The following is a 115,343-nucleotide window of genomic DNA, read 5'->3' as shown; positions in this document are numbered from 1 at the left end:
GTTTTGCGCAGCATTGTTGAAGCTCAAAAACTGCGCACCACTGGAGTCGCTCTTGTGCAACGACGGGATGTCCAGCAGCCTTGAAGCGGTGCCCAACGTCACACCAAAATTCATTCGTCCGTATCCGGGTGCACTGTCCTCGACCCCGAATCGAAAGGGAATTGGCACGCCAATCGGAAAGGCGTAGGGCCCGATATTGGTTGCATCGCGACGATAAGTGATCCAGGGCGTGCTGTAGTGTCCGTCCAGTTCACCCGTGGAAACCCAGTCAACGGGATCGTCCACCGTTCGCGCATCGAATGCCAGTTTCAAGGGGACACCGGCATACAGAATCTTCGGCACCAGCACGTTGGCCGGATTATGCAATGTCGGCCCCAGACCATTGATTGAGAACCCCGCTCCGGCTTGCACCGTCTCCGGAGAGCTGCTCAGCAGCGTTTTGAGGGAGTCGCCGGACAGAGTGACATTCTGGTTATAGACCCACACACCTGAACCGGCCGGTGTTTCAACGAAATCGGCGGCAGGGATTATTTGTAATTCGGTGTTGCCGTGTTTCAGCGAAAGTTCAACAGCAGGTTTTATCCGCGTATTGAGGGTCACCGCCAATACGTCTGTCCCTGCCTCTATCAGGCTGACCTCTACCTCCTGATTTGCCAGATGCCCTCTCCAGCCGATGAACAACCGCCCCAGCAAACGACCGCTTTCGATGGCGGCCGAACACTCTCCGCGCACCCGCAGCACATCCCAGATCCGACCATTCTCGCTACGTTCGCGGGTATGGATCGCCTCGAGCGACAAATACCCGGTAATGCTGCCCGGTACATCCGGGCTGGCCTCAATCGTGACGCTCGAAAGATCGGCCGGAAGAATTTTGTGCTGCAAGGTATCTGGCTGCATGAATCGGGCAAACGTCAGCTCCAGCATCGTCAGTCGATGGTCCGCAACCTTGCGAAATATTGCATCGCGGGTTTCGTGGATCTCGATTTCATGAGACCCGGAGATATTGTCCAGTGACGATCGATTGGTGTAGCACACCGCCAATTGATCTTCACGGGGATCCCCGCCGCCAACGTTCACCGCAATCAGCCGACCATTGGACACATCGTGTTCAAACTCGCTTTGAAAGATTGTGAAGGGCGGCGACCATTGACCATTGAGCCCGGCGAAGGCGGTTTTGATATCCAGTGCCCAAGGCACCTGCACCCGTCCGTCCTGATCCATTTGCCGGTCTTGCCATTCCACCCACACCAGCAGCAAGCGCCCGGCAAAATACACCGGCCGCATATCCAGTACCCGTCCAGTGGCAGCCGTATCGATCGGCTGCCACTCGCTCCAGGCAGTAGGGTTGAGCGTTATGCTCCCATTGTTCAGTTCGACCCCGGCCTTGCGCCAGTAATAGCCGAAAGGGGGTGTACGCTCCTTGCCGACAAAGTAATAGGTCGCTTCCTGAAAATTCCCGCCATCGATATACCCGCTTTGAATTTCCAGATCACAGGTGCGCTGAAATGTCTGCAGGTAATCGAACAACGCCGACTGTACGGCGCCGTCACTGAGGCGCGTCTGGTTAAGGCTGTTCTCCAGTGTTCTGAACAGCGCGGTTTTTTTCAGCCGCAACTCGGGAATGATGAACTCTTCAGGATAGTCGGCCAGTTTTTGATAACCGGCCCAAGTGCCGTAATGGCTCAACCGCTGATGCCACTCCTGCAAGTCCTCCTCATCGAAGTAGGCATCCTCGTAGCCGGGTTCCATATCGTTAAAGACCGAATGGATCTGTTGCTGGAGACTTCTGACGGCTTCCGATAGCCAAGTGGCCTGTGGCTGGGTGCCAATTTTCGGATCGAGCTTCAAGTACTCGTACAGATCCTCCATCGTATCCAACGCCACGACACCATCCCAGAGTTTCTGCCCGAGAATGAGTTCGGCCATTGCAGCGCAACGCCGCTGTGCCAATTCGGGAATAAACAGAGTGTCCATGTTCGGCTGTCCTTGTAGAAGCGCCGCCGGAGCAAGCCCAGCCGCGAAAATTCGACGCACCTTTACCGTTCTGACAAGCGATGACACGACTTACGAAGGAGCCCTGCTTAAACTGCCGTCCAGCGCCAGGACTTCGTCCAGCTCATTCACATACAAGCCCAACGTAAAGGGGCCACGCCTGATACCGCTGATGGTGATTATCCAGGCCTTGGGCTGATCAGAAATGTCATATTCCTGCGCTAACGGTGGATCGAAGGTCAGCCCGAGCAGGCTCGAACTGGGGTAATCCGGCTTCGAACTCCAGCCTAGGGCGGCCTTTTTTCCGTGGATTATCGAGCTGCTTGTGGAAATGCTCAGTGTGTATTCACGCCCGGAGTACAGCTTGAGTTCGCCGGAACCTGGAACGATCACCTCTTGCGCGGCGATATCGTTGACTGTGGACTCGAGCGTCACCCGCCAATTGATGGCCTCGACCACGGTCACATCGAATGGCCGATTTTCGTCCGCTGAGAACGCTACACTCGCAGTGATCCGGTACTGTCCGGCGGTGTCGGCAAGGAAGGGAAGAACCGACCGACCGTCAACGTCGGTGGCAATCGTGGTGGTGATCGGAAAACCCGCCCCGCCAGCTGGAACGGTGTCGACTTGCCACTCGATCGGCACATTGGGCACCGCAAGCCCGGCAGGTGAACGCTCTTCCCTGACATCGATCCAGAACAGGCTCGGTTTCGTGGCACCCGCCACTGGGAATCGCACGTCAGCAGAGTAATCGGCAATCAGCGCAGCGGCCGCCACCAGTAAATCGAGGCTCAAGGGCCTGTCCGCCCCGTGCTGCACAAAGACCGTCAGCGGGCCTTGCGTGAGCGAGTTCAGGTCAAGGGTGCAAAGCCCGTCTTTATTGCTGATCGTCGACAGCCTGGCGGGGTCCTTGCTGGTCCACCATAGAACCGTTTCATCGACCTGGGGTGCCCCGTCAAGTCCGACCACCCGGCACTGGACGCTCAAAGGCTGCCCCAGTACAGCGGCTGAAATGGCATACGGCGCGGCCTCCAGGTAGGGCATGTCTTCAAACGTTACCTTGCCGTTGAACTGGGCCGTGACTTCGGTATCAGGATAAGTCACCGACACGTGGGCTTCTCCCTCCTCCTGACTGATTAGCCGAACGCGTGTAGTGCCGCTGCTGTCGGTAAAGGTTTCGCCCGGTTGAATAGTCCCCAGCGTCGTGCGCCAGACCACCAGTCGGCCCGGGGCGCGATTGCCGAACTCGTCCAGCAGCACCGCGTAAACCTCCACTTCCCCCAGCCCTCCCGCCAGAACCGGCTCTCTGGGCAACGTCGACATCAATTCGGAAGGGAAAGCGAGAGACTCTTCATGACAACCGATCACGACGGCGGGCGCATAGACCGCCTCGCGCAAATCCAGCCGATAGGCAACATGGGCGACGCCCATGGTTGAACCGGCCTGCAGTTGAACCCCGGTTTTGCCCTGGGCGTCAGTGCGGGTCAGCGTCTCGCGCAGTACACCACGGGTGGTCGTCCAGTGAACCGGCACTCCCTTGAGCGGTTCGCCATAGAAATCGAGTACGGTGCATTCGAACTCGGCGTAATCGTGCGCCAGATTGGCGATCAAATGCTTCGTGTCGACCACACACCGAGTACTCACGGTCTGTCCGACCTCGCCCGATTGTTGTGCCACTTTCAACGCCTGCGGCTTGGCCAGCGTCTCCAGTACTCTTTGTGCCGCCTGGGCAAATTCGGACTCCGGAGCCCTGGGCGTCAATGCACCCAACAGGAACCCGGTGGCCGCATCCAGGCCATTGCCCGACATTTCCTGCGTACGACTCAACAGGTCCAGTTGAGCCAGATTACGTAAAACCGGATTGATCTGGGGGTTACCGTTGGCATCCACCGGCACGACGGCAGCCACACAGTCGAGCACATGACGAATCCCGAAACGGAACAACTGCGCCAGTTTTTCAGCCGCAGCGTCGCGTACCAATCGCCGAGGGTCGGGGTCAAGGTACTCCGGCAACTGATTGACCTGCCGCAAGTAGTCCAAGACCTTGGCTTCAGGCTGTTGAGCCAACAGCAGCAGCTTTGTATAAAAAACCAGGTAATACAGGGTCTTGATAGAGATTTCGTAGCGGCTCTCCAGACTGAACCACTCGTACTGCTCCTCAGTCAACAGCGTGTCCAGCATCTCGGCGCTCAACGCCAAGCGGCTCACGATCCGGCTGCGCCGCTCCAGCTCCATCAATAATTTCAAGAAGGGTTCGACGGGTTCAGGCTCAGGCCCGGTCCACTTGACCTTGGCATTTTCAGGCCCGGCCAGGGCACGTTCGAGCAGGATGAAAGCACTGCCCTCGGCCCAAAACAGCACCCCTGCCACCCGGTCGGATGAAAGACCCAAATGCACCGCAAGCACTTCGTAGACGGCCGACCGTTGCTCGGCCCGAACCCGCAGCAGCACTGAGAGAATGGTTGTTCGGGCGTAATCACGCTCCTCGGTCTCAGTGTCCGGGATCACATCCTCCACGGCGAGATCGATCTCTTTGCGGGCCCATTGCAGGTACTCGGCCTCCGTCTCTTCGTAGCGACTTTTCACCAATCCGGTGACGTCGATCAACGCTGCAAGTGCCGTCAGCCAACGGCCGGGCTCTTGCGGGTCATATACACCCTCCTCAAGCAACATCACCTCAAGGAACAACACCGGTTGTGCCTGCTCACGCAAACGTTGAAGCATGTGTTTCTGAACTTCGGTGGCGACGGTCGGCACGCTCACCGGTCCGATGTTCTGCACCAGCCATAACACGCTGAAATCATTGGCCTTGCACCATTGCACAGCAGACATCAGTGCCCGTATCACACTCAGGACGTCTGTTTCTTCACCTGTGACATGGCTACTCACCTGTGGTGCGCCCGCCAGTTCCACGATCCAGACCTCTCCTCCCAGCGCCTGCAGCAAGGCCGTGGCTTCGACCGGCGTGACCCCGAACAGCCGCGCCAGCCTCACCAGACGATAAAAACTGGAAAACACCGCCAGACTGCGGGGCATGCGAATGGAATAGCCGAAAGCATCGGCGATGACTGCCGACAGATAGCGATAGGTCTCAAAGTTGATCTGCAACCCGGCGCAGATCTGGTGCACAGTGGACTGGTCAGCCTCGGAACGAGGAATCACGGCAAACTCGACGTTGTCGATCCGCAATGGCTCGATATAAACCGACTGACTGTTGTACACCTGGTCAAAGTGAGAAAGTTCCTCGTTTTGCCCATACACCGACAGCACATCGATGAACACCGAAAAATCCCTGACCGAACACTGGTACTGCGCCCGTAGCTCCTGAAACAGTCCTATTGCACGCAACATGTTATCCGTCACCCATACAGCGGTATTCGGGTGACCACGCCGTTCGGCATGATTGGCCGCCATCATCAGTTGGTCGGTTTCACTGCTGGCAAGCCTCAGCCAACGATCGAGCCGGCACTTGCGGTTGATCCGATCCATTCGGTGCTGATTTTCGTCATCGACATTCTGCAATTCAAAGGTATCCGCAGGGCCGGTACGAGCCAGGCCAATCGGCGGATTACGCTCTGCATGAATAAGCGGATCAAGCGCTCCATGAATAAATGCGGCGCCATAAACCGCTCCGCTCACCTCGACCTCTGGATTCACCAGCGCGGGAGCGTTTTCGGATAACAAGGGCATAAAATCGCCGAGCGCGAAGAGCGCCTCAACGCCCTGCTGATCCAACTGTGTGGCCAGATAAAAGACCCACAATTGCTTCAAATCCAACGGCCCTATGTAACCGAAATTATCCCTGTAAAAATCGCTCGGCATTCCAGGCTCGGGCTCGCCGGTGGTTGCCGAAAAATATCCGGGCTCCAGCAACAAAGCCTGCCGGACCGGTCCGAGTTCCAGGCTCAGGCGCATGGCAATGTCGGATTTGCTGCCCCGGGCGCTCGGATGGATGAAATACGGGGCATCGGGGTCGACCAGGCGAAGGATGTCACCCAACGACTCATAGCCTGCAAGCTTGAGGACCGCTTCAATGCTTTGATAGGACTGGTCATGAGGAAGCCCGTTGGGATACCGGACGCGCCGTAATACCGCGTCAACGTCCTCTTCCCCCAAACGACTCTTTATCTGACTGGCCAATACCTGCGAAACAATCTCCATCGACGGCACAACGCGATCCACTGTCAGGTGGTCGATATAGGTTTGCCCCAGATCAGGCCGGCGCGTGTCCAGGAGCAATTTATCGCCCTGGCTGCCTGTGCTTTCCAGCTTACTCACCCATTCGCGAAGTTCGACCAGATAAGCCGTGGTGGAATAACTGGATTGAATCGAACCTTTGGGGCTGCACAACGCATAGTTTGGGGAGAACAATCTGGAATAAGTCGGCCCTTGCCTCAGCGCACGTAACGGAAACAGCGTTTGCCCTTCAGGCCGCAGAGCCTGCTCCCGAAAGGCACGGGCAATAAACGTCGCCACGGCCCTGGCCCGGCTGTCCAGTCTGTGAGCCTCCTCTTGTTGCAACCCCAATATCCGCAAGCCTTCGACGCCCTGCTCGATCAAATCGAAGACGCTGGGATTTTTCTCTATGAAAGCCTTGAGATCAGCCAGCTCGAGGAACCGTCCTTCACCCAGAACAGTGTTCAGCAAGCGTTGAATGGGAGATTTCGATTCGATCACTTGGAATCGCTCCTGCGGGGTTCGTCAGATGAACGTCGTGGATGTCCATCACGCCAAAGTCATGATCCATTTGACATGGTTTTTTGATGTCGGATAACTGTCAAAAATGACAGGCATTATCACCATTCGTCGGACACTCCCATCAGCCATGCAGGCCAGAGACAGCCCCTCAGCACGAGGGGCACGGTGTCACTCCACGATAAACGGCTCACTTATCAACTCTACGGAATCCGCTTCACCCTCGGTTTGCCACACCACTACACGGTGAAGACCGGGAGGCAGGCTTTTGCTGGACTGAACGCTCCAGCTTCCGTTGGCAACCAAACCAGTGGCCAGCACATCTCCTGGGTCGAAGTATGAAGCCACTCTGATTTGAGCGCCGCTGCGGCCGTGGCCGGCGAATGTCGGGGCAGCATCGACCCAGTCCTGACTGGCGGGCTGAGCCAGGCTGGGGGCGGCTGAGCGTGTCTTGATCGCGTGCATGGGAGAATTGTCAGAACCGAATTCGCCCTTTTTCGCCTGCACCGACAGGCTGTAGCCCGTCCATTCGGCATTCCAGGTGAATTCGACAGACCAGGTACCCTCCGGCCTCACCTGCGTTGTTGCCAATAGATGAGGACCACTCCCCCCGCGTCGGTGAACCGACACCGTATCTCCCGGATACCCGAACCCGGACGCCATCACCTGACTGGAGATCCGCTGCCCGTTAACCGGTGATTCCAGATAGGGAGCTGCTGGCACAAGGGTAAAGGGATGCTGAAAGATCTCCGAAGATTGCCCCTTGTACGTCTGGCTAACCAGTAGGGTTTTCTGGCCAACCTCCGTCAGCCTGGAAGGAACTTCCCAACTGCCATCGTCGCGCACCGGAATGTTGTCCGCCACCGGATCAGTGACCCCGGCAAGTTTCACCGTAATCAATGCGCCCGGAATCCCGCCTGTACCGCTGATCAGCCCCAAGCGGGGCAACCTGCCGTCCAATGCAGGTACCCCAACGCGTGGCGCCAGAATGACCACCTGAAAGTTACGATTATCACTGCGTGCAGAGAACTGATTATTGAAGGACTGCCTCACATAGACAGTACGCAGCCCGGTGGACAACTCGGCCTCCGGCGTCAGACTCCAGGATCCCGATGAAGAAAGCGTCTTGCTACCCAGCGCCTGATCCGATATGGCATCGTAAATTGTCAGCACTGCGTCTTTGTAACCATCGGTGCCTTCGAAAGTGGGCTTAAGGCCGACCTCCTGATTGACCTCCGGTTGGGTGATCCCAAGTTTTGGCGTAGGGACATTGAAAGCACCGTGGGCCTCCCCGGAAGTTTGCCCGCCGTAGGACTGTGTCACCGTGAACGTATGATTGCCGGGGACGAACGGAATATCGCGCCTGAATGTCCAGGTGCCATTGGTACCGCTGACGGGATGATCGACCGTTGGCCGGTCGCTGTACTTCAGCTTGAGCGAAGCGCCTGGCCAACAGGTGCCGGTGATGCGGGGGCTGAAGCCCTCAGGGTCGGTCTTGGTAATCACCGGCAAGGGCGCCGCAATAACCAGGCTGACCGCCGTCGCCGACCAACCGGAATTCAATGTTTTGTACAACTGCCGGATCACGATCGCGTAAGTGCCCGGTGCCCATCGCTCAGTCGCAGTGCTGGTCCAGCGGTTATTGCTCACGTTGACGATCGGAACGATGGGGGTCTGGGTGTTGTTGAGTCGCACCTCGACCTGCGCGGCCTGCGTTTGTTTTGCCCAGGTATTCGCCATGCCCGAAAAACTTGGCCTCTGGTCGGTTACGGTGATCGGTACAGTGAGCGTCGGCTTGGGTACGATGACGGAAAATGTACGAACATTTGACCAGAGCGAGAGCATATTACTGATGCTCTGACGAACCTTAAAAGCATACCCCCCTGGTGTCAGCGCGCTTCGGGGACTGACTGACCATGAATTACCGGTCACGATCACGCTACCGAGATCCTCTCCCGTCTCATCCGAGAGCACTAGAGTGGCACCGGGATGACCGCCCGTGCCGGTCAGAACAGGGTTCACGCCTGAAGCGGGATCTGGGGTGGTCAGCTGTGGCCGAGGTGGCCGTACTTTCAGTCTGACGGGCGATGCACCTAACGATGTAACCCCCGAAAAGACATGCACCGCCGTCAATGAATAATCACCCGGTGTCAAATCCGTGGTGAGTTGTGCTTGCCAGGCACCGGTGCTGGTGTTCACCGTGGCCGTACCCAACAGCGTGCCCACGACATCTCTTTTGACCTGGATCGTGCCCTCCTTGAATAGCGCATTAACCGTACCGCTGACGGTGATTCGCATCTCCACTTCTTGATTCTGTGTGGGGCTGGAGATCGTGGGGGGAGATAACATACGAAGCTTGCGATCATCTGCCCATAGAGATTCTCCTTCAGAGAAACGTTGTAAGGCAGTGACGGTATATGTTCGTCCCAGACTAAGCGTTGTCGTAAGCCGCCCGGACCACTCTCTGTTCGTTCCCACGTTGAAGCCGCCGCCCAGAAAGGTCCCGAAGCCCGATTCGTGAACATCCACCCTGGCCCCGGGAGTGCCTGTACCGCGGAGCATAGGATATTGGTCAACCAGCACAGCGTTTTGAGCCGGCGAAACAATGACCGGTTTGAGCAATACTAAATTCAACGTGATGGACGCTATCCGCTTTTGCTTAACGTCCAGCCGGTAGGCGCCCGGCGCATAGATTTTAGTAAGCTCGGCGGTCCATTCGCCCCCCGAGATCCGTGCAGGGACAGAATCAACCAATGTTTGATTTTTAAACAAAAGCACGCTCATGGCAGCTGGAGAATTGGTTGTTCCTCTGACGGAAATTGCGAAGTTGCTGACCTGCGTATTGTTAGCAGGCAAAGTAATTCTCGGAAGGGGAATTGTATGAGTTAGCGCATCGGCCCAAAACCACCCTCCCCCGTCCGGGCCATCAAAGTCAACGTAGATATTGATTCGTAATTGAGACGCCGTTGGCGCATCAAAATCCGCGGTCACTGAGTAGTTATACCATTGACTGTCTTGCCGCAGCTCATCATCCGACTTCCTTAATATCTCGACGCCATTAACAATTGCCTGAAACCATATATTAGCCCTTTTCATTGGTTCATAACCAGATGGAGCAGACATTCGATACCGTAATGTTCGGACCTTTATATAGCGACCATCTACATACCACTGATAAACCATTTCGGCTTTAAATCGCCTGTAACCGTTACCTATCCCGCCTATCGCAGTAATGGTTTCGGTATCCGCATCATCCCAGAAGCTTTCATTCTCATTATTAACAACAAAATAAGGCTCCTTGACATTAACGTCTTCTTGTAGCGACTCCAGTTCTCCAGTGCTTGTATCGGAATATTCTTCTATCATTTCATCACCTGCAGACATGAACCTCTATGGGTTGCCTTGCACAACAGAGATTCCAGGCAACTATTGATCAGCAATGTAAACTGCCCCTCTTCTAGCACTAGCGACATACTGATAGTTTTTACAACATCAAAAACCTATTTATTTTTTAAACTCCACTTAATCAAAATAACTTTACTCACCATAGGAAACCACTATCAGAACTGACAGTTATCAAGTTTTAAAAGAAATAAATAATTGAATTTTAATTCCAAAACCCGAACGAAGCCTGTTGACAACGGCACCTGGCGATGGCGATTTACCAGATGAGCGAGATGGGGTTGATGCTGGCGGAGCGGTCGCTGGATATCGAGGGGGCGATTAGCCCGGCGTAAAGCAAAGATCAAAAGATCGCAGCCTTCGGCAGCGCCTAAAGGGGATCGATGGTCATCCGCAATACTGCGGTGAATATCAATCCCTACATTGATCCGTGTTAATGGCGGCGAGCGGTCAATGCAGGAGCTGCCGCAGGCTGCGATCTTTTGCTTTCAGGCCGAAGCGGGCAACGGCTGAAAGCTGAAGTACTGCTTCAGTGCCTCCAACAATTGTCCATATTCCGGCGGTGCCCGTTGCAGGCTGAAGCCGGCATCGTAATGGTGAGGGGTGGCGTCCTCGTGGCACCACAGGCAGCAGGCATCGAGGTCGATCACCTGCTGACAATGGCCATCCATGGGGATTTTCAGACGCAGGTTAAAATCGGCGCCCACCATCATCGGCAACTGGCTGATCAACATCAGCCCGTCCTCAGACAGATTGCCCAAAAAGCCAATGGGCTTGTCGGTAACGCTGTTGAATACTTTGAGAAAATACGGCAGTTGATGCCGCTCGATCCGGCGGTCAGTGGACATGCTGATTTCGCTACGCAAGGCCCTTAAGCAGGGCCGCACTAATGCTTCGGAACGGGCCTGCTCTATTGATTTATAGGCATATGCCGCGCTCTCCCCGATCCTGGTGCGACAGTCCTTCCAACCGCTGTCGCTTACTGCTGCCGATCACAGGTGTTACCTCGATCAGAGGCAAGGCTCTAAACCGATCCATTGGACTATAGCTCACCGCTGTCGCCTGACAATCAGAACCGGGTTGGACGCACCGCCGCCGCGCTGCGGGTTGGGTAATGGCCCAGGCTCTGCAGAGTTTCCAGGCGGGCACGGGCGCGGTAGGCGTATTCGCTTTGCGGGTAAGAGGCCATGATGAACTGGTAAGTCTGCGCCGCATCGATAAACAGCTTCTGCCGTTCCAGGCACAGGCCACGCATCATCGACACTTCCGGCCACACATAAGGCCGCGCGTGGCTGGCACGCTCGACCTTGGACAGTTCGAGCATCACTTGCTCGCAGTTGCCGCGCTCGTAGGCGCTGTAGGCATTATTCAAATGATGGTTCATCGACCAACGGGTGCAGCCCGTGACACTGAGGGCACTGATGGCAAGGGCGGCAATGAGCACGAATCGCATGGGGGATCTCCTGTCTTGAGCTCTGTATCGACCCTTGGGCGGAAATCTTCAGGACGGTTTGCGCCGATTGTCGCGTTCAATAAAGAAACTAATAACCAAGTTCTTCAAAAAAAGTAGTGCAAACGAACAATGACTACACCTACGGACCATAGTAGCCTCTGCTAGCGCTTGAACTCAGGAGTCTATGCATGTCCGTCCGTCGCACCAAAATCGTCGCTACCCTTGGCCCGGCCAGTAACTCGCCGGAAGTTCTCGAACAGTTGATTCTGGCTGGCCTGGACGTCGCCCGTCTGAACTTCTCCCACGGCACCCCCGACGAGCACAAGGCTCGCGCGAAGCTGGTGCGTGACCTGGCTGCCAAGCACGGCCGCTTCGTCGCCCTGCTGGGTGACCTGCAAGGCCCGAAAATTCGTATCGCCAAATTCGCCAACAAGAAGATCGAGCTGAAGATCGGTGATCAATTCACCTTCTCTACCAGCCATCCGTTGACCGAAGGCAACCAGGAAGTCGTCGGCATCGACTACCCGGATCTGGTAAAAGACTGCGGCGTGGGCGACGAGCTGCTGCTCGACGACGGCCGCGTGGTCATGCGCGTTGATACCGCCACCGCCACCGAGCTGCATTGCACCGTGACCATCGGCGGCCCGCTGTCGGACCACAAAGGCATCAACCGTCGCGGTGGTGGCCTGACCGCTCCGGCCCTGACCGAGAAAGACAAGGCCGACATCAAGCTCGCAGCCGAAATGGAAGTCGACTACCTCGCGGTATCCTTCCCGCGTGACGCCGCCGACATGAAATACGCTCGTCAACTGCGCGACGAAGCCGGCGGTACGGCCTGGCTGGTGGCGAAGATCGAACGCGCCGAAGCCGTGGCCGATGACGAAACCCTCGACGGCCTGATCAAGGCCTCCGACGCGGTCATGGTGGCCCGTGGCGACCTGGGTGTGGAAATCGGCGACGCCGAACTGGTGGGCATCCAGAAGAAAATCATTCTGCATGCACGCCGCCATAACAAAGCGGTGATCGTTGCGACCCAGATGATGGAGTCGATGATTCAGAACCCGATGCCGACCCGCGCCGAAGTCTCCGACGTAGCCAACGCCGTGCTCGACTACACCGACGCCGTGATGCTCTCGGCCGAAAGTGCTGCCGGTTTGTACCCGCTGGAAGCCGTGCAGGCCATGGCGCGCATCTGCGTCGGTGCTGAAAAGCACCCGACCAGCAAGACCTCCAGCCACCGTATCGGCCAGGTGTTCGAAAGCTGCGACCAGAGCATCGCGCTGGCGGCCATGTACACCGCCAACCACTTCCCGGGCGTGAAGGCGATCATCGCGTTGACCGAAAGTGGCTACACGCCGTTGATCATGTCGCGCATCCGTTCCTCGGTGCCGATCTACGCGTTCTCCCCGCACCGCGAAACCCAGGCCCGGGCGGCCATGTTCCGTGGCGTCTACACCGTACCGTTCGACCCGGCATCCTTGCCGCCTGAGCAAGTCAGCCAGGCCGCGATCGACGAGTTGCTCAAGTTGGGTGTGGTCGAGAAAGGCGACTGGGTCATTCTGACCAAGGGCGACAGCTACCACACCACCGGCGGCACCAACGGGATGAAAATCCTGCACGTTGGCGACCCGATGGTCTGAGTGATCACTCGCTGAAAAACAAAAGCCCCGCCATGTGAATGGCGGGGCTTTTTTGTGATCGGACTCAATGCCGTTTGATAAATGCCGACAACGCTGCCATCGCTTCCGGCGAACGCAGCCGCTGAGTGAACAATGCACCCTCTTCTTCGATCACCCTGCGCAACTGTTCCCGATCCGGGGCTTTCATCAATTGCTTGCTGATGCGTACCGCTTCCGGCGGCAACGATTCGAAACGCAACGCCATCTCCCGCGCCTTGGCCAACACCGCTTCGCCACTGCCTAAAGCTTCAGTCGCGATCCCCCACGCGGCTGCCTGTTCACCACTGAAACCCTCGCCCAGCAACAACAGCTCCGCCGCTTTGGCATGCCCGAGCATTCGCGGCAGGATCAGGCTGGAGCCGAACTCAGGGCATAACCCGAGGTTGACGAACGGCATGCGCAACCGGGCGTCAGTGCTGACGTAAACCAGATCGCAATGCAGCAGCATCGTCGTACCGATCCCCACCGCCGCGCCAGCCACGGCGGCGATGACCGGTTTGCGGCACTCGAGCAAATTGAGCATGAAGTGGTACACCGGGCTGTCGAGGATGCTCGGGGGTTGCTGGAGGAAATCAAAGATGTCGTTGCCGGCGGTGAAACACTCAGCGCCACCGGTGATCAGCACCGCATTGATTTCGGGGTCACTGTCGGCAAGCCGCAAACCCTCCGCCAGTTGGCTGTACATGGCGCGTGTCAGGGCGTTTTTCTTTTCGAGGCGATTGATGCGCAGGGTCAGCAGGCCGCGCTCGCGTTCAAACTGGATGGTATCGGGCATGGTGAGTCCTGATCTAAGAGGATCAACTGTGGCGAGGGGGCTTGCCCCCGTTCGGCTGCGAAGCAGTCGTAAAACCGGCACGCTCGGTTTGTCTGATACACCGAGGTGGCGTCTGTTTTTAGGGGCCGCTTCGCAGCCCAACGGGGGCAAGCCCCCTCGCCACAGAGAAATCAGCGCTCAACCACGGGGTAGAAAGACATCCGCCAGCAGTTGATTGCGCGGCAAACCCGCCAGGTACAGGCGCCGGGCAAAGGCGTCGACGCTGTCGGGGGCTCCGCAGACTAAGGCCAGGGTTTGCCGCGAGACAAGGCGCAGTTGTGCCAAAGCCGCGGGCAACCCGGCCGCGGTCCACAGTTCGACGTGAAGGTTTTCACGGCCGTCGGCCATGGCTTTGAGGGGCTTGGCCAGATAATGCTCACTCGCATCATGGGCTAGGTGAATGACACGGATGGCGCCCTGGTGATCCTGACGCAATGCTTCGCGCAAAATACCGAACAACGGCCCCAGACCGGTGCCGGCCGCCAATAGCCACAGCGGTCGGGTGTGCCAGTCCGGGTCGTAATGCAACGCCCCGCCGCGCAATTCGCCGAGGCGGATTGGATCGCCGATTGTCAACTGACGCGCAGCATCGCTGAATTGCCCCGGCTGACGGCAATCGAGGTGAAACTCCAGAAAGCGGTCTTCTTCCGGCAGGCTGGCCAGGGAATACGGCCGCGCAATCTGGCCGGCCCATAACACCAGATGCTGCCCCGCCTGATAACGCAACGGTCGTTCACTTGTCAGGCGTAAACGCAAAACGCTGGGGCTCAGCCAATCGCTGGCGGCCACCTGAGCGGCAAGCCCATCACGCAGCGGATCAAAGGTTTCGACTTGCAGATCATCGACCACCTGGCACTGACAGGCCAACCGCCAGCCCTGCTGACGCTGCTCATGACTCAAGGCATCGGGACGGCTGTCGCTGGGCAAGCCTTCGACACATTTAACCAGGCACGCATGGCAGCTGCCGGCGCGGCAGCTATAGGGCACCGACACGCCATTCTGATTCAAGGCATCGAGCAGGTTGCTCCCCGCTGCCACCGCCCATTGGCGTTCGCCGACCCGTAACTCAGGCATCGACATTCTCCCAGGCCGCCGCGCAACGGTTACGGCCGTCACGCTTGGCGCGATACAGCGCCTGATCGGCGCGCTGCAGGGCGTCATCCAGATCGTCGCCGAGCGCCAATAAAGTCATGCCCGCCGACAGGCTGAGGTTGCGCACATCCACGCCGACCAATTCGGCATCCATGAAGGCAATGCGCAACCGCTCGCAACACGCCGTCAGGCGCTCGGCATCGCAATCGGGCAACAACACCACGAACTCTTCGCCGCCGTAGCGGGCCAGAACATCGCCATCGCGCAGGCAGGCAGTGGCTACTCCGGCAAACGCTTGCAGCACCTGATCGCCGGCGGCATGGCCGTGAACATCGTTGATGCGTTTGAAGTGGTCGAGGTCGATCAACGCCAGGCCGTGCACCACGTCGGCTTCCATCGCATTCAACTCGCGGGAGGCCAGGCGCAGGAAATGCCGGCGGTTGAACAGCCCGGTGAGTTCATCGGTCGCCACCAGACCTTCGAGCTGGCGCATCATTCCGCGCAGGGTGTCCTGATGCGCCTGCAAGGCAAACCGCCGCTGACGCATACGCTGGCGCGACATCTGGACGTAATGGGCGTAAAGCACCAGCCACGCGAGCACCACCAACAGCACGCACACCTGCAACAGGGCCAGCGTCGGGTCGGGCAGTTGAAAATGGTAGCCTTGCCACAAGGTGATGGCGCTGAAACTGAAAAACACCAGCGACGCGCACCGCACGAATGCCCTGCGCGAAAGATGAAATAACCCGAATAGCAGAATCAGCAGGTAAAACACCAGAAACACGCCTCGCGCTTCATCCAGATGCGCAATCAGCCAGGTTTGCCAACCCAGCCCCAGCAGAATTTGCACTTCGGTCAGGCTCGGGTCGGAAAAACGCAGGTTGCAGCCGCTGGAGAACACCGCGAACAACACCGCCTGGCTGAGCACCACCAACGCGCTGCCGATCGCCATGCCGGTGATGGAGTCTTGGTAATGACCGGTGAAAAACGCCAGCCACAGGAGCAGCAAAGCCAAGGCGTAAGTGCCGGCTGCAAGGGCAAAGCGTTTAAGCAAAAGCCGCTGGATGGTGTTATGGGTCAATCGTTGATTCACCGTGGGAAAGGAGGCTGATCGAGTGTCCTACTCTACAGGCCGGATGCCACTTTAGTGGCGAGTCTGATAAATGACCATTCAATTTTCGGGGCAGAAAACTGGCGTCAAAGCCATGACCCGCCTCCACCTTTTACTGTGGCAAGCCCCCTCCCCACAGAATCCGGCGCGTGTACAGGGCATCGAGGCGCGGTATACTGCCGCGCCTTTTTAGCGTCGCGCCAGCATGCCCGGCGTGCCTTGTGACCTTGAGGATCAGCTTCAAGCCTTAAGCTTCAAACGCCAAGTTCAGAGCAGTTCGCGTACTGCTTCAGCTTGCCGCTTGAAGCTTAAGGCTTGAAGCTGCCCTTATTCTTTTAGAGGAGCGCGACTCATGACCGTGATCAAGCAAGACGACCTGATTCAGAGCGTTGCCGACGCCCTGCAATTCATTTCCTACTACCACCCCGTGGATTTCATCCAGGCGATGCACGAAGCCTACCTGCGCGAAGAATCGCCGGCAGCCCGTGACTCGATGGCGCAGATTCTGATCAACTCGCGCATGTGCGCCACCGGCCACCGCCCGATCTGCCAGGACACCGGTATCGTGACCGTGTTCGTGCGCGTGGGCATGGACGTGCGTTGGGATGGCGCCACCATGGGCCTGGACGACATGATCAACGAAGGCGTGCGCCGGGCTTACAACCTGCCGGAAAACGTCCTGCGTGCCTCGATCCTCGCCGACCCGGCGGGCGCTCGCAAAAACACCAAGGACAACACCCCGGCCGTTATCCATTACTCCATTGTTCCGGGTAACACCGTGGAAGTGGACGTGGCGGCCAAGGGCGGCGGTTCCGAGAACAAGTCGAAAATGGCCATGCTCAACCCGTCCGACTCGATCGTTGACTGGGTACTCAAGACCGTTCCGGAAATGGGCGCCGGCTGGTGCCCACCGGGCATGCTCGGCATCGGCATCGGCGGCACCGCCGAGAAAGCTGCGGTAATGGCCAAGGAAGTGTTGATGGAATCCATCGACATTCACGAGCTTAAAGCACGCGGCCCGCAGAACCGTATCGAAGAGATGCGTCTGGAGCTGTTCGAGAAGGTCAACCAACTGGGCATCGGCGCCCAGGGCCTGGGCGGCCTGACCACCGTGCTCGACGTGAAGATCATGGATTACCCGACACACGCCGCTTCATTGCCGGTGTGCATGATCCCCAACTGCGCCGCCACCCGTCACGCGCACTTCGTGCTCGACGGTTCCGGCCCGGCCTCGCTGGAAGCGCCACCGCTGGACGCCTACCCGGAAATCGTCTGGGAAGCCGGCCCGTCGGCCCGTCGCGTCAACCTCGATACCCTGACGCCGGAAGAAGTGCAGAGCTGGAAGCCGGGCGAAACCGTCCTGCTCAACGGCAAAATGCTCACCGGTCGCGACGCGGCGCACAAACGCATGGTCGAGATGCTGAACAAGGGTGAAACCCTGCCAGTGGATCTGAAAGGTCGCTTCATCTACTACGTCGGCCCGGTCGATCCGGTGCGCGAAGAAGTGGTTGGCCCTGCTGGTCCTACCACCGCGACGCGGATGGACAAGTTCACCCGTCAGATCCTCGAACAAACCGGCCTGTTGGGCATGATCGGCAAATCCGAGCGCGGCCCGACCGCGATCGAAGCGATCAAGGACCATAAAGCCGTTTACCTGATGGCAGTCGGCGGCGCGGCATACCTGGTGGCCCAAGCCATCAAGAAATCCCGCGTGGTGGCTTTCGCCGAACTGGGCATGGAAGCGATCTACGAGTTCGACGTCAAAGACATGCCGGTTACCGTTGCGGTTGATAGCAAGGGTGAGTCGGTACACATCACCGGTCCTGCCATCTGGCAGAAAAAGATCAGTGAAAACCTGGCGGTGGAAGTGCAGTAACGTTTTAATCCGCTAAACAAAAAGGCCGGGGTGTTTGTGTAAATACCCCGGCCTTTTTTTGCCTTGAAAAAGGGAAAATGCATAAAAAACATCGAACACGGTTTTTATATTCTAAGCAGCCCCCTTTCACCTGTCAGATCTGACAGGTCACAGCCCTCGTCTCGCCTGATAAGTTGAAACTCCATCGGACGCCTCGTCCGCTGCATTCCCTTGTCACGGCGGAAATCAAGATGGCCATGGAAAATCAAGGCACCCTCGATATCAATCCTCCTTCTCTGCCCAAGGGCGGCGGCGCAATTCAGAGCATTGGCAAGGGATGGGGCCCGATAGGTACCCGCGGTGCCGCTTCCCTGGAACTGCCGCTGCCGATCAGCGCTGCCCCTAACCGCCGGATGGTGCCGGCCCTGAAGCTTGGTTACAGCAGTGACGTGGGCAACAGCCCGTTCGGAATTGGCTGGACGATGACAGTCAACGCCATCTCCTTGCGCACCACCCTCGGAGTGCCACGCTACGACGGCAGCGATCAAGTGGTCGGGCCTGACGGCGAGGTATGGATGCCCGAGAGGGATGTGAATCGCGACATTGTTATCTCCAGAACAGAGGAAACCTACGGCGGCCGGCCAGTGGGCGAACACCAGGTTGTGCGTTACTGGCCACGGGTCGAGGGCGCCTTCAACCTGATCGAGCATTGGTCCACTGCTGACGACGCTCCCGGCTTCTGGCTGATTCATGGGGCCGATGGCAGCCTGCATGTCTATGGCAAGACCCTGGCCTCACGCCGGGCCGATCCGCAAAACGAAAAAAACGTCGGCGTGTGGCTGCTGGATGAAAGCCTCAATAGCCTGGGCGAACACGTGGTTTATGAATACCAGGCAGAGGTCGAAGAACCCGCCGCGCCACAGTTTCGCGACTACCGGGCCCAGCGATACCTGCGACGGGTCTACTATGGCAATTGCGAGGCTGACACGCAGTTGTACGCCTGGAATGCCGATGGCTGGAAGGATGTGCAGTGGCACTTTCACCTGCTGTTCGACTATGGCGAGCGCAGCGCCGAACTGACAAAGAAGCCGGTCTACGGCCCCCCCTATCTGGAGCAGGATGACGAGTACGGCGATTGGCAGGTGCGCAGCGATCCCTTCTGTAATTATGCCTTCGGGTTCGAACTTGGTACTCGGCGGCTGTGCCGGCAGGTGCTGATGTTCCATCATTTTCACGTCGAACTGGGCGAGCAGCCCGTGCTGGTCCAGCGTCTGTTACTCGAACATCGGCCCAGCATATTGGGCTATAACCATCTGACAGCGGCCCATATCCAGGCCTACGACAGCATGGCCAAGGTCGAGAGCCGGCCGCCCATGGAGTTCACCTATACCCCCTTCGAACTCAGGCCCGATCTACAGGGTTGCAGCACATTCCCGAATATGCCCGCGCTCAACGACGGCCAGCATTATCAGTGGGTGGACCTCTACGGCGAAGGCCTGCCGGGGGTGCTGTTTCGCAGCGACCAAGCCTGGTATTACCGGGAACCGCTACGTGCCGATACCGGCAGTAATGACGTGTGCTATAGCGACTGGCGCGTATTGCCGCATCTTCCGACCGCTGATAGCAGCAAGCCGGTCTATCAGGCCTTGAGTGACCTGAACGGCGACGGCAAGCTGGACTGGATGCTCGCCCAGCCGGGGTTGTCGGGTTTTTTCACCCTCAACCCGGATCGCAGCTGGTCGAAGTTCGTTACCTTCGATGCCTTCCCCAGGGAGTTTTTCCACCCTGAAGCACAGTTGGCCGACCTGGTTGGCAACGGCCTGATGGACATGGCCCTGATCGGTCACCGCAGCGTACGGCTGTACACCAGCAAGCGGGATAAAGGGTTCGCCGCAGGCATCAATGTGCCGCACCCGAACCCGGAAGATGAGAATGACGATACCCTGCCACTACCCAATGCTGCAGAGACTGAGCTGGTGGCTTTCAGCGACGTACTGGGCAGCGGTCAGCAACACCTGATTCGCATCCGCCACAACGAAGTCAAATGCTGGCCTAACCTGGGCCACGGGCGTTTCGGCAAGGGGTTCGTACTCTGCGCCCTACCCTTTACCTATGCCGAATTCAATGCCTCACAGGTCGTATTGGCGGACCTGGACGGCTCGGGCGCCAGTGACTTGATCTACCTGCAATCCGATCGCCTGCGGGTGTTCATGAACCACAGTGGCAAGGGCTATGAGTTGACGTCGGTCGACCTGCCATGGCCCAAAGACATCCGTTATGACAACCTCTGCCAGATCAGCATTGCCGACCTGCAAGGACTGGGCTGTTCCAGCCTGATCCTGAGCGTGCCGCATATGAAGCCCAGTCACTGGCGCTACGACTTCGTGACGGCCAAGCCGTACCTGGTCAGCGCCACCCACAACAATATGGGCACCAGCACTGGCGTGACCTATCGCAGTTCGGCCCAGGAATGGCTGGACGAAAAACAGGCGTTGCTCGCCTCCGGCAAAGACCCGGTGTCTGATTTGCCCATTGCCGTGCATCTGGTCAGCCAGCAGACCCAACTCGATGAGATCACCGGCAATCGCCTGACCCAATGCATGCGCTACCGACAAGGTTATTACGACGGTATCGAGCGGGAGTTCCGCGGCTTTGGCTTGTTGCTGCAAACCGACAGCGAAATCTCAAGCGCCGAACAGGCACAAGCCGGTTTTACCACGCCGACCCTGAGCAAAACCTGGTTCCATACCGGCAAGGCTGTCGATCTGGCACTGGAGGGCGACTACCGCGGTGATAGTCAGGCTCACCCTTTAGAGCCGACCTTGTTACAAGGTTATGACCTGCGGGACCGCGCAGTCGTCCCTCTCGCCCCGCCCGACAACGTCACGGTTCGTGAGATGGCCCGCGCCCTCAGCGGGTCGGTGCTACGCACCGAAGTATTCGCCGCCGGCACCGCCGAGCCCTATGCGATACAACAGCACCGCTACTTGATTCGCTTGCTTCGCCCCAAAGGCCCGCACCAGCCCTACGCGGTGATGCAGCCCTTGCTTCTGGAATCGATCAGCTATCAATACGAGCCCCCCGTTTCGGACGACCCGCTGTGCCAACACACGATCAATCTGACATGGGATGAATATGGCGGCCTGACCCACGGCTTCACGATCAATTACGCGCGGCGTAAAACCCCTGCCGATACGCCGCCCTTCGACGACACGCATGAAAACACCTGGTGGAGCGACGCCCATGATCAGGCCCAGCAGTGTTGGTACCTGACACAGACCAAGGCCGAGTATATCCACTTGCCGGATACCCAGGCCTGGCGTCTGGCCTTGCCGTACCGCCAGCGCAGCAACGCCCTGATGCTGGACAAGGCAGCCTTGAGTCCTGAAAACATCAGCCATGAAACTTTTCTGCAATGGAGTAAGGACGATGGGGAATGGGCCAGGCAGTCAGTGCTGACCAGCCTGTCGTTGCAGCGCTACAAACACCCCGTCAGCGGTGACACCCTGCCTGTGGAGCAGGCGACGTTCGAGGCGTTACCCGACTACCTGGAAGTCGCGGAACTGGACGCCACCGCCCTGAGTGCCTACGACAGGCTTAAAGACGAGCATGGCGTGAGGCCTTTTCATCTGAAAGCCCGGCTCAAGGATGTGGGGTATCAGATCATGGACGTATTTTTACCCGAGCTGGAAACGCCTCCTGACGACGATCCCACCAAGGATGATCCCGAGAACTTTCTGTGGTCGGTCAAACGCGGCTTCCCGACCTACCATGGGCTGGACGGTTTCTATAGCGTCGAATTTTTTCGCCAGACCCAAAACCATGACCTGACCAAAGTCAGCTATGACCAACCTTATTGGTGCCTGAGTACCGCTGTCGAATTACCGGACGGCTGCATCACCCGCACCTTGGGCACGGACTATCGGTCGTTCCTGCCTGTCGCCATCGAAGATCCCAACGGCAATATCCAGGAAGGTCGTTACAACGCCTTCGGTGAAGTGCTGGTCAGCAGTTTTCATGGCTCGGAGCATGGAGTAAACGTGGGCTTTCATTCTCTGCGCAATTACGTGCCGCCAGATGATCGCGCCCCTGCAAGAGCCATTGCCGCGCCGAGAGATGCCGTTGGCAACTTCGCCAGCGCAATCTTTTCCGATCCGTTCAGCTGGATGGGCCGAATCTCCCGCAGCGCACCACCGTTACCGCAATGGCTGGCCTGGGCGATAGCGGAAGGTTTTGTGCTGCCCGACGGGCATATCCGCGCCCGCGCCCGGCAACACCTGCAAGAGCTGGAGAACCTGACCCCGAACGAGTTGATCCTGCAGGCACAGATCGATGCTGCACAACCAGAACCGGTTCATGTTGTCACCCTGCAGGCCGATCGTTATCCCGCCGACCCCGAGCGGCAAATCCGGGTTGCCGTGGTCTACTGGGACGGTTTCGGTCGAGTGCTGCAAACCAAGCAGGAGGTCGAACCAGGCAAAGCCTGGGTGGTCGACGAAAACGGTGACTTGACCCTCAAGGACGATGGCACGCCGCTGGAGGCCGATGCGCTGCGGCGCTGGCGCGTAAGTGAGCGGGTCGAGTACAACAACAAAGGGTTGGCGATCCGCATTTACCGTCCCTATTTCGCCGACCAGTTTCGCTATATCCATGATGAGTCGTTGCGCCAGCACGGCTTCTGCGACAAGCAGTACTACGATTGCCTGGGCCGACCGGTGCGCACCCTCGCGGCCAAGGACGATCTTGAGGACCGACAGACCTACTGCGGCTGGTACACCATTACCGAAGACAAGAACGACACCTATGAAGAAGTCATGGCCAGAAAACGCCAGGTATCGGAAGGTGAAGAATGAACATGCAGATACACCGAAACACCCCAAATCTGGCGGTGTTCGACGCAAGGGGTTTACCGGCCAGACGAGTGGACTACCTGCGAGCCCAAGCAAGCGACGTCCCCCTGGCACAGATCACTCGCCAGGCACATGACGCTGCCGCGCGCATTGTCGCGCAGTGGGACCCTAGACTGATCGACAATAGTGTGGCCAATCTGCGCAGCGTCTACAGCCTGTCGGGAATACCGCTGGGCACCGACAATGTCGACGCCGGCTGGCGTGTGGAGCTCTATGGTGAGGCCGGGCAACCGCTGTATCGCTGGGATCAGCGCGGCAGCCAGCAGCAAACCGATTACGACCGGCAACTGCGCCCCATTGCAATCCATGAGCAAGGTAACGGGCAAATTGCCTTGACCGTCGAGCGCCTCACCTATGGCGGCAGCTTGCCGGGTTTTGCCAGCCATAACCAATGTGGCCAATTGGTGGAGCACCATGACCCAGCCGGGCGTTTGTCGATCGACGATTACAGTTTGGCCGGTGCTCCGCTCCACCAGACCCGCCGCTTTCTCAAGAGCCTTGAACGGCCGGATTGGCCAGAGAGCGGAACCGGGCAAGAGAATCTCCTCGAACCCGCCCACTATGAAACCCTGTGGCGCTACAACGCCGTCGGCGACACGCTCGACGAGACGAACGCCAAAGGGCACACGCAACACATCGCTCAGGACATCGCCGGTCAACTCAAGACGGTGCATCTGCAATGGGCAGGCTCCGCCGACAAACAACCTATCGTGCATAGTCTGCAGTACAACGCCAGCGGGCAAGTCGAAAGCCAAACCACCGGCAACGGCGTCATTAGCGCCGCAGTTTTCGACCCCGCGAATGGAAACCTGAGTGAACTCAAAGCCAGTAAAGGCAGTACAACCTGCCAGCACCTGAGCTATCGGTACGAGGCGATGAACAACGTGATCGCCATCACCGACCACCTCCACGTCACTCGTTTTTTTGCCAACCAGCGTATTGATGGTTTGCGCGAGTTCACCTATGACACCCTCTCCCGGTTACGTAGCGCCACGGGCCTGGAGTCTATGGGCGCCAGTACTCAACCGCAGCTGCCCGGGCTGATTCCTCCAGGCGATCCCACCCTGCTGGGCAACTATAGCCAAAGTTACGAGTACGACCCCGGCGGCAACCTGACGAAGTTGACCCACACCAGCCCCACTCCCGGTCAGGGGCATACGTTGATCATGGGCATTGCACCATTGAGCAATCGGTGCCTGAGCTGGCGCAAGGGCCAATCCGCCCCGGAGTTGGGCATGAACTTTGACGACGATGGCAATCTGCTGACCTTGCAACCTGGAGATCAGCCACTGACATGGACGCTACGCAATCAGTTGCAAGGCGTGATTCAGGTCTGCCGCACAAACGCCGAAGATGATGTCGAGCGCTACGTCTATGATGCCCAAGGCAATCGGGTGCGCAAATGGCAGAGTACCCAAGCCGCTTCAGTCACTCATGTGCGTGAAGTACGCTACCTGCCAGGACTGGAAATTCGTACTCTGGACGCCACCGAAGAACTGCACGTCTGCACCCTGCAGGCCGGGCGCAGCAACGTGCGTGGCCTGCATTGGATCATGGGTAAACCCGCAGAAATCGAGCAGCGGCAATTGCGCTACAGCCTCGACGATCATCTGGGTTCCTGCACCCTGGAGCTGGACAACAACGCCCGCCTCATCAGCCATGAAGGCTACTACCCCTTTGGCGGTACTGCTTGGTGGGCTGCCAATTCGCAAGTCCAGGCGGATTACAAAACCATTCGCTATTCAGGCAAGGAACGTGATGCCAGCGGGCTTTACCACTATGGCTTCCGGTATTACGCACCGTGGATAATGCGCTGGCTCAACCCGGACCCGGCGGGACCGGTGGACGGATTGAACCTGTATGCAATGGTGGGGAACAATCCGCTGGGGGTTGTGGATCGGCTGGGGCTTGTCATAACTGATGCTCAACAATATGTCCGCGACAGAACAACCTCCATCATAACGAGCAATGAACAATATAAATTTATACCTCAGGCAAAAACACCCAAGAAAAAGTTAGATGCATTGAGGAAGCTCCATGAGCAAGAGTATCCAGACTTCATCTATACCAAGTCGCAAAAGCAGAAGCTCGTGGCACATGCTGGCGGTGAATACTCGAATACCGACCCTGAACATACAGTCATTGCAAGTGATCACTTCAACATTCCTCACCCCTCTGGAATTTCTTCTGTCCCAGGCGTCGAACTTTTTAGCGACCATCAAGGGCACGACTTCAGAACATTCAAAATTAACGATCCTGGGAAGCTGAAAAATTATCTGACAGACAAATATTCGGCCTACTACGACCAAAATAACACCGCAGTAAAAGTTTACAAAGGTGTCTCTCAAGAGCCCGTGAACACTTCAGACGTACTCAAGGAACGTAGTGCTTCGGCACTTGCACCAGAAGCCTGGAATGCTATTCTCGATCATATTCAGCAGAACAATTACCTGATCCCGGAATATGATGGTCTTCCTGGCGCTCACGCCGAGACCGTCCTCAGAAATACAGTTTCGCTACTAAGACCCACTACACCTGTGGAACAGGAAGTGCTAAATATCTGGACATTTAAAATACAAGGCACCATAGCCACACAAGCATTTCCGGCCTGTACCAACTGCACAGGGATATTAAGAAGCGCTGCGGGCGACAGCCTGAACATTGATGTTCAAACAGGATACACCGACGAAAAACTACAAACATGGAGACAATTAACCAGCGACCTTGCCGGATAAACAAATCCATACCCAGGCAAGCCTTTATATAAAGACAGCGAACGGTCATGACTGTACACGTCATGACCGTTCGCTTTTTTCAGACTGATCCGTTACACGCACCGATTAAGCAAGCGTTGATCTCAGCCTTACTTGCCGCCCTTGGGACTTACAGCCACTTGATCATGGTTTCGCGTGTCAGCCTTCGGAGCAACGCTTTGCGCGCATCCGCCAGCTCAGTCATTTCCTGCTCATACTCCTGCTGCGAGATCGAACCGGCCAATTGCTGTTCAAGCAACGCTTCGGACTTTTCGTTATACAGCGCCGAATTCTGCTTGAAATCACGTGGATAACGGCCTTTAAGGTACTTGCGCCAGAAGCTCTGATCGATGATCCGGTTGACCAGCCCGTCCCCGGCTTCCAGCGCCAGAACCGACTGGTACGCCTGATCTATCGCCGCGTCATCGACTTCGGCCATTTCCCGAAACAGCATGCCCTGTGATTGCCAGGGTAACTCGAGCCTTTGCGCCAAGCCGGTCTGAAATGCCAGGTAAACCTCCACTTCATCTATGGTCCCAGTGACCTCGCCATCCTCATCGAGTGCCTGAAAACTTTCCCCGGCCTGCAACCTGCGCTGGATTGTGGCGCGGGCAATTTCGTTGACCTGATCCAGCCTGGACTTGCCCTTGGCCAAAGTGAGCAGTCCGGCCTCGATCTCGTCGGGAGTGGATGCCCGATAAGCCTCATGAACCAGCACTTTGCTGCCCATTTCATTGAAAATCTGCGCGCCCGCGTCCGCACAGGAATCGGGATTGATCGCCATGCGAAACAATGCTTCACGCAGTGGCGTATTTTCGGACGCAGCGTCAAGTGTTCGCCATACTCGATCAGCGAGCCCCGGGCGACGAGCTTCATCGACGTAGTCAGCTGATTCAGTGAGCTGCTCCAGTACCTCGAAGAAGCCTTGGGCCTCGGGTTCTTTTTCAAGTTCGTCCCACGTCTTTTGCCTGACCGTACGCTGTTGCCCGACAACACCTTCAAGCCAATATTCGCTGGTTTCCTCACCCTTAGGAGGATAGCTGCGAGCCGGGTCGTAGCCCACCGAGCGCATATAGTCCTGAAATTGCCTACGATTTTCGTCGGCGAGTTCGTTGCGGCTCAAGCGGGTCCGGGCAATCAGCCGTGCCTGCTCCGAACCGGGTGTGACTTGAGGTATCCGGTTGATCGGGTTGTCTTCCAGGTTCAGCTCGAAAGATCGCGGCCGCGTCAGCGCGAACAAACCTGGCGGCCAGTCGCTGACACCGGTCTGTTGCAAGTCCAGCATGCCAAGTTCGGGCATCCGACTGACGTCCGGGAGCAACGTCAAAGCCGGGTTATTGCTCAGTCGCAAGGTTTCCAGGCGGGTCAAGCCTCCCACATCAGCCGTGCTTTCCGGCGTCAGCCTCAGCTGGTTGTTCGACAGGTCCAGCACCTGAAGCCTCGACAAGTGCTCGCGCAGTCGGGGAGGTCTGATCAACAGGTTATGACTTAGATCCAGCACCTTCAGGTTAGGAAAGTGCTGCAAAAAACCGCTGATATCGGTGTGCAGCGCGACATGCCGAAATTGCAACGAAGTGACGTGACCGAAGTCGGCGTTCAGCGCCGGCAGATCCTCCAAAAAATCGCCTGTCCAATGGAAATTCAAATCCAGTGCGTAACCTTCGGGCAAGGCTTGCCCCCCGGCCTGCCAGCACTGCTTGATGGCCTTGGCAAATCGGCCCTTGTGATAACGCTGATCCATCGGCATGACGTCGCCTCTCTCGATCGCCGCCCAGTCATCCAGACGCTTGCTTAAGCCTTCGAATTCCAGTTCACGCCCCCTGATAGAAGCCAGTGCCTGGGCCTCGGATGCGAATGACTGCATGAACTCGGCAAACCCGTGCGTCGTGGTGCCCGGGTAGAGTACCTTGAAGCGCTCCGATGGACCGGGCGTCCCACTCTGCTCGATCGCCATCGCTTCATAGCCTTGCATCCCGCCCCGCAAACGCATGACCGCCGGATCATAGGCAGGCTTGCGGATCGGATGTTCCAGCACAACATTGCGAAAGGCGTCGCGGCTCAACGGCGCCAATTGGATAGCCTTTTTCAACTGCCTCCCTTGACCGATTTCATGACCCAGCGCCCTGCGCTCGGAGTCAGGCAGAGCCTGCAGTATCGAGGTGTAAATATCATCGACGCCATGCAGGGAATTGCCTTCGTCGTCATAGGACTGACCCCCCCCTTCATCGGTTAACACCAGCACTTTGCGAACAAGCGCCTCAACAGGGCCAATGCTGTCGAGCAATGGCCCGCCGAACGAAATGCCGCGCATTTCGATACGAACATCGCCCGTCCAGCCCGTCAGTGTCTCCAGGCTATGTAACGTCAGGCGCGCGGTGTCGAGGTTTTCGCTCGACTCAAGGTATAGCCCTTCATAAGCCCGGGCCATACGCATCTCGAGCCTGGCGGCGCGGGCTGCCTGCTGCAGCCGCAACGGCACATGCCCATCGTCGCTCAACTGCTGGAGTTCCGCCGGGCTGGCGTTGACTAGCAACTCTTCCATCACAGTACGTGGCAATTGCGCAAAATCATCGCCCAACAACTGAACGTAGGAGCTGAGGTTCACCTCGCCAAGATCTTCACCGAACGCGTAACGAGCCTCGACCCGTTCGGCTTTTTTTGTCTCTGCCAGCCGGGTCACCAGGGCGCGCAATCGGCTAGCACGTACTTCAAGGGCGATAGGCCCGGCGCCAAACTCTTCGTGAAGCAGGGCTGTGATCTCCTGTTCTTCGAGGATTGTCAGCAGCGTTTTTGCCAGATCGTCGTGGCCGGGTCGACCTTCATGAATCTGCAGCAACGAGCCGCTCGGTTCAGGCTCATATTGCCAATGCACCTTGCCCTGGCTGTCCAGCAATTGCACCGCTCTGGCCCTCGGCCAATCACCATGGCGCGTCAACAGTTCCAGCTGGGTTCGCAAGTCAGCCTTGCCATAAACCCTGGGATCATGGCTGCTCATCCGCTTGATAAAAATCTGCACATCCTGCTCGGCCCTGAAGCGCTTGATAGTCTCGACCAGAATTGCCGGAGGGCGCTCATGCTCGACATGCAGCTTGCGCAATACGTCTTCTTCTATACCGCTGACAACACGGATCTGCTCCAGGGTTTGGTCGGTAAATGTTTCGACGCTGTGCCCCAGGCGCCGCATCAACGTTGCGCCCTGCCATGCCAGAGGACGTTCGGCTTCGTGGCTCCAGGCGCCGAGACCGTTATGGGCAAGCCTCGGCGCATACGCATCAGCTCGGGTGGGATGTTGGATACGATACCGGTCCAGGCCTGGCTCCTGCCTGACCACAAAGTGTTTGCCATCCAGCGCCAGCACATCCTGCCCTTGATGCTTATAAAGACCGTTGGCCTCAGGGCGGGCGTTTTCCCCGAGGATCCGTGGCTGTTCGTATCGCGCAAGATCAGGGTGCCACAAACGCGACTGACCATTGCCCGTTTCGACGACTTTCAGTCCCTCGACAAACAGTGATGGTTTGTGGGGCAATAGCGCACCCGCCACTGCCCCCCCTTCCGCGAATATCCCCAACTGGACAATGCTTTCTGCCACCCCGATCAAATGCCCTGCGGCCTCGATCCGTTGCCCCTCTGACCATTCAACGATTCCTTCGAACGTTTCATCGAGCAACTGGAATGCGGTATAGGCCAGCATCGCTTCACCGAGCAACGGAACGAAGGGTGTCGCCACAAAAGCCGCCACCTCAAGCACAGCAGCGGCGACTTTCTGCAAGCTGTCCCAGCGCGCCCAACGCGATTTCAGATCTTCATCATCGGTGGACACTGCAATTGCCCGAGCATCATTAAGGATTTTGTTCAGTTTCTGCTGGAAGTCATGGCTCCAGAAATCAACGCTGATTCGCGTACACACCATCCTCAGGTTGGGGTTTTCGAGCGGCTCTTCCCGCCACGGCGGGATTTGATCAAGTGCGGTTTGCGTATGCCACCGGACACTCGACAGCATCTGGTTCAAGTGCGCGAAAAAAGTGCCCCGCTGCTGCTGAGGCACGAACCGGGTGAAAAAGCGCTGATACTCGGGAACACGCAGCTGACAGGTAAGTTCGGCAACGAATTGCGCCGTGGAAGGGTACTGTTTGACTGGATGTTCGGGGTCGTGGGGGACGTAGACAATGACCTGTTCGGTATGGCGACTGAGTTCGAGATCTGCTGCAATCAGAACAATGCCGGTCAGTTCGGCATCCATCATCGCCAACTCGTAGCAGTGCATCCGCTTGCCATGCAGCGTAGGGACGGGCTTGCCCTCGATCAGGCTCAGAAGCAACTGATGAGTGGGATGATCGATATCCTTCTTCATCAGTGCCAGAACACTGGCAGCGTGTAATGCCGCCTTATCGCTGGCCTGGATTCGAGCCTGCAATACCGCCCTCGCCACTGGATTGGCAAACCCCATGAATTCCTTTAGATAAGCCTGGTATTGCGCGCCTATATCCAGTTCACGGCATAACGCGGCAAAGGCCTCGATAGAAAGTTGATGTTTGATCGGCAAAATATCGAATTGCCCAGAGGGAGAAGGCCGGGTAATGAAGGCGCTGGCCGCATCAAAATAACCCGCCCGGGTTTCGATGATTTCAAAGTTATGCAACGCCGCCTCAAGTAATGACAAGGTTCGAACATCGAATCCGCCCACCTGCCCCTTGGGACAGTAGAGCCGCAAGTACGTCGTATGAACATCGAGGACGATGTTGTACTGGTTTTTCAGCGCCTCAGATAATAAAGACCGTGCAAACACGTCGACTTCCTGAAGCCTGCCCAGGGTTTTATCCCTGTCGTTCTGTACTTCCCAACTCCTGTCGTGGGCCAACTTCATCTCTCGACGCAGTGCCGCCGGTGCCGATATATACCAGGATGGAGAAGGCCCGGCAGCCCTCTTCAAAGCGGTGCGATTTTCAGAGGAAGTGGTCAACAACCAATGGGGAACGGTCTTGGCGATGAAATGGCTTGGCATACTATGGCCGACAGTTTCAGCCAATGAAGCGTCTGTAAAATTATCGAGCGTCCGAACATTTAACACGTGTACTTTTCATCCATGAATTATTGAATGTCCGAGCCTACCCAACATTCTGCCTTTCACTCCTCCTGATTTATTTCAAGACATTAATCCCGCAACGGTCACACCATCGACCCAACCATAGTCTTTTTTACACCTGTCATATCTGACAGGTTACGTCCCCGAGTCGATTTGCTACTGTCGATAACAGGTCGCACAGCAATAATGCGTGCTGCGTTGCAGGTACCGTCGTCTCAGTACCGGATGGGTATCCAATGAGCTTCGACATTCACAGCCATACACCCGTATTGAGCGTCATTGACAGCCGTGGCCTGCCCATTCGCCAAGTCGCTTACCTGCGTAAAGCGACCAGTGACACACTGCAAACCCTCATCGACCGACAACACCATGACCTCGCCGGCCGGCTAATCGAACAATGGGACCCACGCTTGTTCGGCACTGCGCCCAAGGCCAACCTCACCACGATCTACAAACTGTCGGGCCAACCCCTGCTGGTGGACAGTGTGGACGCCGGTTGGCGCCTGAGCCTGCCCGGCCTTGCCGGTCAGCCATTGCAGCGCTGGGATCAACGCGGCAGCCACTGGCAAACTGATTATGATCGTCGACTGCGTGTCGTCGCGTTGCATGAACACCCCTCGGGGCAACCCCAGACTACAGTCGAGCGATTCACCTACGCCGACGGCGCAGCCGACGCCAGCCACAACCTGCGGGGGCAGATGATTCACCGGCAAGATCCGTCGGGCACGGTGACTGTCGACAGCTTCAGCCTGCAAGGCCAGCATCTCAGGGAGACCCGCACTTTCCCCGACGCCAAGGCTTACACCACCGCCTGGTACTACAGCGCCAGTGGACAGCAATTGACTCAGGTCGATGCCGCCGGCCATCGGCAGTACTCGCGTTTCGATGTCGCCGGGCAACTCAAGGACATCCGACTTCAGCTCTACAATGCCCTTGTCGCTCGGCCCATCCTCACCGACATGCGCTACAACGCCGCCGGCCAGATCGAGTCGCAAACCGCCGGTAATGGCGTCGTCAGCACCTGGACCTACGACCGGGCCGATGGGCGCTTGTGTACGTTCAAGGCACACAAACCGGGGGATCCGATACGGCAAGACATGAGCTATTTCCACGACTGCGTCGGCAATATACGGCGCATCGAAGACCACACGCTGACGACTGTATTCTTCGCCAATCAGCGGGTAGACGGCCATCGCGAGTTCACTTACGACTCCCTCTATCGATTGACCAGCGCCAGCGGTTTTGAAGGCGACAGCCCGAACCTGCAGCCGGGCTTGCCGCCGCTGATGGACCCCATCGACCCCCTTCGCCGCTTCAACTACAGCCAAGCGTATGACTACGACGAAGGTGGCAACCTGACCCAATTGCGCCATATCCGCGCTGGCAACAATCACACGCTGCAGATGCGCATCGAGCCTCATGGCAACCGAGGCCTACGCTGGGCGGTAAACGATCCCGAGCCGATATTCGATTCAGCGTTCGATGCCCATGGCAACCTGCAGTCACTGCGACCCGGCCAACCATTGGTCTGGAATCACCGCGATCAACTCGCCATTGCCTGCCTGGTGGAACGGGACAACGCGCCCAACGATGAAGAGATCTACACCTACAGCCAAGGTGTACGGGTGTCCAAACACTTGGTCACCCAGGCCAAATCCGTAACCCACAAGCGAGAAGTGCGTTACCTGCACGGCCTGGAAATCCGTACCCTCGATGACGACGAAGAACTGCAGGTCATTACCCTGCCCGGCAATGTGCGTTGCCTGCACTGGGTCAAGGGTATTCCATCAGGCATCAACAATGATCAACTGCGCTATAGCCTCGACGATCATCTGAGTTCCAGTACCCTGGAGCTGGATGATCTGGGCGCCCTGATCAGCCTGGAATTTTACTACCCGTTTGGCGGTACCGCCTGGTGGGCGGCACGTTCGGCGGTGGAGGCGGATTACAAGACAGTGCGTTATTCGGGCAAGCAAATGGATGTCAGCGGGCTTTACTGTTATGGACTGCGCTATTACGCACCGTGGTTGCAGCGGTGGATCAGCGCCGATCCGCAGGGGGATGTGGATGGGCTGAACCTATACGCCATGGTGGGGAATAATCCGCTGCTTTATGTGGACGGTAACGGTGGATCAAAGGAAAAGCATGACATCTATAACTACGCACTTTTCATTTCAAGCCTCGCCTCAAACGCCAATACAACCAAAAAACAAATCGAGGACATTCTGGCCCGAAGCAACATTTCCAAGAGTCTGCTGAAAAACATGTTTGGCGAAAGTCTGAACGCTACAGCTGCCTTTTTTGGTGGCTTCTATGGTAGCGAGCTACTCGGTGGCTTGCTGCCCGGTGCCGATATCAAACTTGATTCCTTTACCGTCGGTTTTTTCGGTGGAAATGCCGGTGGCGATTTGGCTGCGGATTCAGAGATAAGATTTCATTCGCCCAAACTGGTACGTCCACTCATACCGCAAACATCAACCATGTCCATTGCCGAGATTGACCGCCAGGCGGGCATCGATAACAGCAGCGACGCTAATAGCGCCCTGGAACAAGGGATGCGCGTATTCATTGGCAGATTTGTTGGCTCGGTGGTTCCAGGCGTCAGTGTTGTACTTGCTCTGGGTTCGCGGGTCCAGGAAGCAGAGGACATCAAGAGCGGCCTCTCGCCTATGAAAATCGATAAAATCCAGACGATGCTCAGTCAATGGCAAACCACCATTGAACAACGCTGGGCGGCAGCACAAGCCAACTTCAAAAAGTTGGGGGCCGACGTCATCTACCCCGCTGACCTATTACCCAACGTGAATAACTTGATGCCTAAAAGTATGCTCGCTCCCATTCATCGGGTCCGTCTGGAGCAGCAAACCAAAGTCACCTTGGCCATCATAAACCGCACTCAATACTTTGTGGATGCCTACAAAAAATCCCGAACCACAGATAATCAATTTATGGAAAGGCAACGAAAACCCCCAAAATAACAGCGAAACACAGGGCAACCACCATCCGACCAGGATGCAAGGGAGTGTTGCAACGGTGACAAGCCATGAGGGCATGCTATCGTTCGCGCCCGTTTTCCAGTGTTTTCGATAGCATGATTCCGACTGCTCGTACCCTGCGTTTGTCGTTATATTGCCTGCTGATTCTCATCGGCGCGGCGCTCGCTGCCACCCTGGCCATCCGCCACGCCGAGCGTCAGGCGCTGGAAGAAGACGCCGCCCGCGCCAGTCAGCAATTGGCGTTATACGCCAACGCCCTGCATACGCTGATTGAACGCTATCGCGCCCTGCCTGCCGTCTTGGCGCTGGACCCGCAATTGCGCGCCGCGCTAAACGGTGAAGTGAGCCCCGAAGAGCAGCTTGCATTGAATCGCAAACTGGAAAAAATCAACGGCGCCGCGCAGTCCTCGACCCTCGAGTTGCTGGATCGCACCGGCCTCGCGGTCGCCGCCAGCAACTGGCGCCTGCCCAGCAGTTACGTCGGCCACAATTACGGTTTTCGCCCCTACTTCAGCCAGACCCGCACCCAGGGCACCGGGCGTTTTTATGCGGTAGGCGTCACCAGCGGCATTCCCGGTTACTTCCTGTCCAGCGCAGTGACCAGCGACAGCGGTGAGTTTCTCGGTGCCATGGTGGTCAAACTCGAATTCCCGGAACTGGAGCGCGAATGGCGCCAGGGCAGCGACACGTTGCTGGTCAGCGATGCACGCGGGATCATCTTCATCGCTAACCAGCCGGGCTGGCGTTATCGCCTGCTGCGGCCACTCAGCATCAGCGATCACACCGAGCTCAAGACCACTCGCCAATACGACAAGCAGCCACTGACCCCGCTTGAATATCGTTCGATACGACGCTTCGACGACAACAGTGATTTGACCCGGGTCAATGGCCCCGAGGGCACGGCAGATTACCTCTGGGAATCCCTGCCGCTGGCCGCCGAAGGCTGGACGCTGCATTTGCTGCGCCGCCCGCAAGTAGCTTTCGAAGACCTGCGAAACGCCGGGCTCGCGGCCGCCGGGGTGTGGCTGGCCATAGTGTTTCTGCTGCTGTTCCTCAATCAGCGTTGGCGCCTGGCAAAATTGCGCCAGCGCAGCCGCGAAGAACTCGAACGACTGGTGGAAGAACGCACCCGGGATTTGCGCACCGCCCAGGACGGTCTGGTGCAATCGGCCAAACTCGCGGCGCTGGGGCAAATGTCGGCGGCGCTGGCCCATGAAATCAACCAGCCACTGACCGCCCAGCGCATGCAACTGGCGACCTTGCGCCTGCTGCTCGATCACGGTCGTGTCGAGGACGCTTACAAGGCGCTGAAACCGGTGGACGATATGCTCACCCGCATGGCCGCCCTCACCGGCCACCTGAAAACCTTCGCCCGCAAAAGCCCCAGCGGCCTGCGTGAACGGCTGGACCTGGCAGCGGTGGTCGATCAATCCTTGCAGTTGCTGGATGCGCGCTTGCGGGATGAAAAGGTCAGTCTCGTGCTGCACCTGACGCGCCCGGCCTGGGTGCGTGGCGATGCGATTCGTCTGGAACAGGTGCTGATCAACTTGCTGCGCAACGCTTTGGATGCGATGCACGACAAAACCTGCAAACGTCTGCAAATCCGTCTTGAAGCCGACGAACAGCTCTGGCGCCTGACCGTCGCCGATAACGGTGGCGGCATTGCCGAAGAACATCTGGCGCAAGTCTTCGATCCGTTCTTTACCACTAAACCGGTGGGCGATGGCCTGGGTCTGGGACTGGCCGTATCCTTCGCTATCGTCCACGAAGCGGGCGGTCGCTTGAGCGCTGACAATGGCGAAAACGGCGCGGTATTCACCTTGACGTTGCCTATAGATCTGGAGGTCCCCGCCTGATGCTCAACTCGGTGATGGTGGTCGATGACGAAAGCAGCATCCGCAGTGCTGTCGAACAATGGCTGAGCCTGTCGGGGTTCGAGGTGCAGCTGTTCAGCCGCGCCGACGAATGCCTGGCGCAACTGCCCAGGCATTTTCCCGGGGTGATTCTCAGCGATGTGCGCATGCCCGGCATGACAGGTATGGAGCTGCTGGCTGAAGTCCAGCGCCGCGATGCCGATTTGCCGGTGATCCTGCTGACCGGTCATGGCGATGTGCCGATGGCGGTCGAAGCGATGCGCGATGGTGCCTACGATTTCCTCGAAAAGCCCTTCAGCCCGGAAGCCCTGATGAGCAGCCTGCGCCGGGCGCTGGACAAGCGTCGACTGGTGCTGGAGAACCGCGCATTGCATGAGCAGGCGGACAATCGCGCCAAACTCGATGCCACGCTGCTGGGAGTGTCCCGTGGTTTGCAGAGCCTGCGCCGCCAAGTGCTGGATTTGGCGATGCTGCCGGTCAATGTGCTGATCCGTGGCGAAACCGGCAGCGGCAAGGAATTGGTTGCCCGTTGCCTGCACGACTTCGGTCCGCGCGCCGACAAAGCCTTCGTGGCGCTCAACTGCGCAGCGATTCCCGAGCAGTTGTTCGAAGCCGAACTGTTCGGCCATGAGAGCGGCGCATTCACCGGTGCCCAAGGCAAACGCATCGGCAAGCTAGAATACGCCGATGGCGGCACGCTGTTTCTCGATGAAATCGAAAGCATGCCGCTGGCCCAGCAAGTGAAACTGCTGCGGGTGTTGCAGGAGCAGAAGCTTGAGCGCCTGGGTTCCAACCAGAGCATCCACGTGGACTTGCGGATCATCGCCGCGACCAAACCCGACTTGCTGGATGAAGCCCGGGCCGGACGCTTTCGCGAGGATCTGGCCTATCGATTGAACGTCGCCGAGTTGCGTCTGCCGCCATTGCGTGATCGGCGCGAAGACATTCCCTTGTTGTTCGAGTTCTTCGCGCGAAGTGCCGCCGAACGTTTGGGACGCACTTTTGCGCCCTTGAGCGGGCCGCAACTGAGCCATCTGCTGAGCCACGACTGGCCGGGCAATGTGCGCGAACTGGCGAACGTCGCCGAGCGCCAAGTGCTGGGCCTCGGCGAACCGGAACCGGCGGGAATCGACGCAGGCCAGTCACTGGCTGCGCAGCAAGAAGCCTTCGAAGCCCATTGTCTGCGCGCGGCACTGACCCGGCATAAGGGTGATGTGAAAGCGGTGCTGGAAGAGCTGCAACTGCCGCGCCGTACCTTTAATGAAAAGATGCAGCGCCATGGCCTGACCCGCGAGATGTTCATCTGACACAAAACGCCCCCCCAGATCTGTAGGAGCGAGGCTTGCCCGCGAAGCTTTTGGTGGTCTTGATGGCCTCTTCGCGGGCAAGCCTCGCTCCTACAGGGGGCCAGTTCGTGCGCGGAAATCCGCTCGTTACCTTGCGCGCAATAAGCGGATTTCCGCTCAATAAAATCCGCTACCCCCTCTAAACCGGCCTTCCTCTGCTTGGCACAGCTCCTGCTATAGCTCCAGCAGGCTGCGTTTTAACGCGCTCCACAAAAACAATTAAACGAAGGATCCTTCAATGGATAACTCCAACGCCCTGCCCCTTGGGTCGGCTGCCGCGCCAGCCAAAGAAAGAACCACCGCCAGCCGGATCAAATCGATCTTCAGCGGCTCTGTCGGCAACATGGTCGAGTGGTACGACTGGTACGTCTATGCCGCCTTCTCCCTGTACTTCGCCAAAGCCTTCTTCCCTAAAGGCGACACCACCGCACAACTGCTCAACACCGCCGCGATCTTCGCCGTGGGCTTCCTGATGCGCCCGATCGGTGGCTGGCTGATGGGGCTGTACGCCGACAAGGCCGGTCGCAAACGCGCATTGATGGCCTCGGTGTACCTGATGTGCTTCGGCTCGCTGCTGATCGCCCTGAGCCCGGGTTATGAAACCATCGGCATCGGCGCGCCGATCCTGCTGGTGTTCGCCCGCCTGCTGCAAGGTCTGTCGGTGGGTGGCGAGTACGGCACCTCGGCCACTTACCTCAGCGAGATGGCGACCAAGGAACGTCGCGGCTTCTACTCCAGCTTCCAGTACGTAACCCTGATTTCCGGCCAGCTCATCGCCCTGGGTGTGCTGATCGTGCTGCAAAATATCCTGACCACCGAAGAGCTGTACGCCTGGGGCTGGCGCATTCCGTTCGCCATCGGCGCGCTGTGTGCCGTGGTCGCGCTGTACCTGCGTCGTGGCATGGAAGAAACCGAGTCGTTCACCAAGAAAGAGAAAGCCAAGGAAAGCGCAATGCGCACCTTGCTGCGCCATCCCAAGGAACTGATGACCGTGGTCGGCCTGACCATGGGCGGCACGCTGGCGTTCTACACCTACACCACGTACATGCAGAAATACCTGGTGAACACCGTCGGCATGAGCATTTCCGACTCCACCACGATTTCCGCGGCCACACTGTTCCTGTTCATGTGCCTGCAACCGATCATCGGCGGGCTGTCGGATAAAGTCGGTCGTCGTCCGATCCTGATCGCCTTCGGTATTCTCGGGACCCTGTTCACCGTGCCGATCCTGACCACCCTGCACACTATCCAGAGCTGGTGGGGCGCGTTCTTCCTGATCATGGCAGCGCTGATCATCGTCAGCGGCTACACCTCGATCAACGCGGTGGTCAAAGCCGAGCTGTTTCCCACCGAGATCCGTGCACTGGGCGTCGGCCTGCCCTACGCACTGACGGTGTCGATCTTCGGCGGTACCGCTGAATACATCGCGCTGTGGTTCAAAAGCATTGGCATGGAAACCGGTTACTACTGGTATGTCACGGCGTGCATCGCGGTGTCGCTGCTGGTGTACATCACCATGAAAGACACCCGCAAACATTCGCGGATCGAGACGAACTGAGTCCGACACGCAATAAAAACAGGGGCAGACCTTAACGGATCTGCCCCTTTTTATTTGCCCGCTCCCACAGTGATCGAGGATGGGCTGGAAATATGCTGCCGGTCCTTGCACCATGATCACCTCCCGAACGCCCCAGGAATTCACGGTATGCCCGACGACATCCACTTCTACGAACCCGCCAACGGCCACGGTCTGCCGCATGATCCGTTCAATGCCATCGTCGGCCCGCGCCCTATCGGCTGGATTTCTTCCCAGGACGCCAACGGTTGCTTGAACCTGGCGCCCTACAGCTTTTTCAATGCCTTCAACTACATTCCGCCGATCATCGGGTTTTCCAGCGTCGGGCGCAAAGACAGCCTGAACAACATCGAGCAGACCGGCGAATTTGCCTGGAACCTGGCGACCCGGCCACTGGCCGAACAAATGAACCAGAGCTGCGCCATGGTCGGGCCGCAGGTCAATGAATTCGAACTGTCCGGGCTGACCACCGTGGCGTCGAAAATCATTCAGGTGCCACGGGTCGCCGAAAGTCCGGTGTCCTTCGAGTGCAAGGTCACACAGATCATTCAGTTGCAGCGCGCCAACAAGGAAGTGGTGCCAAGCTGGCTGATTCTCGGCGAAGTGGTTGCCGTGCACATCGCCAAATGGCTGTTGAAGGATGGGGTATACGACACCGCCGCGGCAGAACCGATTCTGCGCGGCGGCGGGCCGGCGGATTACTTTCAGCTGGGGCCAGAAGCATTGTTCAAGATGTTCCGCCCCGGGGCGGTCAAGTGATTACCAGAGCAAGTCGGCGTCTTCTTTAACGTCTTTGAGGCGGGTCAGTTCTTTGGCCGCGGCCTCGTCGGCTTCATGAGCGGTTTTGAAAATCCGGTCTTCCAGCACTTTGTGAAAAGTCGGGGCACCGGAACCGCCCAGGGCTTTGACGGCAATCGCGGCGTGGTAACCGCCCTCGCCCGGTACTACTGCTGAAACGGCTTCGAAGTGTTCAAAGGCTTTACGTGCCATGTCGTGGATCCTGGCTAATGGAGAGTTGCGCCATTAAACCCTCAACCGACGAGTTTGTGTACCGCTGCCTGGGACTGGCCAAGGGCCTGGGCCGCCGAGACATCCTTGAAGGTATGGAAATCCAGGCTATTGACCACCAGCTCCTGCACCAGCTCGGCAAAAATCTGCATCGCCGGGCTGCCGAAGTAAGCGGTCATGGCCTGTTGGTTGTCCCAGAAACCGGACACCAGCCACAGCTCGGGATCGCACTGCGAGTGCTGCAGGGAAAAACTCAGGCAACCCGGCGCGTTGCGCGACGGCTCGATCAGGGCGCTCAGGCGCGCACCGAGTTCTGCCGAACGCCCGGCGCGGGCGCGAATGAAGGCCATATGACTGACGGGGATCTGCGTAGACATGTTCAACCCTCCCAGGTCATCCAGTGGCAGCCGGGGACGGGCTGCGACAGGATCCAAGATTAGGCGGCGTGTCGCAGCCGTCGTTAGTCGATTCCTGCCGACGCATTGCACAATCCTGCGAGACTTGGCTCAACACCTGTAACAACCTGTAAAACCCGTCACACCACTGTCACACGAGCTTTGTGTAGGAGCTGCCGAAGGCTGCGATCTTTTGACTTCTGTTTTTAAGGTCTAGAGATCGCAGCTTTCGGCAGCGCCTACAGGGGGAGGTTTGCGTCAGCTGACGGGGCGATACATGAAGCTCCGTGCAGAATCAGGCAAGCTTTTGGCAGGATGTGTCTACCGCTGCCCCTTGCACAAATTTAAGCTCAGCCCATTATCAACGCGTCACCGAGGATGCCCAGCATGTCGTCGCTCGATCACTTTCAAGCCCCGCTGGATGCCGACATGGAAAAACAGCGAGCGGAACTGGCCGCCCTCATCCGTCGTAACACGATGGAGGATGGCACGTACGCCACCGCCGTCGATTCGCTGTTCATGTCGCGCCACAGCAAGAACCATGATTTCGCCCCGGTGCTGGCGCAACCGGCCCTGTGCATCATGGCCCAGGGACGCAAGGAAGTGCGGCTGGCGGATGAATACTTCAATTACGACCCGCTGAATTACCTGGTGGTCTCGGTCTCGATGCCGTTGAGCGGGCGGGTGGTGAATGTCTCGCCGGAAGAACCGATCCTCGCCGTGCGACTGGACATCGACCCCGCGGAAATCAGCGCGCTGATTGCCGACGCCGGCCCCATCGGCGTCCCTACACGGCCCACCGGCCGCGGTCTGTATGTCGAGCAGATCGACACGGCAATGCTTGACGCCGTGTTGCGGCTGGCACGTTTGCTGGACACACCCAAAGACATCGCCATGCTGGCGCCGCTGATTCGTCGGGAGATTCTGTATCGGTTGTTGCGCAGCCAGCAGGGGCATCGGCTGTATGAGATCGCGATCGCCAACAGCCAGAGCCATCGCATCAGCCAGGCGATCAAATGGCTCAACGGCAATTATGAGCAACCGCTGCGCATCGATGATCTGGCGCGGGAAGTGAACCTGAGCGTGTCGACATTGCATCACCGGTTCAAGGCGATGACGGCGATGAGTCCGCTGCAATATCAGAAGCAGTTGCGCCTGCAAGAGGCGCGACGGCTGATGCTGGCCGAGGGGCTGGAAGCTTCGGCGGCGGGTTATCGGGTGGGGTATGAAAGCCCTTCGCAGTTCAGCCGGGAATACAGCCGATTGTTCGGCGCGCCGCCGCTGCGGGATCTGGCGCGGTTGCGGTTGTCGGTTTGATCCGGCATTTGCTGTGTGGCTGATGGCCTCATCGCGGGCAAGCCCGCTCCCACAAGGACCGGTGTACACAGCCCCTGTGGGAGCGGGCTTGCCCGCGATGAGGCCAGGAAGACCAACATCAAATCTGGATCAGGCGCTTAGTACTCGGCACGCCTCAGCCGGCAAGGTCACCGACACCGGATTGCCAATGCTCAACCCGACTCCCTGACACGGCGTGCTCAACGCGGTAAACGACACCCCGGAACACTCGACGGTGGTTTCTATCGTCGCCCCGATATCCCGCACGAACGTCACCTTCCCGAGCAAGCGATTGCCCGCTGTGGCCTGGGGTTGCGACAGTTGCAGATCTTCCGGGCGAATCAGCATTTTCACCTTTTCCCCCACCACAATGCTGCTGCAGATCGGCACTTGCAGCGCATCGCCACCGGGCAAGCTGACCTTGCCGTTGCCCAGCGCCGTGGCCGGGAAAATATTCCCCGAACCGATAAAGTCCGCGACGAATTCATTGGCCGGATGCCGGTAGATTTCAATCGGCGAGCCCACCTGCTGCACGCGATGTTCCCCCAGCACCACCACGATGTCGGCCATGGTCATGGCTTCGCGCTGGTCGTGGGTGACCATGATGGTGGTGATGTTCAAACGTTGTTGCAGCTGACGGATTTCCACCTGCATCGACTCGCGCAGCTTGGCGTCCAGCGCCGACAGCGGTTCATCGAGCAGGAGGATTTTCGGCCGCGAGGCAATCGCCCGGGCAATCGCCACGCGCTGACGCTGACCGCCGGAGAGTTTCGCCACCGGCCGATCAATCATTTCCTGCAGCTGGATCAACTCCAGCAACTCCACCACACGCGCTTGTTGATCCGCCTTGCTGACCCCGCGCAGTTTCAGCGGATAGGCGATGTTTTCCCCCACCGTCATGTGCGGGAACAGCGCCAGCGATTGAAACACCATGCCGAAATTACGTTGATGCGCCGGCGTATGACCGATGTCTTCACCTTCCAGGCGAATCTCGCCACCGGTCAGGGTTTCCAGCCCGGCGATCATCCGCAGCAAGGTGGTTTTGCCGCAGCCCGAAGGGCCGAGGAAACACACCAGTTTGCCCTCGGGCAAATGCAGGTTCACATCCTTGACCGCGCAGGCCGAGCCGTAATGTTTCTCGACGTTTTCCAGAATCAGACCAGTCATATGAATCACCTCAAGAAATCAGAACGAAACGCCACCTTCGCCAACCAGCTTCTCCAACGCCCAGATGAGGACGAAGTCGATCAGCACGATCAGCACGGCAAACGAGAAAACGGTAGGGTCGAGCGAAGACACGGTGCGGCTGTACATCCAGATCGGCACGGTCATGACGTCGATGGTGTAGAGGAAATAGGTCACGGTGAATTCGTTGAACGAGACGATGAACGCCAGCAGCATGCCCGCCAGAATCCCCGACTTCATCAGTGGCACTACCACATCGACAATCGCCCGAATCGGTGAAGCGCCGAGCATCTGCGCGGCCTCTTCAACTTCGCTGCCGATGGAGAGCATCGCCGCGGTGCAGTTTTTCACCACGAACGGCAGCGCCAGAATCACGTGGGCAATCACCAGCCGCGAGGTGGTGATGTGGAACGGCAGGCTGTCGAACACCAGCAGCAAGGCCAGGCCCAACACCACCATCGGGAACACCAGTGGCAGCGACATCAATTGCAGTGCCACGGCCTTGCCGCGGAACTCGCAACGGGTCAACGCATAGGCTGCCGGCACCGCGATAATCGTGGCGAAAACCATGGTCAGGCAGGCCACCATAAGGCTGGTGGTCATGGCTTTGCCGAGGCTGAGCACATCGCTGGCGTCCGGCGACACGAAGGTGTTCCAGGCGGCTTTGTACCATTGCAGGCTGTAGCTGCTGGGCGGGAAGTCGAGGTTCGACGCACCGCTGAACGACATGACGATCATGGTCAGAATCGGCAGCACCGCCAGCAGCAAGATGAAGCCCGACAGGATGCCGGCGAACTTGCCGGTATCGCCTGGCAGCAGCGAGTGGCGCTTCTTGATCAGGGTGCTCATTGGGAAGCCTCCAGCATGCGCCGACGACGGCCGGTGATGTATTCGGACAAGGTCATGATCGCCAGGGTGGTGACGATCAGCACCACACCGGCAGCGGATGCGGCGGGCCAGTTCATCAGCGGAGCGATCTGGTCATGCACCATCACCGCCAGCATCGGCACGCGCCGACCACCGAGCAACAGTGGCACCACGAAGCTGCTGGCGTTGTAGGCAAACACCAGCGTCGCGCCGGTGATGATCCCCGGCAAACTCATCGGCAACACCACTTGGCGAAACACCTGCAAGCGACTGGCGCCGAGGGTGGCGGCTGCTTCTTCGTACGTGCGGGCGACGCCGCGCATGGCGCTGGCAATCGGCAGCACGGCCAATGGGAACGCGGTTTGCACCAGGCCCATCAACACGCCGTTCTGGTTGTACAGCAGCATGATCGGCCGCTTGATCAGGCCCAGCCCCATCAGCGCCTGATTGAGCATGCCGCCGGGGCCGAGAATCACCAGCCAGCCATAGCTTTGCAGCAACAGGTTGACCAGCAACGGCAGCAGCACCGCTGCGAGGAAGATCCGCCGCACCAACGGTGAGGTCAGCCGCGACATGGTGTAGGCCACCGGGATCGCCAGCAGCACCGCAATCACCGCGCTGATCAGCGCCAGGCGCAACGTCAGCAGCAACGATTTGAGGTAATAGGGTTCCAGCAATTGGGCGTAACTGGCCAGGCTGAAGCCCGACCACTCCGCGCCTTTGGTACCGACGCTCATGCGCAGCACCAAAAGGCTGGCGGCAATCAGCACGCCAAGAAACAGCATCGACGGCGAAAGGAAAAGCCACGCACGCGCCGTCGGTGAGACACCCCGGTTGATGCGCACGGGTGCGGCGCTTACCGGGTGGGTCAGAGGTTGGTGTTCCATAGCAAGGGTCTCGTCAATGGAAGATCATTGGCGCAAGAAGGCGGGTATCAACCCGATCCCTTGTAGGAGCTGCCGAAGGCTGCGATCTTTTGATCCTGATCTTTTCTGGAGCCGATGAAGATCAAGATCAAGATCAAAAGATCGCAGCCTTCGGCAGCTCCTACAGGGAGATCCGGTCAGCCGTCACACCTGTGCCGCAATGAGGCTCGAAGAACCTCCTCGCCATTCAGATCAGGAAGAAAAGATTTCCGTGTAACGACGAATCCATTGGTCATGCACGGTGGCCAGGAAGGCGTTGTCATGCATGATCGCCTTTTCGGCAATCTGCTCCGGCGTGAGGATGTACGGGCTCTTGCGCGCTTCGGCGGAGATGATCGCCTTGGCGTTGACCGGGCCGTTGTAGATATCTTCGGCCATCTTGCCCTGCACCAGCGGGTCCAGAGAGTGGTTGATGAAGGCGTAGGCCAAATCGATATCGCCCGGACGATTCTTCGGCATCACCGACAGCATCAGGTCGGTATAAAAGCCTTCCTTCATGCCGAACGTGGCGCCCAGGCCGTAGGACGAATCGCGAATCTGTTTAGGGAAAAACGCCGGCGCGTACAAGCCGCCCATGTCCAGGGAACCGGTGCGGAACAGCTCGGCGATCTGGTTCGGGTTCTCGCCCAAGGTCACGACGCGGTCTTTCAGCTCGGCGAGCTTCTTGAAACCTGGCTCGATGTTGTGTTCGTCACCACCGGCCAGTTTGGCGGCGATGATGATCAGGTCCATGGCCTCGGTCCAGTTCGGCGGCGGCAGGAAGATGTTCGGCGACAGTTCGGCGTCCCACAGGGCGGCATAACTGTCTGGCGCCTCCTTGATGGTGCGGGTGCTGTAGACAAGGCTGTTGCACCACAGCAGGTAACCGATGCCGTGACCGTTGGCGCCAGTGCGGTATTTTTCCGGCACATCGATCAGGTTAGGGATGCGGTTGAGATCGGGTTTTTCCAGCAGGTTGGCGGCGGCCAGACCTTCGGCGCCGACGCCGGCCAGGGTGATAATGTCGTACTGCGGGCGATCACCGCCGGCCTTGAGTTTGGCGACCATCTCCGAGGTGCTGCCGGTGCGGTCGGCGATGACTTTGCAGCCGTACTTGGCTTCGAACGTCGCGGCGATATTGCGCAGTGCCGCAAGGCCGGTGTCGTCGGACCACGTCAGCAAGCGCAGGGTTTTGCCCTGGAAGCGTGTGTCGCTGGCATTGGCCTTGATGAACGGCATGCTCATGGCCGCCGCAGCCACGGACGCTACGCCCACGGTTTTGATGAATTGACGTCTGTTCAGATCGTGCTCGCCCATGAAGGACTCCCTTTGTTTTTTTAAGTATGAGGTTGGTCGCAACCGTTGCATCCGCGCGGCCAGATCGGCTGAAGTCCCCGGTTTCAAAGGACTTGAGCTTGACCTGCGGGTTCATCCTGAGGTCGTGCAAAACACCTGACTATCGATAAAAACTCATTGAAGCCATGACGCTGGCGCATGCCTCATCGCGAGGCATGCGCTCACCTTTTTCGTGCTGTCAGACGGCCCGAATCACGTGTTTGATTTCCTGGAAAGCCTGCAAACCCCACGGCCCCAATTCGCGGCCGATGCTGCTCTGTTTGTAGCCACCCCAGGCGGTCTGCGGGAAGATCACCTGCGGCGCGTTGATCCACACAAGCCCCGCCTGCAAAGCGTTGGCGACCCGATCGGCCGCGTCGGCATCACGCGTAACCACGCTGGCCACCAGGCCGAACTGGCTGTCGTTGGCCAGGGCAATCGCCTCGGCTTCAGAGGTGAAACTGCGCACGCAAATCACCGGGCCGAAAATCTCTTCGCACCACAACGCACTGTCGAGGGGCACGTCGATGAAAAGAGTCGGCTGCAAAAAATAGCCGCGGGGCAAATCTGCCGGCCGATTACCGCCGCAGATCAGCTTTGCGCCAGCGCTCAAACCGCGATCGATGTGGCCCAGCACACGTTGGTATTGCACTTGGTTGACCAGTGCGCCCATTTCCACGTTCGGGTCGAACGGGTCGGACACGCGAATGGCTTCGGCGCGTGCCTTCAATCGCGCGACAAACTCTTGCGCCAGCTCATCGGCCACCAGCACGCGACTGGTGGCGGAACACATCTGCCCGGCGTTGAAGAAACCACCGCCACAGGCCACTTCCACCGCCAATTCGATATCGGCATCGGCGAGTACCAGCAGCGAAGATTTACCGCCCAGTTCCAGGCTCACGCCTTTCACCGTTTCTGCCGCTCGCTGCATCACCTGCACGCCCACCGCGTTGCTGCCGGTGAAGGAAATCTTGGCGATACGTGGGTCAGCCGACAGCGGCGCGCCGACGGCCAGGCCAGTGCCGCAGACCAGATTGAACACACCGTCTGGCAGACCGGCCTCGGCAATGATCGTCGCCAGTTGCAGCTCTGGCAGCGGCGTCACTTCCGACGGTTTGAGCACCACGCAGCAACCGGCGGCCAGGGCCGGGGCGAGTTTCCAGGCGGTGGTGACCATCGGGAAATTCCACGGCACGATCAGCCCCACCACACCGCACGGTTCGCGGCGCAAACGGGCGCTGAAATCATCGCTCGGCAACGCCACGGCGCTGTCTTGCTTGGCGTCCAGGCCTTCGGCCAGCTCGGCGTAATATTCAAAGGTGGCGATCACGTCGTCGACGTCGATGGCCGCTTCGAACAACGGTTTGCCGTTGTTGCTCGACTGTAATTTCATCAACTGCTCACGGCCGGCCTGCACGCCCGCGGTGATTCTGCGCAGGATCGCCCCGCGCTCGACGCCGGTGGTTTTCGACCATTGTTTGAACGCATGGGTCGCGGCTGTGATGGCCTGATCGACGGCCTGCGCATCGCCGCCATTAACGGTGGTCAACAGGGCTTCGGTCGCCGGGTTGATCACGCGCAGATGTTCGTTGCCGGCGGCCCATTGGCCGTTGATGTACAGGCCATCCAAAGTAGTTGGAAAACTCATTGCGACACCGCCTTCATCCACTCGGTCTGGTCGATTTCAATCAGGGTCGGGCCCTGGCGATCGGTGGCGAGGCGCAACGCATCACGCAATCCGTCAACACTGCTGACCGCCTCGGCCGCACAGCCCAGGGCCTTGGCCACACCGATGAAATCGGGGGTGTAGATGTCCACGCCCACCGGCTCGATGGCACGGTTGACCATGTATTTCTTGATCTCTTCGTAGCCCTGGTTATTCCACAGCAGGACGATCACCGGGGTGCGGGCTTCCACCGCACTGGCCAGTTCCGGCAGGGTGAATTGCAGGCCACCGTCGCCGATCAGGCACACCGCCGGAGGGCGTGCGCCGCCTTCGACGCGGCCACCGAGCCAGGCGCCAATCGCCGCTGGCAAGGCGTAACCGAGGGTGCCGTAACCGGTGGACGAGTTGAACCAGCGGCGCGGGCGCTCCGGGTTGAAGGTCAGGTTGCCGGTGTACACCGGTTGGGTCGAATCGCCGACGAACACCGCGTTCGGCAATTCATGCAAAACGGTTTCCAGGAAGCGAGTCTGGGCCAGCGTCGGGGCGTCCCAGGATGCGGCCAATTCATCGCGCAAACGCGCGGCACGTACCTGGCCCCAATCGTTGCAACGCTCGGCCAGCGACTGGTGGGACAGCGCACTCAGCAAGGCCTGGGCGGCGTTGCGCGAGTCGGCCACCAACGCGACTGTCGGCGGGTAATTACGCACGGTTTGGTCAGGGTCGATGTCCACGCGCAGCAGCACGCCAGGAATTTCGAAGCCGCCGGCAAAGGTGATGTCGTAATCGGTTTCGGCCAGTTCGGTGCCGATGGCCAGCACCACGTCGGCCTCGGCGACCAGCGCGCGGGTGGCCACCAGGCTTTGGGTCGAACCGATCAGCAACGGATGACGGGATTCGAGCATGCCTTTGGCGTTGATGGTCAGGGCCACCGGTGCGTCCAGCCGTTCGGCCAGTTCGGTCAATTCGGCCGCCGCATCAATGGCACCGCCACCGGCGAGAATCAATGGGCGCCTGGCATCGGCCAGCAGGTCAGCCATGCGACTGATCGCACTAGGCGAAGCACCGGCGCGATCGATATTCACCGGCACGCTGACGAGCAGGTCATCAGCCTCTTCGACCAATACGTCCAAAGGGATTTCGATGTGTACCGGACGCGGACGACCCGCTTGGAACAGTGCGAAGGCGCGAGCCAATACGCCCGGCAATTCAGCGGCCGACATCAAAGTGTGAGAGAACGCCGCCACACCGCCGACCAGTGCGCTTTGGTTCGGCAGTTCATGCAGCTTGCCGCGACCGCCGCCCAATTGGCTGCGCGATTGCACACTGGAGATCACCAGCATCGGGATCGAATCGGCGTAAGCCTGGCCCATGGCGGTGGTGATGTTGGTCATGCCAGGGCCGGTGATGATGAAGCACACACCCGGTTTACCGCTGGTGCGTGCGTAACCGTCGGCCATGAAACCGGCGCCCTGTTCGTGACGCGGAGTGACGTGATTGATGCCCGAACGGGCCAGCCCGCGATACAGCTCCACGGTGTGAACCCCGGGAATGCCGAACACCTGCTCGACCCCGTAACCTTCGAGTAACTTGACCAATACTTCGCCACACGTCGCCATGTCTTTGCCCTTCTTGTTCGTTTGAGACGCCGGACCTGCGCAGTGTTTATGATGGATCGGCAGGTCCAGGGATGGCCTCATTGGAACGGGCGACACGTAGCCGCAACAATGGATAAAAAGTCATACTAGCCATGTCCTCACGTCATACCTTGGATCCCAATGAAACGACTGCCTCCCCTGTCGGCGCTGCACACTTTTCTGATCACCGCGCAGTGCTGCAACTTCACCCGGGCCGCCGAACAGCTGCACATCACCCAAGGCGCGGTGAGCCGGCAGATCGCCGGGCTGGAAGATCATCTGGGTTATGAGCTGTTTATTCGCCTGGCGCGGGGCTTGAGCCTGACCGCCGAAGGACGGGAATGGCTGCCACGGGTGCAGCAGATTTTCGGCCTGATCGACGAGGCCGTGGAGCAGATCGGCGAGAAGCGCGAAACCCTGCAACTCAAGGCGCCGACCTGCGTGATGCGCTGGCTGTTGCCACGCCTGTTGCAGTGGCAAAAGGAGCGACCGGATGTACCGGTGGAATTGACCACCACGGTCAAACACGGTGTGGACTTTCATCGCGAGCAGTTCGATGCAGCGGTGATGTATGGCCCGCCGCCGGACAATTCACTGGCCTCCCGGCATCTGTTCGATGAGCAACTGACGCCCGTGTGTTCCCGACCGCTGCTTGAAGGGCCGTTGGCTTTGCAGACACCGACCGATCTGCAACAGCACTTGTTGCTGCACCCCACCCGTGATGAACGGGACTGGCATGCTTGGCTGAAAGCCGCGGATATTCGCCTGAGCAATGTCGGCAAAGGGCAGCATTTCGAAACCCTGGACCTGGCGATGTCGATGGCGTCCCAAGGGACGGGCGTGGCGATTGGTGATTGGTCGTTGATCGGCGATGACCTGAGTGCCGGACGGCTGGTCATGCCTTTTGATTTGAAGGTGAAAACCGGGTTGGCGTATTACCTGGTGTTCCCCGAGAAACCGGAGCCTTCGCCGAAGTTGCGTGAATTGATGGGGTGGTTGGTGGAGCAGGCTCAATCGCGCTGAACCGAAACTCCTCGACAGATCGTTCCCACGCTCCGCGTGGGAATGCAGCCCGGGACGCTCCGCGTCCCATCAAAAGCCGAACGCGGAGCGTCCGTTGAGGCATTCCCACGCAGAGCGTGGGAACGATCAGACGATCAATACCCGACAGTAAACCGCTGCCGTGAATGTTTCGGCGTTTGCACTTCATCAAGCAGTGCAATGGCGAAGTCAGCAAAGGTAATCCAGCTGCGGCCTTCGGTACTCACCAGCAAGTCATCCTTGCCGACCCGAAATGTACCCGTGCGCTCACCTTCGACAAACTCTGCCGACGGCGACAGGAAGGTCCAGTCCAGGTCTTGTTCCTGACGCAGGGTATTGAGGAACGCGGCACCGGCGCTGGCCTCGGCCTTGTATTCCTCGGGGAAGCCTTCGCTGTCGATCACCCGCGTGCCATCCGGCAGCAACAGCGAGCCGGCACCGCCGACCACCAGCAGACGCTTGACCCCGGCCGTCTTCACCGGCTCGATGATCGCGCTGGCGGGAATGGTGGAGAAATGCGCTGCGCTGATCACCACATCATGCCCGGTCACGGCAGCTTGCAAGGCAGCGGCATCGAGCACATCGACGTTTTTGCTCACGACATCGGCACGCGGGGCGATCTTCGAGGTATCGCGGGCGATGGCCGTGACGCTGTGACCGCGACGCAGGGCTTCTTCCAACAGTTGGCTACCGGCACGACCGGTGGCACCGATGATTGCGATGTTGCTCATGACGTTTCTCCAGTTGGTTTGGGTGAATCTGTTGATCGTTCCCACGCTCTGCGTGGAAATGCCTCAACGGTCGCTCCGCGTTCGGCTTTTGATGGGACGCGGAGCGTCCCGGGCTGCATTCCCACGCAGAGCGTGGGAACGATCATCTCAGCGGATTACCACTTCATCTCGCCCTTCGCGACTTTGGCGCTCAGTTCCAGCGAGCTTTCTTCGCCCAGGGTCGGGTAGCGTTTGTTCATTGCGGCGATCAGTTCGGCAGCGTCTTTCGCCTTGGCGGTTTCTTCGTCGAACGCCTTGATGTAATCGGCGGTGAATTGCACCGCCGCCAGCGAACGCGCGCTCTCGCCGAGGTAGTGACCCGGCACAATGGTGGTCGGCTTGAGCGCTTCAATCGCCTGCAGCGTCGTCAGCCAATCGGCATGGGATTGCGGGGTCTGGGTATCGGCCATCCACACGTGAATGTTTTCGGCGACGACCACGCCACCGACCACAGCCTTGATCGACGGGATCCACACAAAGCTACGATCCGGTTGCTTGCCGTCCAGACCGATCACCTGCAATTTTTGCCCTTCCAGCATCAGGCTGTCGCCCTTGAGCACCTGCGGCACGATGGTTTTGTCCGGCACGTCGGCACCCATTTTCGGGCCCCAGAACGCCAGTTTGCCGTCGACGGTTTTTTTGATGTGATCAACCGTCGGTTGCGAAGCCAGCACTTTGGCCTTCGGAAACGCTTTGGTCACCGTGTCGAGGCCGAAGTAGTAATCCGGATCACCGTGGCTGATGTAGATGGTGGTCAGTTGCTTGCCGCTGGCGCGGATTTTTTCCACCACTTGTTCGGCCTGGGCTTTGCCGAATTGCGCGTCCAGCAGAATCGCTTCCTTCTCGCCGCTGACCAGTACCGAGGTCACCGGGAAGACCGCGTGGGTACCAGGGTTGTAAACGTCCAGCGTCAGGGTGGACGCCGCCGCGGCATGGGCCGCGAAGCCGAGCGTGGCGGTTGCCAGAAGAATGCGTTTGATTGAAGTGAGTCCGATCATCTGTTGCTCCGTTGTCCGAATGCCGTGTTGGCCGATGGGAGCAGAGCTTAGTTGCCTGGTTCGATACAAAAAATGCGATGCTTGAACATAGTTTGTTTCTGAAAGCGGGCAAATCATGGATCGTCTACAAGCAATGCGGGTGTTCGTTACGGTGGTGGACCTGGGCAGCCAATCGGCCGCGGCCGATCATCTGGATCTGTCACGGCCAGTGGTTTCACGCTACCTGGCGGAGTTGGAGGATTGGGTCGGCGCGCGACTGATGCACCGCACCACGCGCAAATTGAGCCTGACCGCTGCCGGCAGCGAGATTCTGCCCCGCTGTCGGCAGATGCTCGAGCTATCCACCGACATGCAAGCCGCCGTCAGCGAACCGGACAACGCTCCGCGAGGCCTGTTGCGGATCAGCGTCAGCACCTCGTTCGGCCAGGCGCAACTGGCCGATGCCATGGCGGCTTACGTCAAACGTTACCCCGGCGTCAGCATCGATCTGCAAATGCTCGACCGCACGGTGAACCTGGTGGATGAACGCATCGACCTGGCCATTCGCACCAGCAACGACCTGGACCCGAACCTGATCGCCCGGCGGCTGACGGTCTGCCGCTCGGTGATCTGCGCCTCTCCCGCTTACCTGCGCGAACATCCGACACCGCAACGGGTCGAGGACCTGAGCCTGCACAATTGCCTGACCCACTCCTACTTCGGCAAGAGCCTCTGGCATTTCGAACAGGACGGCGAGCCCGTCTCGGTGCCGGTACAGGGCAACATCAGCGCCAACGAAGCCAGCACACTGTTGCGCGCGACGATGGCCGGGGCCGGCGTGGTGATGCTGCCCAGTTACCTGGCCGGCGTGCATATCCACAGCGGCGAACTGATCCGCCTGTTGCCCCAGGCCAAGCCCCGGCAACTGAACATCTATGCGGTGTATGCCTCACGCAAGCACATGCCGGCGGCGTTGCGCAGCATGCTGGATTTTCTGGTGCTCAGATTTCCGGAAGAACCGGCGTGGGATGCAGGTCTTTAAACATCAAAAGATCGCAGGCTTCGCCAGCTCCTACAAAAGCTCGGCGTATACCCGGTAGGAGCTGCCGAAGGCTGCGATCTTTTGATCTTCAGGGGCGGCGAGAAGATCAAGATCAAAAGATCGCAGCCTTCGGCAGCTCCTACACAACTCACCGGCACTGACCTATGCTCAAAGCAGTACCGAAAGGTATTCGTTCAGAGGTCAACGCCATGAACATCAAAACAAGAAGATACCTCGCCATTTTCATCACGTGCGCGACAACGCTGGCGCTGTATGGCACGGCCGCCTGGCGGGTCGAGCAGTTGCGACAACAGCCCCGTGAATACGCGAGCTGCAACTTCGAGCGCTGCATTCCTCACAACGCAAGCCTCAACGCCCTCCGGTAACGAACCCTGTGGCGAGGGGGCTTGCCCCCGTTGGGTCGCGAAGCGACCCCAGCATTTCAATGCGAACACCGCATTCACCGAATTACGACTGCTGCGCAGCCGAACGGGGTGATGCGGCATTCCGACAAGCCCCCGCCACAGGGGTTCAGGTCTCGTTACCGGCAGGGTCCTGATCGGCCTTCAAACGGTCGCGAAAGGCCTTGGGCGAAATCCCCACGCGACGCCTGAACAGGCGTGTGAAGTTGGTCGGATCGGAAAACCCCAGCACATCGGACATTTCATAAATGGTCATGCTGGTGTAGGTCAGCAAGCGCTTGGCCTCCAGCAATTGACGCTCGTGCATGATCTGCAACGCCGGTTGCCCCGCCAGTTCACGGCACGTGCCGTTGAGGTGGGACACGGAAATCCCCAGCCGATGGGCCAGGTCCTCGACCTTGACGTGCTGGCGATAGGTTTCTTCCACCAGTTGAATAAAGCCGTTGAGGTATTCCCGCGCCCGCTGCGGACGCTGGGTGGCGGTTTGGCGCTGAATTACCTGGCGGCTGATCCACACCATGATCACGCTGACCAGCGAATGCATGAGCATTTCCCGCGCCGGTTGATGGCCGGTGTACTCGCTTTGCAACGCTGAAAACAGGCTGTTGAGGTACTCGCTGTCCTTGCCCGCCGGATAGCTTTCGGCCTGTGCCAGGGCGTTTACCGAATTGCCCAGTTGTGCTTGCAGGTGGGCGATCAGCGGCGCAGCCAGCGTGACGACAAAACCTTCGATGTCCTCGGAAAACCGATAACCATGCACCGATAACGGTGGCAACACCAGGATTGCCGGCTCGCTCAATTGCGAGCGTTTACCTTCGATTTCAAGCTCTGCCTGACCTTTGAAAACGAAGAGTAACTGACACAAATCGGCGTGGCGGTGGGGTTTGATTTCCCATTGATGTTCGCGGCTGCGTTTGGAAATGGTTTCACAATGCAATAAGTCGGGGGTCGGCCAGTCCAGGCTTTCACCGTAGAGTTTGAACACCGGAATCGATGGCAGGTCAGGCTTGTTCATCACTTCAATCCAGGCCTCGAGGGTAACGGGGCGATAATCGCACCGATTGGCAGAATGTACAGGTATCGGCTCAGTTTTCCCCTTCAATTGACAGACTCGCAAGTGAAAAATGCAAGTACTCGATCCATAAAAATCATTCACCGGCCTTGGCCGTGTGGAGCTTGCGAGTCATAAAAACAATGAAAACACTGAAAACCCAAGTCGCCATCATCGGCGCCGGCCCCTCTGGTTTGCTACTCGGCCAATTGCTGCATAACGCCGGTATCGACACCCTGATCCTCGAACGCCAGACGCCGGATTATGTGCTCGGGCGCATCCGCGCCGGTGTCCTCGAACAAGGCATGGTAGAGCTGTTGCGTCAGGCCGGAGTGGGTCAGCGCATGGACGCCGAAGGGCTGGTGCATTCAGGCTTCGAACTGGCCCTCGACGGGCGCCGGGTACACATCGATTTGCAGGCGCTGACGGACGGTAAAACCGTAACGATTTATGGCCAGACCGAGGTCACCCGCGACCTGATGGCCGCTCGTCGGGACGCCGGTGCACAGACGATCTATGCCGCCAGCAATGTCGTCCCCCACGGCATGAAAACCGCCGAACCCTTTGTCACCTTCGACAAGGACGGCGAAACCTATCGACTCGATTGTGACTACATTGCCGGTTGCGACGGCTTTCATGGCGTGGCGCGGCAGTCGATTCCTGTGGACTGCCTGAAAGTGTTCGAACGGGTTTATCCGTTCGGCTGGCTGGGGATTCTCGCCGACACGCCACCGGTCCACGAAGAGTTGGTCTACGCGCGGCATGAACGGGGGTTTGCGCTGTGCAGCATGCGTTCGCCGACCCGTACCCGTTACTACCTCCAGGTACCGGCCCAGGACAACGTCGAAGACTGGTCCGATCAGCGCTTCTGGGATGAGCTCAAATCCCGTCTGCCGACCGCCCTTGCCAACACGCTGGTGACCGGTCCGTCGATCGAAAAAAGTATCGCGCCGCTGCGCAGTTTCGTGGTCGAACCGATGCAGTACGGTCGGATGTTCCTGGTCGGCGACGCCGCTCACATCGTTCCGCCCACCGGCGCCAAGGGTTTGAACCTGGCGGCCAGCGACGTCAGTACATTGTTCAATATCCTGTTGAAGGTTTACCGCGAAGGCCGTGTGGATTTGCTGGAAAAGTATTCCGAGGTCTGTTTGCGTCGGGTGTGGAAAGCCGAGCGGTTTTCCTGGTGGATGACCTCGATGTTGCATCGCTTCGACGAGCATGACGCGTTCAGTCAGCGCATCAGCGAATCGGAGCTGGCCTATTTCGTGGACTCCGAGGCTGGCCGAAAAACCATTGCAGAAAATTACGTCGGTCTTCCTTATGAGGCTATCGAATAGCCTGCTATCGACTTACACTGGCGAGCATCCCGCTCGCCTTGCCTGCTGCGGGCTCATCACTGCCCGCAGGTTTACCCGTGACCAATCTCAACCAGCCTGAAACGCCAAAACCGGCCATTCGCAGCGTGCTGATCGCCCTGATGCTGGCGATTTTTCTGGGCGCGCTGGACCAGACCATCGTCGCGGTATCGATGCCGGCCATCTCCGCGCAGTTCAAAGATGTCAGCCTGCTGGCCTGGGTGATTTCCGGGTACATGGTGGCGATGACCGTGGCAGTGCCAATCTACGGCAAACTTGGCGATCTGTATGGGCGTCGCAAGTTGATGCTGTTCGGCATGGGCGTGTTCACCCTGACATCGTTATTTTGCGGCATGGCCCAGAGCATGGAGCAATTGGTGCTGGCGCGGATTCTTCAGGGCATTGGCGCCGGGGGAATGATTTCGGTGAGCCAGGCGATCATCGGCGACATCGTTCCACCCCGCGAACGCGGTCGCTATCAGGGTTACTTCAGCAGCATGTACGCGGTGGCCAGCGTGGCCGGCCCGGTGCTCGGTGGCTACATGACCGAATATCTGTCCTGGCGCTGGGTGTTCCTGATCAACCTTCCATTGGGCCTGGGTGCCTTGTTGGTGGCTCACCGAACGCTGGTGGGTTTGCCAGTGCCGCAGCGCAGGCCGATCATCGATTACTTCGGCACTTTGCTGATGATCATCGGCCTGACGGCGTTATTGCTAGGCATTACTCAGGTTGGCCAAGGCTATTCGTGGCGCAGCACTGAAGTGTCGGGGTTACTCGGTTGTGCGGTGGTGGTGCTGGCCGTTTTCGCCTGGCATGAACGGCGGGCGCGGGAACCGCTGCTGCCGATGCACTTGTTCGCCAACCGCAGTGCGATTCTTTGCTGGTGCACGATTTTCTTCACCAGTTTCCAGGCGATTTCCTTGATCGTGCTGATGCCGCTGCGCTTCCAGAGCGTCACCGGCGCCGGGGCCGACAGCGCTGCGCTGCACCTGTTGCCGCTGGCCATGGGTTTGCCGATAGGCGCGTATTTTGCCGGACGCCAGACCTCGGTGAGCGGTCGTTACAAGCCGATGATCCTGACTGGCGCGTTGTTGATGCCGTTCTCGATTCTCGGCATGGCATTCAGTGCGCCTCAGGCGTTTGTGCTGAGCAGCCTGTTCATGTTGCTCAGCGGCATCGCCAGCGGGATGCAGTTCCCGACGTCGTTGGTGGGCACGCAAAACTCGGTGCAACAACGGGACATTGGCGTCGCCACCAGCACCACCAATCTGTTCCGTTCCCTGGGTGGTGCCGTGGGGGTGGCGCTGATGTCGGCGCTGCTGCTGACGCTGTTGCAGGATTCAAGTTTCGCGCACCTGGCCGGCTCGTCGCTGATTGCCGAGGGCCATTCGGGGAATGTCTTGCTCGACGGTTTGAACGCCGCGCCGGGGGATGCGCAGGACGCCTTGCGCGCAGAGCTGCTGCTGACCTTCCGGCATTTGCTGATGGTCAGCGCGGCGGTATCGCTGCTGGGGTTGGCGGCGGCGATTGCCATGCCCAATAGAGTGTTGCGGGGGCGGGAGGACACGGTTCGCTAACCCCTCCGACCGATCGTTCCCACGCTCTGGTCCTATTGGAACGCGGAGCGTCCCTTGAGGCATTCCCACGCAGAGCGTGGGAACGATCAACGCCACAGGCCCCATCACCGCATCAGTCAATCAAGGCCGGTTGCGCAGCTGCTGTTGCAGATTCTGAATCTGCGCCTGCAGGGTGTTGATGTTGCGGGTGACCTGGCCGCGGAAGGCGTCGAACTCGGCGGTGTTGGTGCCACCTTGTGCGGCGGCCGGGCGGTTGTCCTGCTGGCTTTTGAGCACAATCATGTCTTGCTCCAGGCGCTCGATCGCGGCACTTGGATTGCCTTGCCTCTTCAGCGCGGTAATGTCGGCCCCCAGGCTTTTGAGCTGGGCATCGATTTGGCTGGTATCGGCCGACGCGTTCTTCAACGCGGCCAGTTCGCCGCTCAAGGCTTTGACCTGCGCCTGCAACTGGGCATTGGCGGTCTGTTGTTCGGTGGCCTGCGCGGTCATTTGCGCCAGACGCTTGTCCAGTTCGGAAGTCTGGCCGAGTACACCTTGCTGCTGTTTGCCCTGATCCTGAAGCTTGCTTTCCAGCTGCTTGGTCTGGTCCTGGAGCTTGCCTTCGAGCTGTCTGATTTGCAGCTTCAACGCTTCGCTGCCGGTGTTGACGTTGGACTGACTGGCCACGACCTTGCCGGAAATGTCCTGCAAGCGCCCCGCCGCTTCCTCACTGATACGCGCGAAACTTTCCTGGGTCGCCACCAGCTGCTGTTCCATCAGCGAAATCTGCTGAAAACTCCACCAGGCAAGGCCGGCGAAGGCAAAGAACAACGCGCCGACCAATGCCCATAGAGGCCCGGTGCTCGAGCCTTTGACCTTGACCACCGGTGTGGTGCGCGAATGCACGGAAGTGCGAGCGGTGGTTGGAAAATCATCATCATCGAGGCTCTGGGCGCGCAGGCTCGGGACATCGTCGAAGTCGTCGTTGGCATCGTTACGCATGGGCATTAGGGTCAACCTTTGTGAAACGCGGTGATGGCTTGATGCGGCGAAGTATAACCCTCGCGGCCGCACCGGTTGACCCTGAACCCCGCACTCGGTTCAGTAAGGGGCGTCAGTGAATGTCCTGAGCCTTCCACCAGCCGCAGAATTCATCGAGGGCGGTCCAGAGGCTGACTTTCGGATCGTAGTCCAGATAATGCCGTGCGCGGCTGATGTCCAGGGTGAAGTTTTTGTTCATGACCTGCATGCCCAGCCGCGATAGCGTCGGCTCGGGACGACCGGGCCACAGCTTGCACACGCCCTCGTTGAGCGCGGCAAGGCTGTAGACCAAACCGTAGGAACGGTAGCGGGTCACCTGTGGGACATCCATTTGACGCATCACGTAATTGACCACATCCCACAACGGAACCGGCGCTCCATTGCTGATGTTGTAGGCTTTGCCCAAGGCCGAACCGCTGGCCAGCAAGCTGCTGAGCAATGCTTCATTGAGGTTTTGCACGCTGGTGAAATCGACCTTGTTCAGGCCATTGCCGATAATCGCCAACCGCCCTTTGCGCTGCATCTTCAGCAGTCTGGGGAAAATGCTCATGTCGCCGGCGCCGGTCACGAAACGCGGGCGCAAGGCCAGGGTTTCGAGACCGAATTCCTGTGCGCCGAAGACTTTTTGCTCAGCCAGGTATTTGGTCGCGGCGTAGGGGTGTTTGAAACGCTTGGGCACCTGCTCTTCGGTCAACCCCAGATGATCGCGGCCATCAAAGTAGATCGACGGCGACGACAGGTGCACCAGGCGCCGAACCCGCTGTTTCAGACAGGCCTCGACCACATTCTCGGTGACTTCGACGTTGCCTTGATGAAAGTCCTGATAGCGCCCCCACAAACCCACCGCGCCGGCGCAATGGACCACGGCTTCGACATCCGAACACAGGTCGCGCGCCAGTTGCGGGTCACTCAAGTCGCCCTGAATGAACTCGGCGCCACGGCGCACCAGATGCTCGACGCTCTCGGCCCGGCGACCGTTGACCCGCACGTCCAGGCCCTGCTCCAGGGCGAAACGCGCAAAGCGTCCGCCAATGAAGCCGCTTGCGCCGGTGACCAGAATCTTCATGAAGTATTCCTTCGATACAGCTGCAAAGCCTCAAGCTTCAAGCTTCAAGCTGCAAATTAAAAATGATGCGCAGGCTCTTCACTTGCAGCTTGCAGCTAGACGCTTAAAACTGCCCGAAGGGCACGAGACATTGCTTCGACGAGCGCACCAATTGATCGGTAAGTAGCCCCAACAGCTGACCCCCATTGCGCCAATGATGCCAGTACAGCGGCACATCGATCGGCTTATCTGGCAAAAGCTCCACCAATTGACCGCGCTCCAGCTGCTCGCGCACCTGCAGCTCAGGCACCAGGCCCCAGCCCAGCCCTGCTTCCGTGAGGCGAAGAAAGCCTTCGGACGATGGGCATAAATGGTGTTCGAAACCGCCGTCCACGCCGAGGGAAGCGAGGTAGCGATGCTGCAGAAAATCATCCGGGCCAAACACCAGGGCCGGGGTTTTGGCCAACTGGTCGGCGCGCACGCCTTCGGGAAAATGCCGGGCAATGAAGGCCGGGCTGGCTATCGCACGGTAGCGCATCGCCCCTAACAGCACGCTGCGCGCACCGGCCACCGGCCGCTCACTGGCGCAAAGACATCCCGCCACTTCACCTGCGCGCATGCGTTTGAGGCCCACGGTCTGGTCTTCGACCACCAGGTCGAGCAGCAAATGTTGTTCGGCACAAAAGTCCCCTACCGCCTCGGCCCACCAAGTGGCAAGGCTGTCGGCATTCAGAGCGATGCGCAGGCGTTCCGGCAGCCCTTCTTCATCCAGCGCCGGGACCAATGTTTGCAGATCGCGCTCAAGCAATCGCACCTGCTGCACATGGTTGAGCAATCGCCGGCCAATCTCCGTCGGCGCCGGAGGTGTGACCCGCACCAGCACCGGTTGGCCGACCCGGGCTTCCAGCAATTTGATCCGCTGGGAAATGGCCGATTGGGACAACCCCAACACCTGCGCGGCGCGTTCGAATCCGGCCTGCTCGATGACGGCGGCGAGCGCAGAAAGCAACTTGTAGTCGAACATCAGTTTTCCTAATGAGCGATCAGGACTATTGGTTTTTCTTATACAACGTTCAACCGGAGAATGACCAGCAAGAACTCTTGAACAAGGATCACCGACATGGCTGGCGAAACGTCATTGGCAACCCTGCTGCGCAGCATGAGCCCGCAACTCAACGACGGCGAGTATGTGTTCTGCACAGTGCGCAACGGCACGTTGCCCGCAGGCCTGGAGATTGTCGGCAGTTTTCGTGAACAGGAAGGCCTGACGGTGATTCTGCAACGCTCCCACGCCGAGAAGGCCGGTTTCAGCTTCGATTATGTCGCCGCCTGGATCACCTTGAACGTGCACTCGGCCCTCGAAGCCGTTGGCCTGACCGCCGCGTTCGCCACGGCATTGGGCCAGGCCGGCATCAGTTGCAACGTAATCGCCGGGTACTACCACGACCATTTGTTCGTCGGCCAGGCCGATGCCGAACGTGCCCTGCAAGTACTGCGGGATCTGGCGTCCAACGCGGAGTAAAACCTATGTGGCAAAGCTATATGAACGGCCTGTTGGTGGCCGCCGGGCTGATCATGGCGATCGGCACCCAGAATGCATTCGTGTTAGCGCAAAGCCTTCGGCGTGAACATCACCTGCCGGTGGCGGCGCTCTGCGTCACCTGCGATGCGCTGCTGGTGGCCGCCGGAGTGTTCGGCCTGGCGACGGTGCTGGCGCAAAACCCGACCCTGCTGGCCATCGCCCGTTGGGGTGGCGCGGCGTTTCTATTGTGGTACGGCAGCCTGGCATTGCGCAGGGCCTGCTCGAAACAAAGCCTGCAACAGGGCGAAAACCAGACCGTGCGCTCGCTGCGGGCGGTGCTGCTCAGTGCGTTGGCGGTGACGTTGCTCAACCCGCACGTTTATCTGGACACCGTGTTGCTGATCGGCTCCCTGGGCGCTCAACAAACCGAGCCCGGTGCTTATGTGGTGGGCGCGGCCAGTGCGTCATTATTGTGGTTTTTCACGTTGGCCCTTGGCGCGGCATGGCTGGCGCCGTGGCTGGCACGGCCGAGTACCTGGCGAATTCTCGACCTGTTGGTCGCCGTGATGATGTTCACCGTAGCGTTCCAGCTGATCAGCGCCGGATGATTTATTCCAAAAGGCTCTGGAACCTCTATTCCACACAGTTGTTGCGTGGTTATGCCGCACCCCCGGTGCTATGATCCGATCCCTGCGCCGCAAAGAGTACAAACTCCCCGGCGCATGTCTGGCCGCCCGTGATCGGCCTTGCGCCCACCGCAACTGACCTGATTAGGAGAATCATCATGGCTTTCGAATTACCGCCGCTGCCTTACGCACACGATGCCCTGCAGCCGCACATTTCAGAGGAAACTCTGCAATATCACCACGACAAGCACCACAACACCTACGTCGTGAACCTGAACAACCTGGTGCCAGGCACCGAGTTCGAAGGCAAGACCCTGGAAGAAATCGTCAAGACTTCCTCGGGCGGTATCTTCAACAACGCCGCTCAGGTCTGGAACCACACTTTCTACTGGAACTGCCTGGCGCCAAACGCCGGCGGTCAACCCACCGGCGCGCTGGCTGATGCCATCAACGCAGCGTTCGGTTCGTTCGACAAGTTCAAGGAAGAGTTCAGCAAAACCTCTATCGGCACCTTCGGTTCCGGTTGGGGCTGGCTGGTGAAAAAGGCTGACGGTTCCCTGGCCCTGGCCAGCACCATCGGCGCCGGCAACCCGCTGACCAGCGGCGACACCCCGCTGCTGACTTGCGACGTCTGGGAACACGCTTACTACATCGACTACCGCAACCTTCGTCCGAAGTACGTCGAAGCGTTCTGGAACCTGGTCAACTGGAAGTTCGTGGCTGAGCAGTTCGAAGGCAAAACCTTCACCGCTTAAGCTTCGCGCCCGTCAAGAAACCCGGCTTTTGCCGGGTTTTTTTGTGGGCTCGGGAAAGTGTGTCGAGCTGCCCTGTAGGAGCGAGGCTTGCCCGCGAAGAACGATAACGCAGTCTATGCCGGATCGACGTTATCCAGCGCCAGGTTCACCGCCAGCTCCGCCAGCATGATGACCTGCTGAATCGCCATCGCCGCATGGCGCTGCGGGCCAGCTGGCGGCGATTATGCGTGTACAGACACTGGATGACCATAAGTTGCCGGGCTCTCACACCCGATCGCTGAGTTTTCAGCGACAGCCCAAGGCTAGAGGGCTCGCTTCCAACGAACAACCTGAAAAATGCGTGGAAAAGTTCTAGGTTTTGACACATCCATTAAACATTCAAAAGCGGAACGCGGAGCGTCCCTGGCGGCATTCCCACGCAGAGCGTAGGAACGATCGGTCGAGTGCAGCAGAAAGAGATTAGTCGTCTGTCAGGACGCTATCGCGAGTAGGCTCAGTAGAGGTGTGTCGTACTCGTAATCTGTGAACGACAATAACCCCTGTGGGAGCGGGCTTGCCCGCGATAGTGGTATGTCAGGCACGAGGATGTTGGATGTGCCGCCGTCTTCGCGGGCAAGCCTCGCTCCTACAGGGGAAGCGGTCATACACAAAAATTGGTGTACGACACAAACCCTGTAGGAGCGAGGCTTGCCCGCGAAGAACGATAACGCAGTCTATGCCGGATCGACGTTATCCAGCGCCAGGTTCACCGCCAGCTCCGCCAGCATGATGACCTGCTGAATCACAACCACGAGTGGCATTCGCCCTCTTGCCACCTCATCACAGCCGTCTAACATCAACACAAGGAAAAATTGTCTCGTTCCCCTCAAGTTGAGGGCCTCAACAACCGACACAGTGCTAATAGGGCAAATACTCCAAACAACAGCCTGTCCGCCAAGCTTTCGGCAAAATCCCTTGGGGTGGATTGTCCCTTTGACTGACATCACGGGATTGCCAATACTCATCGCAACCTGACGCTACCCGCACGGAACAAGGAATAACCCTTTGAAGCTGGAACTCAAGAACAGCTTGTCGGTGAAGTTGCTTCGGGTCGTGCTCCTGTCGGCATTGATCGTGGGCGTAGTCTTGAGCTGTGCGCAAATCGTTTTCGATGCCTATAAAACACGTCAAGCCGTAGCCAGCGATGCCCAGCGCATCCTCGATATGTTCCGTGACCCTTCGACCCAGGCCGTCTACAGCCTGGACCGGGAAATGGGCATGCAGGTGATCGAAGGCCTGTTTCAGGATGACGCCGTGCGCATGGCCTCCATCGGCCACCCTCACGAAGCCATGCTCGCGCAAAAAACCCGTGAGCTGCAGCACTCCAACAGCCGCTGGCTGACCGATCTGATCCTGGGCAAGGAACGCACCTTCACCACCCAACTGGTGGGTCGCGGGCCCTACAGCGAGTATTACGGTGACCTGAGCATTACCCTCGACACCGCCACCTACGGCAAGGGCTTCATTGTCAGCTCGGTGATCATCTTCATCTCTGGCGTATTGCGAGCCATGGCCATGGCCCTGGTGCTGTACCTGGTCTATCACTGGCTACTGACCAAACCGCTGTCACGGATTATCGAACACCTGACCGAAATCAACCCGGACCGGCCCAGCGCGCACAAGATTCCCCAGCTCAAGGGGCATGAAAAGAACGAGTTGGGTGTGTGGATCAACACCGCCAATCAGTTGCTCCAATCCATCGAACGCAACACCCACCTGCGCTACGAAGCGGAAAACAGCCTGTTGCGCATGGCCCAGTACGACTTCCTCACCGGTTTGCCGAACCGCCAGCAATTGCAGCAACAGCTGGACAAGATCCTCGTCGACGCCGGTAAATTACAGCGCCGGGTCGCGGTACTGTGTGTCGGGCTCGATGATTTCAAAGGCATCAACGAACAGTTCAGCTATCAGACTGGCGACCAGTTGCTATTGGCCCTGGCCGATCGTCTGCGGGCCCATAGCGGCCGCCTCGGCGCTCTCGCCCGCTTGGGTGGCGACCAGTTCGCCCTGGTCCAGGCCGACATCGAACAACCCTATGAAGCGGCCGAACTGGCCCAAAGCGTTCTTGATGATCTGGAAGCGGCATTCGCCCTCGATCATCAGGAAATCCGCCTGCGCGCCACCATCGGCATCACCTTGTTCCCCGAGGACGGCGATAGCACCGAGAAGTTGCTGCAAAAAGCCGAGCAGACCATGACCCTGGCCAAGACCCGTTCGCGCAACCGCTATCAGTTCTATATCGCCAGCGTCGACACCGAAATGCGGCGACGTCGCGAGCTGGAAAAAGACCTGCGCGATGCCTTGATCCGCGATCAGTTCTTCCTGGTCTACCAGCCGCAGATCAGCTACCGCGATCATCGCGTGGTGGGCGTCGAGGCGTTGATTCGCTGGCAACATCCCGAGCACGGGCTGGTGCCGCCAGACCTGTTCATACCTTTGGCCGAGCAGAACGGCACCATCATCGCCATCGGCGAATGGGTGCTGGATCAGGCCTGCAAACAATTGCGCGAATGGCACGATCAGGGTTTCGACCTGCGCATGGCGGTGAACCTGTCCACCGTGCAACTGCACCACGCCGAGTTGCCGCGGGTGGTCAATAATTTGCTACAGATGTATCGCCTGCCACCGCGCAGCCTGGAACTGGAAGTCACCGAAACCGGCCTGATGGAAGACATCAGTACCGCCGCCCAGCATTTGCTGAGCCTGCGTCGCTCCGGCGCGCTGATCGCCATCGACGACTTCGGCACCGGTTATTCATCCCTGAGCTATCTGAAAAGCCTGCCGCTGGACAAGATCAAGATCGACAAGAGTTTCGTTCAGGACCTGCTCGATGATGACGACGATGCGACCATCGTTCGGGCGATCATCCAGCTGGGCAAAAGCCTGGGCATGCAAGTGATTGCCGAGGGTGTCGAAACCGCTGAGCAAGAGGCTTACATCATTTCCGAAGGTTGCCATGAAGGTCAGGGCTATCACTACAGCAAACCGCTGCCGGCCCGGGAATTGGGGGCCTATCTCAAGCAAGCCCAACGCAGTAACGCGGCTATCTTGTAGAAGATCAAAAGATCGCAGCCTCGTTTCACTCGACAGCTCCTACACAGCTCCTGCATGAACTGCGTTCCCCTGTAGGAGCTGTCGAGTGAAACGAGGCTGCGATCTCTTGATCCACGACACAACTCCCGCCTGAATAAGAAATATTTACAAGCACAACCCTTTACACATAATGCGAAAGATTTGCATTATGTCGCAGTTTTGCGCGCCCCCCCCCGCGCGTCCATCAATCACCGAAGCAGGATGTTCGCCATGATTCGTATGCCTCTGGCTACCGCCAGTCTGCTGGCCATCGCTATTTCCCTCGCCGGTTGCGGCGAAGGCAAAGACAAGGCTGCCGCTCCACAAGCGCCGACCCCGGCCGCCAGCACCGCTGCCCCGGCTGCGCCTGCTGCTACCGGTAAAGTCGATGAAGCCGCCGCCAAGGCTGTGGTCGCGCACTACGCCGACATCGTCTTCGCCGTTTACAGCGATGCCGAATCCACCGCGAAAACCCTGCAAACCGCCGTCGACGCGTTCCTGGCCAAGCCGAACGCCGATACGCTGAAAGCCGCCAAGGCTGCCTGGGTCGCGGCCCGCGTGCCTTACCTGCAGAGCGAAGTGTTCCGCTTCGGCAACACCATCATCGACGACTGGGAAGGTCAGGTGAACGCCTGGCCACTGGACGAAGGCCTGATCGACTACGTCGACAAATCCTACGAGCACGCACTGGGTAACCCGGGCGCCACCGCCAACATCATCGCCAACACCAGCGTTCAGGTCGGCGAAGACAAGGTCGACGTAAAAGACATCACCCCGGAAAAACTCGCCAGCCTGAACGAGCTGGGCGGTTCCGAGGCCAACGTCGCCACTGGCTACCACGCCATCGAATTCCTGCTCTGGGGCCAGGATCTGAACGGCACCGGCCCTGGTGCTGGCAACCGTCCTGCTTCCGACTTCCTGGAAGGCAAAGGCGCTACCGGCGGTCACAACGATCGTCGTCGCGCTTACCTGAAATCCGTGACCCAATTGCTGGTCAACGACCTGGAGGAAATGGTCGGTAACTGGAAGCCGAACGTGGCCGACAACTACCGCGCCACGCTGGAAGCGGAACCGGCTGAAACCGGCCTGCGCAAAATGCTGTTCGGCATGGGCAGCCTGTCGCTGGGCGAACTGGCGGGCGAGCGCATGAAAGTTTCCCTGGAAGCCAACTCTCCGGAAGACGAACACGACTGCTTCAGCGACAACACCCACAACTCGCAGTTCTACGACGCCAAAGGCATACGTAACGTGTACCTGGGCGAATACACCCGCGTCGATGGCAGCAAAATGACCGGTGCGAGCCTGTCGTCTCTGGTCGCCAAAGCCGACCCGGCGGCCGACACCGCACTGAAAGCCGACCTGGCTGCGACCGAAGCCAAGATGCAGGTCATCGTCGATCACGCCAACAAGGGTGAGCACTACGACCAACTGATCGCTGCCGGCAACACTGCCGGTAACCAGATCGTTCGCGACGCCATCGCCTCGCTGGTCAAGCAGACCGGTTCGATCGAAGCGGCTGCCGGCAAACTGGGCATCAGCGACCTGAACCCGGACAACGCCGATCACGAGTTCTGATCAACGCTGGCTGAGTACAAAGGCGACCTTCGGGTCGCCGATCGTTCCCACGCTCTGCGTGGGAATGCCTCAACGGACGCTCCGCGTTCGGCTGTTGATGTGACGCAGAGCGTCACGGGCTGCATTCCCACGCAGAGCATCACTAGTGTCCGGTAAAAACTGAAGGGGGAGCTTGCTCCCCCTTGCTGTGCCTGCTTCGTAAGCAATAATCAGGTTTTTCAGACTCGATTTTCGCCTATGTTCAGCAGCACTCGATTTGCACATATGCTCCAGGCCCTTCCTCATCAGCTCTTCAAAGCAGCCGTCAAACGCTGTGGCGCTGATCGTTATGCCAAGCAGTTCACTTCATGGGATCTACTTATCACGCTGATTTACGGTCAGCTTGTCCAAGCTAAAAGCTTGCGCACGTTGGCGACAGCTTCACAGTCGCTGGAACCCCATCGTCACCACCTCAACGCCAAGAACATGGTGCGCTCGACCCTTTGTGACGCGCTGAACAAGCGCAGCTCAGAGCCGTTCCGACTGGCCTGCGAGCACTTGCTTCAAGGCATCGGCCGCAAACAGCGCAAGTCGCTCGAGGCGATGATCACCTTGATCGATTCGACCTCGATTAGCCTGCGTGGACCCGGTTTTGACGAATGGACCACCGCGACGAAAACCCGCATAACCCAAGGCATGAAGGTGCATGTGGCAATCGATCCACGGCAAACAGCCCCGACTTATGTAAACATCACCGCCGCCAACGTCAACGATCTGAGCGATGCCCTGACCATGCCGCTTGAAGCGGGTATGACGTACGTTTTCGACAAGGGTTACTGCGACTACAACTGGTGGCATCAGATTGATCAGCTGGGCTCTTTCTTCGTCACCCGGCTTAAGAAAAACGCCAATCTGAAGCACGTAGAAAATTTGAGGAAAGAGGATGCACCGGAATTCATTGAGGCGGACGAATCGGTGTTGTTCGGTAAGAAATACCTGAACACTCGACGTCCGAATCACTACCAGGATCAGGCTGTACGCCGGATTCAGGTTCGCCGAGACGGCCACGAAACGCCGCTGGTGCTGGTTACCAACGACTTCTCTCGCTCAGCTGAGGAGGTCGCCGATCTGTACAAACAACGTTGGCAGATCGAGTTGTTTTTCAAGTGGATCAAGCAAAACCTCAAGCTCAAACGGTATTTCGGCTTCTCCGAAAATGCCGTCCGTCTGCAGATCTACAGCGCCTTGATTACCTACCTTTTGCTGCACCTTTATCAGCACCGCTCAGGTTGTTCAGGGTCCATTTCAGACTTTTCCATTCGGCTGACCCACAGCTTGTTCGAACGCCCATTAAGCATCGAACACCTTGAATACCGAAGGCAAAAGCGAACAGAGCTGAAGGCTGCCCAAGGCAGCCTTCAGCTTTGAAAAAGTTTTACCGGACACTAGTGACGCAGAGCATGGGAACGATCAGTCAGGTATTGCGCTCCTACAAATTGAAGCAAACGATAATTCCTCTTATTCAATCTCCCCTGCCCTGTTAGACTTTGCGCCCTTGTTTTGCTCGTCTTGCAGGATGTCCGATGCCCTCGCTGCCTCTTCGCTTGTCTGCACTGTTACTGGCCCTGGGCCTGAGTGCCTGCGATGACACCCCGCGTTTCACCCAGGCCGAACCCGGTGAAGCTCGCTCCGGCGGCAGTGCAACGGTACGCAAGACCGATCAGAACGCATTCTCCCTGCCTTCCGCTAATCTGCCGCCGTCACGACGCGTGGATTTCAGCGTTGGCAACAGTTTCTTTCGCAGCCCTTGGGTGATCGCGCCCTCGACCACCACCGCCCGCGATGGCCTTGGCCCGTTGTTCAATACCAACGCCTGCCAGAATTGCCACATCAAGGACGGACGCGGTCACCCGCCAGCACCCGATGCGCCGAACGCAGTGTCGATGCTGGTGCGCCTGTCGATTCCCGATGATCCGGCCTACGCCAAGGTCATCGAACGACTGGGCGTGGTGCCAGAGCCGGTCTACGGTGGCCAGTTCCAGGACATGTCGGTGCCCGGCGTCGTCCCGGAAGGCAAGGTGCGCGTCGATTACACAGCAGTCCCGGTGCGTTTCAAGGACGGCAGCGAAATCGAGTTGCGCAAGCCGACCCTGCAGATCACTCAACTCGGCTACGGCCCGATGCACCCCGATACGCGTTTCTCGGCGCGCATCGCCCCGCCGATGATTGGCCTGGGCTTGCTCGAGGCGATCCCCGACGAGGCCATCCTGGCCAACGCCGAGGCTCAGGCCCGGGAGAAAAACGGCATCGCCGGACGACCGAACCGGGTCTGGGACGACGCGCTGCAGAAAACCGTCCTCGGGCGATTTGGCTGGAAGGCCGGGCAACCGAACCTCAATCAACAGAACGTTCACGCGTTTTCTGGTGATATGGGCCTCACGACCAGCCTGAGCCCCGTTGATGACTGCACCGACGCGCAAATCGCTTGCAAGCAGGCGCCCAACGGCAATGGCCCGGATGGCGAGCCGGAAGTCAGCGATAACATTCTGCGTCTGGTGCTGTTTTACAGCCGTAACCTCGCGGTGCCGGCCCGTCGCGATGTCGGCACGCCACAAGTGCTGGCCGGCAAGAATCTGTTTTTCCAGGCGGGATGTCAGTCCTGCCACACCCCGAAATACACCACCGCCGCCAACGCCGCGGAACCTGAACTGGCCAATCAAGTGATTCGCCCTTACAGCGACCTGCTGCTGCATGACATGGGCGACGGACTGGCCGACAACCGTACTGAGTTCCAGGCCAGCGGCCGCGACTGGCGCACCCCGCCGTTGTGGGGCATCGGCCTGACTCAGACGGTCAACGGCCACACCCGGTTCTTGCATGACGGCCGCGCCCGTAACTTGCTCGAAGCCGTGCTCTGGCATGGCGGCGAGGCACAGGCGGCGCAGCAACAGGTTTTGTCTTTCAATGCCGAGCAGCGCGCGGCGTTGCTGGCCTTTTTGAATTCTCTTTAATACGTTTTCTTCAGCGGGAGCCCGACATGTTCCGTCCCAAATTATTGTTCACCAGCCTTGCCGCCCTCGCTCTGGGCGCCTGTTCGCCCCAGGACCCACAAGCGGTCACGTCGGCAGCCATCGCCAAGCAAGTGATCCTGCCGACCTACAGCCGCTGGGTCGAAGCCGACCGTCAATTGGCGGTCAGCGCCCTGGCGTTCTGCCAAGGCAAGGAAAACCTCGAAACCGCCCGCGCCGACTTCCTGCACGCACAAAAAGCCTGGGCCGAGTTGCAACCGCTGTTGATCGGGCCGTTGGCCGAAGGCAACCGTTCGTGGCAGGTGCAGTTCTGGCCGGACAAGAAGAACCTGGTCGGCCGTCAGGTCGAGCAACTGGTGACCGCGCAACCGCAGATCGATGCTGCCGCCCTGACCAAGTCAAGCGTGGTTGTGCAGGGGCTCTCGGCCTACGAATACATCCTGTTCGACAGTAAGATCGACATGGCCGACAGCACGCAGAAAGCCAAATACTGCCCGCTGCTGACCGCCATTGGCGAACGCCAGAAACAACTGGCCGAAGAGATCCTGTCGCGCTGGAACACCAACGACGGCATGCTCGCGCAGATGAGCAAGTTTCCCAACCAGCGCTACGCCGACTCTCACGAAGCGATCGCCGATCTGTTGCGCGTGCAAGTGACGGCGCTGGACTCTTTGAAGAAAAAACTCGGCACGCCGATGGGCCGTCAGAGCAAGGGCACGCCACAGCCATTCCAGGCCGATGCGTGGCGCAGCCAATCGTCGCTGCAGGGCCTGCAAGCCAGCCTGAGTGCGGCGCAAACCGTTTGGGTCGGTGTCGACAACAAAGGCCTGCGCGGCCTGTTGCCGAGCGAGCAGAAACCCTTGGCCGACAAGATCGACGCAGCCTATGCAACGTCCCTGAAACTGTTCGCCAGCAACCAGCGCTCGTTGACCGACATGCTCACCGACGAGGCCGGTCGCCAGCAGCTCAACGCGATCTACGACAGCCTCAATGTTGTGCATCGCCTGCACGAAGGCGAACTGGCCAAGGCGCTGGGCATCCAACTGGGCTTCAACGCCAACGACGGTGACTGATGAGGGCAAGTGCCATGCTGCGACGCCAGGCTCTGACGTTAGGGAGTTTGCTGCTGGGTGCGGTGACACTGGGCGGCTGGACGCTGTTCAAACAAAAGGACAAAAGCCCGCTGCTGCTCTCGGCGCGGGATGACGTTGACGGCAAACACTACGCCGTCGGTTATCGACTGGATGGCACCCGGGTGTTTGCCACCCAGGTCGGCCAGCGTTGCCACGACATCATCAACCACCCGACGCGGCCGATAGCGCTGTTCGTCGCCCGGCGTCCGGGCACCGAGAGTTACCTGATCGACCTGCGCGACGGCACGTTGTTGCAAACCGTGGTTTCGCAGCCGAACCGGCACTTCTACGGGCACGCAGTGATTCACCAGAGCGGCAAATGGTTGTACGCCACCGAGAACGACACCTCCGATCCGGGCCGCGGCCTGCTCGGTGTGTATCAATTCGAAGGTGAGCGACTGGTGCACAGCGGCGAGCTTTCCACCCACGGTGTCGGCCCGCATCAGGTGTCGTGGATGCCCGATGGCGAGACGCTGATTGTGGCCAACGGCGGCATTCGCACCGAGGCCGAAAGCCGGGTCGAGATGAACCTCGACGCGATGGAGCCGAGCCTGGTGTTGATGCAGCGCGATGGCACTTTGTTGAGCAAGGAAACACTGGCTCAGCAGATGAACAGTGTGCGGCACTTGGGCGTTGCCAGCGACGGCACCATTGTCGCCGGCCAGCAATTCATGGGCGCTGCCCACGAGTCGTCGCAGCTGCTGGCGATCAAGCGTCCCGGCCAACCGTTCGTGGCGTTCCCGGTGCCCGAGCATCAGTTGCAGGCCATGGGGCATTACACCGCCAGCGTCGCCGTCCACAGCGAACTGCGTCTGGTCGCCCTGACGGCGCCGCGAGGCAACCGCTTTTTTATCTGGGACCTGGACAGCGGTGACGTGCGCCTGGATGCGCCACTTCCCGACTGCGCCGGCGTCGGAGCCGTGGCCGATGGTTTTGTCGTGACCTCCGGTCAAGGACGCTGCCGGTACTACGATTGCCGCCAGACAACCCTTGTTGCAAAACCGCTGGAATTGCCTGCGGGGCTCTGGGACAACCATCTGCATCTGATCTGATCCCACCCGCCCCTTGTAGAAGCGAAGCTTGCTCGCGAAAGCAATATATCAGTCGGTATTTGCGCTGACTGACACACCGCTTTCGCGAGCAAGCTTCGCTCCTACAGGTTTTGTACTCGCTTGTAAAAAGTGGCAGTTGGATTCACTGCCACACTCGGAGTAATGTTCCCGCCTGTCTCATCCGGTTTTCTCCAAGGAAATGGAAATATGCTGCGCCGCCGCATGCTGATCATGTTGGGTATTGTTCTGCTAATCGTGCTGCTGCTGGCCGGTTATAAAGCCTTTTCTATCTACACGATGATGCAAGGCTTTTCCGCGCCGAAACCGCCGATAAGTGTCGCCGTGGCCACCGCCACCGAACGTCCGTGGCAAAGCCGTTTGCCAACGGTCGGCACCCTCACGGCGCTGCAAGGGGTCGACCTGAGTCTGGAGATCGCCGGCACCGTCAAAGAGGTGCAGTTCGAGTCCGGGCAGAAGGTCAAGGCTGGTCAGCCGATCCTGCAACTCGACACCGCCGTTGAAACCGCCCTGCTGGCCACCGCCCAGGCCGACCTGGGACTGGCGCAACTGGATTATGGTCGCGGCAGCCAACTGGTGGGCAGCCAGGCTATTTCCAAAGGCGAGTTCGACCGACTCTCGGCGGTGTTGCAAAAGAGCCGGGCCACGGTCAATCAGCTCAAGGCGGCACTGGAGAGAAAACGCATCCTCGCCCCGTTCAGCGGGACCATCGGCATTCGCCGGGTGGACGTTGGCGACTACGTGGCCAGCGGCACGATGATCGCCACCCTGCAAGACCTCAGCAGCCTCTATGCCGACTTCTTTGTGCCCGAACAATCCGTGCCGAAAATCGCCTTGGGCCAACCCGTACAGGTGACAGTCTCGGCCTATCCGGCACAGAGCTTCCCCGGGACCATCAGTGCGATCAACCCGAAGGTCGAGAGCAGCACCCGCAATGTCCTGGTGCGTGCCACCCTGGCCAACCCCGATGGCAAATTGCTGCCGGGCATGTTCGCCAGCCTGCAGGTACTGTTGCCCGATCCGCAGCCACGCATTGTGGTGCCCGAAAGCGCGATTACCTACACCCTTTATGGCAACTCGCTGTACGTCGTGGCGCAGAAAAAGGCCGAAGACGGCAGCGTCGAAAAAGACGATAAGGGCGAGCCGATCCTGATCGCCGAACGGCGCTTCATCGAAACCGGCGAGCGCCGCGACGGGATGGTCATGATCACCAAAGGCGTGCAGAACGGCGAAAAAGTGGTCACGGCCGGCCAGATCAAACTGGACCACGGCGCGCACATTGCCATCAGCGACGACAAGACCCTAGCCGAGAAGAGCAGTCCGCCGCGCGCTGACTGATCAAGGAATCCACATGGCTTTTACCGATCCGTTCATCCGCCGCCCGGTGCTCGCCACCGTGGTCAGCCTGTTGATTGTGCTGCTGGGCTTCCAGGCCTGGAGCAAGTTGCCGCTGCGCCAATACCCGCAAATGGAAAACGCCCTGATCACGGTGACCACCTCTTACCCCGGGGCCAACGCCGAAACCATCCAGGGCTACATCACCCAACCGATGCAGCAGAGCCTGGCCAGCGCCGAAGGCATCGATTACATGACGTCGGTCAGTCGCCAGAACTTCTCGGTGATTTCGATCTACGCGCGCATCGGTTCCAATAGCGACCGCTTGTTCACCGAACTGCTGGCCAAGGCCAACGAGGTGAAGAACCAGCTGCCCCAGGACGCCGAAGACCCGGTGCTGAGCAAGGAAGCCGCCGACGCTTCGGCACTGATGTACATCAGTTTCTTCAGCGACGAACTGAGTAATCCGCAGATCACCGATTACCTGTCGCGGGTCATCCAGCCGAAACTGGCGACCCTGCCGGGGATGGCCGAAGCCGAGATTCTTGGCAACCAGGTATTCGCCATGCGCCTGTGGCTGGACCCGGTGAAGCTCGCCGGTTACGGCCTGAGTGCCAGCGATGTGACCAACGCCGTGCGCCAGTACAACTTCCTCTCCGCCGCCGGCGAAGTGAAAGGCGAGTATGTGGTCACCAGCATCAACGCCAACACCGAACTCAAATCCGCCGAAGCCTTCGGTGCGATTCCGCTCAAGGTCGATGGCGACAGCCGCGTGCTGCTGCGGGACGTGGCGCGGGTCGAGATGGGCGCGGAAAACTACAACACCATCAGCTCTTTCGGTGGCACGCCGTCGGTGTACATCGGCATCAAGGCCACGCCCGGCGCCAACCCGCTGGATGTGATCAAGGAAGTGCGCAAGATCATGCCGGAGCTGGAAGCCCAGTTGCCGCCGAATCTGAAGGGTGAAATCGCCTACGATGCCACGCTGTTCATTCAGGCCTCCATCGACGAAGTGGTGAAAACCCTGTTCGAAGCGGTCCTGATCGTGATCGTGGTGGTGTTCCTGTTCCTCGGCGCCTTGCGTTCGGTGGTGATCCCGGTGGTCACCATTCCGCTGTCGATGATCGGCGTGATGTTCTTCATGCAGATGATGGGTTACTCGATCAATCTGCTGACGTTACTGGCGATGGTATTGGCCATCGGGCTGGTGGTGGACGATGCCATCGTGGTGGTGGAAAACATCCACCGGCATATCGAAGAAGGCAAGACGCCGCTGGATGCGGCTATCGAAGGTGCCCGGGAAATCGCCATGCCGGTGGTGTCGATGACCATCACCCTGGCGGCGGTCTATGCGCCGATCGGTTTCCTGACCGGCCTGACGGGGGCATTGTTCAAGGAGTTCGCCCTGACCCTGGCCGGGGCGGTGGTGATCTCCGGCGTCGTTGCCCTGACGCTGTCGCCGATGATGTGCGCCCTGCTGCTGCGCCACGATGAAAACCCTACCGGCCTGGCCCATCGCCTGGACGTGATCTTCGAAAGCCTCAAGCGCCGCTATCAGAGCGTGCTTCATGGCACCCTCAATACCCGGCCGGTGGTGCTGGTGTTCGCGCTGATCGTGCTGTGCCTGATTCCGGTGCTGCTGAAATTCACCAAATCGGAGCTGGCGCCGGACGAGGACCAGGGCGTGATCTTCATGATGGCCAGCGCTCCGCAGACGGCCAACCTCGACTACCTGAACACCTACACCGACGAGTTCCTCACGATTTTCAAGGAGTTCCCCGAGTACTACTCCTCGTTCCAGATCAACGGTTTCAACGGCGTGCAATCGGGGATTGGCGGCTTTCTGCTCAAACCCTGGAACGAACGCGAGCGGACCCAAATGCAGATTCTGCCCGAGGTCCAGAGCAAGCTGGAAAGCATCCCCGGGTTACAAATCTTCGGCTTCAACCTGCCCTCCCTGCCGGGCACCGGCGAAGGCTTGCCGTTTCAATTCGTGATCAATTCCGCCAACACTTACGAGTCGTTGCTGGAGGTAATGGACCGGGTGAAAAAAAGAGCGATGGAATCCGGCAAGTTCGCTTTCGTCGATGTTGACCTGGCTTTCGACAAACCCGAAATCGTCGTCGATATCGATCGGGCCAAGGCCGCACAAATGGGCGTGTCCATGCAGGCCCTGGGCGGGACCCTGGCGACGTTATTGGGTGAGGCGGAAATCAACCGTTTCACTATCGAAGGCCGTAGCTACAAAGTCATTGCGCAGGTGGAGCGGCCTTTTCGCGATAACCCCGACTGGCTGAACCACTATTACGTCAAGAACACCCAGGGCGAATTGCTGCCCCTGTCGACCCTGATCACCGTGACCGACCGGGCTCGCCCCCGCCAGTTGAACCAGTTCCAGCAACTCAATTCGGCGATTCTTTCCGGGGTTCCGCTGGTCAGCATGGGTGAAGCCATCGACACCGTGCGCCAGATCGCCCGGGAAGAAGCGCCGGCGGGTTACGCTGTCGACTATGCCGGCGCATCGCGGCAGTACGTTCAGGAAGGCAGCGCGCTGTGGGTCACCTTCGCCTTGGCGCTGGCGATCATCTTTCTGGTGCTGGCCGCTCAGTTCGAAAGTTTCCGCGACCCACTGGTCATTCTGGTCACCGTGCCGCTGTCGATCTGTGGCGCGTTGATCCCGCTGTTCCTTGGCTGGTCGAGCATGAATATTTATACCCAAGTGGGCTTGGTGACCCTGATCGGGCTGATCAGCAAACACGGGATTCTGATCGTCGAGTTCGCCAACCAGTTGCGCAAAGAGAAGGGCCTGTCGCCTCGCGAAGCAGTGGAGGAAGCGGCGGCCATTCGCCTGCGTCCGGTATTGATGACCACGGCGGCGATGGTGTTCGGCATGGTGCCCTTGATCATCGCCACGGGCGCGGGTGCGGTCAGCCGGTTCGACATCGGCACGGTGATCGCCACGGGGATGTCGATCGGGACGCTGTTCACCTTGTTCGTATTGCCGTGCATTTACACATTGCTGGCCAAGCCTGATAAACCTTGACGTCAAAAGATCGCAGCCTTCCAGACGGTGATCGTTCCCACGCTCTGCGTGGGAACGCAGCCCGGGACGCTCCGCGTCCCATCTAGAGGCATTCTCACGCAGAGCGTGGGAACGATCGGCAACCTTGACGTCAAAAGCAAAAGGCCTCGCAACTGCGAGGCCTTTTATTTGGGCTTCAATTTGTTCAACTCTGTGGCCTCAGTCCTTGAGAAAGTCCGAACATGAACAGTAACAAGTCATGATCGGGTTGAGTGGCCACGGGTGCTTTGGCAACCCGGGGCAACGGACAATGCGCGTCACTGTGAACGGAGCTGAGGACTTGCGTACGGGGCTGCTCCCATGCCGCCACCGCCAATGAAGCAACTGCCAAGGCTCCGGCTAAAAACAAACCTCGTGCAATTTCGAGTTTCATTAATATAAGCCTTTGATAGCGCTGCCAAACGCCGTCTCATAAAAATAGACGAGTTTTTTCCAGTCCGTATCGCTGAACGACGAGTGGCGGCGCAGCTGTTTCAGGTCATGTGCAGCCGCTTGATGAGGGGTCAAGCGCTGCCGACATTTTTCCAGATCGATCAACGCCACCTCGACCCTGGCTGACTCGCCTTCGCCGGTGACGCGCACGAATACGTGCTTGATGTAGATACAGCTGTGTTGCCAACGGCCCTTGTGCATGCGGGCCAGGTTATCGGCCAAATCCTTCAATACGCGATCGTGCACCGCCTCACCGTAACGCTCGCGACCACCCTCCGCGTACCAGTGTTTGATTTCCCCGAAACCATCCAGGGATTTGGTAACCAGCAAGGCGCGCCATTTGTGCACGGGATCGCGCTGCGCCCCGCAGAAAACGATTTGCGGAACACGAACGTCGAGTAGACGCAAAGCAATGAGCGCATCGCGCTCGCGTAACACCGTCGGTCGGCCAAACGGGTGGCATGCGCTGCGATAGAGATGCCCGGTTTGACGCTTGATGTAGAGCAATTGCCCATCACTGCCCACAACGCGCTGCACGCCACTTTCGCCACCGCGACGGACATTGGGTTCTTCTACCCATTCGCCGCGCAGGTTCCAGAAATAGTCGAAGCGGTCCGGAGAAACCGCTGCCGTCTGTGCGGCACATTGCATTGCCATCTTGTTACCTCTTGCGTAATACGTACACCCGCCACATGGCATAGAACGGTAAAAAATCCAGGTACTCCTGGATCCGAAAACCCGCCTGCTCGAATTCCTTTTCAACCGTGGCGGCCGGTAACACAAATCGATTCTGGTACCCCTCCTGACGACGTCGTTTCTCGGCGCGTTTGCGTTTCCAGGCCTTGAAATTGCCGTCCACCCACAACGAAACAATTACGCTGTCACGGGTGACACGTTCGAATTCGCGCAGGATCGCCAGTCGATGCTCGGCTTCACCGATGTGATGAAGCAAGCGCATGCAGAAAATGCTGTCGACAGCGTTATCGGGCAGGGCAATGTCGAATGCAGAAGTGTGCAAGGGTTGTACCCGTTTCACCACGTCGGCGGGTTGCGCCTGCACGGCCACTTTCAACATGGACTCCGAGTTGTCGGCCCCAATGATGACTCGGTTGTGTTTTTCAGCCAGCAGCGGCCAGAAACGTCCCGCGCCGCACGGCAAATCCAGGACCAACCCAGGTTCACCGGCCAGCGTCAGCGCTTTTCGCGCCAGCTGTTCGTCACGCCAGTGGGACAGCCGGCGGTTAAGTCCCTCCTGATGCTTGCGCAAATATTTCTGTGCGTGCTGATCGTCGTATTTCTCGGAAAAATCGAGTTTGATCGGGCCAGCCATCTGCGGTCTCCTGAACGTCTGATGGCTATCACCTTAGGTAATGCGCTGTCAGCGTCAGGTCATGCGTGTGTGAAAAATTTGTCATGTAAAACCCGGAACTATTTCAGGGTTTTACCAGGCCGAATTTCGTTTCCTGTCAGATCCGGGACGGACTCAAATCCACCTGAAAGCGGCAACCATTGGGTTTCATGTTGGTCAGGCTGACGTTCCAGCCCTGGTTCTCGCAAATCCGTTGCACCAGCGACAACCCTAACCCGAGGCCCTCGCCGCGTTTCTCGTTGCCGCGCACGAAAGGCTCGAACATCGCCTCGCGTTTTTCCTCGGGAATGCCTACGCCGCTGTCCTCGACCACAAATCCCGTGTCTGTCAGGGCGAGGAGGATGTAGCCGTGCTCGGTGTAATGCAGCGCATTCCGCAGCAGGTTGCCCATCACCGCATGCAAAAGGGTGGCGTTGTAGCGGCTGTCCGGTGGATTGTCCGGCTCGAAGTTCAGTGTCAGGCCCTTGGCCTCGATCGGCTCGCGCCATTGAGAAAGTAGTCCGTCAGCCACTTGGCTCAGGGTCTGCTGGGGAGCCATGCTGGCGTCTTCATGTTGAGCGCGGGCCAGCATGAGGAAGGTTTGCACCAGCTCGCGCATTTCGGCACACGCACGGGCAATTCGCTCCACTTGAGCACGGCCGCGCTGATCGATACCGGGGTTTTCCAGCAACAGCTCACAGGAACTGGCCAATACCATCAACGGCGTGCGTAGCTCGTGGCTGACGTCGCTGGTGAACAATCGCTCACGGGTCAATGCTTGACGCAAACGCCCCAGGGTGGCGTCGAAGGCCACGGCCAGTTCACCCACTTCATCGGCGGCATAGTCTGGCGCCAGCGGCGGCGCCAGCCCCAGCAGTTGATCGCGATGACGCACCTGACGGGCCAGTCGCACCACTGGCGCCATAACCTTGCGGGCCAGCACCCAACCCAGAAATACCGCCAATGCCAGGCTCAGAACGAACCCCACCAGCACCACGGCAAACAACACCCGCTCACGCTCTTCGAAATCGCTCTGGTCCTGCATCAGCACGTAGCGCCGGCCATCAACGATTTCTACCATCGCGTGATACGACAGTTGCTCGCGAAAGACTTCATGAAAGCCCGAATCCAGGTGTCGCAAATCCTTGGGTAATTCGAAATCTCCCGGCCCACCGCTGAAATAAAACAGCTGGTCCGGCTCGGGTCGGTGGCTCCAGTCCGACACGCTGTCCATCAGCAACAGGCGCTGCAAATCGCCGCCCAGACCTGCCGAAATCAATTTTTCCTCAACCAGGTGCACGGTCGCCACAATTCCCATGGCAAAGGCTCCCGCCACCAGCGCGCTCATCAACGCAAAAGCAATGATGATCCGTTGCGCAAGGCTCTGCTTAAACTCCATCACGGCCCTCGGCCAAGCGATAACCGACGCCATGCACCGTGTGCAGCAAGGGCTTGTCGAACGGCTTGTCGATTACCTGACGCAGTTGATGGACGTGGCTGCGCAGGCTGTCGCTGTCTGGACAGTCATCGCCCCACAGGGCTTCTTCGAGAACTTCGCGGCGTAACACATGAGGGCTTTTCTGCATCAACACGGCCAGCAACTTCAGGCCCACCGGGTTGAGTTTCAGCAGACGACCTTCGCGCGTCACTTCCAGAGTATCCAGGTCGTAGCTCAGATCACCGACTTGCAAGGCACGGCGACCGCCCCCTTGGGCGCGGCGCATGACCGCCTCGATCCGCGCGGCGAGCTCGGACAGGGCAAAGGGTTTGATCAAATAGTCGTCGGCACCGGACTTGAAGCCTTGCAAACGGTCATCCAGTTGATCGCGGGCAGTGAGCATGATCACTGGCGTATTGCGGCGGGCGTCTTCGCGCAGACGTTTGCACAAGGTGTAGCCGTCGATGCCAGGCAGCATGATATCGAGCACGATCAAATCGTAATGCTCGGTGGCCGCCAGGTGCAGGCCCGACAAACCGTCCTGCGCGCAATCCACGGTGTAACCCTTGAGCCCCAGATAATCAGCCAGATTGGCCAGGATATCGCGGTTGTCTTCAACCAATAGAATTCGCATCGGCACCTCCTCCGTACACAGTAACGGCTGTCTTGGCGCGCAGCTTAATGGCAAGTGTGGCTCCAGGGATAGGGCGGTGTGCGGGGGGCAATCGGACAAAAAAGGCCTTGGGCAGCGTTAACAACTTTTTCACCATCGATTCACAGGCTGACGACAGCGCCCTGGCCAGACTCCTCGCGGTTGCGCTCTTCAGAACCTTTCACTGACCAGGTAATTGCCATGGCTTCGACCGCTGCCCGCCCCATTTCCAGGCCATTGAACGCCTGGCGATACCTGGGAGTGCCCGCCCTTGCGGCGATCATCTTGCTACTGCTTGAGCTGACCTCTCTGGACATGGACCTTGCCAAGCGGTTTTATGACCCGATCGCCGGCGAGTTCATCGGACGGCACAGTTACCTGCTGGAAAACATCCTGCATGACCGGGCCAAGCAAGTGGTCATCGCCTTTTCGGTGTTCGCCATCCTGGGCTTCATCGGCGCCTTTTTTGTGGAGAGGCTCAAACCGTTCAAACGTGAATTGGGGTGCCTGGTGCTGTCTTTGGCACTGGCAACCTCGTTCGTCACGCCGGTCAAAGCCGTGACAGCGGTGCAATGCCCATGGAGCCTGGAGCAATTCGGCGGGCACGAAACCTACAGCGAACTGCTCAGCCCTCGCCCGCCCACCGACAAGCCGGGGCGCTGCTGGCCGGGGGGTCATGCGGCAACCGGTTTCACGCTGTTTGCGTTGTACTTCGTATTGCGCGACCGTCGCCCGCGTCTGGCACGCAAGGCGTTTGTCTTTGCCTTCGCGTTGGGCTCGGTGTTCTCCATCAGCCGGATGATGCAGGGTGCACACTTCTTTTCACACAACGTATGGACAGCGATTTTCTGCTGGCTGATTTGTCTGGGGGCGTATTACTGCATCCTTTATCGACCGGCTTCCAAGCCAGAGCGAGTAGCCAAGGCGGAACCTGTCAACGTCTGATCTGACGCCTTGGCGGGCAAGCCTCGCGCCTACAGGTTCAGGGCGTGCGCGGACATTGCGTCCGACTCAATACCTGTAGGAGCGAGGCTTGCCCGCCAAGGGGCCCTCATGAACAACGCACCTTTCTGACAGGCAATAAAAAACCCCGCCGGCTTAACGCCGGCGGGGTTTTTATGTACGGGTTAAGGCTGGCTTACATCATGCCGCCCATGCCGCCCATACCGCCCATGTCTGGCATGCCGCCGCCAGCTGGTGCGTCTTCCTTGATCTCGGCGATCATGGCTTCGGTGGTGATCATCAGGCTGGCAATCGACGAAGCCGCTTGCAGAGCCGAACGAGTCACTTTAGCCGGGTCCAGGATACCCATTTCGATCATGTCGCCGTATTCGCCGGTCGCAGCGTTATAACCGAAGTTACCCGAACCCTGCTTGACCTTGTCGACGACTACGCTTGGCTCGTCGCCGGAGTTGGCAACGATCTGACGCAGTGGCGCTTCAACAGCGCGACGCAGCAACTGGATGCCAACGTTCTGGTCATCGTTGTCGCCTTTGAGCTCGGAGATAGCCTGCAGAGCGCGAACCAGTGCCACGCCGCCGCCAGGTACCACGCCTTCTTCAACGGCTGCACGGGTAGCGTGCAGGGCGTCTTCAACGCGGGCTTTTTTCTCTTTCATTTCAACTTCGGAACCAGCGCCAACCTTGATCACTGCAACGCCGCCAGACAGCTTGGCCAGACGCTCTTGCAGTTTTTCACGGTCGTAGTCGGACGAAGTATCAGCCACTTGCTGACGGATCTGCAGAACGCGAGCCTGGATGTCAGCCTCAACGCCGGCACCGTCGATCACGGTGGTGTTTTCTTTGGACAGGATCACGCGCTTGGCATTACCCAGGTGTTCCAGGGTAGTGCTTTCCAGGCTCAGACCGATCTCTTCGGAGATCACGGTACCGCCCGTCAGAACAGCGATGTCCTGCAGCATGGCCTTGCGACGGTCGCCGAAGCCTGGCGCCTTGACGGCTGCGACTTTAACGATGCCACGCATGTTGTTCACAACCAGAGTCGCCAGGGCTTCGCCTTCAACGTCTTCGGCAATGATCAGCAGTGGACGGCCGGCTTTGGCAACGGCTTCCAGCACTGGCAGCATTTCGCGGATGTTGGAGATCTTTTTGTCGACCAGCAGGATCAGCGGACCGTCCAGCTCGGCAGTCATGGTCTCTGGCTTGTTGACGAAGTACGGGGACAGGTAGCCACGGTCGAACTGCATGCCTTCAACAACCGACAGTTCGTTTTCCAGGCCCGAGCCTTCTTCAACGGTGATCACGCCTTCTTTACCGACTTTTTCCATGGCTTCGGCAATGATGTCGCCGATGGAGCTGTCGGAGTTGGCCGAGATGGTGCCGACCTGAGCGATGGCCTTGGTGTCAGCGCAAGGCTTGGACAGGGCTTTGAGCTCTTTGACGATCGCGATGGTCGCTTTGTCGATACCGCGCTTGAGGTCCATCGGGTTCATGCCGGCAGCGACGGCCTTCAGGCCTTCGTTGACGATCGACTGAGCCAGAACGGTAGCGGTGGTGGTGCCGTCGCCTGCGTCATCGTTGGCACGGGAGGCAACGTCTTTGACCAGCTGCGCGCCCATGTTTTCGAAGCGATCTTTCAGCTCGATTTCTTTGGCAACGGAAACGCCATCCTTGGTGATGGTCGGAGCGCCGAAGCTCTTCTCGATGATCACGTTACGGCCTTTAGGGCCCAGGGTCGCTTTTACTGCGTCAGCCAGGACGTTGACACCGGCGAGCATTTTCTTGCGGGCGGAATCGCCGAATTTAACTTCTTTAGCAGCCATGATCGATATTCCTTAAATACTTTGTAGTAGCGGGAAAATGAGCGGGGGAATCAGCCTTCGATAACAGCGAGGATTTCGTTCTCGCCGATGACCAGCAGGTCTTCGCCGTCAACTTTCACAGTGTTGCTGCCGGAGTAAGGGCCGAACACAACCTTGTCACCCACTTTCACGGCCAGCGCACGCACTTCACCGTTGTCCAGTGCTTTGCCTGGGCCTACAGCGAGGACTTCACCCTGGTTAGGCTTTTCAGCAGCCGAACCTGGCAGGACGATACCGCCAGCGGTTTTCTTTTCTTCTTCGCTGCGACGGACGACGACGCGGTCATGCAGAGGACGAAGCTTCATTGTCGATCTCTCCTAATTGTGGTTTTCATCGGCCGGTGTAGTCCCGGCGGGTTTAACAAATTCCGGCGGTGCCGGGTGCGGTTCGTCAAGCGAACCGCGGAAGTCTGTCTGGCGCAATTGCCAGAAACCTTGCGGTGACCGTTACATAAGGGCGTACAAGCTGATTTCAAGGGCGGGGAATGAAAAATTTTTATCTCAATGCCCTGAAAATGAACACGGCACCCGAAGGTGCCGTGTCGATGAAAATGTTACTTGGAATCGCGGTGTTCGAACTCGCCTTCAATCACGTTGGGCTCACGACCCAATGGCTGCTGCGGAGCAGGACCGCCCCGTGGCTGCAGATCATCGGCGAACGCACGCTGGCGCATCGCTTGCTCCTCGGCGCGCAAGCGCATTTTATTGGCCAGCAGTCGACGAGATATCGGCAGCAGCATGATCAGTCCCAGCACGTCAGTGACGAAGCCCGGCAGGATCAACAGACCGCCAGCCAGGGCCAGCATCAGGCCTTCGAGCATGGTCTGGGCTGGCAGCTCACCGCGATTCAGGCTTTCACGGGCACGCAGTGCAGTCGCCAGACCGGCGACACGCAGCACGAACACGCCAAGCATCGAGCCGAGAATGATCAGCAGCAGGGCCGGGAAAAACCCGATCGCCCCGCTGACCTTGACGAATACGAACAGCTCCAACACCGGGAACAGTAAAAAGAGCAACAAAAAAGGGCGCATCAAATGGTTCCTCAACGCAAGAATGCCTTGCCAGTGTTCCTTAGATGACGTCGCCGTTTCGTGAATTCAAGCGTCGGCCACCTCATTTTTCGGCCATTGCTCGGCGTGAGCCAGGAAAACCAAGGCTTCACGGACTTGTGTCGGCGTATTACAGGGCTTTTGAAACGGCAGCCAGTAAAGTCCCTGACCAATGCGCAGGTGCATGCCTTCGGAGTCAATGCCGGCCAATTGCGCCGGAGCGGTTTTCGGCAGCCCCGCCAGCTCGACATAGTGCGCAATGGCTTTAGCGTGATCGGCATTCATGTGCTCGACCATACTCACTTCGGCTTTGCCGGCGAACGGGTTGGCAAGGGTCAACTGATCGATCCAGTGGATTGCCCCGAAGCCGCCAATGTAGCGATGGCGTACCTCGTTAAGGACCCAGAAATCGAAATCATGGGCCTGGTGGTAGTTCTGCGAATCGGGGAAATAGCGATAGTAACGTTCGGCAGCCGCCTCGATGGCGGCGGTGTCTTGCAGCTTTTCTGCCTGCGCAAGGTAAGTCAGGCGACCAACGGCTTGTACGTCTTCGGCTTCACGCTCACCCACAAACAGCGAGCATTTCGGATCCTTTTGCAAATTATGGGTGTGCTGAGCGATGCGGCTGATAAGGATCAGCGGCCGGCCCTGCGCGTCCAGGCAGTACGGAACCACGGAGCCAAACGGGAAACCGGGCATCGCTTTGGAGTGCGTCGAGAGCACTGCGCGGTATTCCTTGAGAAGCAATTCTCGGGCATGCTTAGCCACTACAACGCTCAATTTATGACTCCTTATATAGAATCCGTCGAAGAAACGGACAGGCGCCTGGATAAAGTCTCAGCACGCCATAGGGGCAGTTCTCATGTGCAGCCAAGCCATATCAGGCTCAGATCGAGAGGCCTCTCCAAGGAAACCAGTTCGATCTGCCAAGGGGCTATGCGAATGCAACTCACTGACAAAGTAATCATTATCACCGGCGGTTGCCAGGGTTTAGGCCGTTCCATGGCCGAGTATCTCGCCGGCAAAGGCGCGAAGCTGGCGCTGGTGGACTTGAATCAGGAAAAACTCGACGCCACCGTCACCGCTTGCAAAGCCAAGGGTGTCGACGCCCGCGCCTACCTGTGCAACGTCGCCGATGAAGAGCAGGTGACCCGTATGGCCGCTCAGGTGGCCGACGATTTCGGCGCAATCCATGGCCTGATCAACAACGCCGGCATTCTGCGCGATGGCCTGCTGCTGAAGGTCAAGGACGGTGAAATGACCAAGATGAGCCTGGCCCAATGGCAGGCAGTCATCGACGTCAACCTGACCGGCGTTTTCCTGTGTACCCGTGAAGTCGCGGCAAAGATGGTCGAGCTGAAAAACAGTGGCGCGATCATTAATATCTCGTCGATTTCGCGCGCAGGCAACATTGGCCAGACCAACTACTCCGCCGCGAAGGCCGGTGTCGCCGCGGCGACCGTGACCTGGGCCAAGGAACTGGCGCGTTACGGCATTCGCGTGGCGGGCATTGCGCCGGGCTTCATCGAAACCGAGATGACCCTGAGCATGAAACCGGAAGCGCTGGAAAAAATGACCTCGGGGATTCCGCTCAAACGCATGGGCAAACCTGAAGAGATTGCCCAGTCAGTGGCCTACATTTTTGAAAACGACTACTACAACGGCCGGATTCTGGAATTGGATGGCGGGTTGCGGATCTAACGCAAGATCACGCTCCTGTAGGAGCCAGGCTTGCCGGCGAAAGCGGGCTTGAGGACGCCTTCGCCGGCAAGCCTGGCTCCTGCACAAACGATTTAATCGTCGCTGACGGTGATGTTCGGCATCGCTGGCGTTGCCGCTTCCTGCAACACAATGCGCGCGCCGACATGGCGGGCCAGTTCCTGGTAAACCATTGCGATCTGGCTGTCCGGCTCGGCGATCACCGTTGGCTTGCCACCATCAGCCTGTTCGCGGATCAGCATCGACAGCGGCAACGAAGCCAACAGTTCGACACCGTACTGGTTGGCCAGCTTCACACCGCCCCCCTCACCGAACAGATGCTCGGCGTGCCCGCAGTTGGAACAGATGTGCACGGCCATGTTTTCCACCACGCCCAGCACCGGAATGTTGACTTTGCGGAACATCTCCACGCCCTTGCGCGCGTCCAGCAATGCCAGATCCTGCGGGGTGGTCACGATCACCGCGCCGGCCACCGGGACTTTCTGCGCCAGGGTCAACTGGATATCGCCGGTACCTGGCGGCATGTCGATGACCAGGTAATCCAGATCGCCCCAGGCTGTTTGCGTGACCAGTTGCAACAGCGCACCGGACACCATCGGCCCGCGCCAGACCATCGGCGTGTTGTCGTCGGTCAGGAACGCCATGGACATCACTTCGACGCCATGGGCCTCAATCGGAATGAACCACTTCTGATCCTTGACCTGTGGTCGGGTGCCTTCGGGGATGCCGAACATGATGCCCTGGCTCGGACCGTAGATGTCCGCGTCGAGAATCCCGACTTTGGCGCCTTCGCGGGCCAGCGCCAGGGCCAGGTTGGCAGCCGTGGTGGACTTGCCCACACCGCCCTTGCCGGACGCCACGGCCACAACGTTCTTGACGTTGGCCAGCCCCGGAATCTGCGCCTGGGCCTTGTGCGCGGCGATCACACTGGTGATCTCGACGCGGGCGGTGACGACGCCGTCCAGGCCTTCAATGGCCAGTTGCAGCAACTGCGCCCAGCCGCTTTTGAACATACCGGCGGCATAGCCCAGCTCCAGCTGGACGCTGACGCGATCACCCTGGATATCGATGCTGCGCACGTACCCGGCGCTGACCGGGTCCTGGTTCAGGTAAGGATCGGTGTATTGGCGAAGGACGGCTTCCACCGCTGCACGATTGACGGCGCTCATGGGCAACTCCGATAGCAAGACTGGAAAAATCAGGCGGGTATCGTACCTGTTCTCTAGCCTGGACGGCATGCTTTCAGGATGTGACAAATATTCTATGGTCAGACCCCGCCTGTAGCAGCTGGCGAAGCCTGCGTTCGGCTGCGGAGCCGTCGTAAAACCAGACAATAAGGTATTTCAGGTGGGTCGAGGTGGCAGGACGGGCGACGGCTTCGCCGCCGAACGCAGGCTTCGCCAGCTGCTACAAAGGTCCGTGAAGGCTGGCCTTGGGGGTGAAAAATATGCGCCGGCGCTTTATAGTGGCCGACCTCCGTTTCATCAAGTAGCCGAGCCCCATGTCCGAGCCACGCAAGATCCTCGTCACCAGCGCCCTGCCCTATGCCAATGGTTCGATCCACCTCGGCCATATGCTGGAATACATCCAGACCGATATGTGGGTGCGCTTCCAGAAGCATCGCGGTAATCAATGCATTTATGTCTGCGCCGACGACGCCCACGGTTCGGCCATCATGTTGCGCGCGGAAAAGGAAGGCATTACTCCGGAACAACTGATCGCCAATGTCCAGGCTGAACACAGCGCCGACTTTGCCGAGTTCCTCGTGGACTTCGACAATTTCCACTCCACTCACGCCGAAGAAAACCGTGAGCTGTCGAGCCAGATCTACCTGAAGCTGCGCGACGCCGGGCACATCGCCACGCGCTCGATCACTCAGTACTTCGACCCGGAAAAGAAAATGTTCCTGGCCGACCGCTTCATCAAGGGCATCTGCCCGAAATGTGGCACCGAAGACCAGTACGGTGACAACTGCGAAAAATGCGGTGCGACCTACGCGCCGACCGATCTGAAGGATCCGAAATCGGCCATCTCCGGCGCCACGCCGGTGCTCAAGGATTCCCAGCACTTCTTCTTCAAGCTGCCGGACTTCCAGGAAATGCTGCAGGCCTGGACCCGTAGCGGCACGTTGCAAGAGGCCGTAGCCAACAAGATCGCCGAATGGCTGGATGCCGGTCTGCAACAGTGGGATATTTCCCGCGATGCGCCGTATTTCGGTTTCGAGATTCCCGACGAGCCCGGCAAATATTTCTACGTATGGCTGGACGCGCCAATCGGCTACATGGCCAGCTTCAAGAACCTCTGCGCCCGCCGCCCGGAACTGGATTTCGACGCGTTCTGGGGCAAGGACTCCACCGCCGAGCTGTACCATTTCATCGGCAAGGACATCGTCAACTTCCACGCCCTGTTCTGGCCCGCGATGCTCGAAGGCGCCGGTTTCCGTAAACCGACCGGCATCAACGTCCACGGCTACCTGACCGTCAACGGCCAGAAAATGTCCAAGTCCCGCGGCACGTTCGTCAAGGCGCGGACTTACCTGGATCACCTGTCACCGGAATACCTGCGCTACTACTACGCCGCCAAGCTGGGCCGTGGCGTCGACGACCTGGACCTGAACCTCGAAGACTTCGTGCAGAAGGTCAACTCCGACCTGGTCGGCAAAGTCGTCAACATCGCCAGCCGTTGCGCCGGTTTCATCCATAAAGGCAACGCCGGTGTACTGGTAGCCGGCAATGCCGCGCCGGAACTGACCGACGCTTTCCTGGCCGCAGCGCCAAGCATTGCCGATGCCTATGAGGCTCGCGACTTCGCACGCGCCATGCGCGAAATCATGGGCCTGGCCGACCGCGCCAACGCCTGGATCGCCGACAAGGCGCCCTGGTCGCTGAACAAACAGGAAGGCAAGCAGGATGAAGTCCAGGCCATTTGCGCCTTGGGCATCAACCTGTTCCGTCAACTGGTGATTTTCCTCAAACCGGTACTGCCGCTGCTGGCCGCCGATGCCGAGGCGTTCCTGAATGTCGCCCCGCTGACCTGGAACGACCACGCCACCTTGCTCAGCAATCATCAGCTGAATGAGTTCAAACCGCTGATGACCCGCATCGACCCGGTAAAAGTACAAGCCATGACCGACGCCTCGAAAGAAGACCTGACCGCCAGCGCAACCGACACCGGCCAAGCGGCACCCGCCGGCAACGGTGAACTGGCCAAGGATCCGCTGTCGCCAGAGATCGAGTTCGACACCTTTGCCGCTGTAGACCTGCGCGTTGCGCTGATCGTCAAGGCCGAAGCCGTGGAAGGTGCCGACAAATTGCTGCGCCTGACCCTGGACATCGGTGACGAGCAACGCAACGTGTTTTCCGGAATCAAGAGCGCTTACCCGGACCCGTCCAAGCTCAATGGTCGCCTGACCATGATGATCGCCAACCTCAAGCCCCGCAAAATGAAATTCGGGATCTCTGAAGGCATGGTGATGGCGGCAGGCCCTGGCGGTGAAGAAATCTACCTGCTGAGCCCCGACAGCGGCGCCAAGCCGGGCCAGCGTATCAAGTAAGGTTCGATCCGCTGGACCAACCCCACAGTCGTGCCTGGCATGACTGTGGGTTTTTCATGTCTGGCCCATACTATCTTTCGGACTCACCTTGTAGAGGTGGTCGAGGGAAACGAGGCTGCGATTTTTTGACCTTGTTTTTAAAAAACAACATCAAAAGATCGCAGCCTGCGGCAGCTCCTACGGATTTACCCGGCAGCCCAACGATGTGTGGGTACGGATGCTTCAGGTAGACAGATCATGACCGAAGTACTTCTTACGCTTATCAGCGCCGCCCTGATCAACAACCTTGTGTTGCACTGGCCGCTGGGCGTCGATCCGCTGCTGGGCAGCGAGCGGTCACAGGTCCATGCGCTGGGTATCGCGACGACGTGTCTGATGCTGGTCGTCGGCGCACTTGGCTATACGCTCTACCATTGGCTATTAGTGCCGTTGGGGCTGACGTCGCTGCGTCTGTTCGTCTTCCTGCCGTTAAGCGTTCTGCTGATCAGCCCGCTGCTCAAACTGCTTTCCCGATCGTTGCTGAAGCTTTCGTTCGATGGCCTCTGGCCGCTGGTGCTGGGGAATGCCGGAGTGCTTGGGCTGACGTTGCTCAACGCTCAACAAGACGAGGGAATTTTCCACGCCGTAGCCCTGAGCCTTGGCGCCGGGCTGGGTTTCTGGCTGGTGCTGAGCCTGTTCAGCGACTTGCGCCAGCGCACACTCGACAACGATATCCCCCTGCCCTTTCGCGGCCTGCCGATCGATTTGATCGGCGCCGGATTGATCGCGGTGATTTTTCTCGGATTCAGCGGGCTGATCAAAACATGAGTCTGATTCAACGCATCGACGCCCTCTTGCCGCAGACCCAATGCGGCAAATGTGGTCACCCCGGATGTAAACCCTACGCCGAAGGCATCGCCAGCGGCGAGCCGATCAACAAGTGCCCGCCGGGTGGCAGTGAAACCATCGCGGCCCTGGCCGACCTGCTGAAAGTGCCCGTGCTGGAGCTGGACGTCAGTCGCGGTTCGGCGCCAGCGCAGATCGCTTACATCCGTGAAGCCGAATGCATTGGCTGCACCAAATGCATTCAGGCCTGCCCGGTCGACGCCATTGTCGGTGCGGCGAAATTCATGCACACGGTCATCATCGACGAATGCACCGGTTGCGACCTCTGCGTGGCGCCTTGCCCGGTGGACTGCATCGAGATGCATCCGTTACCGCTGGCCACGGTCCTGCCGATTGTCGGCGGGCTGGCGTTCAGCCTGGAGGAACAACAAGCCCGGAAGGCCAAGCGCAATCACGCACGGCACCGTTTCGAACAGCGCAATGCCCGCTTGCATCATGAAGAACAACAGAAACTCGCCGAACGTCAGGCCCGCGCCCAACGCACCGTGCAGCACAGCGAAGTAAAACTCGACCCGGTTCAGGCTGCACTCGAGCGCGTCCGTGCACAGAAAGCCGCCAATGCCGATGCGGCACTGAAAAAGGCCAAGATCGATCTGGCAATGAGTCGGGCGCAGCTAAACAAATCGCTCAAGGCCTTTGGGCATCCGCCCACCTTCGAACAGCAATCGCAACTGATCGTGCTGCAACAGCAGTTCGAAGCCGCCGAACAAACGCTGGCGAAACTGGAGAACAGCGCACCGCCGCTTCCTGCGCCACCTGCCCCGACAAAAGATGCCGAGCTGAAACGGGCAAAGATCCAGTTGGCCATGCGCCGCGCCGAACTCAAGAAAGCCCAAACAAGCGAGGCTCCGCCCGAACAGATCGAAGCGTTGCAACGTGCGCTCAATGAAGCCGAACGTCAGGTGGATGCCTATGCCACCTCTTGAGTCGGTGGACGAACGCCTTCAACAGGCCATGAAGCTGGTGTTGCTGGCCACCGTGCCGGGGATGCTGGTGTTGTTCTGGCTGTACGGTTGGGGAGTGTTGATCAACCTGATTCTGGCGGCAGCCACCGCTCTGGGCGTTGAGGCAGCCGTGTTGCAGTTACGCAAGCAACCGGTAAAACCGACATTGAGCGACGGCAGTGCACTGGTCAGCGCGACATTATTGGCGCTGGCCTTGCCGCCTTATTGTCCATGGTGGCTGACGCTCAGCGCCGTGGCGTTCGGACTGTTTTTCGGCAAGCATTTGTATGGCGGCGTCGGCAAGAATCCGTTCAATCCGGCGATGCTCGGTTTCGCGCTGGTCCTGGTGATGTTTCCCCAACCAATGACTCATTGGCCGGCGTCCCATGGCATGGATTTGTTCGGTGGATTGCAACAGGTGTTCGGTTTCAGCTTCAATCAAACCCCCGATGCGTGGGCCCAGGCCACGGCGCTGGACAGCTTGCGAATCAACAAAAGTCTGACCATGGACGAACTGTTCGCCGAGAATCCGGCATTCGGCCGTTTTGGTGGCCGAGGTGTTGAGTGGGTTAATCTGGCATTTCTGGCGGGCGGTGTGTTTTTGCTGCAGCGACGGGTGTTCAGCTGGCATGCCCCGGTCGGCATGCTCGCCAGCCTGTTCGTCATCAGCCTGTTGTGCTGGAACGGTACGGGCTCCGATTCTAATGGCTCGCCATTGTTTCATCTGCTCACGGGCGCGAGCATGCTGGGCGCCTTCTTCATCGTGACGGAACCGATATCCGGCGCAAAAAGCCCCACGGCCCGATTACTGTTCGGTGCAGGTGCGGGATTACTCACTTATCTGATTCGGACGTGGGGTGGTTATCCGGACGGTGTGGCCTTTGCGGTTCTGCTGATGAACCTTTGTGTACCGGCGCTGGAACGGTTCGCCGCCTCCAGACAGGAACAGGTTGCCCCATGAACCGAGCGACGAGCGTTGTGATCCTGATCGTGTTGGCAGGCTTGGGGATGGGCGCGACTTACCTCGTGCAGCACACCAGCGCCGCGCGCATTGCCGCTGAACAACGCCTGATCGACAGCCGCCAGTTACTGGATCTGCTACCGGCCGACAGCTACGACAATCAGCCACTGGAACACCCCCTCGACCTCGACAGCACTCGCCTGGCCCACAGCACACTGCTGGGTGGCTACCTGGCTTCCAAGGCCGGTCAACCGAGCGCCGTGTTACTGCGCAGCCAGACTCTGGGCTACGCCGGCACCATCGACTTGCTGATCGCCATCGACCGCCAAGGCACGTTGGCAGGGGTCAAAACCCTCAAGCAATCGGAAACCCCGGGGCTGGGCGGCAAGCTCGCCGAATGGCCCAATGCCTGGCTTGAGGTGTTTACCGGCAAGTCTCTGACCGCCCCCGATGACAATGGCTGGGCCTTGAAAAAAGACCAAGGGCAATTCGATCAGATCGCGGGGGCGACCATCACCTCAAGAGCGGTGATCAATGCCACCCATGACGCGTTGCGCTATTTCGACGAACATCGGCAACCGCTGATCGGGAGCAGTGCCCATGAATAAGTCATCGCCCCTGCAAAACTCGCTGATGCTTACGCCGTTGATCGGCATCACCGATTCATTGGTCACGGCCCTGGGCCTGTGGCTGATGTTTGCTCTGATACTCAGCGCTTACAGTGTGAGCATGGGCGTCTTGCGCTCGCGACTGGTGCCGGCCACCCATTTGCTCGCTAGCCTCCTGGTGGCCGCCACGCTGACCAGTTGCGCGGAACTCGCCATGCAAGCCTGGTCGCTCCAATGGCACCAGCATCTGGGTTTTTACCCAGGCTTGATCGCCTTGCAATGCGTCGTGCTGCAACACAACGGTTTTTTCCAGAGCCCAGCGCGTGATCGGCTGCGTCTGTGCGGCCTGTTCGGCGCCTTGATGGTGGGTTTGGGTCTGCTGCGCGAGCTCATCGGCAACGGAACACTCGGTCGCCATCTTTCATGGGTCGCCGGAGCCACACAACCGGACTGGCAAGGCTGGACACTGATCGCCGACGGTGGCCTGCATCTGGCCACGCTGGCCCCCGGCGGGTTTATTCTGCTGGGACTGCTGGTCGCCGCACATCAAGCCTGGACTCGCCGCCCGGCGGCCGCACAATGACCGCCTTCGAGGAAACGCATCGCCCATGAATGCCGCAAAACGTCTGGAAATTTTCCGCAGATTTCACGAAGACAACCCTGACCCCAAGACCGAACTGGCGTACTCCTCACCGTTCGAATTGTTGATCGCCGTGATTCTCTCGGCGCAATCGACCGATGTCGGCGTGAACAAGGCCACCGCCAAACTGTTCCCGGTGGCCAATACGCCATCGGCGATCCATGCCTTGGGCGTCGAAGGGCTGTCGGAGTACATCAAGACCATCGGTCTGTTCAACAGCAAAGCGAAAAATGTGATCGAAACCTGTCGCTTGCTGATGGAGCGCCATGGCGGTGAAGTACCGCAGACCCGCGAGGCGCTGGAGGCATTGCCCGGCGTCGGTCGCAAGACCGCCAATGTGGTGCTCAATACCGCCTTTCGTCAGTTGACCATGGCCGTGGACACTCACATTTTTCGGGTCAGTAACCGTACCGGCATTGCTCCGGGCAAGAACGTGGTGGAGGTGGAGCAAAAGCTGATGAAGTTCGTGCCGAAGGAATATTTGCTCGACGCCCATCATTGGCTGATTCTCCATGGGCGCTACGTTTGCCTGGCCCGCAAGCCGCGGTGTGGCAGCTGCCGAATCGAGGATTTGTGCGAATTCAAGCAAAAGACCTCGGACGATTGAGGCGCTATTAGTTTTTTGGATTGATCGATTGAAAAAATCTTTTTTACCCGCCGGGAAATTGTCGATATAAGGAGCGCCAAAGGGCAGCCTTAGCCTGGAGTTAACCTTATGAGCACTGGCAAAGAACAATTGGACGTAGAAGACGACTTCACCCCCGTTGAGGCCGATGACGCAGAGCCGGTAGTGGAAGTTGCAAAGACCAACCTGAGCAAACGCCGTACCATCGACAATCTGCTGGAGGAGCGCCGACTGCAGAAGCAATTGGCCGATTACGATTTTGACTTATGACACTTAAAAGCCTCCCGAAACGGAGGCTTTTTACTAAGTGCCGCCCCCCTGACAAACACCTGTCTATCGCGTCTCGTCAAACGCTGGTAGCTTCATACCAGGCCATTGCGCTGGGCCAGTTCAATCAGGTCGACCAGTGAGCGAGCATTGAGCTTTAACAGAAGACGGGTTTTATAAGTACTGACGGTTTTATTGCTTAGAAACATTCCGTCGGCAATCTCCTTGTTTGTCTTTCCTCGGGCCAATTGTTGCAAGACCATCATCTCTCGCCCGGACAAACGATCCACCATATCCGCTTCACTGGCGTTCCCAAGACTGGAACGTACGGTATGCAGCGCCTGATTAGGAAAGTAGCTGTAGCCTGACAATACGGCTTTTATTGCACTGAGCAATTCAGTGAGATCCTGCTGCTTGCAAACATATCCGGCGGCCCCCGACTGCATGCAACGCATGGAAAAATGTCCCGGCGCCTGGGATGTCAATATCAGAACTTTAAGCGGCATCGCCGTTGATGTCAGTCGCGCGATAACTTCAAGCCCATCCAGCTTCGGTATTCCAATATCCAGTATGACAATATCCGGCATAAGATCACGGGCAAGTTGTAATGCGTCCACACCATTATCTGTTTCTGCAATGACTTCGTAGCCATGACGTTCCATTAGCATACGTACCGCAAGACGAATGACGGGGTGATCATCCACGATCAGCACTTTATTCATGGGCAAGTCCAATTTCGCTGTTCGAATTTTTAGAGCCCGCACCATAGCGTAGTCATTTCATCCATGGCACGCCGTCACCCTTGGCCACTTGCAGTGAGAGACATAGCCTACAAACAACACGGATTATTCCTACAAAAAATCATTGCCATACGAACAAGCAAAGATTTTTACTGATCTATTATTATTCAGTACCTTGACAGTTTTTTGTATCGACTTACAACCAAAAAACGACAAAAGAACAATGTCAATACACTGTTCTACGATAGGTAGACCATTGAATTATCCTTAAAAGTAACGGGTATTTTCCTATACCCTCGTGCGCACGCCGCGCTCAAACAATCAAAAGCTCTCACACACCGTAACACTTGATCAATATTACAACCCCATTAAAGTAAATAAACAGCCATACTCGCACTTGCAACAATACAGCGACTATAACAAGTTCAACTCCCCAACAAAAAACAATGCAATACCACAGCAATGCAACCCGATATCAATTATCACACCCCATAAATCATTCGAGAAAAGACAACATTTAATGAGCACACCCTATGATAAAACTCAAAAAAAGAATCACCAACCCCATGACGATTATTGCGATATTTGCGGTACTGTCTGAAACATCGGCCGCCGTGTCTCTCCCTTTTCTCGATAACCAGGAAAGAGAACTCTATGTGTGGTTCCTGATCAGTTTTCCCTTTTACTTGCTTTTTCTTTTCTTCATTACTCTCAACTTCAACTATCGATCGCTTTATGCGCCCTCCGATTTTGTGAAGGGAAAGCATTTCATAAAAGCCATGGAGAACGTTCATCCTCCGAGAAACAACCCACCCAGGGTAGCGCCTGAAGGCTCGACTCAGCACCACGTAAATCTGCCTGCCCCCCTAAAGGATCTGCATATCGTTGATGCGCGGTGGATACACAAGAAAATGGCGTTCAGCGCCTTGATGGAGAGCATCCAGTATCCTGCGGACAATCCAGCACAGGTGATCGTATTTCTCACGTGTACCGATTCGGATAAATTGCTGAAGGCCAATACGCTCAAACATTGGAAGCAAATAAAGAAACGCAACAGCGCAACGTTCTGTATTTCTTACAATTTGAGCTCAAAGGGTGTGACGATTATGGGCTAGACATTGAAATGCCGCCCATCAGAAAGGCAGCCCTTGAGGCAGATCAAGGACAGAAAAGCAGAAGCAACGGTTAGCAAAAACAAGAAGAAAGCGAAACGCTATGTGCAGCAGCCCCCTCTTCCAATTTGTGGCCTTGTCATCAACAAGGCCACAAATCCATTACCGACTCAAAGGTCTCAGAAAAGCTTGCGGCCTTTGTTTGCCGCGATACGCATGCGCAAGGCATTGAGCTTGATGAAGCCCGCTGCGTCGGCCTGGTTGTAGGCGCCGCCATCTTCCTCGAAGGTCGCGATATTGGCATCGAACAACGACTCGTCGGACTTGCGACCGGTAACGATCACATTGCCCTTGTACAGCTTCAGGCGCACTACGCCGTTCACGTGGGCCTGGGAAGCATCGATCATCTGTTGCAGCATCAGACGCTCAGGGCTCCACCAGTAACCGGTGTAGATCAGGCTGGCGTACTTAGGCATCAGCTCGTCTTTGAGGTGAGCCACTTCGCGGTCCAGGGTGATCGATTCGATCGCGCGGTGAGCGCGCAGCATGATGGTGCCGCCCGGGGTTTCGTAGCAGCCGCGAGACTTCATGCCGACGTAGCGGTTTTCGACGATGTCCAGACGGCCGATACCGTGTTCGCCACCGATACGGTTCAAGGTCGTCAGCACGGTGGCCGGAGTCATTTCGACGCCGTCCAGTGCAACGATGTCGCCGTTACGGTAAGTCAGTTCCAGGTACTGCGGTTTGTCAGGAGCGTTCTCCGGGGAGACGGTCCATTTCCACATGTCTTCTTCGTGCTCGGTCCAGGTGTCTTCCAGCACGCCGCCTTCATAGGAGATGTGCAGCAGGTTGGCGTCCATCGAGTACGGGGATTTCTTCTTGCCGTGACGCTCGATCGGGATGTTGTGCTTTTCAGCATAATCCATCAGCTTTTCACGGGAGAGCAGGTCCCATTCGCGCCACGGAGCGATCACTTTCACACCTGGCTTCAAGGCGTAGGCGCCCAGTTCGAAACGAACCTGGTCGTTGCCCTTGCCGGTCGCGCCGTGGGAAATGGCGTCAGCGCCGGTTTCGTTGGCGATTTCGATCAAGCGCTTGGCGATCAACGGACGAGCGATGGAAGTACCCAGCAGGTACTCGCCTTCATAAACGGTGTTGGCGCGGAACATCGGGAACACGAAATCGCGCACGAATTCTTCGCGCAGATCGTCGATGTAGATTTCTTTTACGCCCATGGCCTGTGCCTTGGCGCGGGCCGGTTCGACCTCTTCGCCCTGACCCAGGTCAGCGGTGAAGGTCACTACTTCACAGTTATAAGTATCCTGCAGCCACTTGAGGATCACCGAAGTGTCCAGGCCGCCGGAATACGCCAGAACGACCTTGTTTACGTCCGCCATGCCATCACTCCACGGGGTTCTACGGAAAGCCGTCAAGTCTACCGCTCATGCAGAATATTTTACAGAGGCGCGACAGCTTATGACGACGAAGCGACAGATTATGTCGAGCGAACGACGATTTCAGCAGGTTCAGGAGGTCGTCGCGCTGCTCGCCGAAGCGGTGGCTTGCGACGCCGGTTTCTCGGTCGGCGCTACCCGTTCAAGGCGTACGGCAACCCGGCGATTCTTCGCCCGATTGGCGGCGTTATTGTTCGGCGCCAAAGGATAGCGCTCTCCATGAAAACGCAGGGTAATCTGCGATTCCTGAATACCATTGGCCTTGAAGAAATCCATCACGGCCAGCGCCCTGCGTCGCGACAGTTCGCGGTTGGTCAGGCGGTTGCCACTGTTGTCGGAATGGCCGTCGAGCTCAATGTGATTGACCGTCGGATCAGCTTTCATGAATTCCAGCATGACCTGTAAATGAGCCTTGGCTTGGGTGTCGAGATCGATACCCTCCCCCGGAAAGCCGATTTGGGACTGCTTCACCTGCTCGAAATTCTGCGGCAGCAACTTGGCTACACACCCTTGATAGTCGCTGTAGGCCTTGCTGAATTTGACCGGCAGCAGACGGACTTCGGATACCCGCCCATCGCCCGAGGAGTGTCGAACCACCGGGCTGCGACCGTCCAGCAACCCGCTGATCAGGCGCCCGGCCTGAACCTGCGAGCTGTTGAACAGCACGTTGCCGCTGCCCATTCGCACCGAGCCCAGGTTGATGTCACCGCGCCCCGGCTGCCATGGCGCAGCGGCTGCCAGCAAGGTCGCGGAACCGCCACCGATCATCGAGTTGTAGGCCTTCAAGCGAAATGTCGCCTGTTCGCCGGCACGACGCACGAACTCTCCCGAGCCGAAATCGGTGACGGGCTGAGTCAGGCGGCATTCGAACTTGTCACCTTCGACCGTCCACTCGATGCTCTCCAGACGGGTCTGGAAAGTGAGCGCCATCGCAGGAAGGCTGGCAAACACACTGAGCAAGGCTAAATAACGCTGGCGCACGGGAGGGCTCCACTGGCTTGTGCAACAAAAAGACCACACACATCTTTACGGCATACCTGTTGGATATCGGAAGCTTGCGGCAAAACTTGATAGCGAGTGCCTGCAAGAGTCTTTTCCGGTAGCATTCCCCTGAGTTTGACCCGCCTGGAATCCCCTCATGTCCGACCGCCTGACCCTGCTGCGTCCCGACGACTGGCATATTCATCTTCGCGATGGTGCTGTGTTGACTAATACCGTCGCGGATGTCGCGCGCACCTTTGGTCGCGCCATCATCATGCCCAACCTGGTACCGCCGGTGCGCAACGCGGCTGAAGCCAATGGCTATCGCCAGCGGATTCTCGCCGCCCGTCCGGCCGGCAGCCGTTTCGAACCGTTGATGGTTCTGTACCTGACCGACCGCACCCAGCCCGAAGAAATTCGTGAGGCCAAGGCCAGCGGTTTCGTTCACGCCGCCAAGTTGTACCCGGCCGGAGCGACCACCAATTCGGACTCTGGCGTCACCAGCATCGACAAGATTTTCCCTGCACTCGAGGCCATGGCCGACGTCGGAATGCCCTTGTTGGTTCACGGTGAAGTCACCCGTGGCGATGTCGACGTTTTCGATCGCGAAAAGATCTTCATCGACGAGCACTTGCGTCGAGTGGTCGAGCGTTTCCCGACTCTCAAAGTGGTGTTCGAACACATCACCACCGCTGATGCCGTGCAGTTCGTCAACGAGGCTTCGGCCAACGTCGGCGCAACCATCACCGCGCATCACCTGCTGTACAACCGCAACCACATGCTGGTGGGCGGGATTCGGCCGCACTTCTATTGCCTGCCGATCCTCAAGCGCAATACCCACCAGGAAGCCCTGCTCGACGCCGCCACCAGTGGCAGCGACAAGTTCTTCCTCGGCACCGACTCGGCGCCCCATGCCCTGCATGCCAAAGAAGCGGCTTGCGGCTGTGCCGGTTGCTACACCGCTTATGCCGCGATCGAGATGTATGCCGAAGCCTTTGAACAGCGCAACGCGCTGGACAAGCTCGAAGCCTTCGCCAGCCTCAACGGCCCGCGCTTTTATGGCCTGCCGGTGAACACCGATCGCATCACCCTGGTCCGCGATGAGTGGACCGCCCCAACCAGCTTGCCGTTTGGCGAGCTGACTGTAATCCCGCTGCGCGCCGGTGAAAAACTGCGCTGGCGCCTGCTGGAGGAACACGCGTGAGTGAAGACCATTTCGACGACGAACAGGACGGTCAAGGCAACGGAGGTGGTCCTCGTCATCCAATGGCTGCCAGATTCCGCGGTTACCTGCCGGTTGTCGTCGACGTAGAAACCGGTGGCTTCAATTCGGCCACCGATGCCCTGCTGGAAATTGCTGCAACCACCATTGCCATGGATGAAAAAGGCTTTGTGTATCCCGATCACACCTACTTCTTCCGCGTCGAGCCATTTGAAGGCGCGAACATCGAAGCGGCTGCTCTGGAGTTCACCGGGATCAAGCTCGATCACCCGTTGCGCATGGCGGTGAGTGAGGAAGCGGCCCTGACTGACATTTTCCGCGGCATCCGCAAGGCCCTGAAAGCCAACGGCTGCAAACGGGCGATTCTGGTCGGGCACAACAGCAGTTTCGATCTGGGCTTCCTCAACGCCGCTGTCGCACGCCTGGACATGAAACGTAACCCGTTTCATCCATTTTCCAGCTTCGATACCGCGACCCTCGCAGGTCTGGCCTACGGTCAAACCGTATTGGCCAAGGCCTGTCAGGCAGCCGATATCGACTTCGACGGTCGCGAGGCTCATTCGGCTCGCTACGACACCGAGAAGACTGCCGAGCTGTTCTGCGGCATCGTCAATCGCTGGAAACAAATGGGCGGCTGGGAAGACTACAACGACTGATCCATCACGCATCCGATACCGAGGGAGCTCGCTCCCGAAGTAAACGGCACGGGTTGATCCCGCCCATAAAAAAACCGGCCTAATCAGCCGGTTTTTTTATGCCTGGAACGTGCTTACAGCGCAGCAGCGTGCTCGGTCAGGTATGCAGCAACGCCTTCTGGCGAAGCGTTCATGCCTTTGTCGCCTTTTTTCCAGTTGGCGGGGCAAACTTCGCCGTGCGCTTCGTGGAATTGCAGAGCGTCGACCAGACGGATCAGCTCTTCCATGTTACGGCCCAGCGGCAGGTCGTTGACGATCTGCGAGCGGACAACGCCTTTGTCGTCGATCAGGAACGCGCCACGGAAGGCAACGCCGTCAGCGGACTGAACGTCGTAAGCCTTCATGATTTCCTGCTTGATGTCGGCAGCCATGGTGTAACGAACCTGACCGATGCCGCCGCTGTTCACCGGGGTGTTGCGCCATGCGTTGTGAGTGAAGTGCGAGTCGATCGACACCGCGACCACTTCCACGTTGCGCTCTGCGAAGTCAGCCATGCGGTTGTCCAGAGCGATCAGCTCGGACGGGCAAACGAAAGTGAAGTCCAGTGGGTAGAAGAACACCAGGCCGTATTTGCCTTTGATGGCCGAGGACAGGGTGAAGCTGTCTACGATTTCGCCATTGCCGAGTACGGCTGGTACGGTGAAGTCAGGGGCTTGTTTGCCTACGAGTACGCTCATTGGATATCTCCTGGTGTAATAACGTTGAAGAACAGGGTTCATGCCAGCCTGCCACCCTCGGGCGACAGCCCTGTGACACAAACCTGCTTCGCAAAAGGCCGACCATCATACACCGCGTTTTTCACCTGTCCTTAGCGCCTTAACGGTTTTTTTCCTGGACGGTAAAAAGACCGCTGCTCTATTTTTCTCTTGCCTACGTGAGAAGAAACCGTTCGTCAGTCACAGGCCCTTATGACGAAAAGGCTTCAGAAACCACTTTGACAATCATTCTCGTTAACATTAAGATCCATCGCAATTGAGTCACAACCAGCGACGGTTCTCACTTATGTATGTCTGCCTCTGCACTGGCGTCACCGACGGTCAAATCCGCGATGCAATCTATGAAGGTTGCTGCAGCTATAAGGAAGTCCGTCAGGCTACCGGCGTAGCCGGCCAATGCGGTAAATGCGCCTGCCTTGCCAAGGAAGTGGTCCGTGAAACCCTGGGCAAACTGCAATCGGCTCAGGCATCGATCCCCTACCCCGCAGAATTTACCGCCGCTTAATGACCGTATTTCAAAGAACCGGACTTGATGTCCGGTTTTTTTATGTCTGAAAATCAATCGCTTACGCACTAGACGCGGAACACAAACATTCTTATTCCGATTAATTTTCATTTAAGTTTCAATAACTTAGGTTTGACACTCTTAATCACGCGGCTCAAACTCTGCCTCATAAACAGCTAATACAGGGCAGGACCCCATCATGAAAGGCGACATTACAGTCATCCAGCACCTCAACAAAATCCTTGGCAATGAGCTGGTCGCGATCAATCAATACTTTCTGCATGCGCGCATGTATGAAGATTGGGGTCTGAACAAGCTCGGCAAGCACGAGTACGACGAATCCATCGACGAGATGAAGCACGCCGACAAGCTGATCAAGCGCATCCTGTTCCTTGAAGGCCTGCCGAACGTCCAGGACCTGGGTAAGCTGAACATTGGCGAACACACCAAGGAAATGCTTGAGTGTGACTTGAAGATCGAACGCGACGGCCATGCCGATCTGAAAGTCGCTATCGCTCACTGCGAAACTGTTGGTGACTTCGGTAGCCGTGAACTGCTCGAAGACATTCTTGAATCCGAAGAAGAACATATCGACTGGCTGGAAACCCAATTGGGCCTGATCGATAAAGTCGGTCTTGAGAACTATCTGCAGTCGCAGATGGGCGACGAGTAAATTCTGCACCGTTAATTGCGATGCAATAAAAAGCCCCGCTCTCTTTCAAAGAGGCGGGGCTTTTTTATGTGCGCTATCTCGTCCTGAAACGGGTGTAAACCTATTTCAGGACGAGACACGCTCTTGTAGGAGCGAGGCTTGCCCGCGAAGAACGATGATGCGGTTTATCAATAACACCGCGTTATCGTTCTTCGCGGGCAAGTCGGATCGCCGCCCGCTCGCTCCTACACAGGTATCGAATCAGGCGTCGGTCTTGTTGGCAGCAGCAGCTTCAACAGCAGCTTTGATCGTTGCTTGCAACGAACCGTCAGCAGCCATTTCAGTCATGATGTCGCTGCCCCCGATCAGCTCGCCACCAACCCACAATTGCGGGAAGGTTGGCCAGTTGGCGTATTTGGGCAGGTTGGCGCGGATTTCCGGGTTCTGCAGGATGTCCACATAGGCAAACTTTTCGCCACAGGCCATTACAGCCTGTGCGGCTTTCGCGGAGAAGCCACACTGTGGGGCATTCGGCGAGCCTTTCATGTAAAGCAGAATGGTGTTGTTGGCAATCTGCTCTTTAATCGTTTCGATGATATCCATGGAGCACCTCGGCTGAACTTTCCGACTCAGTGGTCGGCACGGTGGCGCATTGTAACGGAAACCCGAGCGCCATGCTCGGCCTCCCCGACAGTCATGTTCACGCCGCCACTACGGTCACCGGTACGCCGTTCAACGCCGCATTACCCGACAACTCATCGAGCTGACGTTCGTCAGTCAGGTCATTGGCGCTGGAGCCGGGTTGACCGCTGGCAATCGTCATCTGCACACCCGGTCGTGCATGACCCCAACCGTGAGGAAGGCTGACCACACCTTTCATCATATCCACGCTGGCGACCACTTCAACCTCGATCACCCCGACCCGCGAACTGACGCGCACCCGCTGCCCATCGCTGATTCCGCGGCAGGCCAAGTCATCCGGGTTCATCAACAATTGATGGCGCGGTTTGCCTTTCACCAGACGGTGATAATTGTGCATCCACGAATTATTGCTGCGCACGTGGCGGCGGCCGATCAGCAGCAACTCGTCGGCAGCCGGTGCTTGCAGTGCGGCGAAGCGCGCCAGGTCGGCGAGAATCTGGGCGGGTGCCGCCTGGACTCGCTGATTGGCCGTTTTCAAGCGCGGCGCCAGATTGGGTTTGAGCGCCCCGAGATCAATACCATGAGGATGATCGAACAGGGTCGCCAGTGACAGCTTATGGTGCGAAGCGTCGCCATACAGGCCCATCCGCAACCCGTGATCGATCATCTGCGCCGGCGCGATGGTCGGTTTAAGTTCCTTGCCGGTCCTGGCCGCAAAGGCTTTGGCCAGCCCCACGAAGATTTCCCAGTCATGCAGCGCGCCTTCAGGCTTGGCCAGGATCGCCCGATTGAAGCGGGTGACGTTGCGCACCGCGAACAGGTTGAACGTGGTGTCGTAATGATCGTTTTCCAGTGCCGACGTCGACGGCAGGATCAGGTCGGCATAACGGGTGGTTTCATTGATGTACAGGTCAACACTCACCATGAACTCCAACCCGTCCAGGGCCTGCTCCAGTTGTCGGCCATTGGGCGTGGACAGCACCGGGTTACCCGCGACGGTGATCAGCGCGCGGACCTGCCCTTCCCCTTCGGTGAGCATCTCTTCGGCCAGCGCCGATACGGGCAATTCTCCGGCGTATTCCGGACGCCCGGACACGCGGCTCTGCCAGCGGTTGAAATGCCCGCCCGAGGTCGACGCCACCAGATCCACCGCAGGCTCGGTGCACAACGCACCGCCCACCCGGTCGAGGTTGCCGGTGACCAGATTGATCAGTTGCACCAGCCAATGGCACAGGGTGCCGAAAGCCTGGGTCGAAACCCCCATTCGCCCATAGCAGACCGCTGTCGGCGCTGCCGCGAAGTCGCGTGCCAGTTGGCGGATCTGCTCGGCGGGCACCGCGCAGAGTGGGCTCATGGCCTCGGCAGTGAAACCCGCGATCGCTTCACGCACCTCATCCAGGCCGTCGACGGGTAAATGACTGTCGCGGCTCAAGCCTTCGGCGAACAAAGTATTGAGCAGCCCGAACAACAGCGCCGCGTCGCCACCGGGGCGCACGAACAGATGCTGATCAGCCATCGCCGCCGTCTCGCTGCGACGCGGATCGACCACCACCACTTTGCCGCCCCGGGCCTGAATCGCCTTGAGGCGCTTCTCCACATCCGGCACGGTCATGATGCTGCCATTGGAGGCCAGTGGATTGCCGCCCAGGATCAGCATGAAATCGGTGTGATCGATGTCCGGGATCGGCAGCAGCAAGCCGTGGCCATACATCAAATGACTGGTCAGGTGATGGGGCAATTGATCGACCGACGTCGCGGAAAACCGGTTGCGGGTTTTCAGCAGGCCGAGGAAATAATTGCTGTGGGTCATCAACCCGTAGTTGTGTACGCTGGGATTGCCCTGATAGACCGCCACCGCGTTCTGCCCGTGACGCTCCTGGATCGCCGCCAGACGCTCGGCTACAAGACTGAAAGCGTCTTCCCATTCCATAGGTTGCCATTCGCTGCCTGTCCGTCGCATCGGCTGACGCAGGCGATCCGGATCATTCTGAATGTCTTGCAGGGCAACCGCTTTGGGGCAGATGTGCCCGCGACTGAAGGTGTCCTGTGGATCCCCCTTGATCGAGGTGATTTGTACGTCGCCGCCTTCGACCTCGGTGGTTTCGATGGTCAGGCCGCAGATGGCTTCACACAGGTGGCATGCACGGTGATGGAGAGTCTTGGTCATGGCCAGTCTCTGTTTTATTCTGGGCGGGCAATAGCGGCCGCGGGAACAAAACTATGGCGCGCGATCCGCCCCTTTGCCAGCCATGTTCGTCTTGTGAATCGGCGACCATCAGGCCAGCCGATGGCAGCAAGGGATCAGTTTGACGGCAGACTCGGCGGCGCCTGCAACTGGATCTCCTCGATGGTTTCGATCTGCTCGTGGGCAACATGCACGCCCGTGAGCTCGCCGATCAGTCGCCAATGCTCGTCCAGCCCGGCGCTGATGGTGGCCATGCGGTCAATCATGTGCCGACCGGCCGCCTTCGTGACTTCGTCTTCACTGCGCAACAACTCGAAAGACATCGAGGTCATGGACGCAGTGAGGTGAGTCAGAGAGCGGGCCGTCAGCCCGAGTAATTCCATTAACAGCTGTTCTTTCGATTCCATTCCGGATCGCTTCCTGCATCGCTCGTGCCTTAGTTATAACGCAGCACTTTGCTTTAGCAAATGTTTCGGACAAGACACATTGCCCGCCAAAGGCCCGAATAACAGGTCAAAAACCGACCGCCAGCGTGTCGCCCGCGCCCTGTTTGATTGCCAAGCCCGGCGAGCGCGGTGTACAAATGGTTAGCTGCTGTCAGGAAACAGGCTTCAAAAGCGCTACTGCAATCACCCGTAGCCCCTCTGAAATCCCCTAAACACCGTAGCCCATTGGAAAAACGCGACATTTAATGTCAATATCGCGCCTTCCCCTATTTCGTCGCCCCGTGCGGCTTACGCCGCAGGTCTCGCCCGTTTTTCAGTTAAACAAGGCTTTGAGTATCTGCGGTCTGTTGCAAAAAGGTAGTCAATGATGAGCGCAAGGCACTTTCTCTCCCTGATGGATTGCACGCCCGAAGAGCTGGTCAGCGTGATCCGTCGAGGCGTTGAGCTCAAGGACCTGCGTAACCGCGGCGTACTGTTCGAGCCTTTGAAAAACCGGGTCCTGGGGATGATTTTCGAGAAGTCCTCGACCCGCACCCGTATTTCGTTCGAAGCCGGCATGATCCAGCTCGGCGGCCAGGCGATATTCCTGTCGCCACGCGACACCCAATTGGGTCGTGGCGAGCCGATCGGCGACTGCGCCATCGTCATGTCGAGCATGCTCGATGCGGTGATGATCCGTACCTTTGCCCATAGCACCCTGACCGAATTCGCCGCCAATTCCCGCGTGCCGGTGATCAACGGCCTGTCCGACGATCTGCACCCCTGCCAGTTGCTGGCCGACATGCAAACCTTCCTCGAACATCGCGGTTCGATTCAAGGCAAGACCGTGGCCTGGATCGGCGATGGCAACAACATGTGCAACAGCTATATAGAAGCGGCGATCCAGTTCGACTTCCAGTTGCGCATCGCCTGCCCGGAAGGTTACGAACCCAATCCTGAGTTTGTGGCTAAAGCCGGCGATCGGGTGACCATCGTCCGCGATCCGCAAGAAGCCGTGCGCGGCGCGCACCTGGTGAGCACCGATGTCTGGACCTCAATGGGCCAGGAAGAGGAAACCGCCAAGCGCCTGAAGTTGTTCGCACCTTTCCAGGTCAACCGTGCCCTGCTCGACCTCGCCGCGCCGGACGTATTGTTCATGCATTGCCTGCCCGCTCACCGTGGGGAGGAAATCAGCCTCGACCTGCTCGACGACTCACGCTCAGTGGCCTGGGATCAAGCGGAAAACCGTCTTCACGCACAAAAGGCCTTGCTCGAATTCCTCGTCCCGCCTTCATACCACCACGCATGAGCCAGCCATTACTGCTGAATTTGCGCAACCTGGTCTGCGGTTACCAAAACCAGCGGGTTGTGCAGAACCTCAACCTGCATTTGAATGCCGGCGATATCGGTTGCCTGCTGGGGTCTTCGGGCTGCGGCAAAACCACCACCCTGCGGGCGATTGCCGGTTTTGAACCGGTGCATGAAGGGGAAATCCAGTTGGCGGGCGAGACCATCTCCAGCGCCGGCTTCACCCTCGCCCCGGAGAAGCGCCGGATTGGCATGGTGTTTCAGGATTACGCACTGTTTCCGCATTTGAGCGTGGCCGAGAACATTGCTTTCGGGATCCGCAAGCACCCGCAAAAGGATCGCATCACCGAAGAACTGCTCGAACTGGTCAACCTGAAAAACCTCGGCAAGCGCTTCCCCCACGAGCTGTCCGGTGGCCAGCAGCAACGTGTGGCGTTGGCCCGCGCCCTGGCGCCGGAACCACAACTGCTGTTGCTCGACGAACCGTTTTCCAACCTCGACGGTGAATTGCGACGCAAGCTCAGTCATGAAGTACGCGCCATTCTCAAGGCTCGCGGCACCAGCGCAATCCTGGTGACCCACGATCAGGAAGAAGCCTTCGCGGTCAGTGACCATGTCGGTGTTTTCAAGGAAGGTCGCCTGGAGCAGTGGGATACGCCCTACAACCTTTATCACGAACCCCTGACGCCATTCGTGGCCAGTTTCATTGGCCAGGGTTACTTCATTCGCGGCCAATTGAGCAGCCCGGAGTCGGTGCAAACCGAGTTGGGTGAATTACGCGGCAACCGTGCCTACACCTGGCCAATCGGTTGTGCTGTGGATGTGTTGTTGCGTCCGGACGATATCGTCTATGCGCCGGACAGCCCACTGAGGGCGCAGATTGTTGGCAAGAGTTTCCAGGGCGCATCAACCTTGTATCGCTTGCTGTTACCTACGGGCGCGCAGCTGGAATCGATTTTCCCGAGTCATGCCGATCATCTGGTCGGTGCTGAAGTCGGCATTCGGGTGGCGGCTGAACACCTGGTGCTGTTCCAGGCTTCCGGCAGCATGGCGGCGCAGATTCCGGTGATCGAATCCGGTGTTCGGCGGTACAGCTCCGCCAGCTGACACCGGAACCTGTAGGAGCGTGGCTTGCCCGCGAAGGCGTCATGTCAGTCAATGATGATGTCGACTGACACGTCGCCTTCGCGGGCAAGTCGGATCGCCGCACCGCTCGCTCCTACAAAAAATCATCCGAGCATTAATTTGCCACTTGCAACAAGCGTGGCATTGCCGCCAATACTCACTCGATCCCCTTCCAGCTGGCAAAACAATTCACCGCCTCGGGCTGAGCACTGATAAGCCATCAGGTTCGACTTGTTCAAGCGTTCCGACCAATATGGAATCAGGCTGCAATGGGTCGACCCGGTCACCGGGTCTTCGTCGATGCCGATTGCCGGGGCAAAGTATCGCGACACAAAGTCATGCTTGCTGCCCCGGGCCGTCACAATGGCGCCCAGCCATGGCAGTTTTGCCAGCGCAATCATGTCCGGCTGACAATCGAGCACCGCCTGCTCGGATTCCAGCACCACGAACAACTCGGTCGAACCCAGAATGTCGATTGCTTTCACGCCCAAGGCGCGCTCGATATCCGCGGCCACGTCCACTTCCGTCGGCACGATGACCGGGAAATCCAGCCACAAACGCTCGCCCTCACGACTGACACTCAGCGGGCCGGACTTGCAGATGAAGTCCAGCCGTTCGACCGGTTCCTTATAGACTTCGAACAGAACATAGGCGCTGGCCAGGGTTGCATGGCCGCATAACGGGACTTCGGTGGTCGGGGTAAACCAGCGGATGTGCCAGACAGGACCCTCACGCACCAGAAACGCGGTTTCGGCGAGGTTGTGTTCGGCGGCGATTTTTTGCATCAACTCATCGTCGAGCCAGGAATCGAGCCGGTACACCATCGCCGGGTTGCCACTGAATGGCCGATTGCTGAACGCGTCGACCTGATGAAACTCTAGCTGCATGCCATTTCCTCCCTTTTTCAGGTCGACGAGCATGAAGCCAGGAAGAACCCTTCACCAGTGACAGAACCCATCAATTTCCACCATACAGGCTGAGCGTCCAAAGTCTTCCGTTCAGGCGCGGCCGATATCGGCGAACTTCGCCTGGGTATGTTCGGCCAACGCCGCCGGCGCCAGTTCGACTTCCAGCCCACGTCGTCCGGCGCTGACGAAGATGCTGGGAAAAGGCTGAGCCGAATGATCGATAAAGGTACGCAGGCGTTTCTTCTGCCCCAGCGGACTGATGCCGCCTAACAGATAACCTGTCGAGCGCTGTGCAGCCGCGGGATCGGCCATTTCAACTTTCTTCACCCCTGCGGCCTGCGCCAGCGCCTTCAGGTCCAGACTTCCGACGACCGGCACCACCGCCACCAACAATTCCCCTTTTTCGCTGGCCGCCAGCAATGTCTTGAATACCTGCGCCGGGTCCAACCCCAGTTTTTCCGCGGCCTCCAGACCATAGGACGCTGCCTTCGGATCATGTTCGTAACTGTGCAGGCGATGTTCGGCACGAACTTTTTTCAACAAATCCAATGCGGGGGTCATGGCAGCTCCAAGCTTGGCGGCAGAAGAAAAATACTGGGCACGATTCTAGGTCATTGATCAATAAAAGGCTCTATTTCGGCGCTATTTCAAAGGCTGGAGCCCCTATCTCGCCGTTCGATCAAGGCCGATTTGGCTGATTAACAACAAAGTCATTCACAGGACTAATAGTTGAATTATGACCAGCGGTTCACTTTCGACCTTTGACAGCAGCGTTTCTTGTCTATATTTTTTCGAATCTGAATACTGCACGAATGTCTCATCGCCGCACCCAGCAGTAAGCCGAGCTCCGGATGGGGATCCTGACTTGGTGAAAATCGCACTTTGACTTTGATCAAAAGCGCCAGACAACAACAAAAACGAGGTTTTCAATGACAACTGCTTTACAACAACCGTCGCTCTCGAGCCAATGCATGGCTGAGTTTCTGGGGACTGCACTGCTCATCTTTTTCGGTACCGGTTGCGTTGCCGCGCTCAAGGTAGCGGGTGCCAGCTTCGGGCTGTGGGAAATCAGCATCATCTGGGGAGTTGGCGTCAGCATGGCGATCTACCTCACCGCCGGTGTTTCCGGTGCGCACCTCAATCCTGCCGTGAGTATCGCGCTAAGCATTTTCGCCGACTTCGAAAAGCGCAAACTGCCTTTCTATATCTTCTCCCAAGTGGCCGGTGCCTTTTGCGGGGCCTTGTTGGTTTACACGCTGTACAGCAACCTTTTCTTCGATTTCGAACAAACTCACCAAATGGTTCGTGGAACCCAGGCCAGCCTTGAATTGGCATCGGTGTTCTCCACTTTCCCGAACCCTGCCCTGACCACTGCCCAGGCCTTTTTGGTTGAAGTGATCATCACCGCCATATTAATGGGCGTGATCATGTCGTTGACCGACGACAACAATGGCCTGCCCAAAGGGCCGCTGGCACCGCTGCTGATTGGCCTGCTGATTGCCGTGATCGGCAGCTCGATGGGCCCGTTGACCGGTTTCGCGATGAACCCGGCTCGCGACTTCGGTCCTAAACTGATGACTTTCTTCGCCGGCTGGGGTGAAATTTCCTTCACTGGCGGGCGCGATATCCCGTACTTCCTGATCCCGATTTTTGCACCGATTGTCGGTGCCTGCCTCGGTGCTGCAGCGTATCGCGGGCTGATTGCCCGTCATCTGCCCAGCGCCATACCTGCTACAAAGGATGCAGCACCGGCCATTGACGGCAAACCAAGAACGTCTTGAAACCGTTGGCGCATGCTCCTGTCCACGCGCCTGACCTCACTTCCCAACTTTCGTCCCAGGCAATCGACATGACCGACATTCAGAATAAGAACTACATCATTGCCCTCGATCAGGGTACGACCAGCTCCCGCGCGATTATTTTCGACCGTGACGCCAATGTGGTCTGCACTGCCCAGCGCGAATTCGCACAGCATTACCCGCAAGCCGGTTGGGTCGAACATGACCCGATGGAAATCTTCGCCACCCAAAGCGCCGTGATGGTCGAGGCTCTGGCGCAGGCCGGCCTGCATCACGATCAGGTCGCAGCCATCGGCATCACCAACCAGCGCGAAACCACCGTGGTCTGGGACAAGACCACCGGCCGCCCGATCTACAACGCGATCGTCTGGCAGTGCCGGCGCAGTACCGAGATCTGCCAACAGCTCAAGCGCGATGGCCACGAGCAATACATCAGCGACACCACGGGCCTGGTCACCGACCCGTACTTCTCCGGCACCAAGCTCAAGTGGATCCTCGACAACGTCGAAGGCAGCCGTGAACGTGCGCGCAAGGGTGAACTGTTGTTCGGTACTGTCGACAGCTGGCTGATCTGGAAATTTACCGGCGGCAAAGTACACGTCACCGACTACACAAACGCCTCGCGCACCATGCTCTTCAACATCCACACGCTGGAGTGGGACGCGAAGATGCTGGAGGTCCTCGACATCCCGCGCGAGATGCTGCCGGAAGTTAAATCCTCGTCCGAAATCTACGGCCACACCAAAAGTGGCATCGCCATTGGCGGTATCGCCGGCGACCAGCAGGCAGCCCTCTTCGGCCAGATGTGCGTCGAGCCAGGCCAGGCGAAAAATACCTACGGTACCGGTTGCTTCCTGCTGATGAACACCGGCGACAAAGCGGTGAAATCCAGACACGGCATGCTCACCACCATCGCTTGCGGCCCGCGTGGCGAAGTGGCCTACGCCCTGGAAGGCGCGGTATTCAACGGTGGCTCCACCGTGCAGTGGCTGCGTGACGAGTTGAAAATCATCAACGACGCCCACGACACCGAATACTTCGCCAACAAGGTCAAGGACAGCAACGGCGTTTACCTGGTGCCGGCCTTCACCGGTCTGGGGGCGCCGTACTGGGACCCGTATGCCCGTGGCGCCTTGTTCGGCCTGACCCGCGGCGTACGCGTGGATCACATCATTCGTGCCGCACTGGAGTCGATTGCCTACCAGACCCGCGACGTCCTGGACGCCATGCAGCAGGATTCCGGTGAACGCCTCAAGTCCCTGCGCGTGGACGGCGGCGCGGTCGCGAACAATTTCCTGATGCAATTCCAGGCCGACATCCTCGGTACGCAGGTCGAGCGTCCGAAAATGCGCGAAACCACCGCGTTGGGCGCGGCTTATCTGGCCGGTCTGGCCTGTGGCTTCTGGGGCAGCCTGGACGAGTTGCGCGGCAAGGCAGTGATCGAGCGCGAGTTCGAACCGACACTGGACGAAACCGCGAAGGAAAAACTCTACGCCGGCTGGAAAAAAGCGGTCAGCCGCACCCGTGACTGGGAACCGCATGAGGGTGCTGAATAAGCCAAGGTCGGGTTCTAACTGGTAGGGAGCGGATTCCTGCGGCATCATGGGCAAATTTTGCACGGCAGCCCAAAGGAAGCCCCATGAATCTGCCTCCCCGTCAGCAGCAAATCCTCGAACTGGTCCGCGAACGCGGCTATGTCAGCATCGAGGAAATGGCCCAGCTGTTCGTCGTTACACCGCAAACCATCCGCCGCGATATCAATCAACTGGCGGAAGTCAATCTGTTGCGTCGCTACCACGGCGGCGCAGCCTACGACTCCAGCGTCGAAAACACTGCCTACGCCATGCGCGCCGATCAGATGCGCGATGAAAAACAGCGTATCGGCGAAGCCATTGCCGCTCAGATTCCCGATCACGCCTCGCTGTTCATCAATATCGGCACCACCACCGAATCCATCGCCCGGGCGCTGCTCAACCATAACCACCTGAAGATCATCACCAACAACCTGCATGTGGCCTCGATGCTCAGCGCCAAGGACGATTTCGACGTGCTGCTGACCGGTGGCAACGTGCGGCGCGACGGTGGCGTGGTGGGTCAGGCGAGTGTCGATTTCATAAACCAGTTCAAGGTCGACTTCGCCCTGGTCGGCATCAGCGGCATTGATGAAGACGGCAGCCTGCTGGATTTCGATTATCAGGAAGTGCGGGTATCCCAGGCGATCATTGCCAATGCCCGGCAGGTGATTCTGGCTGCCGACTCCAGCAAATTCGGGCGCAACGCCATGATTCGTCTGGGGCCGATCAGCCTGATCGATTGCCTGGTCACCGATCAGCCTCCTTCACCGGCCTTGGCGCAGTTGTTGAGCCAGCACAAGATTCGGTTGGAAGTCGTGTAAGCACATCGGTCCCCTGTGGCGAGGGGGCTTGCCTCCGTTGGGCCGCGAAGCGGCCCCAAAACATTCACCGCCAATCCTCAGTTAAACATCGCAACCCGCTCTGCGACTGCTGCGCAGTCGACGGGGGCAAGCCCCCTCGCCACAAATGTTCGTAAATTTTCCTTTAAGCGTCCTTCGATCAGTATTTTCAATCGAAGTTGACTGGCTGCGCGCGTCTTTATGGGCTAGTATTTTCGCAAATGAACATTAATGTTCGAATTCCAATATAGAAAATCTAAAGCCCGAGGCCAGCCGATGCCCACTTCTACCTTGCCTACGCCCCCTCTCGCCGAGGTTTACGATATCGCCGTCATCGGTGGTGGGATCAATGGCGTGGGGATCGCAGCGGATGCCGCCGGTCGCGGTCTTTCGGTGTTCCTTTGCGAAAAGGATGACCTGGCCAGCCACACCTCGTCCGCCAGCAGCAAGCTGATCCACGGCGGTCTGCGCTACCTTGAACATTATGAATTTCGCTTGGTGCGCGAAGCCCTCGCCGAGCGCGAAGTACTGCTGGCCAAGGCGCCGCACATTGTCAAACAGATGCGTTTCGTGCTGCCGCACCGCCCGCACCTGCGTCCGGCCTGGATGATCCGCGCCGGCCTGTTCCTTTATGATCACCTGGGCAAGCGAGAAAAACTCGAAGGCTCGAAAAGCCTGAAGTTCGGCCCGGACAGCCCGCTGAAAAACGAAATAACCAAAGGCTTCGAATATTCCGATTGCTGGGTCGACGACGCACGCCTGGTGGTGCTCAACGCCATGGCCGCCCGCGAGAAAGGCGCTCACGTCCATACCCAAACCCGTTGCGTCAATGCCCGTCGCACCAAGGGCTTGTGGCACCTGCACCTGGAACGCGCCGATGGCAGCCTGTTTTCGATCCGCGCCAAAGCACTGGTGAACGCAGCCGGCCCGTGGGTTGCCCAGTTCATCCGTGACGACCTGAAGATGGAATCGCCGTACGGCATCCGTCTGATCCAGGGCAGCCACCTGATCGTGCCGAAGCTGTATGAAGGCGAACACGCGCACATTCTGCAAAACGAAGACCAGCGCATCGTCTTCACCATCCCGTACTTGAACCACTTCACCCTGATCGGCACCACCGACCGTGAATACACGGGCGACCCGGCGAAAGTCGCGATCACTGAAGGCGAAACCGATTACCTACTCAGAGTGGTCAACGCCCACTTCAAGAAGCAGGTCAACCGCGACGATATCCTGCACAGTTATTCCGGCGTGCGTCCGCTGTGCAACGACGAATCCGACAACCCCTCGGCCGTCACCCGCGACTACACCCTGGCATTGTCGGGCGGTGCCGACGAAGCGCCGCTGCTGTCGGTGTTCGGCGGCAAACTGACGACTTACCGCAAACTGGCCGAATCGGCACTGGCGCAACTGGCTCCATACTTCACGCACATCAAGCCAAGCTGGACTGCCGGCGCGCCCCTGCCCGGCGGCGAAGACATGACCACGCCGCAGGCCTTGAGCTCGCGGCTGCGCGACAAGTTCGACTGGGTGCCCACCGAGATCGCCCGACGTTGGGCCACCACCTATGGCAGCCGCGCCTGGCGCATGCTCGAAGGTGTGGAAAACCTTGATGATCTGGGCGAACACATCGGCGGCGGTCTCTACACGCGCGAAGTGGATTACTTGTGCTGCGAAGAATGGGCGAGCACCGCCGACGACATTCTGTGGCGCCGCACAAAGCTTGGGCTGTTCACCACCCCGGCGGAACAGCAAAAGCTCAAGGATTACCTGAACAAGGTCGAACAGAACCGCAGCAAGATCGAAGCGGCCTGATCGGGAATCCGGTTAAAACGAAGCCCCTGAATCTCATGATTCAGGGGCTTTTTCATAACCCGCAATACTGTAGGAGCGAGGCTTGTCCGCGAATGGATCACCGCGGTCTGCCTGGAGCACCGCGTTATCGTTCTTCGCGGGCAAGCCTCGCTCCTACATCTATGGTTACCCCCTTTTCTGCAATACTGTTTTTGATGCGTGTTTGGCTTGCTTTCATCTATCCGGCG

The 115,343-nt window shown here is 58.5% G+C and carries 90 protein-coding genes and 2 pseudogenes (1 of these 92 running past the window's edge); 48 read left to right on the top strand and 44 right to left on the bottom strand.

Features of this window, described 5'->3' with window-relative positions; all coding sequences use genetic code 11:
• The 3 genes from FHW68_RS18885 to FHW68_RS18875 form a co-directional block, all read right to left on the bottom strand.
• A protein-coding gene (locus FHW68_RS18885; protein ID WP_183682244.1) for a neuraminidase-like domain-containing protein crosses the window boundary here: on the bottom strand, positions 1 to 1,974 show its 5' portion. It extends 2,478 nt beyond the left edge of the window; 1,974 of the gene's 4,452 nt are visible here — the first part of the coding sequence; it begins with the start codon at positions 1,972 to 1,974; its stop codon lies off the left edge, out of view.
• 90 nt (positions 1,975 to 2,064) lie between these two features.
• Complete coding sequence (locus FHW68_RS18880) at positions 2,065 to 6,552, bottom strand: Ig-like domain-containing protein (protein WP_183682241.1); 4,488 nt, start codon at positions 6,550 to 6,552, stop codon at positions 2,065 to 2,067.
• Positions 6,553 to 6,858: 306 nt separating this feature from the next.
• Positions 6,859 to 10,071, bottom strand: a complete 3,213-nt coding sequence (locus tag FHW68_RS18875; RefSeq protein WP_183682236.1) for a hypothetical protein — start codon at positions 10,069 to 10,071, stop codon at positions 6,859 to 6,861.
• Between the two features lie 257 nt (positions 10,072 to 10,328).
• On the opposite strand from FHW68_RS18875, the pseudogene FHW68_RS27075 reads away from it, so the two are divergent.
• Positions 10,329 to 10,424 (top strand): annotated as a pseudogene (locus tag FHW68_RS27075) (DUF6124 family protein); the annotation flags it as partial.
• Positions 10,425 to 10,577: 153 nt separating this feature from the next.
• On the opposite strand, the gene FHW68_RS18870 reads toward FHW68_RS27075, so the two are convergent.
• Complete coding sequence (locus FHW68_RS18870) at positions 10,578 to 10,937, bottom strand: PilZ domain-containing protein (protein WP_095632206.1); 360 nt, start codon at positions 10,935 to 10,937, stop codon at positions 10,578 to 10,580.
• Between the two features lie 221 nt (positions 10,938 to 11,158).
• Positions 11,159 to 11,542: a tol-pal system YbgF family protein gene (locus tag FHW68_RS18865; RefSeq protein WP_095632207.1), complete on the bottom strand. Its 384-nt coding sequence runs from the start codon at positions 11,540 to 11,542 to the stop codon at positions 11,159 to 11,161.
• A 188-nt stretch (positions 11,543 to 11,730) separates the two neighbouring features.
• Between FHW68_RS18865 and pyk the strand changes: the two genes are divergently transcribed.
• The gene (pyk, locus tag FHW68_RS18860) at positions 11,731 to 13,182 is read left to right on the top strand and encodes a pyruvate kinase (RefSeq protein ID WP_183682233.1); all 1,452 of its coding nucleotides are present in this window, start codon (positions 11,731 to 11,733) and stop codon (positions 13,180 to 13,182) included.
• A gap of 64 nt (positions 13,183 to 13,246) precedes the next feature.
• Here the strand turns inward: pyk and FHW68_RS18855 are convergent, their stop codons facing one another.
• From FHW68_RS18855 to FHW68_RS18845, 3 genes are all read right to left on the bottom strand, one after another.
• Complete coding sequence (locus FHW68_RS18855; RefSeq protein ID WP_183682230.1) at positions 13,247 to 13,996, bottom strand: enoyl-CoA hydratase-related protein; 750 nt, start codon at positions 13,994 to 13,996, stop codon at positions 13,247 to 13,249.
• 177 nt (positions 13,997 to 14,173) lie between these two features.
• Positions 14,174 to 15,109 carry an iron-sulfur-binding ferredoxin reductase gene (locus FHW68_RS18850; RefSeq protein ID WP_095632210.1) on the bottom strand — a complete coding sequence of 312 codons (936 nt, stop codon included), beginning with the start codon at positions 15,107 to 15,109 and terminating at the stop codon, positions 14,174 to 14,176.
• Positions 15,102 to 16,208: a GGDEF domain-containing protein gene (locus tag FHW68_RS18845; protein ID WP_183682227.1), complete on the bottom strand. Its 1,107-nt coding sequence runs from the start codon at positions 16,206 to 16,208 to the stop codon at positions 15,102 to 15,104. Before FHW68_RS18845 ends, FHW68_RS18850 begins: the two co-directional genes overlap by 8 nt.
• A 382-nt stretch (positions 16,209 to 16,590) precedes the next feature.
• On the opposite strand from FHW68_RS18845, the gene FHW68_RS18840 reads away from it, so the two are divergent.
• The 3 genes from FHW68_RS18840 to FHW68_RS18830 all read left to right on the top strand — a co-directional run bounded on the left by FHW68_RS18840 (position 16,591) and on the right by FHW68_RS18830 (position 25,738).
• Positions 16,591 to 18,114: a fumarate hydratase gene (locus tag FHW68_RS18840; RefSeq protein WP_183682225.1), complete on the top strand. Its 1,524-nt coding sequence runs from the start codon at positions 16,591 to 16,593 to the stop codon at positions 18,112 to 18,114.
• A gap of 230 nt (positions 18,115 to 18,344) precedes the next feature.
• Positions 18,345 to 22,946 carry a SpvB/TcaC N-terminal domain-containing protein gene (locus FHW68_RS18835; RefSeq protein WP_183682223.1) on the top strand — a complete coding sequence of 1,534 codons (4,602 nt, stop codon included), beginning with the start codon at positions 18,345 to 18,347 and terminating at the stop codon, positions 22,944 to 22,946.
• Complete coding sequence (locus FHW68_RS18830; RefSeq protein ID WP_183682221.1) at positions 22,943 to 25,738, top strand: RHS repeat-associated core domain-containing protein; 2,796 nt, start codon at positions 22,943 to 22,945, stop codon at positions 25,736 to 25,738. The genes FHW68_RS18835 and FHW68_RS18830 overlap by 4 nt, the downstream gene beginning before the upstream one ends.
• A gap of 148 nt (positions 25,739 to 25,886) precedes the next feature.
• Here the strand turns inward: FHW68_RS18830 and FHW68_RS18825 are convergent, their stop codons facing one another.
• Entirely contained in the window at positions 25,887 to 30,620 is a 4,734-nt protein-coding gene (locus FHW68_RS18825) for an NEL-type E3 ubiquitin ligase domain-containing protein (protein ID WP_183682219.1), read from the bottom strand.
• A 455-nt stretch (positions 30,621 to 31,075) separates the two neighbouring features.
• On the opposite strand from FHW68_RS18825, the gene FHW68_RS18820 reads away from it, so the two are divergent.
• The 5 genes from FHW68_RS18820 (at position 31,076) to FHW68_RS18800 (ending at position 39,390) form a co-directional block, all read left to right on the top strand.
• Positions 31,076 to 33,817, top strand: a complete 2,742-nt coding sequence (locus FHW68_RS18820; protein ID WP_183682217.1) for an RHS repeat domain-containing protein — start codon at positions 31,076 to 31,078, stop codon at positions 33,815 to 33,817.
• 113 nt (positions 33,818 to 33,930) lie between these two features.
• The gene (locus tag FHW68_RS18815) at positions 33,931 to 35,691 is read left to right on the top strand and encodes an ATP-binding protein (protein ID WP_183682628.1); all 1,761 of its coding nucleotides are present in this window, start codon (positions 33,931 to 33,933) and stop codon (positions 35,689 to 35,691) included.
• Positions 35,691 to 37,016, top strand: coding sequence for a sigma-54 dependent transcriptional regulator (locus FHW68_RS18810; protein ID WP_095632217.1), 1,326 nt, complete (start codon positions 35,691 to 35,693; stop codon positions 37,014 to 37,016). Before FHW68_RS18815 ends, FHW68_RS18810 begins: the two co-directional genes overlap by 1 nt.
• Positions 37,017 to 37,293: 277 nt before the next feature.
• Entirely contained in the window at positions 37,294 to 38,613 is a 1,320-nt protein-coding gene (locus FHW68_RS18805) for an MFS transporter (protein ID WP_183682215.1), read from the top strand.
• A gap of 147 nt (positions 38,614 to 38,760) precedes the next feature.
• Positions 38,761 to 39,390 carry a flavin reductase family protein gene (locus FHW68_RS18800; RefSeq protein ID WP_008069593.1) on the top strand — a complete coding sequence of 210 codons (630 nt, stop codon included), beginning with the start codon at positions 38,761 to 38,763 and terminating at the stop codon, positions 39,388 to 39,390.
• On the opposite strand, the gene FHW68_RS18795 is transcribed toward FHW68_RS18800, so the two are convergent.
• Positions 39,391 to 39,621: a hypothetical protein gene (locus FHW68_RS18795; RefSeq protein WP_095632219.1), complete on the bottom strand. Its 231-nt coding sequence runs from the start codon at positions 39,619 to 39,621 to the stop codon at positions 39,391 to 39,393. It lies immediately after the preceding gene.
• Positions 39,622 to 39,662: 41 nt separating this feature from the next.
• A complete protein-coding gene (locus FHW68_RS18790; RefSeq protein WP_183682213.1) occupies positions 39,663 to 40,016 on the bottom strand; it encodes an antibiotic biosynthesis monooxygenase family protein in 354 nt (117 codons plus the stop codon).
• A 405-nt stretch (positions 40,017 to 40,421) separates the two neighbouring features.
• Here FHW68_RS18790 and FHW68_RS18785 point away from each other — a divergent pair, with 405 nt between their 5' ends.
• Positions 40,422 to 41,351 carry an AraC family transcriptional regulator gene (locus FHW68_RS18785; protein WP_183682211.1) on the top strand — a complete coding sequence of 310 codons (930 nt, stop codon included), beginning with the start codon at positions 40,422 to 40,424 and terminating at the stop codon, positions 41,349 to 41,351.
• A 129-nt stretch (positions 41,352 to 41,480) separates the two neighbouring features.
• Here the strand turns inward: FHW68_RS18785 and FHW68_RS18780 are convergent, their stop codons facing one another.
• The 6 genes from FHW68_RS18780 to FHW68_RS18755 form a co-directional block, all read right to left on the bottom strand.
• Positions 41,481 to 42,536 (bottom strand): ABC transporter ATP-binding protein, encoded by a 1,056-nt coding sequence (locus tag FHW68_RS18780; protein WP_183682209.1) that lies wholly within the window; start codon positions 42,534 to 42,536, stop codon positions 41,481 to 41,483.
• An 18-nt stretch (positions 42,537 to 42,554) separates the two neighbouring features.
• Positions 42,555 to 43,403 (bottom strand): ABC transporter permease, encoded by an 849-nt coding sequence (locus tag FHW68_RS18775; RefSeq protein WP_183682208.1) that lies wholly within the window; start codon positions 43,401 to 43,403, stop codon positions 42,555 to 42,557.
• Positions 43,400 to 44,308, bottom strand: a complete 909-nt coding sequence (locus FHW68_RS18770; protein WP_183682206.1) for an ABC transporter permease — start codon at positions 44,306 to 44,308, stop codon at positions 43,400 to 43,402. Before FHW68_RS18770 ends, FHW68_RS18775 begins: the two co-directional genes overlap by 4 nt.
• 231 nt (positions 44,309 to 44,539) lie before the next feature.
• Positions 44,540 to 45,643 carry an ABC transporter substrate-binding protein gene (locus tag FHW68_RS18765; RefSeq protein ID WP_095632224.1) on the bottom strand — a complete coding sequence of 368 codons (1,104 nt, stop codon included), beginning with the start codon at positions 45,641 to 45,643 and terminating at the stop codon, positions 44,540 to 44,542.
• A 217-nt stretch (positions 45,644 to 45,860) separates the two neighbouring features.
• Positions 45,861 to 47,309, bottom strand: a complete 1,449-nt coding sequence (locus tag FHW68_RS18760) for an aldehyde dehydrogenase family protein (RefSeq protein WP_183682203.1) — start codon at positions 47,307 to 47,309, stop codon at positions 45,861 to 45,863.
• Positions 47,306 to 48,943: a 5-guanidino-2-oxopentanoate decarboxylase gene (locus FHW68_RS18755; RefSeq protein ID WP_183682200.1), complete on the bottom strand. Its 1,638-nt coding sequence runs from the start codon at positions 48,941 to 48,943 to the stop codon at positions 47,306 to 47,308. The genes FHW68_RS18760 and FHW68_RS18755 overlap by 4 nt, the downstream gene beginning before the upstream one ends.
• Before the next feature lie 159 nt (positions 48,944 to 49,102).
• On the opposite strand from FHW68_RS18755, the gene FHW68_RS18750 reads away from it, so the two are divergent.
• Complete coding sequence (locus FHW68_RS18750; RefSeq protein ID WP_183682197.1) at positions 49,103 to 49,984, top strand: LysR substrate-binding domain-containing protein; 882 nt, start codon at positions 49,103 to 49,105, stop codon at positions 49,982 to 49,984.
• Positions 49,985 to 50,118: 134 nt separating this feature from the next.
• Here the strand turns inward: FHW68_RS18750 and FHW68_RS18745 are convergent, their stop codons facing one another.
• Together FHW68_RS18745 and FHW68_RS18740 are read right to left on the bottom strand one after the other, a co-directional pair.
• Positions 50,119 to 50,733 (bottom strand): NAD(P)-dependent oxidoreductase, encoded by a 615-nt coding sequence (locus tag FHW68_RS18745; RefSeq protein ID WP_183682194.1) that lies wholly within the window; start codon positions 50,731 to 50,733, stop codon positions 50,119 to 50,121.
• A gap of 155 nt (positions 50,734 to 50,888) precedes the next feature.
• The gene (locus tag FHW68_RS18740) at positions 50,889 to 51,770 is read right to left on the bottom strand and encodes an MBL fold metallo-hydrolase (protein ID WP_183682191.1); all 882 of its coding nucleotides are present in this window, start codon (positions 51,768 to 51,770) and stop codon (positions 50,889 to 50,891) included.
• Positions 51,771 to 51,885: 115 nt separating this feature from the next.
• Between FHW68_RS18740 and FHW68_RS18735 the strand changes: the two genes are divergently transcribed.
• Both FHW68_RS18735 and FHW68_RS18730 read left to right on the top strand, forming a co-directional pair.
• Entirely contained in the window at positions 51,886 to 52,791 is a 906-nt protein-coding gene (locus tag FHW68_RS18735) for a LysR family transcriptional regulator (RefSeq protein ID WP_221217200.1), read from the top strand.
• Between the two features lie 164 nt (positions 52,792 to 52,955).
• Positions 52,956 to 53,177, top strand: a complete 222-nt coding sequence (locus FHW68_RS18730) for a hypothetical protein (protein WP_095632231.1) — start codon at positions 52,956 to 52,958, stop codon at positions 53,175 to 53,177.
• A 145-nt stretch (positions 53,178 to 53,322) separates the two neighbouring features.
• On the opposite strand, the gene FHW68_RS18725 is transcribed toward FHW68_RS18730, so the two are convergent.
• A complete protein-coding gene (locus FHW68_RS18725) occupies positions 53,323 to 54,228 on the bottom strand; it encodes a helix-turn-helix domain-containing protein (protein WP_095632232.1) in 906 nt (301 codons plus the stop codon).
• 179 nt (positions 54,229 to 54,407) lie between these two features.
• Here FHW68_RS18725 and pobA point away from each other — a divergent pair, with 179 nt between their 5' ends.
• Positions 54,408 to 55,601 (top strand): 4-hydroxybenzoate 3-monooxygenase, encoded by a 1,194-nt coding sequence (pobA, locus tag FHW68_RS18720; RefSeq protein ID WP_183682188.1) that lies wholly within the window; start codon positions 54,408 to 54,410, stop codon positions 55,599 to 55,601.
• 77 nt (positions 55,602 to 55,678) lie between these two features.
• Positions 55,679 to 57,196 (top strand): MDR family MFS transporter, encoded by a 1,518-nt coding sequence (locus FHW68_RS18715; RefSeq protein WP_183682185.1) that lies wholly within the window; start codon positions 55,679 to 55,681, stop codon positions 57,194 to 57,196.
• A gap of 120 nt (positions 57,197 to 57,316) precedes the next feature.
• Here FHW68_RS18715 and FHW68_RS18710 read toward each other — a convergent pair whose 3' ends face one another.
• The 3 genes from FHW68_RS18710 to FHW68_RS18700 all read right to left on the bottom strand — a co-directional run bounded on the left by FHW68_RS18710 (position 57,317) and on the right by FHW68_RS18700 (position 60,285).
• Positions 57,317 to 58,183, bottom strand: a complete 867-nt coding sequence (locus FHW68_RS18710; RefSeq protein WP_183682182.1) for an ATPase — start codon at positions 58,181 to 58,183, stop codon at positions 57,317 to 57,319.
• Positions 58,184 to 58,289: 106 nt separating this feature from the next.
• The gene (locus tag FHW68_RS18705) at positions 58,290 to 59,282 is read right to left on the bottom strand and encodes an NAD(P)-dependent oxidoreductase (protein WP_183682179.1); all 993 of its coding nucleotides are present in this window, start codon (positions 59,280 to 59,282) and stop codon (positions 58,290 to 58,292) included.
• Positions 59,283 to 59,385: 103 nt separating this feature from the next.
• Positions 59,386 to 60,285 carry a LysR family transcriptional regulator ArgP gene (locus FHW68_RS18700; protein WP_095632237.1) on the bottom strand — a complete coding sequence of 300 codons (900 nt, stop codon included), beginning with the start codon at positions 60,283 to 60,285 and terminating at the stop codon, positions 59,386 to 59,388.
• Between the two features lie 96 nt (positions 60,286 to 60,381).
• On the opposite strand from FHW68_RS18700, the gene FHW68_RS18695 reads away from it, so the two are divergent.
• The 3 genes from FHW68_RS18695 to FHW68_RS18685 all read left to right on the top strand — a co-directional run bounded on the left by FHW68_RS18695 (position 60,382) and on the right by FHW68_RS18685 (position 62,164).
• Positions 60,382 to 60,783: an ACT domain-containing protein gene (locus FHW68_RS18695; protein ID WP_183682176.1), complete on the top strand. Its 402-nt coding sequence runs from the start codon at positions 60,382 to 60,384 to the stop codon at positions 60,781 to 60,783.
• 5 nt (positions 60,784 to 60,788) lie between these two features.
• Positions 60,789 to 61,391 carry a LysE/ArgO family amino acid transporter gene (locus FHW68_RS18690; protein WP_183682173.1) on the top strand — a complete coding sequence of 201 codons (603 nt, stop codon included), beginning with the start codon at positions 60,789 to 60,791 and terminating at the stop codon, positions 61,389 to 61,391.
• A 176-nt stretch (positions 61,392 to 61,567) separates the two neighbouring features.
• Positions 61,568 to 62,164: a superoxide dismutase gene (locus tag FHW68_RS18685; RefSeq protein WP_007898423.1), complete on the top strand. Its 597-nt coding sequence runs from the start codon at positions 61,568 to 61,570 to the stop codon at positions 62,162 to 62,164.
• A 113-nt stretch (positions 62,165 to 62,277) separates the two neighbouring features.
• On the opposite strand, the pseudogene FHW68_RS27560 reads toward FHW68_RS18685, so the two are convergent.
• Together FHW68_RS27560 and FHW68_RS18680 are read right to left on the bottom strand one after the other, a co-directional pair.
• A pseudogene (locus tag FHW68_RS27560) lies at positions 62,278 to 62,373 on the bottom strand (DUF6124 family protein); the annotation flags it as partial.
• A 504-nt stretch (positions 62,374 to 62,877) separates the two neighbouring features.
• Positions 62,878 to 63,168, bottom strand: coding sequence for a hypothetical protein (locus FHW68_RS18680; protein WP_183682631.1), 291 nt, complete (start codon positions 63,166 to 63,168; stop codon positions 62,878 to 62,880).
• A 40-nt stretch (positions 63,169 to 63,208) separates the two neighbouring features.
• On the opposite strand from FHW68_RS18680, the gene FHW68_RS18675 reads away from it, so the two are divergent.
• The 8 genes from FHW68_RS18675 to FHW68_RS18640 all read left to right on the top strand — a co-directional run bounded on the left by FHW68_RS18675 (position 63,209) and on the right by FHW68_RS18640 (position 76,439).
• A complete protein-coding gene (locus FHW68_RS18675; protein WP_095632239.1) occupies positions 63,209 to 65,257 on the top strand; it encodes a bifunctional diguanylate cyclase/phosphodiesterase in 2,049 nt (682 codons plus the stop codon).
• Positions 65,258 to 65,506: 249 nt separating this feature from the next.
• Positions 65,507 to 66,850 carry an imelysin family protein gene (locus FHW68_RS18670; protein ID WP_095632240.1) on the top strand — a complete coding sequence of 448 codons (1,344 nt, stop codon included), beginning with the start codon at positions 65,507 to 65,509 and terminating at the stop codon, positions 66,848 to 66,850.
• 237 nt (positions 66,851 to 67,087) lie between these two features.
• Positions 67,088 to 68,257, top strand: coding sequence for an IS4 family transposase (locus tag FHW68_RS18665; RefSeq protein ID WP_183682170.1), 1,170 nt, complete (start codon positions 67,088 to 67,090; stop codon positions 68,255 to 68,257).
• 155 nt (positions 68,258 to 68,412) lie between these two features.
• A complete protein-coding gene (locus FHW68_RS18660; protein WP_095632241.1) occupies positions 68,413 to 69,840 on the top strand; it encodes a di-heme oxidoredictase family protein in 1,428 nt (475 codons plus the stop codon).
• Between the two features lie 26 nt (positions 69,841 to 69,866).
• Positions 69,867 to 70,931, top strand: coding sequence for an imelysin family protein (locus FHW68_RS18655; RefSeq protein WP_095632242.1), 1,065 nt, complete (start codon positions 69,867 to 69,869; stop codon positions 70,929 to 70,931).
• Between the two features lie 14 nt (positions 70,932 to 70,945).
• Complete coding sequence (locus tag FHW68_RS18650) at positions 70,946 to 72,043, top strand: DUF1513 domain-containing protein (protein WP_095632243.1); 1,098 nt, start codon at positions 70,946 to 70,948, stop codon at positions 72,041 to 72,043.
• 207 nt (positions 72,044 to 72,250) lie between these two features.
• Positions 72,251 to 73,399 carry an efflux RND transporter periplasmic adaptor subunit gene (locus FHW68_RS18645; RefSeq protein ID WP_095632244.1) on the top strand — a complete coding sequence of 383 codons (1,149 nt, stop codon included), beginning with the start codon at positions 72,251 to 72,253 and terminating at the stop codon, positions 73,397 to 73,399.
• A gap of 13 nt (positions 73,400 to 73,412) precedes the next feature.
• Positions 73,413 to 76,439: a multidrug efflux RND transporter permease subunit gene (locus tag FHW68_RS18640; protein WP_095632245.1), complete on the top strand. Its 3,027-nt coding sequence runs from the start codon at positions 73,413 to 73,415 to the stop codon at positions 76,437 to 76,439.
• A 184-nt stretch (positions 76,440 to 76,623) separates the two neighbouring features.
• Here the strand turns inward: FHW68_RS18640 and FHW68_RS18635 are convergent, their stop codons facing one another.
• From FHW68_RS18635 to colR, 5 genes are all read right to left on the bottom strand, one after another.
• Positions 76,624 to 76,851, bottom strand: coding sequence for a hypothetical protein (locus FHW68_RS18635; protein ID WP_095632246.1), 228 nt, complete (start codon positions 76,849 to 76,851; stop codon positions 76,624 to 76,626).
• Positions 76,851 to 77,567, bottom strand: a complete 717-nt coding sequence (locus FHW68_RS18630; RefSeq protein WP_183682167.1) for a lipopolysaccharide kinase InaA family protein — start codon at positions 77,565 to 77,567, stop codon at positions 76,851 to 76,853. Before FHW68_RS18630 ends, FHW68_RS18635 begins: the two co-directional genes overlap by 1 nt.
• Before the next feature lie 4 nt (positions 77,568 to 77,571).
• Positions 77,572 to 78,240, bottom strand: coding sequence for a class I SAM-dependent methyltransferase (locus tag FHW68_RS18625; protein ID WP_095632248.1), 669 nt, complete (start codon positions 78,238 to 78,240; stop codon positions 77,572 to 77,574).
• A gap of 136 nt (positions 78,241 to 78,376) precedes the next feature.
• Positions 78,377 to 79,657, bottom strand: coding sequence for a HAMP domain-containing sensor histidine kinase (locus FHW68_RS18620; RefSeq protein ID WP_183682164.1), 1,281 nt, complete (start codon positions 79,655 to 79,657; stop codon positions 78,377 to 78,379).
• Positions 79,647 to 80,330, bottom strand: coding sequence for a two-component system response regulator ColR (gene colR, locus FHW68_RS18615; RefSeq protein ID WP_095632250.1), 684 nt, complete (start codon positions 80,328 to 80,330; stop codon positions 79,647 to 79,649). Before colR ends, FHW68_RS18620 begins: the two co-directional genes overlap by 11 nt.
• Before the next feature lie 219 nt (positions 80,331 to 80,549).
• On the opposite strand from colR, the gene FHW68_RS18610 reads away from it, so the two are divergent.
• The gene (locus tag FHW68_RS18610) at positions 80,550 to 81,293 is read left to right on the top strand and encodes a phosphatase PAP2 family protein (RefSeq protein WP_095632251.1); all 744 of its coding nucleotides are present in this window, start codon (positions 80,550 to 80,552) and stop codon (positions 81,291 to 81,293) included.
• Positions 81,294 to 81,486: 193 nt separating this feature from the next.
• Here the strand turns inward: FHW68_RS18610 and groL are convergent, their stop codons facing one another.
• The 4 genes from groL to FHW68_RS18590 form a co-directional block, all read right to left on the bottom strand.
• The gene (groL, locus tag FHW68_RS18605) at positions 81,487 to 83,130 is read right to left on the bottom strand and encodes a chaperonin GroEL (RefSeq protein ID WP_095632252.1); all 1,644 of its coding nucleotides are present in this window, start codon (positions 83,128 to 83,130) and stop codon (positions 81,487 to 81,489) included.
• Positions 83,131 to 83,180: 50 nt separating this feature from the next.
• The gene (locus tag FHW68_RS18600; protein WP_095632253.1) at positions 83,181 to 83,474 is read right to left on the bottom strand and encodes a co-chaperone GroES; all 294 of its coding nucleotides are present in this window, start codon (positions 83,472 to 83,474) and stop codon (positions 83,181 to 83,183) included.
• Between the two features lie 248 nt (positions 83,475 to 83,722).
• On the bottom strand, positions 83,723 to 84,199 hold the full coding sequence (locus tag FHW68_RS18595; RefSeq protein WP_095632254.1) for an FxsA family protein: 477 nt from the start codon (positions 84,197 to 84,199) through the stop codon (positions 83,723 to 83,725).
• A 66-nt stretch (positions 84,200 to 84,265) separates the two neighbouring features.
• Positions 84,266 to 84,997: a HugZ family protein gene (locus FHW68_RS18590; protein ID WP_183682161.1), complete on the bottom strand. Its 732-nt coding sequence runs from the start codon at positions 84,995 to 84,997 to the stop codon at positions 84,266 to 84,268.
• 162 nt (positions 84,998 to 85,159) lie between these two features.
• Between FHW68_RS18590 and FHW68_RS18585 the strand changes: the two genes are divergently transcribed.
• Positions 85,160 to 85,918, top strand: coding sequence for an SDR family oxidoreductase (locus FHW68_RS18585; RefSeq protein ID WP_183682158.1), 759 nt, complete (start codon positions 85,160 to 85,162; stop codon positions 85,916 to 85,918).
• A 92-nt stretch (positions 85,919 to 86,010) separates the two neighbouring features.
• On the opposite strand, the gene apbC is transcribed toward FHW68_RS18585, so the two are convergent.
• Entirely contained in the window at positions 86,011 to 87,105 is a 1,095-nt protein-coding gene (gene apbC, locus FHW68_RS18580) for an iron-sulfur cluster carrier protein ApbC (RefSeq protein ID WP_183682155.1), read from the bottom strand.
• Between the two features lie 332 nt (positions 87,106 to 87,437).
• Here apbC and metG point away from each other — a divergent pair, with 332 nt between their 5' ends.
• From metG to FHW68_RS18540, 8 genes are all read left to right on the top strand, one after another.
• On the top strand, positions 87,438 to 89,489 hold the full coding sequence (metG, locus tag FHW68_RS18575) for a methionine--tRNA ligase (RefSeq protein ID WP_183682152.1): 2,052 nt from the start codon (positions 87,438 to 87,440) through the stop codon (positions 89,487 to 89,489).
• Positions 89,490 to 89,726: 237 nt separating this feature from the next.
• Entirely contained in the window at positions 89,727 to 90,296 is a 570-nt protein-coding gene (locus FHW68_RS18570) for an Rnf-Nqr domain containing protein (protein ID WP_183682149.1), read from the top strand.
• Entirely contained in the window at positions 90,293 to 91,300 is a 1,008-nt protein-coding gene (gene rsxB, locus FHW68_RS18565) for an electron transport complex subunit RsxB (RefSeq protein WP_183682146.1), read from the top strand. The genes FHW68_RS18570 and rsxB overlap by 4 nt, the downstream gene beginning before the upstream one ends.
• On the top strand, positions 91,287 to 92,279 hold the full coding sequence (locus FHW68_RS18560) for an RnfABCDGE type electron transport complex subunit D (RefSeq protein WP_183682143.1): 993 nt from the start codon (positions 91,287 to 91,289) through the stop codon (positions 92,277 to 92,279). Before rsxB ends, FHW68_RS18560 begins: the two co-directional genes overlap by 14 nt.
• Positions 92,276 to 92,887 (top strand): RnfABCDGE type electron transport complex subunit G, encoded by a 612-nt coding sequence (locus tag FHW68_RS18555; protein ID WP_095632262.1) that lies wholly within the window; start codon positions 92,276 to 92,278, stop codon positions 92,885 to 92,887. The genes FHW68_RS18560 and FHW68_RS18555 overlap by 4 nt, the downstream gene beginning before the upstream one ends.
• Positions 92,880 to 93,470 carry an Rnf-Nqr domain containing protein gene (locus FHW68_RS18550; protein ID WP_183682140.1) on the top strand — a complete coding sequence of 197 codons (591 nt, stop codon included), beginning with the start codon at positions 92,880 to 92,882 and terminating at the stop codon, positions 93,468 to 93,470. Before FHW68_RS18555 ends, FHW68_RS18550 begins: the two co-directional genes overlap by 8 nt.
• 25 nt (positions 93,471 to 93,495) lie before the next feature.
• Positions 93,496 to 94,134, top strand: a complete 639-nt coding sequence (gene nth, locus FHW68_RS18545) for an endonuclease III (RefSeq protein WP_095632264.1) — start codon at positions 93,496 to 93,498, stop codon at positions 94,132 to 94,134.
• Positions 94,135 to 94,242: 108 nt separating this feature from the next.
• Positions 94,243 to 94,422: a PA3496 family putative envelope integrity protein gene (locus FHW68_RS18540; RefSeq protein ID WP_007898493.1), complete on the top strand. Its 180-nt coding sequence runs from the start codon at positions 94,243 to 94,245 to the stop codon at positions 94,420 to 94,422.
• Positions 94,423 to 94,514: 92 nt separating this feature from the next.
• On the opposite strand, the gene FHW68_RS18535 is transcribed toward FHW68_RS18540, so the two are convergent.
• Entirely contained in the window at positions 94,515 to 95,141 is a 627-nt protein-coding gene (locus FHW68_RS18535; protein ID WP_008069501.1) for a response regulator transcription factor, read from the bottom strand.
• A gap of 551 nt (positions 95,142 to 95,692) precedes the next feature.
• On the opposite strand from FHW68_RS18535, the gene FHW68_RS18530 reads away from it, so the two are divergent.
• The gene (locus FHW68_RS18530) at positions 95,693 to 96,274 is read left to right on the top strand and encodes a hypothetical protein (RefSeq protein WP_183682137.1); all 582 of its coding nucleotides are present in this window, start codon (positions 95,693 to 95,695) and stop codon (positions 96,272 to 96,274) included.
• 176 nt (positions 96,275 to 96,450) lie between these two features.
• Here FHW68_RS18530 and FHW68_RS18525 read toward each other — a convergent pair whose 3' ends face one another.
• Positions 96,451 to 97,668, bottom strand: coding sequence for an argininosuccinate synthase (locus tag FHW68_RS18525; RefSeq protein WP_095632266.1), 1,218 nt, complete (start codon positions 97,666 to 97,668; stop codon positions 96,451 to 96,453).
• Between the two features lie 129 nt (positions 97,669 to 97,797).
• Complete coding sequence (locus FHW68_RS18520) at positions 97,798 to 98,706, bottom strand: OmpA family protein (protein WP_095632267.1); 909 nt, start codon at positions 98,704 to 98,706, stop codon at positions 97,798 to 97,800.
• Positions 98,707 to 98,863: 157 nt separating this feature from the next.
• Here FHW68_RS18520 and pyrC point away from each other — a divergent pair, with 157 nt between their 5' ends.
• Complete coding sequence (gene pyrC / locus FHW68_RS18515) at positions 98,864 to 99,910, top strand: dihydroorotase (RefSeq protein ID WP_095632268.1); 1,047 nt, start codon at positions 98,864 to 98,866, stop codon at positions 99,908 to 99,910.
• On the top strand, positions 99,907 to 100,584 hold the full coding sequence (gene rnt, locus FHW68_RS18510) for a ribonuclease T (protein ID WP_008069497.1): 678 nt from the start codon (positions 99,907 to 99,909) through the stop codon (positions 100,582 to 100,584). The genes pyrC and rnt overlap by 4 nt, the downstream gene beginning before the upstream one ends.
• Before the next feature lie 113 nt (positions 100,585 to 100,697).
• On the opposite strand, the gene FHW68_RS18505 is transcribed toward rnt, so the two are convergent.
• Entirely contained in the window at positions 100,698 to 101,300 is a 603-nt protein-coding gene (locus tag FHW68_RS18505) for a peroxiredoxin (RefSeq protein ID WP_095632269.1), read from the bottom strand.
• Positions 101,301 to 101,625: 325 nt separating this feature from the next.
• Between FHW68_RS18505 and FHW68_RS18500 the strand changes: the two genes are divergently transcribed.
• Complete coding sequence (locus FHW68_RS18500; protein ID WP_095632270.1) at positions 101,626 to 101,844, top strand: bacterioferritin-associated ferredoxin; 219 nt, start codon at positions 101,626 to 101,628, stop codon at positions 101,842 to 101,844.
• A gap of 199 nt (positions 101,845 to 102,043) precedes the next feature.
• Positions 102,044 to 102,517, top strand: a complete 474-nt coding sequence (bfr, locus tag FHW68_RS18495) for a bacterioferritin (protein ID WP_095632271.1) — start codon at positions 102,044 to 102,046, stop codon at positions 102,515 to 102,517.
• A 240-nt stretch (positions 102,518 to 102,757) separates the two neighbouring features.
• On the opposite strand, the gene grxD is transcribed toward bfr, so the two are convergent.
• From grxD to FHW68_RS18480, 3 genes are all read right to left on the bottom strand, one after another.
• Complete coding sequence (gene grxD, locus FHW68_RS18490; protein ID WP_095632272.1) at positions 102,758 to 103,099, bottom strand: Grx4 family monothiol glutaredoxin; 342 nt, start codon at positions 103,097 to 103,099, stop codon at positions 102,758 to 102,760.
• A gap of 97 nt (positions 103,100 to 103,196) precedes the next feature.
• Positions 103,197 to 105,305, bottom strand: a complete 2,109-nt coding sequence (locus tag FHW68_RS18485; RefSeq protein ID WP_095632273.1) for a molybdopterin oxidoreductase family protein — start codon at positions 105,303 to 105,305, stop codon at positions 103,197 to 103,199.
• 134 nt (positions 105,306 to 105,439) lie between these two features.
• A complete protein-coding gene (locus FHW68_RS18480) occupies positions 105,440 to 105,730 on the bottom strand; it encodes a hypothetical protein (RefSeq protein WP_095632274.1) in 291 nt (96 codons plus the stop codon).
• 406 nt (positions 105,731 to 106,136) lie between these two features.
• On the opposite strand from FHW68_RS18480, the gene argF reads away from it, so the two are divergent.
• Together argF and FHW68_RS18470 are read left to right on the top strand one after the other, a co-directional pair.
• Positions 106,137 to 107,057 carry an ornithine carbamoyltransferase gene (gene argF, locus FHW68_RS18475; protein WP_032830187.1) on the top strand — a complete coding sequence of 307 codons (921 nt, stop codon included), beginning with the start codon at positions 106,137 to 106,139 and terminating at the stop codon, positions 107,055 to 107,057.
• Entirely contained in the window at positions 107,054 to 108,163 is a 1,110-nt protein-coding gene (locus FHW68_RS18470) for an ABC transporter ATP-binding protein (protein WP_095632275.1), read from the top strand. Before argF ends, FHW68_RS18470 begins: the two co-directional genes overlap by 4 nt.
• A gap of 122 nt (positions 108,164 to 108,285) precedes the next feature.
• Here the strand turns inward: FHW68_RS18470 and FHW68_RS18465 are convergent, their stop codons facing one another.
• Together FHW68_RS18465 and ybaK are read right to left on the bottom strand one after the other, a co-directional pair.
• Positions 108,286 to 109,068 carry a PhzF family phenazine biosynthesis protein gene (locus FHW68_RS18465; RefSeq protein ID WP_183682134.1) on the bottom strand — a complete coding sequence of 261 codons (783 nt, stop codon included), beginning with the start codon at positions 109,066 to 109,068 and terminating at the stop codon, positions 108,286 to 108,288.
• Between the two features lie 111 nt (positions 109,069 to 109,179).
• Positions 109,180 to 109,650: a Cys-tRNA(Pro) deacylase gene (gene ybaK, locus FHW68_RS18460; protein ID WP_183682131.1), complete on the bottom strand. Its 471-nt coding sequence runs from the start codon at positions 109,648 to 109,650 to the stop codon at positions 109,180 to 109,182.
• A 368-nt stretch (positions 109,651 to 110,018) separates the two neighbouring features.
• On the opposite strand from ybaK, the gene FHW68_RS18455 reads away from it, so the two are divergent.
• The 4 genes from FHW68_RS18455 to glpD all read left to right on the top strand — a co-directional run bounded on the left by FHW68_RS18455 (position 110,019) and on the right by glpD (position 115,116).
• A complete protein-coding gene (locus FHW68_RS18455) occupies positions 110,019 to 110,870 on the top strand; it encodes an MIP/aquaporin family protein (RefSeq protein WP_095632278.1) in 852 nt (283 codons plus the stop codon).
• 68 nt (positions 110,871 to 110,938) lie between these two features.
• Positions 110,939 to 112,444, top strand: a complete 1,506-nt coding sequence (gene glpK / locus FHW68_RS18450; RefSeq protein WP_095632279.1) for a glycerol kinase GlpK — start codon at positions 110,939 to 110,941, stop codon at positions 112,442 to 112,444.
• Between the two features lie 83 nt (positions 112,445 to 112,527).
• On the top strand, positions 112,528 to 113,283 hold the full coding sequence (locus FHW68_RS18445; protein WP_095632280.1) for a DeoR/GlpR family transcriptional regulator: 756 nt from the start codon (positions 112,528 to 112,530) through the stop codon (positions 113,281 to 113,283).
• Positions 113,284 to 113,577: 294 nt separating this feature from the next.
• Positions 113,578 to 115,116, top strand: coding sequence for a glycerol-3-phosphate dehydrogenase (gene glpD, locus FHW68_RS18440; protein ID WP_183682128.1), 1,539 nt, complete (start codon positions 113,578 to 113,580; stop codon positions 115,114 to 115,116).
• The last annotated feature ends 227 nt before the right edge of the window (positions 115,117 to 115,343 follow it).

The sequence above is a fragment of the Pseudomonas sp. Tn43 genome (assembly GCF_014192635.1).
Taxonomy (GTDB): domain Bacteria; phylum Pseudomonadota; class Gammaproteobacteria; order Pseudomonadales; family Pseudomonadaceae; genus Aquipseudomonas.
This window is presented reverse-complemented; position numbering and strand designations above follow the sequence as displayed.

Excerpts from the sequence above, each read along its gene's own strand:
- FHW68_RS18875 (WP_183682236.1), bottom strand. The coding sequence starts at position 10,071 with ATGTCTGCAGGTGATGAAATGATAGAAGAATATTCCGATACAAGCACT.
- FHW68_RS18870 (WP_095632206.1), bottom strand. The coding sequence starts at position 10,937 with ATGTCCACTGACCGCCGGATCGAGCGGCATCAACTGCCGTATTTTCTC.
- FHW68_RS18865 (WP_095632207.1), bottom strand. The coding sequence starts at position 11,542 with ATGCGATTCGTGCTCATTGCCGCCCTTGCCATCAGTGCCCTCAGTGTC.
- pyk (WP_183682233.1), top strand. The coding sequence starts at position 11,731 with ATGTCCGTCCGTCGCACCAAAATCGTCGCTACCCTTGGCCCGGCCAGT.
- FHW68_RS18855 (WP_183682230.1), bottom strand. The coding sequence starts at position 13,996 with ATGCCCGATACCATCCAGTTTGAACGCGAGCGCGGCCTGCTGACCCTG.
- FHW68_RS18850 (WP_095632210.1), bottom strand. The coding sequence starts at position 15,109 with ATGCCTGAGTTACGGGTCGGCGAACGCCAATGGGCGGTGGCAGCGGGG.
- FHW68_RS18840 (WP_183682225.1), top strand. The coding sequence starts at position 16,591 with ATGACCGTGATCAAGCAAGACGACCTGATTCAGAGCGTTGCCGACGCC.
- FHW68_RS18835 (WP_183682223.1), top strand. The coding sequence starts at position 18,345 with ATGGCCATGGAAAATCAAGGCACCCTCGATATCAATCCTCCTTCTCTG.
- FHW68_RS18830 (WP_183682221.1), top strand. The coding sequence starts at position 22,943 with ATGAACATGCAGATACACCGAAACACCCCAAATCTGGCGGTGTTCGAC.
- FHW68_RS18825 (WP_183682219.1), bottom strand. The coding sequence starts at position 30,620 with ATGAAGTTGGCCCACGACAGGAGTTGGGAAGTACAGAACGACAGGGAT.
- FHW68_RS18820 (WP_183682217.1), top strand. The coding sequence starts at position 31,076 with ATGAGCTTCGACATTCACAGCCATACACCCGTATTGAGCGTCATTGAC.
- FHW68_RS18815 (WP_183682628.1), top strand. The coding sequence starts at position 33,931 with ATGATTCCGACTGCTCGTACCCTGCGTTTGTCGTTATATTGCCTGCTG.
- FHW68_RS18810 (WP_095632217.1), top strand. The coding sequence starts at position 35,691 with ATGCTCAACTCGGTGATGGTGGTCGATGACGAAAGCAGCATCCGCAGT.
- FHW68_RS18805 (WP_183682215.1), top strand. The coding sequence starts at position 37,294 with ATGGATAACTCCAACGCCCTGCCCCTTGGGTCGGCTGCCGCGCCAGCC.
- FHW68_RS18800 (WP_008069593.1), top strand. The coding sequence starts at position 38,761 with ATGCCCGACGACATCCACTTCTACGAACCCGCCAACGGCCACGGTCTG.
- FHW68_RS18795 (WP_095632219.1), bottom strand. The coding sequence starts at position 39,621 with ATGGCACGTAAAGCCTTTGAACACTTCGAAGCCGTTTCAGCAGTAGTA.
- FHW68_RS18790 (WP_183682213.1), bottom strand. The coding sequence starts at position 40,016 with ATGTCTACGCAGATCCCCGTCAGTCATATGGCCTTCATTCGCGCCCGC.
- FHW68_RS18785 (WP_183682211.1), top strand. The coding sequence starts at position 40,422 with ATGTCGTCGCTCGATCACTTTCAAGCCCCGCTGGATGCCGACATGGAA.
- FHW68_RS18780 (WP_183682209.1), bottom strand. The coding sequence starts at position 42,536 with ATGACTGGTCTGATTCTGGAAAACGTCGAGAAACATTACGGCTCGGCC.
- FHW68_RS18775 (WP_183682208.1), bottom strand. The coding sequence starts at position 43,403 with ATGAGCACCCTGATCAAGAAGCGCCACTCGCTGCTGCCAGGCGATACC.
- FHW68_RS18770 (WP_183682206.1), bottom strand. The coding sequence starts at position 44,308 with ATGGAACACCAACCTCTGACCCACCCGGTAAGCGCCGCACCCGTGCGC.
- FHW68_RS18765 (WP_095632224.1), bottom strand. The coding sequence starts at position 45,643 with ATGGGCGAGCACGATCTGAACAGACGTCAATTCATCAAAACCGTGGGC.
- FHW68_RS18760 (WP_183682203.1), bottom strand. The coding sequence starts at position 47,309 with ATGAGTTTTCCAACTACTTTGGATGGCCTGTACATCAACGGCCAATGG.
- FHW68_RS18755 (WP_183682200.1), bottom strand. The coding sequence starts at position 48,943 with ATGGCGACGTGTGGCGAAGTATTGGTCAAGTTACTCGAAGGTTACGGG.
- FHW68_RS18750 (WP_183682197.1), top strand. The coding sequence starts at position 49,103 with ATGAAACGACTGCCTCCCCTGTCGGCGCTGCACACTTTTCTGATCACC.
- FHW68_RS18745 (WP_183682194.1), bottom strand. The coding sequence starts at position 50,733 with ATGAGCAACATCGCAATCATCGGTGCCACCGGTCGTGCCGGTAGCCAA.
- FHW68_RS18740 (WP_183682191.1), bottom strand. The coding sequence starts at position 51,770 with ATGATCGGACTCACTTCAATCAAACGCATTCTTCTGGCAACCGCCACG.
- FHW68_RS18735 (WP_221217200.1), top strand. The coding sequence starts at position 51,886 with ATGGATCGTCTACAAGCAATGCGGGTGTTCGTTACGGTGGTGGACCTG.
- FHW68_RS18730 (WP_095632231.1), top strand. The coding sequence starts at position 52,956 with ATGCTCAAAGCAGTACCGAAAGGTATTCGTTCAGAGGTCAACGCCATG.
- FHW68_RS18725 (WP_095632232.1), bottom strand. The coding sequence starts at position 54,228 with ATGAACAAGCCTGACCTGCCATCGATTCCGGTGTTCAAACTCTACGGT.
- pobA (WP_183682188.1), top strand. The coding sequence starts at position 54,408 with ATGAAAACACTGAAAACCCAAGTCGCCATCATCGGCGCCGGCCCCTCT.
- FHW68_RS18710 (WP_183682182.1), bottom strand. The coding sequence starts at position 58,183 with ATGCCCATGCGTAACGATGCCAACGACGACTTCGACGATGTCCCGAGC.
- FHW68_RS18705 (WP_183682179.1), bottom strand. The coding sequence starts at position 59,282 with ATGAAGATTCTGGTCACCGGCGCAAGCGGCTTCATTGGCGGACGCTTT.
- FHW68_RS18700 (WP_095632237.1), bottom strand. The coding sequence starts at position 60,285 with ATGTTCGACTACAAGTTGCTTTCTGCGCTCGCCGCCGTCATCGAGCAG.
- FHW68_RS18695 (WP_183682176.1), top strand. The coding sequence starts at position 60,382 with ATGGCTGGCGAAACGTCATTGGCAACCCTGCTGCGCAGCATGAGCCCG.
- FHW68_RS18690 (WP_183682173.1), top strand. The coding sequence starts at position 60,789 with ATGTGGCAAAGCTATATGAACGGCCTGTTGGTGGCCGCCGGGCTGATC.
- FHW68_RS18685 (WP_007898423.1), top strand. The coding sequence starts at position 61,568 with ATGGCTTTCGAATTACCGCCGCTGCCTTACGCACACGATGCCCTGCAG.
- FHW68_RS18680 (WP_183682631.1), bottom strand. The coding sequence starts at position 63,168 with ATGAGTATTGGCAATCCCGTGATGTCAGTCAAAGGGACAATCCACCCC.
- FHW68_RS18670 (WP_095632240.1), top strand. The coding sequence starts at position 65,507 with ATGATTCGTATGCCTCTGGCTACCGCCAGTCTGCTGGCCATCGCTATT.
- FHW68_RS18665 (WP_183682170.1), top strand. The coding sequence starts at position 67,088 with ATGTTCAGCAGCACTCGATTTGCACATATGCTCCAGGCCCTTCCTCAT.
- FHW68_RS18660 (WP_095632241.1), top strand. The coding sequence starts at position 68,413 with ATGCCCTCGCTGCCTCTTCGCTTGTCTGCACTGTTACTGGCCCTGGGC.
- FHW68_RS18655 (WP_095632242.1), top strand. The coding sequence starts at position 69,867 with ATGTTCCGTCCCAAATTATTGTTCACCAGCCTTGCCGCCCTCGCTCTG.
- FHW68_RS18650 (WP_095632243.1), top strand. The coding sequence starts at position 70,946 with ATGCTGCGACGCCAGGCTCTGACGTTAGGGAGTTTGCTGCTGGGTGCG.
- FHW68_RS18645 (WP_095632244.1), top strand. The coding sequence starts at position 72,251 with ATGCTGCGCCGCCGCATGCTGATCATGTTGGGTATTGTTCTGCTAATC.
- FHW68_RS18640 (WP_095632245.1), top strand. The coding sequence starts at position 73,413 with ATGGCTTTTACCGATCCGTTCATCCGCCGCCCGGTGCTCGCCACCGTG.
- FHW68_RS18635 (WP_095632246.1), bottom strand. The coding sequence starts at position 76,851 with ATGAAACTCGAAATTGCACGAGGTTTGTTTTTAGCCGGAGCCTTGGCA.
- FHW68_RS18630 (WP_183682167.1), bottom strand. The coding sequence starts at position 77,567 with ATGGCAATGCAATGTGCCGCACAGACGGCAGCGGTTTCTCCGGACCGC.
- FHW68_RS18625 (WP_095632248.1), bottom strand. The coding sequence starts at position 78,240 with ATGGCTGGCCCGATCAAACTCGATTTTTCCGAGAAATACGACGATCAG.
- FHW68_RS18620 (WP_183682164.1), bottom strand. The coding sequence starts at position 79,657 with ATGGAGTTTAAGCAGAGCCTTGCGCAACGGATCATCATTGCTTTTGCG.
- colR (WP_095632250.1), bottom strand. The coding sequence starts at position 80,330 with ATGCGAATTCTATTGGTTGAAGACAACCGCGATATCCTGGCCAATCTG.
- FHW68_RS18610 (WP_095632251.1), top strand. The coding sequence starts at position 80,550 with ATGGCTTCGACCGCTGCCCGCCCCATTTCCAGGCCATTGAACGCCTGG.
- groL (WP_095632252.1), bottom strand. The coding sequence starts at position 83,130 with ATGGCTGCTAAAGAAGTTAAATTCGGCGATTCCGCCCGCAAGAAAATG.
- FHW68_RS18600 (WP_095632253.1), bottom strand. The coding sequence starts at position 83,474 with ATGAAGCTTCGTCCTCTGCATGACCGCGTCGTCGTCCGTCGCAGCGAA.
- FHW68_RS18595 (WP_095632254.1), bottom strand. The coding sequence starts at position 84,199 with ATGCGCCCTTTTTTGTTGCTCTTTTTACTGTTCCCGGTGTTGGAGCTG.
- FHW68_RS18585 (WP_183682158.1), top strand. The coding sequence starts at position 85,160 with ATGCAACTCACTGACAAAGTAATCATTATCACCGGCGGTTGCCAGGGT.
- apbC (WP_183682155.1), bottom strand. The coding sequence starts at position 87,105 with ATGAGCGCCGTCAATCGTGCAGCGGTGGAAGCCGTCCTTCGCCAATAC.
- metG (WP_183682152.1), top strand. The coding sequence starts at position 87,438 with ATGTCCGAGCCACGCAAGATCCTCGTCACCAGCGCCCTGCCCTATGCC.
- FHW68_RS18570 (WP_183682149.1), top strand. The coding sequence starts at position 89,727 with ATGACCGAAGTACTTCTTACGCTTATCAGCGCCGCCCTGATCAACAAC.
- rsxB (WP_183682146.1), top strand. The coding sequence starts at position 90,293 with ATGAGTCTGATTCAACGCATCGACGCCCTCTTGCCGCAGACCCAATGC.
- FHW68_RS18560 (WP_183682143.1), top strand. The coding sequence starts at position 91,287 with ATGCCACCTCTTGAGTCGGTGGACGAACGCCTTCAACAGGCCATGAAG.
- FHW68_RS18555 (WP_095632262.1), top strand. The coding sequence starts at position 92,276 with ATGAACCGAGCGACGAGCGTTGTGATCCTGATCGTGTTGGCAGGCTTG.
- FHW68_RS18550 (WP_183682140.1), top strand. The coding sequence starts at position 92,880 with ATGAATAAGTCATCGCCCCTGCAAAACTCGCTGATGCTTACGCCGTTG.
- nth (WP_095632264.1), top strand. The coding sequence starts at position 93,496 with ATGAATGCCGCAAAACGTCTGGAAATTTTCCGCAGATTTCACGAAGAC.
- FHW68_RS18540 (WP_007898493.1), top strand. The coding sequence starts at position 94,243 with ATGAGCACTGGCAAAGAACAATTGGACGTAGAAGACGACTTCACCCCC.
- FHW68_RS18535 (WP_008069501.1), bottom strand. The coding sequence starts at position 95,141 with ATGAATAAAGTGCTGATCGTGGATGATCACCCCGTCATTCGTCTTGCG.
- FHW68_RS18530 (WP_183682137.1), top strand. The coding sequence starts at position 95,693 with ATGATAAAACTCAAAAAAAGAATCACCAACCCCATGACGATTATTGCG.
- FHW68_RS18525 (WP_095632266.1), bottom strand. The coding sequence starts at position 97,668 with ATGGCGGACGTAAACAAGGTCGTTCTGGCGTATTCCGGCGGCCTGGAC.
- pyrC (WP_095632268.1), top strand. The coding sequence starts at position 98,864 with ATGTCCGACCGCCTGACCCTGCTGCGTCCCGACGACTGGCATATTCAT.
- FHW68_RS18505 (WP_095632269.1), bottom strand. The coding sequence starts at position 101,300 with ATGAGCGTACTCGTAGGCAAACAAGCCCCTGACTTCACCGTACCAGCC.
- FHW68_RS18500 (WP_095632270.1), top strand. The coding sequence starts at position 101,626 with ATGTATGTCTGCCTCTGCACTGGCGTCACCGACGGTCAAATCCGCGAT.
- bfr (WP_095632271.1), top strand. The coding sequence starts at position 102,044 with ATGAAAGGCGACATTACAGTCATCCAGCACCTCAACAAAATCCTTGGC.
- grxD (WP_095632272.1), bottom strand. The coding sequence starts at position 103,099 with ATGGATATCATCGAAACGATTAAAGAGCAGATTGCCAACAACACCATT.
- FHW68_RS18485 (WP_095632273.1), bottom strand. The coding sequence starts at position 105,305 with ATGACCAAGACTCTCCATCACCGTGCATGCCACCTGTGTGAAGCCATC.
- FHW68_RS18480 (WP_095632274.1), bottom strand. The coding sequence starts at position 105,730 with ATGGAATCGAAAGAACAGCTGTTAATGGAATTACTCGGGCTGACGGCC.
- argF (WP_032830187.1), top strand. The coding sequence starts at position 106,137 with ATGAGCGCAAGGCACTTTCTCTCCCTGATGGATTGCACGCCCGAAGAG.
- FHW68_RS18470 (WP_095632275.1), top strand. The coding sequence starts at position 107,054 with ATGAGCCAGCCATTACTGCTGAATTTGCGCAACCTGGTCTGCGGTTAC.
- FHW68_RS18465 (WP_183682134.1), bottom strand. The coding sequence starts at position 109,068 with ATGCAGCTAGAGTTTCATCAGGTCGACGCGTTCAGCAATCGGCCATTC.
- ybaK (WP_183682131.1), bottom strand. The coding sequence starts at position 109,650 with ATGACCCCCGCATTGGATTTGTTGAAAAAAGTTCGTGCCGAACATCGC.
- FHW68_RS18455 (WP_095632278.1), top strand. The coding sequence starts at position 110,019 with ATGACAACTGCTTTACAACAACCGTCGCTCTCGAGCCAATGCATGGCT.
- glpK (WP_095632279.1), top strand. The coding sequence starts at position 110,939 with ATGACCGACATTCAGAATAAGAACTACATCATTGCCCTCGATCAGGGT.
- FHW68_RS18445 (WP_095632280.1), top strand. The coding sequence starts at position 112,528 with ATGAATCTGCCTCCCCGTCAGCAGCAAATCCTCGAACTGGTCCGCGAA.
- glpD (WP_183682128.1), top strand. The coding sequence starts at position 113,578 with ATGCCCACTTCTACCTTGCCTACGCCCCCTCTCGCCGAGGTTTACGAT.